This is a genomic window from Psychromonas arctica (genome assembly GCF_036697365.1).
Classification (GTDB): Bacteria; Pseudomonadota; Gammaproteobacteria; order Enterobacterales; family Psychromonadaceae; genus Psychromonas; species Psychromonas arctica_A.
Genome location: NZ_JBAHZA010000005.1, coordinates 57,672 through 173,014 on the forward strand (window position 1 = coordinate 57,672; position 115,343 = coordinate 173,014).

103 protein-coding genes and 6 pseudogenes (2 of these 109 cut by a window edge) are annotated in these 115,343 nt (G+C 37.9%); 28 read left to right on the plus strand and 81 right to left on the minus strand.

All coding sequences use genetic code 11. The annotated features are described in order from the left end of the window. From V5290_RS07060 to V5290_RS07080, 5 genes are all read right to left on the minus strand, one after another. Positions 1 to 368: the start of a DEAD/DEAH box helicase gene (locus V5290_RS07060; RefSeq protein ID WP_333383299.1), read on the minus strand. 967 nt of this gene lie to the left of the window's left edge; only the first 368 of its 1,335 coding nucleotides appear in the window; it begins with the start codon at positions 366 to 368; its stop codon lies off the left edge, out of view. A gap of 373 nt (positions 369 to 741) precedes the next feature. Next, entirely contained in the window at positions 742 to 1,059 is a 318-nt protein-coding gene (locus V5290_RS07065) for a DUF406 family protein (RefSeq protein ID WP_333383302.1), read from the minus strand. Between the two features lie 104 nt (positions 1,060 to 1,163). Beyond that, a complete protein-coding gene (locus V5290_RS07070; protein ID WP_333383306.1) occupies positions 1,164 to 3,641 on the minus strand; it encodes a glycogen/starch/alpha-glucan phosphorylase in 2,478 nt (825 codons plus the stop codon). A gap of 346 nt (positions 3,642 to 3,987) precedes the next feature. Then, positions 3,988 to 5,640 carry a phosphoglucomutase (alpha-D-glucose-1,6-bisphosphate-dependent) gene (gene pgm / locus V5290_RS07075; protein ID WP_333383308.1) on the minus strand — a complete coding sequence of 551 codons (1,653 nt, stop codon included), beginning with the start codon at positions 5,638 to 5,640 and terminating at the stop codon, positions 3,988 to 3,990. Between the two features lie 28 nt (positions 5,641 to 5,668). Further along, the gene (locus V5290_RS07080; RefSeq protein WP_333383312.1) at positions 5,669 to 6,280 is read right to left on the minus strand and encodes a replication initiation regulator SeqA; all 612 of its coding nucleotides are present in this window, start codon (positions 6,278 to 6,280) and stop codon (positions 5,669 to 5,671) included. A 139-nt stretch (positions 6,281 to 6,419) separates the two neighbouring features. On the opposite strand from V5290_RS07080, the gene V5290_RS07085 reads away from it, so the two are divergent. The 4 genes from V5290_RS07085 to fur all read left to right on the plus strand — a co-directional run bounded on the left by V5290_RS07085 (position 6,420) and on the right by fur (position 9,079). Then, the gene (locus V5290_RS07085) at positions 6,420 to 7,205 is read left to right on the plus strand and encodes an alpha/beta fold hydrolase (RefSeq protein ID WP_333383314.1); all 786 of its coding nucleotides are present in this window, start codon (positions 6,420 to 6,422) and stop codon (positions 7,203 to 7,205) included. A 603-nt stretch (positions 7,206 to 7,808) separates the two neighbouring features. Continuing rightward, the gene (gene ybfE, locus V5290_RS07090; RefSeq protein WP_333383317.1) at positions 7,809 to 8,087 is read left to right on the plus strand and encodes a LexA regulated protein; all 279 of its coding nucleotides are present in this window, start codon (positions 7,809 to 7,811) and stop codon (positions 8,085 to 8,087) included. 10 nt (positions 8,088 to 8,097) lie between these two features. After that, positions 8,098 to 8,625: a flavodoxin FldA gene (fldA, locus tag V5290_RS07095; RefSeq protein ID WP_113820483.1), complete on the plus strand. Its 528-nt coding sequence runs from the start codon at positions 8,098 to 8,100 to the stop codon at positions 8,623 to 8,625. Positions 8,626 to 8,653: 28 nt separating this feature from the next. Beyond that, on the plus strand, positions 8,654 to 9,079 hold the full coding sequence (gene fur / locus V5290_RS07100) for a ferric iron uptake transcriptional regulator (RefSeq protein ID WP_333383323.1): 426 nt from the start codon (positions 8,654 to 8,656) through the stop codon (positions 9,077 to 9,079). A gap of 272 nt (positions 9,080 to 9,351) precedes the next feature. Here fur and V5290_RS07105 read toward each other — a convergent pair whose 3' ends face one another. From V5290_RS07105 to clcA, 6 genes are all read right to left on the minus strand, one after another. Further along, the gene (locus V5290_RS07105) at positions 9,352 to 10,302 is read right to left on the minus strand and encodes a TAXI family TRAP transporter solute-binding subunit (RefSeq protein WP_416351603.1); all 951 of its coding nucleotides are present in this window, start codon (positions 10,300 to 10,302) and stop codon (positions 9,352 to 9,354) included. Positions 10,303 to 10,406: 104 nt separating this feature from the next. Next, positions 10,407 to 11,741, minus strand: a complete 1,335-nt coding sequence (gene argA / locus V5290_RS07110; RefSeq protein ID WP_333383328.1) for an amino-acid N-acetyltransferase — start codon at positions 11,739 to 11,741, stop codon at positions 10,407 to 10,409. A 116-nt stretch (positions 11,742 to 11,857) separates the two neighbouring features. Beyond that, positions 11,858 to 12,484: a trimeric intracellular cation channel family protein gene (locus V5290_RS07115; protein WP_333383331.1), complete on the minus strand. Its 627-nt coding sequence runs from the start codon at positions 12,482 to 12,484 to the stop codon at positions 11,858 to 11,860. A 312-nt stretch (positions 12,485 to 12,796) separates the two neighbouring features. Next, positions 12,797 to 13,147: an iron-sulfur cluster insertion protein ErpA gene (gene erpA / locus V5290_RS07120; protein WP_333383333.1), complete on the minus strand. Its 351-nt coding sequence runs from the start codon at positions 13,145 to 13,147 to the stop codon at positions 12,797 to 12,799. Positions 13,148 to 13,236: 89 nt separating this feature from the next. Beyond that, positions 13,237 to 13,947: a DUF6776 family protein gene (locus tag V5290_RS07125; RefSeq protein WP_333383336.1), complete on the minus strand. Its 711-nt coding sequence runs from the start codon at positions 13,945 to 13,947 to the stop codon at positions 13,237 to 13,239. Beyond that, positions 13,944 to 15,383, minus strand: a complete 1,440-nt coding sequence (gene clcA, locus V5290_RS07130; protein WP_333383339.1) for a H(+)/Cl(-) exchange transporter ClcA — start codon at positions 15,381 to 15,383, stop codon at positions 13,944 to 13,946. The genes V5290_RS07125 and clcA overlap by 4 nt, the downstream gene beginning before the upstream one ends. A 209-nt stretch (positions 15,384 to 15,592) precedes the next feature. Here clcA and hemL point away from each other — a divergent pair, with 209 nt between their 5' ends. The 4 genes from hemL (at position 15,593) to rraB (ending at position 20,581) form a co-directional block, all read left to right on the plus strand. Next, on the plus strand, positions 15,593 to 16,870 hold the full coding sequence (gene hemL / locus V5290_RS07135) for a glutamate-1-semialdehyde 2,1-aminomutase (RefSeq protein WP_333383342.1): 1,278 nt from the start codon (positions 15,593 to 15,595) through the stop codon (positions 16,868 to 16,870). 235 nt (positions 16,871 to 17,105) lie between these two features. After that, complete coding sequence (parC, locus tag V5290_RS07140; protein WP_333383345.1) at positions 17,106 to 19,385, plus strand: DNA topoisomerase IV subunit A; 2,280 nt, start codon at positions 17,106 to 17,108, stop codon at positions 19,383 to 19,385. A 3-nt stretch (positions 19,386 to 19,388) separates the two neighbouring features. After that, positions 19,389 to 20,132, plus strand: coding sequence for a 1-acylglycerol-3-phosphate O-acyltransferase (locus tag V5290_RS07145; protein WP_333383348.1), 744 nt, complete (start codon positions 19,389 to 19,391; stop codon positions 20,130 to 20,132). 83 nt (positions 20,133 to 20,215) lie between these two features. Beyond that, a complete protein-coding gene (rraB, locus tag V5290_RS07150) occupies positions 20,216 to 20,581 on the plus strand; it encodes a ribonuclease E inhibitor RraB (RefSeq protein ID WP_290039902.1) in 366 nt (121 codons plus the stop codon). Between the two features lie 98 nt (positions 20,582 to 20,679). Here rraB and V5290_RS07155 read toward each other — a convergent pair whose 3' ends face one another. The 4 genes from V5290_RS07155 to V5290_RS07170 all read right to left on the minus strand — a co-directional run bounded on the left by V5290_RS07155 (position 20,680) and on the right by V5290_RS07170 (position 23,186). Continuing rightward, complete coding sequence (locus V5290_RS07155; protein ID WP_333383354.1) at positions 20,680 to 21,069, minus strand: DUF2750 domain-containing protein; 390 nt, start codon at positions 21,067 to 21,069, stop codon at positions 20,680 to 20,682. Between the two features lie 8 nt (positions 21,070 to 21,077). Beyond that, a complete protein-coding gene (gene ubiK / locus V5290_RS07160; protein WP_333383357.1) occupies positions 21,078 to 21,341 on the minus strand; it encodes a ubiquinone biosynthesis accessory factor UbiK in 264 nt (87 codons plus the stop codon). Positions 21,342 to 21,434: 93 nt separating this feature from the next. After that, the gene (gene ilvY / locus V5290_RS07165; RefSeq protein ID WP_333383360.1) at positions 21,435 to 22,316 is read right to left on the minus strand and encodes an HTH-type transcriptional activator IlvY; all 882 of its coding nucleotides are present in this window, start codon (positions 22,314 to 22,316) and stop codon (positions 21,435 to 21,437) included. A gap of 9 nt (positions 22,317 to 22,325) precedes the next feature. Beyond that, positions 22,326 to 23,186, minus strand: a complete 861-nt coding sequence (locus V5290_RS07170) for a sulfurtransferase (protein ID WP_333383363.1) — start codon at positions 23,184 to 23,186, stop codon at positions 22,326 to 22,328. Between the two features lie 302 nt (positions 23,187 to 23,488). Between V5290_RS07170 and ilvC the strand changes: the two genes are divergently transcribed. The 3 genes and pseudogenes from ilvC to V5290_RS17525 all read left to right on the plus strand — a co-directional run. Continuing rightward, positions 23,489 to 24,973: a ketol-acid reductoisomerase gene (ilvC, locus tag V5290_RS07175; RefSeq protein WP_333383364.1), complete on the plus strand. Its 1,485-nt coding sequence runs from the start codon at positions 23,489 to 23,491 to the stop codon at positions 24,971 to 24,973. A 996-nt stretch (positions 24,974 to 25,969) separates the two neighbouring features. After that, positions 25,970 to 26,656 (plus strand): annotated as a pseudogene (locus V5290_RS17520) (PAS domain-containing protein); the annotation flags it as partial. 117 nt (positions 26,657 to 26,773) lie between these two features. After that, positions 26,774 to 27,199: pseudogene (locus V5290_RS17525) on the plus strand (methyl-accepting chemotaxis protein); the annotation flags it as partial. Between the two features lie 80 nt (positions 27,200 to 27,279). Here V5290_RS17525 and V5290_RS07185 read toward each other — a convergent pair. From V5290_RS07185 to V5290_RS07200, 4 genes are all read right to left on the minus strand, one after another. Continuing rightward, positions 27,280 to 28,755 (minus strand): HAMP domain-containing sensor histidine kinase, encoded by a 1,476-nt coding sequence (locus V5290_RS07185; protein WP_333383370.1) that lies wholly within the window; start codon positions 28,753 to 28,755, stop codon positions 27,280 to 27,282. Further along, complete coding sequence (locus V5290_RS07190) at positions 28,755 to 29,492, minus strand: response regulator transcription factor (protein WP_333383373.1); 738 nt, start codon at positions 29,490 to 29,492, stop codon at positions 28,755 to 28,757. The genes V5290_RS07185 and V5290_RS07190 overlap by 1 nt, the downstream gene beginning before the upstream one ends. 80 nt (positions 29,493 to 29,572) lie before the next feature. Then, entirely contained in the window at positions 29,573 to 30,295 is a 723-nt protein-coding gene (locus V5290_RS07195; protein ID WP_333383376.1) for a spondin domain-containing protein, read from the minus strand. An 8-nt stretch (positions 30,296 to 30,303) separates the two neighbouring features. Continuing rightward, positions 30,304 to 30,978: a spondin domain-containing protein gene (locus tag V5290_RS07200; protein WP_333383379.1), complete on the minus strand. Its 675-nt coding sequence runs from the start codon at positions 30,976 to 30,978 to the stop codon at positions 30,304 to 30,306. A gap of 422 nt (positions 30,979 to 31,400) precedes the next feature. Here V5290_RS07200 and tcdA point away from each other — a divergent pair, with 422 nt between their 5' ends. Next, positions 31,401 to 32,189: a tRNA cyclic N6-threonylcarbamoyladenosine(37) synthase TcdA gene (gene tcdA / locus V5290_RS07205; RefSeq protein ID WP_333383382.1), complete on the plus strand. Its 789-nt coding sequence runs from the start codon at positions 31,401 to 31,403 to the stop codon at positions 32,187 to 32,189. Positions 32,190 to 32,282: 93 nt separating this feature from the next. On the opposite strand, the gene V5290_RS07210 is transcribed toward tcdA, so the two are convergent. The 5 genes from V5290_RS07210 to V5290_RS07230 all read right to left on the minus strand — a co-directional run bounded on the left by V5290_RS07210 (position 32,283) and on the right by V5290_RS07230 (position 41,601). Further along, positions 32,283 to 37,088 (minus strand): NAD-glutamate dehydrogenase, encoded by a 4,806-nt coding sequence (locus V5290_RS07210; RefSeq protein WP_333383385.1) that lies wholly within the window; start codon positions 37,086 to 37,088, stop codon positions 32,283 to 32,285. Between the two features lie 348 nt (positions 37,089 to 37,436). Next, positions 37,437 to 38,207 carry an amino acid ABC transporter ATP-binding protein gene (locus tag V5290_RS07215; protein WP_333383388.1) on the minus strand — a complete coding sequence of 257 codons (771 nt, stop codon included), beginning with the start codon at positions 38,205 to 38,207 and terminating at the stop codon, positions 37,437 to 37,439. An 84-nt stretch (positions 38,208 to 38,291) separates the two neighbouring features. Beyond that, positions 38,292 to 39,389 (minus strand): amino acid ABC transporter permease, encoded by a 1,098-nt coding sequence (locus tag V5290_RS07220; protein ID WP_333383392.1) that lies wholly within the window; start codon positions 39,387 to 39,389, stop codon positions 38,292 to 38,294. Between the two features lies 1 nt (position 39,390). Then, positions 39,391 to 40,527 (minus strand): ABC transporter permease subunit, encoded by a 1,137-nt coding sequence (locus V5290_RS07225; RefSeq protein WP_333383394.1) that lies wholly within the window; start codon positions 40,525 to 40,527, stop codon positions 39,391 to 39,393. A 33-nt stretch (positions 40,528 to 40,560) separates the two neighbouring features. Continuing rightward, complete coding sequence (locus tag V5290_RS07230; protein WP_333383397.1) at positions 40,561 to 41,601, minus strand: transporter substrate-binding domain-containing protein; 1,041 nt, start codon at positions 41,599 to 41,601, stop codon at positions 40,561 to 40,563. A gap of 488 nt (positions 41,602 to 42,089) precedes the next feature. On the opposite strand from V5290_RS07230, the gene V5290_RS07235 reads away from it, so the two are divergent. The 4 genes from V5290_RS07235 to V5290_RS07250 all read left to right on the plus strand — a co-directional run bounded on the left by V5290_RS07235 (position 42,090) and on the right by V5290_RS07250 (position 47,572). Next, entirely contained in the window at positions 42,090 to 44,414 is a 2,325-nt protein-coding gene (locus V5290_RS07235) for a molybdopterin-dependent oxidoreductase (RefSeq protein WP_333383399.1), read from the plus strand. Between the two features lie 223 nt (positions 44,415 to 44,637). After that, positions 44,638 to 45,390, plus strand: a complete 753-nt coding sequence (locus V5290_RS07240; RefSeq protein ID WP_333383402.1) for an SDR family oxidoreductase — start codon at positions 44,638 to 44,640, stop codon at positions 45,388 to 45,390. 24 nt (positions 45,391 to 45,414) lie between these two features. Then, on the plus strand, positions 45,415 to 46,644 hold the full coding sequence (locus V5290_RS07245; protein WP_333383405.1) for a YbfB/YjiJ family MFS transporter: 1,230 nt from the start codon (positions 45,415 to 45,417) through the stop codon (positions 46,642 to 46,644). 148 nt (positions 46,645 to 46,792) lie between these two features. Next, on the plus strand, positions 46,793 to 47,572 hold the full coding sequence (locus tag V5290_RS07250; protein WP_333383408.1) for an IclR family transcriptional regulator: 780 nt from the start codon (positions 46,793 to 46,795) through the stop codon (positions 47,570 to 47,572). Positions 47,573 to 47,701: 129 nt separating this feature from the next. Here V5290_RS07250 and V5290_RS07255 read toward each other — a convergent pair whose 3' ends face one another. From V5290_RS07255 to V5290_RS07280, 6 genes are all read right to left on the minus strand, one after another. Further along, a complete protein-coding gene (locus V5290_RS07255; RefSeq protein ID WP_333383412.1) occupies positions 47,702 to 49,348 on the minus strand; it encodes a hydantoinase B/oxoprolinase family protein in 1,647 nt (548 codons plus the stop codon). Further along, entirely contained in the window at positions 49,348 to 51,441 is a 2,094-nt protein-coding gene (locus V5290_RS07260) for a hydantoinase/oxoprolinase family protein (RefSeq protein ID WP_333383415.1), read from the minus strand. The genes V5290_RS07255 and V5290_RS07260 overlap by 1 nt, the downstream gene beginning before the upstream one ends. Positions 51,442 to 51,469: 28 nt before the next feature. Then, positions 51,470 to 52,762, minus strand: a complete 1,293-nt coding sequence (locus V5290_RS07265; RefSeq protein ID WP_333383417.1) for an FAD-binding oxidoreductase — start codon at positions 52,760 to 52,762, stop codon at positions 51,470 to 51,472. A gap of 225 nt (positions 52,763 to 52,987) precedes the next feature. Next, positions 52,988 to 53,635 (minus strand): VOC family protein, encoded by a 648-nt coding sequence (locus V5290_RS07270; RefSeq protein WP_333383420.1) that lies wholly within the window; start codon positions 53,633 to 53,635, stop codon positions 52,988 to 52,990. Between the two features lie 17 nt (positions 53,636 to 53,652). Next, positions 53,653 to 54,837, minus strand: coding sequence for a cystathionine beta-lyase (metC, locus tag V5290_RS07275; protein WP_333383423.1), 1,185 nt, complete (start codon positions 54,835 to 54,837; stop codon positions 53,653 to 53,655). A gap of 314 nt (positions 54,838 to 55,151) precedes the next feature. After that, on the minus strand, positions 55,152 to 55,751 hold the full coding sequence (locus tag V5290_RS07280; RefSeq protein ID WP_333383426.1) for a DUF4202 domain-containing protein: 600 nt from the start codon (positions 55,749 to 55,751) through the stop codon (positions 55,152 to 55,154). A 152-nt stretch (positions 55,752 to 55,903) separates the two neighbouring features. Here V5290_RS07280 and V5290_RS07285 point away from each other — a divergent pair, with 152 nt between their 5' ends. Continuing rightward, positions 55,904 to 56,056, plus strand: a complete 153-nt coding sequence (locus V5290_RS07285; protein ID WP_333383429.1) for a hypothetical protein — start codon at positions 55,904 to 55,906, stop codon at positions 56,054 to 56,056. 198 nt (positions 56,057 to 56,254) lie between these two features. Here V5290_RS07285 and V5290_RS07290 read toward each other — a convergent pair whose 3' ends face one another. Continuing rightward, entirely contained in the window at positions 56,255 to 57,160 is a 906-nt protein-coding gene (locus V5290_RS07290; protein WP_333383433.1) for a DMT family transporter, read from the minus strand. Positions 57,161 to 57,258: 98 nt separating this feature from the next. Next, positions 57,259 to 58,059 (minus strand): hypothetical protein, encoded by an 801-nt coding sequence (locus V5290_RS07295; RefSeq protein ID WP_333383436.1) that lies wholly within the window; start codon positions 58,057 to 58,059, stop codon positions 57,259 to 57,261. A gap of 351 nt (positions 58,060 to 58,410) precedes the next feature. On the opposite strand from V5290_RS07295, the gene V5290_RS07300 reads away from it, so the two are divergent. Both V5290_RS07300 and V5290_RS07305 read left to right on the plus strand, forming a co-directional pair. Further along, positions 58,411 to 59,280 carry an SDR family NAD(P)-dependent oxidoreductase gene (locus V5290_RS07300; RefSeq protein ID WP_333383437.1) on the plus strand — a complete coding sequence of 290 codons (870 nt, stop codon included), beginning with the start codon at positions 58,411 to 58,413 and terminating at the stop codon, positions 59,278 to 59,280. Between the two features lie 365 nt (positions 59,281 to 59,645). Further along, positions 59,646 to 60,058, plus strand: a pseudogene (locus V5290_RS07305) (DUF3429 domain-containing protein). A 38-nt stretch (positions 60,059 to 60,096) separates the two neighbouring features. Here the strand turns inward: V5290_RS07305 and V5290_RS07310 are convergent. Then, positions 60,097 to 60,955: pseudogene (locus V5290_RS07310) on the minus strand (IS3 family transposase); the annotation flags it as partial. A 94-nt stretch (positions 60,956 to 61,049) separates the two neighbouring features. Beyond that, positions 61,050 to 61,544, minus strand: a complete 495-nt coding sequence (locus tag V5290_RS07315) for a GNAT family N-acetyltransferase (protein WP_333383439.1) — start codon at positions 61,542 to 61,544, stop codon at positions 61,050 to 61,052. 166 nt (positions 61,545 to 61,710) lie between these two features. Between V5290_RS07315 and V5290_RS07320 the strand changes: the two genes are divergently transcribed. Both V5290_RS07320 and V5290_RS07325 read left to right on the plus strand, forming a co-directional pair. Beyond that, on the plus strand, positions 61,711 to 61,962 hold the full coding sequence (locus V5290_RS07320; RefSeq protein ID WP_333383443.1) for a type II toxin-antitoxin system prevent-host-death family antitoxin: 252 nt from the start codon (positions 61,711 to 61,713) through the stop codon (positions 61,960 to 61,962). Continuing rightward, on the plus strand, positions 61,959 to 62,219 hold the full coding sequence (locus V5290_RS07325; RefSeq protein ID WP_028865307.1) for a Txe/YoeB family addiction module toxin: 261 nt from the start codon (positions 61,959 to 61,961) through the stop codon (positions 62,217 to 62,219). Before V5290_RS07320 ends, V5290_RS07325 begins: the two co-directional genes overlap by 4 nt. Before the next feature lie 185 nt (positions 62,220 to 62,404). Here V5290_RS07325 and V5290_RS07330 read toward each other — a convergent pair. From V5290_RS07330 to V5290_RS07360, 7 genes and pseudogenes are all read right to left on the minus strand, one after another. Continuing rightward, positions 62,405 to 62,989 (minus strand): annotated as a pseudogene (locus tag V5290_RS07330) (transposase); the annotation flags it as partial. A gap of 388 nt (positions 62,990 to 63,377) precedes the next feature. Next, positions 63,378 to 63,800, minus strand: coding sequence for a GNAT family N-acetyltransferase (locus V5290_RS07335; RefSeq protein WP_333383449.1), 423 nt, complete (start codon positions 63,798 to 63,800; stop codon positions 63,378 to 63,380). Positions 63,801 to 63,908: 108 nt separating this feature from the next. Further along, positions 63,909 to 64,538 (minus strand): LysE family translocator, encoded by a 630-nt coding sequence (locus V5290_RS07340; RefSeq protein WP_333383452.1) that lies wholly within the window; start codon positions 64,536 to 64,538, stop codon positions 63,909 to 63,911. 220 nt (positions 64,539 to 64,758) lie between these two features. Continuing rightward, a pseudogene (locus V5290_RS07345) lies at positions 64,759 to 65,243 on the minus strand (transposase); the annotation flags it as partial. A 235-nt stretch (positions 65,244 to 65,478) separates the two neighbouring features. Continuing rightward, a complete protein-coding gene (locus V5290_RS07350) occupies positions 65,479 to 66,387 on the minus strand; it encodes a DUF5677 domain-containing protein (protein WP_333383455.1) in 909 nt (302 codons plus the stop codon). A 110-nt stretch (positions 66,388 to 66,497) separates the two neighbouring features. After that, the gene (locus tag V5290_RS07355) at positions 66,498 to 67,448 is read right to left on the minus strand and encodes a hypothetical protein (RefSeq protein ID WP_333383458.1); all 951 of its coding nucleotides are present in this window, start codon (positions 67,446 to 67,448) and stop codon (positions 66,498 to 66,500) included. Positions 67,449 to 67,865: 417 nt separating this feature from the next. Next, complete coding sequence (locus V5290_RS07360; protein ID WP_333383461.1) at positions 67,866 to 68,765, minus strand: hypothetical protein; 900 nt, start codon at positions 68,763 to 68,765, stop codon at positions 67,866 to 67,868. A gap of 359 nt (positions 68,766 to 69,124) precedes the next feature. Here V5290_RS07360 and V5290_RS17530 point away from each other — a divergent pair, with 359 nt between their 5' ends. Further along, positions 69,125 to 69,322 carry a phage integrase N-terminal SAM-like domain-containing protein gene (locus tag V5290_RS17530; RefSeq protein ID WP_416351606.1) on the plus strand — a complete coding sequence of 66 codons (198 nt, stop codon included), beginning with the start codon at positions 69,125 to 69,127 and terminating at the stop codon, positions 69,320 to 69,322. A gap of 215 nt (positions 69,323 to 69,537) precedes the next feature. On the opposite strand, the gene groL is transcribed toward V5290_RS17530, so the two are convergent. The 7 genes from groL to V5290_RS07395 form a co-directional block, all read right to left on the minus strand. After that, entirely contained in the window at positions 69,538 to 71,172 is a 1,635-nt protein-coding gene (groL, locus tag V5290_RS07365) for a chaperonin GroEL (protein WP_333383464.1), read from the minus strand. Positions 71,173 to 71,216: 44 nt separating this feature from the next. Beyond that, entirely contained in the window at positions 71,217 to 71,507 is a 291-nt protein-coding gene (locus V5290_RS07370) for a co-chaperone GroES (protein WP_113819130.1), read from the minus strand. 185 nt (positions 71,508 to 71,692) lie between these two features. After that, entirely contained in the window at positions 71,693 to 71,935 is a 243-nt protein-coding gene (locus V5290_RS07375; RefSeq protein ID WP_333383467.1) for a DUF1107 domain-containing protein, read from the minus strand. Between the two features lie 126 nt (positions 71,936 to 72,061). Then, complete coding sequence (locus tag V5290_RS07380) at positions 72,062 to 72,532, minus strand: FxsA family protein (RefSeq protein WP_333383470.1); 471 nt, start codon at positions 72,530 to 72,532, stop codon at positions 72,062 to 72,064. Positions 72,533 to 72,866: 334 nt separating this feature from the next. After that, positions 72,867 to 74,030, minus strand: coding sequence for a 3-phenylpropionate MFS transporter (locus V5290_RS07385; protein ID WP_333383473.1), 1,164 nt, complete (start codon positions 74,028 to 74,030; stop codon positions 72,867 to 72,869). Between the two features lie 138 nt (positions 74,031 to 74,168). After that, positions 74,169 to 74,786: a prepilin-type N-terminal cleavage/methylation domain-containing protein gene (locus V5290_RS07390; protein WP_333383475.1), complete on the minus strand. Its 618-nt coding sequence runs from the start codon at positions 74,784 to 74,786 to the stop codon at positions 74,169 to 74,171. Continuing rightward, the gene (locus V5290_RS07395; protein ID WP_333383478.1) at positions 74,780 to 75,298 is read right to left on the minus strand and encodes a GspH/FimT family pseudopilin; all 519 of its coding nucleotides are present in this window, start codon (positions 75,296 to 75,298) and stop codon (positions 74,780 to 74,782) included. The genes V5290_RS07390 and V5290_RS07395 overlap by 7 nt, the downstream gene beginning before the upstream one ends. A gap of 285 nt (positions 75,299 to 75,583) precedes the next feature. Here V5290_RS07395 and V5290_RS07400 point away from each other — a divergent pair, with 285 nt between their 5' ends. Beyond that, positions 75,584 to 75,769, plus strand: a complete 186-nt coding sequence (locus V5290_RS07400; RefSeq protein ID WP_333383481.1) for a DUF3545 family protein — start codon at positions 75,584 to 75,586, stop codon at positions 75,767 to 75,769. A gap of 148 nt (positions 75,770 to 75,917) precedes the next feature. Here the strand turns inward: V5290_RS07400 and rpoS are convergent, their stop codons facing one another. The 9 genes from rpoS to V5290_RS07445 form a co-directional block, all read right to left on the minus strand. Then, on the minus strand, positions 75,918 to 76,898 hold the full coding sequence (gene rpoS / locus V5290_RS07405) for an RNA polymerase sigma factor RpoS (protein ID WP_333383483.1): 981 nt from the start codon (positions 76,896 to 76,898) through the stop codon (positions 75,918 to 75,920). 109 nt (positions 76,899 to 77,007) lie between these two features. After that, the gene (locus tag V5290_RS07410; protein ID WP_333383485.1) at positions 77,008 to 77,871 is read right to left on the minus strand and encodes a peptidoglycan DD-metalloendopeptidase family protein; all 864 of its coding nucleotides are present in this window, start codon (positions 77,869 to 77,871) and stop codon (positions 77,008 to 77,010) included. A 6-nt stretch (positions 77,872 to 77,877) separates the two neighbouring features. Beyond that, entirely contained in the window at positions 77,878 to 78,459 is a 582-nt protein-coding gene (locus V5290_RS07415) for a YqaA family protein (RefSeq protein WP_333383489.1), read from the minus strand. 103 nt (positions 78,460 to 78,562) lie between these two features. Then, positions 78,563 to 79,309, minus strand: coding sequence for a 5'/3'-nucleotidase SurE (gene surE, locus V5290_RS07420; protein ID WP_333383492.1), 747 nt, complete (start codon positions 79,307 to 79,309; stop codon positions 78,563 to 78,565). Next, positions 79,306 to 80,349 (minus strand): tRNA pseudouridine(13) synthase TruD, encoded by a 1,044-nt coding sequence (gene truD, locus V5290_RS07425; protein ID WP_333383495.1) that lies wholly within the window; start codon positions 80,347 to 80,349, stop codon positions 79,306 to 79,308. The genes surE and truD overlap by 4 nt, the downstream gene beginning before the upstream one ends. Further along, complete coding sequence (gene ispF / locus V5290_RS07430; RefSeq protein WP_333383498.1) at positions 80,346 to 80,828, minus strand: 2-C-methyl-D-erythritol 2,4-cyclodiphosphate synthase; 483 nt, start codon at positions 80,826 to 80,828, stop codon at positions 80,346 to 80,348. Before ispF ends, truD begins: the two co-directional genes overlap by 4 nt. A gap of 59 nt (positions 80,829 to 80,887) precedes the next feature. Next, positions 80,888 to 81,568 carry a 2-C-methyl-D-erythritol 4-phosphate cytidylyltransferase gene (gene ispD, locus V5290_RS07435; RefSeq protein ID WP_333383500.1) on the minus strand — a complete coding sequence of 227 codons (681 nt, stop codon included), beginning with the start codon at positions 81,566 to 81,568 and terminating at the stop codon, positions 80,888 to 80,890. After that, positions 81,561 to 81,851: a cell division protein FtsB gene (ftsB, locus tag V5290_RS07440; protein ID WP_333383882.1), complete on the minus strand. Its 291-nt coding sequence runs from the start codon at positions 81,849 to 81,851 to the stop codon at positions 81,561 to 81,563. The genes ispD and ftsB overlap by 8 nt, the downstream gene beginning before the upstream one ends. Before the next feature lie 107 nt (positions 81,852 to 81,958). After that, positions 81,959 to 82,519: a phosphopyruvate hydratase gene (locus tag V5290_RS07445; protein WP_333383503.1), complete on the minus strand. Its 561-nt coding sequence runs from the start codon at positions 82,517 to 82,519 to the stop codon at positions 81,959 to 81,961. Between the two features lie 213 nt (positions 82,520 to 82,732). Between V5290_RS07445 and V5290_RS07450 the strand changes: the two genes are divergently transcribed. After that, on the plus strand, positions 82,733 to 83,365 hold the full coding sequence (locus V5290_RS07450) for a LysE family translocator (RefSeq protein WP_333383506.1): 633 nt from the start codon (positions 82,733 to 82,735) through the stop codon (positions 83,363 to 83,365). A gap of 634 nt (positions 83,366 to 83,999) precedes the next feature. Here the strand turns inward: V5290_RS07450 and eno are convergent. From eno to mazG, 7 genes are all read right to left on the minus strand, one after another. After that, positions 84,000 to 85,298: a phosphopyruvate hydratase gene (eno, locus tag V5290_RS07455; RefSeq protein WP_290039944.1), complete on the minus strand. Its 1,299-nt coding sequence runs from the start codon at positions 85,296 to 85,298 to the stop codon at positions 84,000 to 84,002. Positions 85,299 to 85,420: 122 nt separating this feature from the next. After that, positions 85,421 to 87,058, minus strand: coding sequence for a CTP synthase (locus V5290_RS07460; RefSeq protein WP_333383509.1), 1,638 nt, complete (start codon positions 87,056 to 87,058; stop codon positions 85,421 to 85,423). A 408-nt stretch (positions 87,059 to 87,466) separates the two neighbouring features. Then, a complete protein-coding gene (locus V5290_RS07465; RefSeq protein ID WP_290039946.1) occupies positions 87,467 to 88,189 on the minus strand; it encodes an amino acid ABC transporter ATP-binding protein in 723 nt (240 codons plus the stop codon). Then, entirely contained in the window at positions 88,186 to 88,836 is a 651-nt protein-coding gene (locus tag V5290_RS07470) for an amino acid ABC transporter permease (protein WP_333383513.1), read from the minus strand. Before V5290_RS07470 ends, V5290_RS07465 begins: the two co-directional genes overlap by 4 nt. Next, positions 88,836 to 89,507 (minus strand): amino acid ABC transporter permease, encoded by a 672-nt coding sequence (locus V5290_RS07475; protein ID WP_333383515.1) that lies wholly within the window; start codon positions 89,505 to 89,507, stop codon positions 88,836 to 88,838. The genes V5290_RS07470 and V5290_RS07475 overlap by 1 nt, the downstream gene beginning before the upstream one ends. Before the next feature lie 204 nt (positions 89,508 to 89,711). After that, a complete protein-coding gene (locus V5290_RS07480) occupies positions 89,712 to 90,539 on the minus strand; it encodes a transporter substrate-binding domain-containing protein (protein ID WP_290039949.1) in 828 nt (275 codons plus the stop codon). A 432-nt stretch (positions 90,540 to 90,971) separates the two neighbouring features. Continuing rightward, positions 90,972 to 91,787, minus strand: a complete 816-nt coding sequence (mazG, locus tag V5290_RS07485; protein WP_333383522.1) for a nucleoside triphosphate pyrophosphohydrolase — start codon at positions 91,785 to 91,787, stop codon at positions 90,972 to 90,974. 366 nt (positions 91,788 to 92,153) lie between these two features. On the opposite strand from mazG, the gene V5290_RS07490 reads away from it, so the two are divergent. Beyond that, positions 92,154 to 93,542: an L-cystine transporter gene (locus V5290_RS07490; protein WP_333383524.1), complete on the plus strand. Its 1,389-nt coding sequence runs from the start codon at positions 92,154 to 92,156 to the stop codon at positions 93,540 to 93,542. A 74-nt stretch (positions 93,543 to 93,616) separates the two neighbouring features. On the opposite strand, the gene V5290_RS07495 is transcribed toward V5290_RS07490, so the two are convergent. The 7 genes from V5290_RS07495 to lepA form a co-directional block, all read right to left on the minus strand. Next, a complete protein-coding gene (locus V5290_RS07495; protein WP_333383526.1) occupies positions 93,617 to 94,843 on the minus strand; it encodes a cysteine desulfurase in 1,227 nt (408 codons plus the stop codon). 76 nt (positions 94,844 to 94,919) lie between these two features. After that, positions 94,920 to 95,660, minus strand: coding sequence for a pyridoxine 5'-phosphate synthase (pdxJ, locus tag V5290_RS07500; protein ID WP_333383528.1), 741 nt, complete (start codon positions 95,658 to 95,660; stop codon positions 94,920 to 94,922). A 24-nt stretch (positions 95,661 to 95,684) separates the two neighbouring features. Further along, entirely contained in the window at positions 95,685 to 96,386 is a 702-nt protein-coding gene (gene recO, locus V5290_RS07505; protein WP_333383531.1) for a DNA repair protein RecO, read from the minus strand. A gap of 34 nt (positions 96,387 to 96,420) precedes the next feature. Next, complete coding sequence (era, locus tag V5290_RS07510; RefSeq protein WP_333383533.1) at positions 96,421 to 97,323, minus strand: GTPase Era; 903 nt, start codon at positions 97,321 to 97,323, stop codon at positions 96,421 to 96,423. 58 nt (positions 97,324 to 97,381) lie between these two features. After that, complete coding sequence (gene rnc, locus V5290_RS07515) at positions 97,382 to 98,068, minus strand: ribonuclease III (RefSeq protein ID WP_333383536.1); 687 nt, start codon at positions 98,066 to 98,068, stop codon at positions 97,382 to 97,384. Beyond that, a complete protein-coding gene (gene lepB / locus V5290_RS07520; protein ID WP_333383539.1) occupies positions 98,065 to 98,985 on the minus strand; it encodes a signal peptidase I in 921 nt (306 codons plus the stop codon). The genes rnc and lepB overlap by 4 nt, the downstream gene beginning before the upstream one ends. Positions 98,986 to 99,127: 142 nt before the next feature. Continuing rightward, on the minus strand, positions 99,128 to 100,924 hold the full coding sequence (gene lepA / locus V5290_RS07525; protein WP_333383542.1) for a translation elongation factor 4: 1,797 nt from the start codon (positions 100,922 to 100,924) through the stop codon (positions 99,128 to 99,130). Between the two features lie 567 nt (positions 100,925 to 101,491). Here lepA and V5290_RS07530 point away from each other — a divergent pair. After that, entirely contained in the window at positions 101,492 to 101,953 is a 462-nt protein-coding gene (locus tag V5290_RS07530) for an RNA-binding protein (protein WP_333383546.1), read from the plus strand. Positions 101,954 to 102,035: 82 nt separating this feature from the next. Here V5290_RS07530 and V5290_RS07535 read toward each other — a convergent pair whose 3' ends face one another. Then, positions 102,036 to 102,902 carry a LysR substrate-binding domain-containing protein gene (locus tag V5290_RS07535; RefSeq protein ID WP_333383549.1) on the minus strand — a complete coding sequence of 289 codons (867 nt, stop codon included), beginning with the start codon at positions 102,900 to 102,902 and terminating at the stop codon, positions 102,036 to 102,038. A 192-nt stretch (positions 102,903 to 103,094) separates the two neighbouring features. Between V5290_RS07535 and hisC the strand changes: the two genes are divergently transcribed. Further along, entirely contained in the window at positions 103,095 to 104,183 is a 1,089-nt protein-coding gene (gene hisC, locus V5290_RS07540) for a histidinol-phosphate transaminase (RefSeq protein WP_333383552.1), read from the plus strand. Positions 104,184 to 104,199: 16 nt separating this feature from the next. After that, on the plus strand, positions 104,200 to 104,976 hold the full coding sequence (locus V5290_RS07545) for a transporter substrate-binding domain-containing protein (RefSeq protein WP_333383555.1): 777 nt from the start codon (positions 104,200 to 104,202) through the stop codon (positions 104,974 to 104,976). A 70-nt stretch (positions 104,977 to 105,046) separates the two neighbouring features. Here V5290_RS07545 and V5290_RS07550 read toward each other — a convergent pair whose 3' ends face one another. The 9 genes from V5290_RS07550 to V5290_RS07590 form a co-directional block, all read right to left on the minus strand. Beyond that, the gene (locus V5290_RS07550) at positions 105,047 to 107,119 is read right to left on the minus strand and encodes a S9 family peptidase (RefSeq protein WP_333383558.1); all 2,073 of its coding nucleotides are present in this window, start codon (positions 107,117 to 107,119) and stop codon (positions 105,047 to 105,049) included. Between the two features lie 213 nt (positions 107,120 to 107,332). Further along, positions 107,333 to 107,920 carry an HD domain-containing protein gene (locus tag V5290_RS07555; protein ID WP_333383561.1) on the minus strand — a complete coding sequence of 196 codons (588 nt, stop codon included), beginning with the start codon at positions 107,918 to 107,920 and terminating at the stop codon, positions 107,333 to 107,335. Positions 107,921 to 107,960: 40 nt separating this feature from the next. Continuing rightward, the gene (locus tag V5290_RS07560; protein WP_333383563.1) at positions 107,961 to 109,493 is read right to left on the minus strand and encodes a DHA2 family efflux MFS transporter permease subunit; all 1,533 of its coding nucleotides are present in this window, start codon (positions 109,491 to 109,493) and stop codon (positions 107,961 to 107,963) included. 8 nt (positions 109,494 to 109,501) lie between these two features. Next, complete coding sequence (locus tag V5290_RS07565) at positions 109,502 to 110,689, minus strand: efflux RND transporter periplasmic adaptor subunit (RefSeq protein WP_333383566.1); 1,188 nt, start codon at positions 110,687 to 110,689, stop codon at positions 109,502 to 109,504. Positions 110,690 to 110,770: 81 nt separating this feature from the next. Next, positions 110,771 to 111,205, minus strand: a complete 435-nt coding sequence (locus tag V5290_RS07570; RefSeq protein WP_333383568.1) for a MarR family transcriptional regulator — start codon at positions 111,203 to 111,205, stop codon at positions 110,771 to 110,773. Between the two features lie 337 nt (positions 111,206 to 111,542). Next, positions 111,543 to 112,169: an HD domain-containing protein gene (locus V5290_RS07575; protein ID WP_333383570.1), complete on the minus strand. Its 627-nt coding sequence runs from the start codon at positions 112,167 to 112,169 to the stop codon at positions 111,543 to 111,545. A 210-nt stretch (positions 112,170 to 112,379) separates the two neighbouring features. After that, positions 112,380 to 113,402 (minus strand): sugar kinase, encoded by a 1,023-nt coding sequence (locus V5290_RS07580; protein ID WP_333383572.1) that lies wholly within the window; start codon positions 113,400 to 113,402, stop codon positions 112,380 to 112,382. Between the two features lie 476 nt (positions 113,403 to 113,878). After that, positions 113,879 to 114,826, minus strand: coding sequence for a prolyl aminopeptidase (gene pip, locus V5290_RS07585; RefSeq protein ID WP_333383574.1), 948 nt, complete (start codon positions 114,824 to 114,826; stop codon positions 113,879 to 113,881). Positions 114,827 to 115,188: 362 nt separating this feature from the next. Further along, positions 115,189 to 115,343, minus strand: partial view of a hypothetical protein gene (locus V5290_RS07590; RefSeq protein WP_333383577.1) — the 3' portion only. Its footprint extends 43 nt past the window's final position; only the last 155 of its 198 coding nucleotides appear in the window; its start codon lies off the right edge, out of view; the stop codon is at positions 115,189 to 115,191.

Below are 115,343 nucleotides of genomic sequence, written 5' to 3' on the forward strand. Positions count from 1 at the left end.
TCTTTATCAATCGCCTTTACTTGATCATTAAAATTTTCGCCACCTAATACCAAAATAGACTTAACACTAGTATTTGAAACCAATAAACGTAATTGAGCATAAACCTGTTTTGCTAACTCACGGGTTGGAGTAAGAATTAATACTCGCGGATCACGACGTGTTAGCGCACGGCTTTTTAGAACACGCTGCATTGCTGGTAATAGATACGCAAGTGTTTTGCCCGAGCCAGTTTTAGAGGATGCTAAAAGATCTTTCCCTGCAATTGCCACCGGAATGGAATCAGCTTGAATTTGTGTTGTTTCTTTAAAACCTAAATGTGAAACAGAAGTGATCAAACGCTGATCAATGGGTAAATCTTTAATTAGCAATGTATGCTCCAAAACAGTCAAAATAATTAGTTAAAGGTTAAGTATAACGATTAAGCAGAAAATTAAGAAATGAAGTTTTCAATTGCGAGAAAAAAAGTTGGTTATTAGATTAATAGGAAGCAATTTTAAGTGCCAACTCTGCCCTTAAAAAATAACTTAATTAATTTAAATTTATCTAATAAACAAAAAGGTTTGAAATCTGCTCACCGCTTAATACTAATTACATTAGATATACAACCCAAAATTTGCATCGGAAAAACCATTAAATTCAAGGCGTAAATTTCGTAAATAGCTGTTCACTTTTACGAAATTTACAACCAAGAAGTGAGCTATTTTAGCAAGTAAAATAGTTAAGCTACTCATTGTAATTGATTTAAATACTGCTTAGTCCCATTTCGTAAATTAACTTCTCTGCAGTGCACTCAAATTTTAAACTAACTTTACTTTCGATTGCATATTCAATCTCTTTATAATCGACAGATACCACTACTTCCGGAAACCGTGTTTGTGCAGCTTGAATATATTTATCGGCTAATTGTTCAACACTCGTTTTATCAGGGCCGCTAAAAGGCAAGATAAGCAACGTATCATCCTCTGTAATGACTGAGCCAAGTTCAACAAAAGTACCGCAAGCTTCGCAGATATCATTTTCTTGATTATTTTTTTTTGGAGCTGTTTTTTGTGTAAGCATAATAACCTCTTAACCCGTTATACATCATGCTTGATTGTAACTCGCTTTAAATAAAAAAGGCGACACTGAAAGAGTCGCCTTTTATCTTTTAATGATTTACATCATTAAGTGATCGGAAATTTTTTCAAATTCCAAATTTTAGTTGCATAATCTTCGATTGATCTATCTGAATTAAACTTACCCATAGCCCCTGCGTTTAAGATCGCTTTTTCAGCCCAAGCAGATTGATCACGATACAAAGTATCGATAGCTTGATGCGCATTAACATAAGATTCATAGTCAGCAAGACACAGATATTCATCGCCCCAATCTAATAAACTACGTTTAATATCCGATAATAAACCAGGGTGACTAGGGGTGAAAAAATCACTGTCTAGCCAATCTAATACTGATTTCAATTCTGGATTATTATAGTAATAATCATACGGATTATACCCTTCTGCCTTTAGTGCTTTCACTTCTTCAACGCTTAACCCAAAGATAAACATGTGCTCAGCACCAATCTCCTCAGCCATCTCAATATTCGCGCCATCCATAGTGCCAATAGTCAACGCACCATTTAAAGAAAACTTCATATTACCTGTACCTGATGCTTCCAAACCTGCTGTTGAAATTTGTTCAGAAACATCTGCGGCAGGAAACATTTTCTCCGCTAATGACACTCGATAATTAGGTAAAAACACCACCTTCAATTTATCCTTGATACGGACATCATTATTAACTTTGTCAGCTATTTTATTTAGCGCAAAAATTATCTCTTTTGCCATGTGATAACCCGGTGCAGCTTTGGCACCAAATAAGAAGACACGAGGTATCATATCGTAATCAGGATCTTCTAAGAGGCGTTTGTATAACGTTAAAATATGAATCAAATTTAATTGTTGGCGCTTATATTCATGTAAACGTTTAATTTGCACATCAAAAATGGCATCTACGGAAACTTCAACGTCCGTTTCTTCTTTAATGATTTTAGCCATCACCATTTTATTTTCTTTTTTTATGTCCATAAAGCGTTGTTGAAAATCACTATCTGTTGCTTTAGGTAAAATACCTTTGAGTTTATCTAGATTAAGCACCCAATCGTCACCAATTGTCTCATCTAACAAAGTGGCTAAGCCTGGATTACAAGCTTTTAACCAACGACGTGGTGTAACACCATTAGTTACATTGACTAGTTTGGTTGGAAATAACTCGTGGAACTCAGGAAATAGATCCGTTTTTACTAGCTCAGAATGAACAGCCGCAACGCCATTAACTTTATAAGCAGTAATAACACAAAGGTTTGCCATACGTACCATGCGTGGTTGAGACTCTTCAATAACCGATAACTTAGATTTTTTAGCATCATCACCCGGCCATTTTTTCTCAACGACTTTAGTTAAGAATTGAGAGTTAATTTCATAGATAATCTCTAAATGACGAGGCAATACTTTTTCAAATAGTGCTACAGACCATTTCTCTAACGCTTCAGGCAACAGAGTGTGATTAGTATAAGCGAATGTTTTTTGACAAATCTCCCATGCTTCCGGCCACTCCAAACCTTCTTCATCAATTAAAATGCGCATTAACTCGGGGATTGCAATTGTTGGATGCGTATCATTTAGCTGAATTGCCACCTTTTCAGGAAGTAATGACCAGTCTTCTTTATTTGCGCGTTTAAAACGGCGTAAAATATCCTTTACCGAACAAGCACAGAAAAAGTATTGCTGAATTAAACGTAGCTCTTTACCTGCATCTGTTGAATCATTTGGATAAAGTACTTTAGATACCGTCTCTGCTTTGGATTTTTCAGCTTGAGCATCCACATAACCACCGGCATTAAATACGTCCCAGTCAAATGCTTCATGGGAACGGCTTTCCCATAAACGGAGGATATTAACGGTTTTTGCACCATACCCAACAATCGGAATGTCCCAAGGTACGCCTTTTAATTTTTGTCCTGCATGCCACACCTTGCGAGAACCTTTACCTTGTTCGTAGACTGTTTCAACATAACCGTACAAGGGTACAAATTGAATCGACTCAGGGCGACAAATTTCCCAAGGGTTACCATATTCACGCCATGTATCAGGCCGCTCTATTTGACGGCCATCTTGAAACTCTTGTTTAAATAAACCATGCTCATAGTGAATACCATAGCCTATTGCGGGATAACCTAAGGTTGCTAAGGAATCGATAAAACAAGCTGCTAGCCGCCCAAGTCCTCCATTGCCTAAGGCCATATCTGGCTCTTCATCGCATATTTCGTAGAGGTCTTTACCTAATGCTTTTAACGCCTGTTGCGTAACATCAAATACTTCTAGGTTCTGTAGGTTGTTTGATAATAGCCGCCCCATTAAAAACTCAAGAGATAAGTAATTAACCGCACGTGTATCTTTTTCGGCATGATTCTGATGTGTTTGTGTCAACTTCTCAAAAACAAGTTCATTGACTGCTTGGCATGTTGCATTCCACCAAGCTTTATTATTTGCTTTATTTTTATCTGTTCCCAGCCCTTTGTGGAGGCGGTCGATAATCGCTTGTTGCATTTCAGCACAATTGACTGACGGTACTGCAACTGATGTTTTTTGTTTAGTCGCCATGATATACCCATTAATTTTATAAATAGTTAAAGTAATACCAATCACACCAACGAAATGATTACTTATTTTATGTAATCGGTATCAGTTCTATCGCGTGTAAAACTTTCTTGTATAAATAATGAGCCCAAAAGAGCAATACAGTCGAATAAAACAGGTTATTCTTCGTACACATAAAGTAATACTAAAAAAACCATCAAAAAACAACTTTAATAAAAATTATATTGAAATGAATTATTGAGGATATTAGGTTAAAAAGTGGGATATAAAAAAGGCGAGGTAAAAACCTCGCCTAAAAACAATCATTTAAGTTTAACTCATACTCCACTAATGGAATAAGTGCTCACTGTTATAAACCAGCTTTAGCAAACGCTTGCGCAACTATTTCTTGTGCTTCTGTTTGAATCAATGCGATATGTTCCTCGCCCAAGAAAGACTCAGAGTAAATTTTATAAATATTTTCAGTGCCCGATGGACGTGCAGCAAACCAGCCATTCTCAGTAGTCACTTTTAAGCCGCCAATAGCTGCCCCATTACCTGGTGCATGGGTTAATTTAGCGGTGATTTTCTCACCTGCTAGCGTTTCCGCTTCTACCATTTCAGGGCTTAAATTAGCCAGTACTTTCTTTTGCTCTGGTGATGCAGGTGCATCAAAACGCTGGTAAACAGGCGCACCGAATTTAGCAACAAACTCAGCATAATGTTCGCCTGGATCTTTCTTAGTAACAGCAATGATTTCAGCAGCTAGCAACGCTAAGATGATCCCATCTTTATCTGTACTCCAAACCGTACCGTCTTTACGTAAGAAAGAGGCACCAGCACTTTCTTCCCCACCAAATCCAAAGCTACCATCATACAAGCCATCAACAAACCATTTGAAGCCCACTGGTACTTCCGACATGTCACGACCTAAGTCATTAACAACACGGTCAATCATTGAGCTTGATACTAATGTCTTACCTACAATTGCTTTGTCAGGCCATTCACTACGGTGTGTAAATAAGTAATTAATTGCAACAGCAAGATAATGATTTGGATTTAATAAACCAGATGATTTAGTGACGATACCGTGACGGTCGTAATCTGGGTCATTAGCAACAGCGACATCAAATTTATCTTTTAGCTCAATCAATCCAGCCATCGCATAAGGTGATGAACAATCCATACGGATTTTTCCATCTTTATCTAATGTCATAAATGAAAATGTTGGGTCAACACGATCATTCACTACTTCAATATTAATGCCGTAGGTTTCAGCAATAACAGGCCAGTACGCGACACCTGAACCACCTAATGTATCCACACCAATAGTGATGCCAGATTTTGCGATAGCTTCTACATCTAGCACATTCTTCAGGTCATCAACATATGGCTGAATATAATCGTACTCTTCAACTAAATCAGACTGCATTGCTTCATCGAAGTCAGCTTGCAAAATATCATCGTAATTATCGTTTAATATTTCATTTGCACGATCTTGAATTATTTTAGTGACATCACTATCTGCTGGGCCGCCGTTTGGTGGGTTATATTTAAAACCACCATCTTCAGGAGGATTGTGTGAAGGTGTGATAACAATACCATCTGCCAATGAATCAGGGTTAGCTTGGTTATATTGTAAGATAGCGTGAGAAATAACAGGCGTTGGCGTGTAACCACCACCTTGTTGAACAACCACTTTAATACCATTTTCAACTAACACTTGTACTGCAGAGATAAACGCAGGCTCAGACAAAGCGTGTGTATCTTTACCAATAAACATTGGGCCTGTGTAACCTTGCTCTTTGCGGTACTCAGCAAGTGCTTGGGTAATAGCCAGAATATGTAATTCGGTAAATGCATATTTAAAAGAGCTACCGCGATGACCAGATGTACCAAAAGCAACTTGTTGCTCTGCGATTTCAACGTCCGGTAAGTTTACATAATATGCAGAAACTAGTTTTGGAATATCAACTAAATCATTTGCTTGAGCTGGTTGACCAGCGCGTGGATGAATTGCCATAAGTGCCTCAGATTTGTTATTGGTATAATTAAATTTCTTCTTTTATTCGTCCGATCAAATGATGTGGGTAGCCCATTGATGCCATCATTTGCGTCAAAATAATACGTTTACGTCCTGTATTCGCATTCGTAATCACCCAATACGGCGTGTTCGGAATGGCTCTAGGTTTACTAGCTTTAAATTGTGCTAGCTCTTCTTCATTATCCGAGTTTAATAACTCTTCAAGTTGTGTCCCCAAATAAGCACGAGTACGCCCTTTGGTTGTTTCAGCAGCTTCGATAAACGCAGCCTTTTTTTCGAAGTACATGGTAGTTAACATCATCATAAATTTGTTAGTGATCACCGTTTCCGCTTTAAAAGCAGGATCACTAAACAATTCACGAACGCCTTTATGCGTGAAAGTACTTTCCATGTTATCTGTAACTTTTTCTGCTGTAGTTACTTTTTCTGTTGGTGTGGAATCATCCGTAGCAGTTTCCACTTTAGGAGGTTGAATTGGGCTTTCCTCAATTTCAACTAAATTGTTTTCTTTAGGTAGCGCCAGTAAACGACGAAGAATTTGCGAGGGAGTTTCGCCGAAAGCTTCAATATTGTTTAAAATATGCTTATACAGATCATCTTCTATTTCAATCGTCTTCATTTTATCCCCATGACATGACTTATTTACCCATCAAAGTACTCGTAAACTACATAATAAGTGAACTGTAAATACATTCAGCTTTGATGCATAATTTGTTATTCTTTAACACTTTATTTATTTTTACTTAAAATGAGCCGTTATGCTACTAAATTACCAATTAAAACCATCTACTCGTGAAGAATCAACCGATAAAAATCAGGTTATCTTTTTAATTCATGGCTTATTCGGTAGTTTATCTAACCTATCTGGCCTCGGAAAAGAACTGCAAAGTGAATATGACGTTATCTTAGTCGATGTCCGAAATCATGGTCAAAGTGAACGCAAAAGTACAATGAGTTACGCTGAAATGGCTGATGATATCTTCAAATTAGCAGATCATTTGCAAATTGAGGAGTTTTCAATTCTAGGTCATTCGATGGGTGGGAAAATAGCAATGAGTTGCGCTTTAACACAACCACAACGTATTCAACGTTTAATTGTTGCTGACATTGCTCCTTTAGCGCATGCCGATAAACACAGCGATGTATTTGCTGGATTAAAAGCGGTAAAAGCATCAAATGTACAAAGCAGAACTGAAGCGGACAAAGTACTGGCAGAATATGTGGATACGCCTGAGATTAGACAATTCTTATTAAAGTCTTATCAACGTACGAGTGATGGTTTTCAATTTGTTTATGATTTAGAAAATTTGTACCACAACTACAGTTCAATTATTGATTGGCCTGCGCAAGACACAGCCTATTCTAATCCTACCTTGTTCATCAAAGGCGAGTTATCAGATTACATTGAAGAAACAAGCCAATCAGCCATTATAAAACTATTCCCTAATGCCAAACTAAAAGTAATTAATGGCACTGGGCATTGGCTACATGCAGAAAAACCAAAAACCTTCAACCGATTAGCGATTAACTTTTTTGCTCAATAAATCACCATTTTAAGGACATATTTATCTATTTTAGATGGCATCTGATGTCGATACCCGTTATCATTCCACTTGCAAAATTCAAGCAAGTCAAAAACTCAGTTTTCTAAGTGACTTAATAGTGACTTAGAAACCGAAATGGACTTTCTAACCCTGATAATAAATGAATCGTTATTTAGGGTTAACTAGAGGATTAACTAAAGTTAATCACTCAAAAACAACTAAAATGTTTGCCTCAACACTTGCTCAGGCAAGTCGTTAGCTAAAAAAAACCAACTAACTACTACCATTCACATAAAGGTGTATCACCTTAGGTTGTATTTCATGTTGAGTATTAGTTAGATATGGCGCATATATATTTTTAAAGTAGCAAAACAGGTTGTAAGGATAATCTCAATCAACTAATTGAATTGAGATGCCAGCACTGACTTTAGCAATTATCAACGCGTGTTGATGCTTGAGTAGTGATATTTTGAGTTGTATTGGCTTTATTGCAAAAGCAATGATTGAAATTGTGTGGGTTAATTCAGGCATTGGTTAAATAATTAAATTCAATGATTGTATTGTTAGGTAAGTGTAGTTAAGTAAGAATTGTTAGGTAACATAATGGCAAAGGAATCATTTGATCGCATTACTAGCGATCTATTTGCAAACGAGGTTCGCCGAGGCAGACCTAAAAGTAATCCTCATTCTCGTCAGGTTCAGCTTAAAATAAATAAGCAAAAACAGACGTTAAGAGATAAGCAAAACGGTTTAAAAAGAATCGAATTAAAAGTAGATAGCGCATTATTTGATAAACTGAATGCACTATCTGATACACAATCTATAAGTCGTGCAGAGTTAATTAATAAACTACTTCACGCACAGTTAAATCAAATAAATTAAGGTATAAAGTATGTCTAGCGTAGGTATTTTCTTTGGTAGCGATACAGGTAACACTGAAGCTGTTGCAAAAATGATACAAAAAGAATTAGGTAACAAGTTAGTAGAAGTAAAAGATATTGCCAAAAGCAGTAAAGAAGATATTGCTGAATTCAGCCTTATTTTATTTGGTATTCCTACTTGGTACTACGGTGAAGCTCAATGTGATTGGGATGATTTTTTCCCTGATCTAGAAGATATCGACTTCACAGATAAACTAGTTGCTATCTTTGGTTGTGGTGATCAAGAAGATTATGCTGAGTACTTTTTAGATGCAATGGGACAATTAGGCGATATAGTTGAAAGTAAAGGTGCTATTATTGTAGGTAATTGGTCATCAGAAGGTTATGACTTTGAAGCATCAAAAGCAATGGTTGATGATAACCACTTTATTGGTTTAGGTATCGATGAAGATCGTCAACCTGAATTGACAGCATCACGTGTAAAAGCTTGGTCTGAACAAATTTATAACGAAATGTGCTTAGCAGAATTAGCCGACTAAATTCAACATACAGCAGTTAGGATACAAGATGAGTAATGAAAATTTAGCCCTTAAAGAAGCAGGTTTAAAAGTAACATCGCCACGTTTAAAGATTTTAAGCTTATTACAATTACCAGAAAATCAGCATTTAAGTGCTGAAGATCTGTATAAAAAGTTACTAGATCAAGGTGATGAAGTGGGTGTAGCGACAGTATACCGTGTATTAAACCAATTTGATGATGCAGGCATTGTTACTCGTCACCATTTTGAAGGCGGAAAATCTGTTTTCGAACTAACCCATAAAGAGCACCACGATCACCTAGTATGTCTGAAGTGTGGCGAAGTAATTGAATTTAATGATCCAATCATTGAAGAACGCCAAACTATGATCGCTGAAAAATACGGTATCAAACTAACAAACCATAGTTTATACCTTTACGGTGAACCTGTTGATGGTGAGTGTAAGCATAAATAGTTTATACTCTTTAATGCCTAACGCTTGATAAAAAAGCCTGTTTTATAACAGGTTTTTTTATACCCCAAAGAAAATCAAAATATAAACTATTAAAGTTCTGTGCTAATTAACCGTAAACAAATAATGTTAATATCATTAAGAAACAAACACTTATTTCTTTAACTATCTGCTTAACAATTTGCAAATAGGTCAAATAGGTTTTAAGGCTTTAGTGGTTTGATTACTTTAGTGGCTTCTAACAAGCAAATAATTTGTGGTGCAAGTAAACGGGATCAGTTAACTAACGTAGCGGGTATCAAGCCCACCTCTTTGTAGTAACGTAATGCACCAGGATGCAGTGGAGCAGTCAGGTATTGTGAAACCATTTCCTGTTTAGTTAACCCTTTAAAAGAAGGATGCAATTGAATAAATTCTTGATGATGTTCAAAGACAGCTTTCACCATTTCATAAGCAATATGGTCAGGTAAACTAGCTGTTGTTACAATTGTCGCACCAACGCCAAAAGTGTCTGTTTTATCAGGAGTTCCGCGGTACATACCCTCCGATATATTAGCACTTTCATAATAACCATGAGTATCAATCAGCGTTGAAATATTATCGCCAGTAACATTCACTAAATGTGTTTTACAAGCACTAGTCGCCTCTTTAATAGAGCTATTCGGATGCCCTACCACATACACAATCGCATCAACTTTATGATCGCAGAGTGCCTGAGCTTGCTCACTAGGCGTTAATGAAGTTAATGCATTAAAGTCAGATGTTTGCCAATGATAAAGGTCTAATAACATTTCCATTGTTGCGCGCTGCCCTGAATTAGCAGCACCAATATTAACCCGCTTACCTTTAAGATCTTCAAAGCGTTGAATATTTGCATCTTCTCTTGCTAGCACAGTAAACGGCTCTGAATGCACTGAGAAAAGAGAGCGTAAGTCAGTAAAAGGCCCTTCATCTTTAAATAAAGAACTGCCATTATAAACATGGAATTGCCAATCAGACTGTACAACCACCACATCAATTTGTTTTTTCTTTAACGCTTCTAAGTTATAAATAGAACCCGGTGTGCTTTTGATATCACAATGAATATTATCGATACCCTTTACTTGATTAAGTAAAAAACAGATCGCGCCACCTGTCGGATAATAGACACCGCTAATACCACCAGTGCCTATAGAGACATATTTATCTTGAGCAATTGCACTGAAAGATGATAAACAAAGCATCACCCCTATCGTAAAGAGGTTAGTTGGAAAAAACAGCGTCTTTAACAAGTCGCTGTTATTTATTAACTTACTGAAAAAAAATTCCTTTTGCTTAACAGTTATATTAATCATATTATTTTTTTGACTAGTACCTTAGAATTACGCTTCAAATTGTACATCTCTTTTTTTTCTGCTGGTAATTGATTAATTTCAGCAAAAACAAAACCACGCTCTCTAAACCAATGAATACTTTGTGTGGTTAACACAAAGATAGATTCTAACCCCAACTGTCTTGCTTTACGTTCTACATGTGCCACTAAGTTGTCAGCACGTGCCGCTCTTCGGTATTTAGGATGGCTAACTAAACAAGCTAATTCACCGGTCTTTTCATCAGCAAATGGATATAAAGCAGCACAACCGATTACCATGCCATCTCGTTCAACAATAAAGAATGACTCAATCTCATTCTCTAGTAATTCACGAGAGCGTTTTACTAATATGCCTTGTTTCTCAAGGGGCTCAATCAATTGTACTAAACCACCAATATCATCGATGGTTGCAGGACGAATTTGCTCATAACTTTCTTTAACTATCTGAGAGCCCGTACCATCTCGTGTAAATAGCTCTTTTAATAACGCGCCATCTTGATGATAACTAAGTAAATGACAACGGGTAACGTCAGCTTGACAAGCTGCTACGGCAGCGCGCAAAAATCGTAATGTACCTGATGCTTGCCCTGATAATTGTTCATTTTTGTCAATATGCTCTTGTGCTTGCTCAGGTAATAATTCTGAAATCACATTACCTTGTTCATCTAGTACACCTTGGTTAGAACAAAAACCAATCAATTTATCGGCTTTTAAAGCAATCGCAACTTGTGTTGCCACTTCTTCGGCTAACAAATTAAAAACTTCACCAGTCACTGAATAACCAATCGGTGAGATAATTGGAATAGCACCTGAAGAAAGCTGAGTACGTAATCCTTCAACATCAATACGTCTGACTTTTCCAGCATGGCATAAATCGATACCGTCTTTAACTCCGATCGGTTGTGCTGTCACCACGTTACTAATGACCGTTCGAATAGCAGCTCCTTGCATTGGAGAATTCACCAACCCCATTGATAGCCCGGCTTGCAACTCTATCTGTACTCGTCCTATTGCTTGCTTAATTAACGCTAAACTGCGGTCATCGGTTATCCGTACATCTTGATAAAATTCACTACTGTGTCCATTCATCTCTAACTGCTTTTGAATTTGCGGACGTACGCCGTGCACTAGGACTAACTTAACACCCAGACTATTGAGCAATGCAATATCATTGATAATATATTGAAAGTTATCTGTTTCTAAGGCTTCACCGCCAATCATGAGCACGAAGGTTTTATGACGATGTGCATTAATATATGGTGCTGAATTACGAAACCAATTAATCAGTTGTGTTGAATTTGTTACTGCTTCCATTTCCCTACCTATTAATCACAACAATTGATAATACATACTAGACGATAGAGTTTATCAATTTGAAGTTTATGTTTGCAAAACAATTGTTTAAAGAATGTTAAATAAATGAAAAAATATTATGCCTCTCTATCATTGCTGAATACGGGTAACGATAAGTGATAATAAATAGCACACAATCTCAAAGATAAAGTACCTAACATTGCAATCGCCATCGAGAAGATGGGTCCGAGCTCAATATAATCACATAACACATATAAAGTAGCGCCTAGAATAGATGCAGTGGCATAAATTTCTTTCTGCAATACAAAAGGAATTTGCCCGCTTAAAATATCGCGGATCATGCCACCAACAACCCCGGTGATACATCCCATAACAATTGCAACAGGACCGCTAAACCCTAACATCAATGCTTTTTGCGCACCAATAATGGTAAAAATAGCTAAACCAAAGGCGTCAAAAATAGGTAACAGATATGCAGGAAAACGGTGAATACGATGTAACCATAACACACTCAGTAATGCGGTTAAGATAATCACATAAATATAGGTATTATCTACAATCCAGAATACAGGTGTAGCTCCCATCATCATATCGCGTAACGTCCCACCGCCAATACCTGTAACACCCGCTAGCACAATAATACCAAAAGGATCCATTCGCAGTCTGGTAGCGACTAATACACCAGAAATTGCACAGGTTATCACCCCGATCATATCTGAAATATAAATGAAATTTTCTAGCATATAATTGTTAATTCCTAGGTAAATGATTAAATTTTAGCGCATGTTATAACAAATAGAATATCAATCACACTAAATAACTCACCATGATTATATTAAACATGTGAGTGTGTGAGGCCAATAAAAATAGCTTTTATAACAGACTTAAATAATGGCTGATTAATGAATTGCAATAAGGCTAAGAGATATTGGTAAAGCTCAATAAATAGGTAAATAAATTACTATTATTAAAGCCAATAGAGTAGAGAATTAGTGCTTACTTTATAGGGGGTAAAGTAAGCACATATCTAATAAACAGTATGTATAGAGATTATATTAAATAGAGAATGAAGAACCACAACCGCAAGTTGACGTTGCATTAGGGTTATTAACTAAAAAGCGAGAACCTTCTAAGCCATCGATAAAGTCAACAGTACCACCGACTAAATATTGTAAACTCATTGGGTCAACAGACAATGTCACTCCACAATTCTCGATTAAGGTATCATCCTCATTGGTTTTTTCATCAAAGGTAAAACCATATGAAAAGCCAGAGCAACCTCCACCGGTAACATAAACACGTAACTTAAGGTCAGGATTATTCTCTTCTGCAATCAATGCTTTCACTCGGTTTGCTGCGCTATCACTGAAATAAATCGGTAATGCCATTTCCACTTCACTTGTCATGTTACTTTGTAATCCTATTAATGTGCCCAGCGCTATTATCTAATGCCTGACCAATTTGTTCAAGTATTAGGGAAGTTTATCTTTTAAGCCTATTCTGATTGCGTTGCTAACTCTTCTAAAGACCTGGCACCATCTTCTATAAAGTTTTTCCAATCATATATTTTTTCAATACGTTGCGCACGGCTCCATTGTGACCCCTTAGCTTCAGCCACTACAAATATTTGCTCTATTTCGGCTTCTTTCGGCAAGGTAAAGCTACCTTTAAGATGTTGAAAATATTTAAATTTAAAAGCGCTATCAAAACTTGCATCAAGATCTGTTAATTTAATTCTTTTATTATCATCTGCACTAGCAAAGTTAATTTCAACATTACCATCAAGCTCATGTCTGCCCTTTTGTCCTTGCATTAACACCAGTTCAAATAACCATGTCCCCTCACTTTTTCCTGGGCTGACATCAAATGAATAGATATTAATACCCACTTCAGATAATTCAGGCGCGACTACCTGCTCATAAAAGTACAGTTTATTGTTACTTGCATCTAAAGCGTCATTGAGCTTCTGATTTTCTTTTTCTAATACTTTATGGACTTGCTTTTCAGAAGCATATTCTGCTTGAATTAAATTAAGTCGTTCTGTTAACTGTGTGTTTTCAAGTGTAAGACTTTCCACATCTAAAGCTAAAGATTGAGCTTTATGCTGCAGGATATCTTGCTTAAATTTGCCCACCATAAAACCAAAATAGATACAAATTAAACTAATTACAAGCCACTTTAAAAAGCTTATTTTGAATTGCTTCATGATTTTTCTTCTTGTTTATCATGCTTAGTATACTTACCAGATATACGATCCATCGCCTTATCAGTCGTTTCTTGGCGTTTAGCGCGCATTGCTAGTTTTAATGTTCTTTCTAATAATTGAGTATAAATAGGACGGCCGCCTAAAGTTTGTGCCACCATAGTTGCTCCCAAACAGGTTACAATTAATGGCAAAATCATTTCATAGTTACTGGTCATTTCAATTACCAATAAAATACCTGTTATTGGAGCTCGTACTGTCGCAGCAAACAATCCCCCCATACCTGCGATAGCAAATGCACCAGGCTCGGTAATTAAATCTGGGAATAAAGCTTGTGCGATAACCCCGAATAACATTCCAAATAATGTACCAAGAGCAAGAGTTGGGGCAAACACTCCACCAGGAGCACCAGATCCGAAGCTTAATAGCGTAGTAAAGGTACGAACCAAAAATAATAATAAAAGACCACCAGCTAAAAAATGCCCACCTTCTACATGCGGTATTAACTCTATTCCACTGAAAGCAACATCTGGGGCAACTATCGATAATGCACCAAAGATAGCGCCAAGAAATGCACCTATACCAACAAAATACCAACGACGCCCTTTATGAATAGAAAGATAAATATCTTGTGTAGCTAAAATCATTTTGTTGAAGTAGATACCGATCACTCCAAAACAAAACCCCAAGACTAGATAAAACCCTAGCGTATGTAAGTCGGGATGAGAATATTGAGTCACAGTTACAACTGCATCTTGGTCTGTGAATACGCGCATAACAATCGTAGCCATCACCGCACTTAAAAAGACGCTTTTAGTAGAGGTTAAACTGTAGTTAAACTGCGAACGCATCTCTTCAATTACAAACATGATCCCTGCAAGTGGCGCATTAAAGGCTGCTGCTAAACCACCCGCCGCACCTGCTGCAAGTAACGCTTGAGCATCAACTTTACCTACTTTGAAAATGTCTGAAATCATACGTCCTACATTTGCCCCAAGCTGCACCGATGGCCCTTCTCGCCCAAGTGCCATACCACTGCCTAATGCAAGTAAACCGCCCATAAACTTTACTGGGATAACACGTTTCCAACGTACTGGACGCATTCCTTCCATCGCCCCTTCAATTTCAGGAATACCGCTCCCTCCAGCTTCAGGAGCAAAACGGTGAGTAATATAAAAAGCAGTTGCAGCCATGATAGAGGAGATTGGAATAGCAATTAACCAAAGGGGAATATCGCCTTCACCATAACGATGAATAAGCTCTAAGCGCATTTCTGAGACGAGGATAATACCGTGGTCAAATAAAGCTGAGACACCACCAGCCAGCAATCCGATAAAAACAGATAACCAAATTAATAACGCACTACTTTTACGAGTGAAAAAACGCTCAATGAAACTTTTAATTCCATTAATAAACACCAAGGGCACTGCTATTTTCATAATTGCGATACAACCTAAAGCAAAAAAGAGGTACAAAACCAGTATTATAAAAGATTAGTCATTCATAGACTTTATTTTTGTATGTTAGCAAAGATTTTACAAAGAAACCCTGTTAAAAAGCATTGATCTAACTACTTTCTCAGTTGCATCTTGTTTTTTCATGGGTATATTGCTGTTTTAGTCTTTTTAAAAATAATTAATGGGAAATTATGAGCAAATCATCAGAGTTATTTAACCGAGCACAATCTATTATTCCTGGTGGCGTAAATTCACCGGTTCGCGCATTTAATGGCGTAGGTGGAGGCCCATTATTTATTCAAAAAGCGCAAGATGCATATATTTATGACGTTGATGATAAGCAATATATTGACTATGTAGGCTCATGGGGACCAATGATTTTAGGTCATAACCACCCTGCAATTAAAAAAGCAGTCATTGATGCTGCAGAGTTCGGTTTAAGTTTTGGTGCTCCAACTGAAATTGAAATCACCATGGCTGAAAAAGTGCAACAACTTGTTCCTTCAATGCAACAAGTGCGAATGGTAAGTTCAGGAACAGAAGCAACCATGAGTGCGATTCGTCTTGCTCGTGGGTATACTAATCGCGATAAAATTCTAAAGTTTGAAGGCTGCTACCACGGACATGCTGACTCTTTGTTAGTAAAAGCAGGATCTGGCGCATTAACATTAGGCCAACCAAGTTCACCTGGTATTCCAGCTGATTTTGCTAAACATACCTTAACTGCTAATTTTAACGATTTAGCTTCTGTTAAAGCCTTATTCGAAGAATATCCAGAACAAATTGCTTGTATCATTGTTGAACCAGTAGCAGGCAACATGAACTGTATTCCTCCTGCTGATGGCTTTCTGCAAGGGTTACGTGATATTTGTGACCAATACAAAGCACTATTAATCTTCGATGAAGTGATGACAGGTTTCCGTGTGGCACTAGGTGGAGCACAAGCTCATTACAACATTAAACCAGACCTAACAACTCTAGGTAAAGTGATTGGTGGTGGTATGCCAGTGGGTGCTTTTGGCGGTAGCCAAGAAGTGATGCAATTTATCGCACCAACGGGTCCTGTTTATCAAGCAGGTACTCTATCAGGAAATCCTATTGCGATGCACGCAGGTCTAGCTTCATTAACGGCGCTTGATTCTCCAGAATACCAACAATTAGCGATTAAAACTAAACAGCTAGCTGAAGGTCTTAAGCAAGCTGCTGCAGAAGAAGGTGTTCCATTAAGTGTTAACTATGCAGGTGGCATGTTTGGTTTCTTCTTTACTGAAGAAACTGAGGTGACTAACTTCCAACAAGTTTGTGCTTGTGATGTAGAAAAATTCAAAAAATTCTTCCACTTAATGTTAGAAGCAGGCGTTTACTTAGCACCGTCAGCTTTTGAAGCAGGCTTCCTATCATTAGCGCATACAGAGCAAGATATTAATAACACCATAGCTGCAGCTAAAAAAGCCTTCGCGCAACTATAAACTTTAAAGTAATAGCAAAGTAGATTAGTCATTCACATAAGTACAATAACTAATCTACTTTTTACCGCTCTACTTTTTACGACTAAAAGTCCCCCCTTTCCCTAACCACACGCTGCTTTTGATCAAAAAATATCATATTTCATACATACAAATTCATTTCTATTTCTGTCTTGCAATACAACTACTGTATACTCTCCCTTTAATTAGTTGTTTTTAATTACAGGGTTGTAAAAATATGAGTGAAGTCATAGACATGAGTTTAGAAGGCATAGAGCAACTATCGCTCGCTAAATTTACTGAAGATGCCTACCTTAACTACTCCATGTATGTGATCATGGATCGTGCGTTACCGCATATCAGTGACGGTTTAAAACCTGTTCAGCGACGTATCGTTTATGCAATGTCTGAATTGGGCTTATCTGCTTTAGCAAAATATAAAAAGTCAGCACGTACGGTCGGTGATGTTTTAGGTAAATACCACCCGCATGGTGATAGTGCGTGTTATGAAGCCATGGTACTAATGGCTCAGCCTTTCTCTTACCGCTACCCGTTAATTGATGGTCAAGGTAACTGGGGTGCGCCAGATGATCCAAAATCATTTGCTGCGATGCGTTATACAGAGTCACGTTTATCTGCCTTTTCAGAATTACTGTTATCAGAGATTGGACAAGGAACTACCGATTGGAAGCCTAACTTTGATGGCACTTTAAAAGAGCCTGAATTATTACCTGCACGTTTACCACACATTCTATTAAACGGGATCACAGGTATTGCTGTTGGTATGGCAACCGATATTCCGCCGCACAATGCGCGTGAAGTAGCTGAAGCTTGTCTACACCTAATCGACAATCCCAAAGCACAGCTAGAAGACTTAATGGAATTTGTGCAAGGCCCTGACTACCCTACTGAAGCGGAAATCATTACGCCACGCAAAGAAATTGTAAATATCTACAAAACCGGGCGTGGTAGCTTTAAAAGCCGTGCCGTATTCTCTGTTGAAAATGGCGAGATAGTGGTAACAGCACTACCTCATCGTGTGTCTGGTGGTAAAATATTAAAAGATATCGCCAAGCAAATGCAGGACAAAAAACTGCCAATGGTTGCTGATTTACGTGATGAATCAGATCATGAAAACCCAACTCGCTTGGTTATTATTCCTCGCTCAAATCGTATTGATATCGAAGCATTAATGAATCATCTATTTGCTTCTACTGATTTAGAGGTTAGCCACAAAGTTAACTTAAACATGCTGGGCCTCAATCAACGTCCTAGTGTAAAAGGGTTAGTAACCATTTTAAATGAGTGGTTAGTTTATCGCCGAAATACTGTACGTCGCCGCTTACAATACCGCTTAGATAAAATATTAGCCCGTGTACATATTTTAGAAGGCTTATTAGTTGCTTACTTAAATATTGATGAAGTGATTGAAATCATCCGTACCTACGATGATGCAAAAGCAGAATTGATATCGCGCTATGAGTTATCTGAAACACAAGCACACGCTATTTTAGAAATTAAATTACGTCAATTAGCCAAGCTTGAAGAGATTCAAATCCGTGGTGAAATGGCAGAATTATCAGAAGAGCAGAAGAAACTAGAGTTATTACTCGGCTCAGACCGTCGCCTTAATACCCTAGTGAAAAAAGAGATTAAAGCTGACGCTGAAAAGTATGGCGATAATCGCCGCTCGCCAATGGTAGAAAGAGAAGAAGCTAAAGCTTTAACTGAAAAAGAATTAATGCCGAGTGAATCAGTAACTGTCGTATTATCAACCCAAGGTTGGGTACGAAGTGCTAAAGGTCATGATGTTGATCCACAAGCCTTAAGCTTTAAAGCCGGTGATGAGTACTTAACAAGTTGCCAAGGTAAGAGTAATCAAAGTTGTTTGTTTATTGATACATCCGGTCGAGTTTATTCTCTTGATGCGCATTCTTTACCTTCTGCTCGAACACAAGGCGAGCCACTAACAGGCCGTTTCAATCAAAATGAGAATGTACCTTTTGCTTGCGTATTAATGGGTGATGATAGCGACCGTTATATTATTAGTAGTGATCACGGTTATGGTTTTATTGCTAACCTGAGTGACATTAATAGCCGTAACAAAAATGGTAAAGCATTAATCAATTTAACGACAAATGCACAGTTAATTGCACCACAAAAACTATCTAATAATAAAGAGGACTTGTGTTTAACCATCAGTAACGAAGGTCGTATGCTGATTTTTCCTGTTGCTAGCTTACCAAGTTTAAGCAAAGGTAAAGGCAACAAAATGATTAACATCATGACAGCAAAAGCGACTAAACGAGAAGAGTTTGTTACTATGCTGAAAATTATATCACCTGAGAGTGCTGTCACCCTTCATGCAGGGAAACGCAAGCTCACCCTTAAACCAAATGATTTAGCCCATTATCAAGGTGAACGTGGTCGTCGTGGCAATAAATTACCACGAGGCCTACAACGCGTTGATAATATTGAAATCATCAACTCTGAACCTGAACAAGAAGAGAATTCATAAACTATGTTATTTATTATCAGAGCAATTTTAATCGTTGCTGTCGTTATTTTAATGAGTGTTTACTCACTATTTTATTGTATTTTGAGTCCACGTAACCCTAAGAATACTTATCACTTTGCAATGCTATTTAGTAAGATGTCGCGTTTAGTGGGTTTAAAAGTCACGATTAGAATACCTGAGAGTGCTAAAAATAACGGTTCAGTCGTTTATATTGCAAATCATCAAAATAACTACGATATGGTGACTACAACAGGCGCAGTTCAGCCTGGTTCAGTGACTATTGGTAAAAAGAGTTTAGTGTTGGTTCCCTTCTTTGGCATCATTTATTGGCTAACTGGCAATATCTTAATTGATCGTGACAATAAAGATAAATCCAAAAATACTATTACCGATGTAGTTAACCAAATGCGTGCTAAAGATTTAGCCGTATGGATTTTCCCAGAAGGAACTCGTAGCCGTGGTCGTGGATTAATGCCATTTAAGATGGGCGCTTTTCATACTGCACTTCAAGCAGGTGTAAATGTTGTACCAACGGTTATATCTAATACGCATCAACAAGTTAAGTTGAATCGTTGGGATAATGGTGAAGTAATCGTAGAGATGTTAGAGCCTATTGATATTAGCCAATATAAAAAGCGTGAAATTCGCCGTTTAATGAATGACTCTCATGAGATAATGCTAGCTAAATACAAGCAACTTAATAAAGAAGTTAATCGCCCAGATAACAACCCAGGTTGTTGCGATTAATCACAACGCATAAAATACGAGTGGCTAAGTAAAAATAAAAAGCTTAAGCCACAACCGTAAACCTTGATATAGAAGAGATAAACATGTCAGAAGAACTTACATTTGAAGATCTATTAGCTGAATTTGCTGAAGAAACTGCGGATATCGTAGAAGCGATCTTAGAAGATGGCAGTAATCCAGATGCAATTTATATGATCGAGCACCACCTTTCTTGCGACAATTTCGACGTATTAGAAAAAGCTGCAGTGGCTTGTTTCAAAAAAGGATATGAAGTTACCGATCCAGAAGAGCTAGAATTAGAAGATGGCTCAATCATCCTAAGTTTTGACGTGGTTGTTGAAATGAACCTAGATGAAGAAGCAATTTATGAAGATGTGGAAAGACTGCTAACTTTGGCACAATCTTTTGGCATTGATTACGATGGTTGGGGTACTTACCCAGAAGAGTAGTAACATTAGTATAATGAGTATTAGCCTCTCAACCACTAATATAAAAAAACCAAGCTAAAAGCTTGGTTTTTTTATGGATGCTAAACAGAGGATTGGTATTATTCAACTTCAGCCGTTTCAACATCTTTTTGTTGAAGGTTTTCTACTAAAGCATTTTTAAGTACCATTGCTTCAATCTCTAAACCACACAAATCTTGATCCCAATTAACACCTGCAAAAACTTGTTGTTTTTGCATACCATCTAACCAAGATTCAAAAAATAAGTCTAATGTAATGCTTTGTACTTGGTAATCAGCCCATTCTTCACTTTGTAATTTAGCCGCTTGTTTTGCATCAGACCAAAATAAGTAAACGGCTGTTGCGTCTTTATTATCATGCGCATGGCAATTTGCCCAACCTTGGTCTTCACCAAATAAACCAAATAACTCACCCTGTGCCGCTACTTGCTCTACAAATAACTCTGCGTTCTTTAAATACTGTTCTTTCATTAAGTTCTCTACTTGTCTTCGCTCGATGCATCTAATTTCTTTTCTAACTCAGCAAACTTTTCTTCCATTGCATTGAGTTTTTCACGAGTACGAAGTAATACTTGAGTTTGAACATCAAACTCTTCACGGCTCACCATATCTAGCTTGCCTAACTGCGCTTGTAACACTTGTTTGATTTTACGATCTATCTCATTACCAAAGCTTTTTACACCTTCAGGCATTGCGTCACTTACTTGCTTTGCGATTTCTTCTAACTTCTGTGGATTTAACATAAAAAAGCTCCTTCAATTATTAATGCATTGTAAACCTCGCCCCGCATAAATTCTATGGGAATATAAACAAACTTGGTTTTTGTTAATAAATGATTAAGATTCAACACAATTTAAAAAAGCTTCAATCAAAGGTTCATTTAATCGATTTTTATAACAACAAACACCTAGATTAAAAGAAGCTAACTCGCCACTATAGGGCAGATTTTGTACACGGTCTCGCACGGGGCTATTTTCAACGACCACATCAGGAGCAACACCGACTCCACAACCTAGCGCCACCATACTAATTAAAGCCTCATGCCCTGCTACTTTTGCATAGATATGTGGCTTTCCAATTTTATTGGACCGAAACCAGGTATCAAAGCGACGCCTTATTGCGCCATGTTCCGGCAAAATGAATGGAATATCCTTCCAGTCAATTAATGCCTGAGATGTTAACTTAGTTACCGCACAAGGAATAGTAGGTCCAATTAATGACAATGGAATTTCTGCTAAAGGAATAAAATGCATTCGGTTTGGGAAGTTATCAGGGTAAGCAGTGATTGCAAAATCAACTTGGTGTTGCATCACTTGCTCTATCGCCACTGCACTATCACCAGTGGTTAGCTTAATATCAACATGAGGATGATTGCGTCTAAAGCGTTCTAATATTGGGGGTAAATGGCTGTAGGCAGCGGTTACTGAACAATACAGGTTAATCTCACCTTCTAACTCATTAGTGCCTTTTGAAATGGAAAGCTTTAATAGTTCCCATTGCTCAATTTGCTGAAGTGCAAATTGCTTAAAAGCAACGCCAGCATCAGTTAGCACTACAGAACGATTATCTCTAATTAATAAACTCGCCCCTAACTCATCTTCTAAACGTTGTATTAAGCGGCTTAAAGTTGAAGGGCTAACGTGCATCGCCAAAGCCGTTTTAGAGAAGTGTAAACTTTGGCTAAGATGCACAAATATTTGTAACGATTTAATATCCATTATTCTACTTTATTTTGATTGCACAACAGGTAAGGTTTGGTTCGCCCCCCATTCACTCCAAGAACCATCATAAACACTTAATGCGTCATATCCGGCGAGTTTAGCTGCTAGCGCTAAAATACAAGCAGTCACCCCAGACCCACAACTAAATACCATACGCTGCTTTTGTGGCATTAATGCTTCAAAAATTTGTGCTAATTGATAAGCATTTTTCATGGTCTGGTTATGTAACACTTCACTAATAGGCAAGTTAATTGCTGATGGCATATGCCCAGATCGCAACCCTTTTCTTGCTTCAGGCACCTCACCTAAAAAGCGATTCCTTGCTCTTGCGTCGATAATCGCAGTTTGCTTATCATCTATTGCATCAACAACCTGCTTAGTATCGCTAATCAAATCAGCGTGATAAACCGCTTTAAAATCACCTTGATGGGCAACTTTCTCAGGTGGTTGCGTATTTAAAGGGAAGCCAGCTTCTTTCCAAGCTGGTAAGCCTCCATCCAAAACCGCAACTTGTGTAAAGCCCATCGTTTTAAACATCCACCAAACACGTGGGCTAGAAAAAATACCTAAACTGTCATAAACCACAATCACACTATTATTGTTAATACCAAGTAGCTGAGCAGAGAGCTCAAAATGTTGTGGTGTCGGCATCATGTGCGGAAAAGCTGAGTCTTGATCACAAACTTCACGATCAAAGTCAAAAAAACGCGCATTATCGATACGTTCATTTAACCATTCTTGATATCCATTACGCTGTGTCAATGGCATATGCCAGCTGGCATCTAATAAAATCAATTCAGAATGGTTCCTATGCTCTGCTAACCATTGGCTAGAGACTAACTCTCCTGGCAATACCAGTGAAGGCATAAAAGCTCCTTTATATACAATAAGTTAACAACTATAGGTAAAATACAATTACCATCACAAAGCACATCATAATAGTAAACCATTTATCATAATATCGTGATGCTCACATTTGTATGATAAAAGTGATTCTCACTTTCAATAAACGCAATATAGTTATTGTATCATTTCATTTTCCGCAACGTAACATTGCTAATATATCATTTTGCGCAATACGCCTTATGCGTTATAGTGACTCCCGAATTCAAATGACCACTTATTAAAATGTCATTTTCCCTATTAATTTATTTCGGAGTGCAGCTAACATGGCTAACTACTTTAATACTCTTCCTCTACGTGAGAAGTTACATCAACTAGGTCAATGTCGTTTTATGGATCGCAGCGAGTTTGCTGACGGTTGTGAAGCATTAAAAGGCAAAAAAGTAGTTATCATCGGTTGTGGTGCGCAAGGTCTTAACCAAGGTCTTAACATGCGTGATTCAGGTCTTGACGTTTCTTACACATTACGTGCTGCAGCAATCGCTGAAAAACGTCAATCTTGGAAAAACGCAACTGAAAACGGTTTCACTGTAGGTACTTACGAAGAACTAATTCCACAAGCTGACTTATTATGTAACTTAACACCTGACAAACAGCATACAGCTGTAGTTGGCGCAGTTATGCCTCTTATGAAAGAAGGCGCAACACTAGCTTACTCTCACGGTTTCAACATCGTTGAAGAAGGTATGCAAGTACGTGAAGATATCACTGTAATCATGTGTGCACCTAAATGTCCTGGTTCTGAAGTACGTGAAGAATACAAACGTGGTTTCGGTGTTCCAACACTAATCGCAGTTCACCCAGCAAATGACCCACAAGACCACGGTTTAGCATGGGCTAAAGCATACGCATCAGCTACTGGTGGTGACCGTGCTGGTGTTCTTATGTCTTCTTTTGTTGCTGAAGTTAAATCTGACCTAATGGGTGAGCAAACTATCCTTTGTGGTATGTTACAAACTGGCGCAATTTTAGGTTACGAAAAAATGGTTGCTGACGGTCTTGAGCCAGCATACGCTTCTAAACTTATCCAATACGGTTGGGAAACAGTAACTGAAGGTCTTAAATACGGCGGCATCACTAACATGATGGATCGTCTATCTAACCCAGCTAAAGTTAAAGCATTCGATATGTCTTTAGAACTTAAAGAGATTCTACGTCCGCTATTCAACAAGCACATGGATGACATCATCGAAGGTGAATTCTCTGCAACTATGATGGCTGACTGGGCTAACGATGACGTTAACCTACTTAAATGGCGTGCAGCAACAGCTGAAACTGGTTTTGAAAAGCAACCAGCTGGCGACATGGAAATTGATGAGCAAGAGTTTTACGACCACGGTATCTTCCTAGTAGCAATGATCAAAGCCGGTGTTGAACTTGCATTTGAAGCAATGACTGCATCAGGTATCATTGAAGAGTCTGCATACTATGAGTCTCTACATGAAACGCCACTTATCGCTAACACAATCGCGCGTAAGAAACTTTACGAAATGAACGTTGTTATCTCTGATACTGCTGAATACGGTTGTTACTTATTCGACCACGCTGCAAAACCACTACTTGCAGACTTCGTTAAAGCAATGAGCCCAGAATTCCTAGGTAAGCCATTAACAGTTAAATCTAACTCTGTTGATAACGCTCGCTTAATCGAAATCAACGAAGAAATTCGTAACCACCCTGTAGAAATCGTAGGTAAGAAACTACGCGGCTACATGAAAGACATGAAAACTATCGTTGAAGCATCTAACTAATCAAAACAGTTAATTAAATAACGAATATTATTAAGCCAAGCTCAATGCTTGGCTTTTTTGTATCTGTGTTTAAGTAAGAAACTACGTACGTTATGGAAACACGAAAGATATGAAAACTATCGTTGAAGCATCTAACTAATCAAAACAGTTAGTTAAATAACGAATATTATTAAGCCAAGCTCAATGCTTGGCTTTTTTGTATCTGTGTTTAAGTAAGAAACTACGTACGTTATGGAAACACGAAAGATATGAAAACTATCGTTGAAGCATCTAACTAATCAAAACAGTTAGTTAAATAACGAATATTATTAAGCCAAGCTCAATGCTTGGCTTTTTTGTATCTGTGTTCAGGTAAGAAACTACGTACGTTATGGAAACACGAAAGACATGAAAATAATCGTTGAAGCATCTAACTAATCAAAACAGTTAGTTAAATAACGAATATTATTAAGCCAAGCTCAATGCTTGGCTTTTTTGTATCTGTGTTCAGGTAAGAAACTACGTACGTTATGAAACACGAAAGATATGAAAACAATCGTTGAAGCGTCTAACTAAGACCTGTTTCAATAAGCTTTAATATGAGCTAAGTATTTTTGCTTGGCTTTTTTGTATCTGTGTTTAAGTAAGAAACTACGTACGTTATGAAAACACGAAAGATATAAAAACAATCGTTGAATAAGTTTTAGTATAAAACAAGCTCAATGATTAGTTTTTGTATACCTCAGCTTGAAACTCATGGTAGGGCTTATTAAAAGTATTGCTCTTTAATTTATAAGTCTCGCAACAAAAAAACTAATTTATCCTCATTTTACTACCACCTTTTAATTAACTTAACTACACTGTAAATTATTGTATATTTTTTATAACTAATTCGTTGATACAAATATTATAGAGAGAAGCTAAATGTTTAAGAGCAAAGCGTTAAAGGAAGAAAATCAAAAACTCAAGGACGAACTTTTTATTCTTAAACAGGTTAGTCAAAGTTTTGAACAAGATATGATCTACTTTTCATTAGATAAAAGCGGAAAAATAACTTCTATTAACCAGATGGTTGAGACTGAGCTAGGTTTTAAGAGTAATGATATTAGTGGTAAGCATTTCACTGAAATGGTACCAGAACACTACCGAAATACAGGTCATTTTCAAGCGCTAAAAGCAGCTTTACAATCAGGCAATAAATGGCATGGAGCGGTGCAAGCAGATAAAAGTAATGGAGAATTAACTTGGCTAAGATCGATAGTTGAACCGATTGTTGATACACAAAATAATTTAGCTTCATTTGTCGTTTTCTGTACTGAATTAACACGCACGATTGAACACTCTAGACAACAACAAGACACTTTAGCAGCGATCAACCGTTCGATGTCGACTATTGAATTTACACCCAATGGTGAAGTAATTACTGCGAATAATAACTTTTTACAAGGTATGGGTTATCGACTTGAAGATATTCAAGGCCACCACCATCGCATGTTTTGTGACCCTGCAGAAACAAATACTGAACAGTATCGTTTATTCTGGGAAAAACTAGGTAGCGGAGAAGCTGTATCTAATCGCTTTAAACGCATTGATAGTAGTGGTAGAGAGATCTGGTTAGAAGCTTCTTACAACCCGATTCATAATGACCGTGGTGAACTTTATAAAATCATTAAGTTCGCAACATTAATTACTTCGCAAATAGAGCAAGAGCAAGCCGCCATTGAAGCTTCTCAAATCGCTCATCAAGTCTCGGGTGAAACACAAAATCAATCTGAGAAATGTAAAGAAATTATCCAAGACACCATTAATGGTATGCAACAATTAACCGAACAAATGGAAAAGGTCAGTGAAAACATCAAGTTCTTAAATGTACATTCAGAGCATATCAGCAACCTAGCGGGTAGTGTAAAAGGCATTGCAGAGCAAACTAACCTACTTGCACTAAATGCAGCGATAGAAGCTGCTCGAGCCGGTGAGCAAGGACGTGGCTTTGCAGTAGTTGCCGATGAAGTAAGAAGCCTTGCTTCACGGACTAATACCACTACTGAAGAGATCAGCAAGGTAGTCAATGATAATGTTCAACAAATGGCAGAGGCCGTTACTTTAATTGAGCAATGTAAAAGAGAAGCAAGTAACGCATTAGAATTCTCAACGGAAGCAGGTGTCACTATCGTAGATATACAGAACGGGGCAATTCGAGTAGTTGAAGCTATCGAGCACTTCAATGAAAATATTCGCGTAGAATAATGGTACTAAATGATAAAAAACAGTGCTTACGCAAAGTGTAAATGTAAGCACTGGTAGGAAAGTGGACTGCTTAAATAGAATTAACGTCTGTTTAAGCAAAAATGGAAAGAAGTCCCTTTGCCGATTTGGCTTTCTACACTAATTTCAGAGTGTAATAAACGTAGCAATTTTTGGGTAATCGCCAACCCTAAGCCACCATGCTCTTTTTTATCAAAGATAGCATTACTGGCTCGGTAGCGCGCATCAAAGATATAAGCTAATTCATGTTCATGAATCCCTGTTCCGTTATCAATAACCGCTAAATGTAATTTATTACTGTCTTCTTCATTAACTTCAATACTGATACGACCACCTTGATGGCTATGGCGAATAGCATTATCAATCAAGTTACTTAATACTCGCTCTAATTTACCAATATCTGTATACACCATGTAATCACACTGCTCAGGAATAATACTCAATGTCAGCTGCTTATCCTGCAAACGATGTTGAAATTTTGCCACAATATCATGCAGTAACTCAGGTAATGGAAAGGTCTCTAACTGCAACGTTACTTGTCCGCCATCTAAATGCGCTAATTCAAAAATTTGATCGACCAGTTTTTTTAGTTGATTAGCATTTTTAAATGCAATTTCAATAAAGCGTTGATGTTGCTCCTTATCTAACGAATCACCACGTAATTGAATGGTTTCTAAATAACCTTGTAAAGCGGCTAATGGTGTACGTAAATCATGAGAAAGATCGGTTAACATCTCTCTTCTAGTTTTATCAATCGATTGTAACTGCACAAATTGATAATTAATTTGCTCAGCCATTTCATTGAATGCGTCACCTAATTCGTGAATTTCATTATGTTTTGCCGCAGGCCACTGTTGAAGCTCAACTTTATTCTTTTCAAAACCCGCTTTTTTAAAAGCACGAATGTTGTTAGTTAATTGTTTTAAAGGGTTGGTTAAAATACGTAATAAGATGATCGAAACCAAAAAGAAAGCGACTACAACACCTAATATAAAGATTAAAGATTGCGACCGAAGTAAATCAAACTCTACATTAGCAAAAGCCGAATCATAAGCTTGACCACCGATAATCACATACAAATAACCTTGTAGATTTTCCCCATTATAAATAGGCGCAGCAGAAAATATTTTTTGCTGATGACTATCACGAGGATCATCACCATAAATTGGTAATGATTTTTTGCGATTAATGAAATCAACTAAAGGTGCAACATTCACATGTTGGCGCTTTATCGCACTTTTCTCAGCAGAGTAACTCGCTAATTGGCCGCTAGGAGAGATGAAGTAAAACTCAAAGCTAGGCCCTAAAATCATTAAACTATGAAATAAATTTTTAAGTGCGTCTTGATCATAAACGCCCTCTTTCAATAGAGGGTTATCATGACCAAGATGTTCAGCAAGCTCTAGATGAAGACGTTGCTCTGCTTCATGGTGAGAGGTTTTTTCTAATGCAGCAGACCACCAAGAAACTAAACACGTAATAGCGATAAACAATAATACTAGAGCAAGCGTCATTCGTTGATAAAGTGACACTTTCATTAAACGACGCCTTCTGGGCTAAATTTATAACCAACACCGAAAACGGTTTGTATAATATGTGGAAATACTTTGTTATTTGAATTGGGTTGACCAGCCACTAACTTATTACGTAGACGATTGATATGCGAGTTTACGGTATGTTCATAACCACTGTGCTGATAACCCCATACTTTATCAAGTAGCTGGGTGCGAGAAAATACTTGCCCGGGATTCAGAGCCATAAAGCTCAATAAATCAAACTCAGTAGAAGTAAGATCTAAGCTCTGCTCTCTTAGCACCACTTCATGAGTACGTTGATTAATCATTAACTGTCCATGACAAATAACCCCATTATCTGCCATAGGTTCTTGAGTTTGATTATTCTGTAATAGATGAACGCGACGCAATAAAGCATGTACTCGAGCTTGTAACTCTCTCACACTAAAAGGTTTTGCCATGTAATCATCGGCTCCTAGCTCAAGCCCTAATACACGATCTATTTCCGAGGTTCTAGCAGTGAGCATTAAAATAGCTTGCTCTTGCTTTGCTTCTCTTACTTTACGACAAACATCTAAGCCGCTACAACCTGGTAAATTAAGATCTAACATGATTAACGAATAATCATTTTCTAAAGCTTGTTTAATCGCATCTTCGCCATTATCACAATGTGTTACTTCTAAACCAAGATCCTGCATATTGACCTTGATTAATTCTGCAATATCTTGGTCATCTTCTACGATTAAAATACTATCTGCCATTTTCAACTCTCTAAGAAAGAGACTTATTGAAAGTTAATCGCTCATGAAGCTAATAATAACAATCAATAAGTCATACTAGTTTATCTGGTACGAGTAATAGTAACGGACATAACAGGGTTATCGAACTTCTGTTGGTAGGTTAGCGCCGAGGTTGTTAAACCATCATCGCTACTCACAATCCCTGGGTGCATTGTCACTATATCTATATCATCTCGCTCAGCATTAAAGGCTTCACCAGCAATTCCGTCAGGAGAAGCTGCGTTAGAAGCTGGACCAGGAACAGTATCTACAGTTTCTGTATTTGCTTCAGTACCTGCATCATAAGCAACTGTTTGATAAGTTGCTGAATCATTCAGCGCCAAATCTGTTAGGTCCACCTGGTTAAGACCGGTGAAAGCATCATTAGAATTTCCTAACATACTAACAAATGACAAATATTTTACTTTATCAGTATAACTCACTGTAATAGTGGTAGAAGTACCGTAGGTAATACCACCACTAGCACTTGCTGAACTCAAAATAAAAGCGGTATCACTTAATATTTCACTTGCATCACCAGACTCTGCTAATAACTCTAAAGCTTCAGAAGCTGGTTCACCCACTGTAAATAGAGCACCCGTATCATGTAACAGTAAAGACGGTGGAGAAATAGGCTGACCATTAGTGAGGTTTTTTAGTACTACCTCATATTCAACCGGCGTTTCGATAATAGACGTCGCAGAATCAGAATCAGAATCATCATTACATGCTGCTAGCGCTAGCGCACCAACAGTAGCAAGAGCGACTTTAGAAAATTTAATCATAAAGCCTCCTATTCAACTACAACAGTCAATTTAGCAACAGGGTTTAACCAACGGTGTACACTACTATCTAAATCACTAATACCACCTTCTGCATCAGCATCACCAATGACACCTGGATGAATATGTACATTAGGTGTACTAATTTCCGTTGTCACACCAGCGCCACCTGTACCTGCATCACCACCAGGGAAAGCTGGAATACTGTCAGCTAACTCGTCATTGGCTTCTGTACCTGCATCATAAGCATTTAAATAAACAGTATAAGTACCTGCTTCAGATGGGATTTCCCAGCTATCTAAACCAATGAATGCATCATTCGTTGGTAGCATCATTGCCGCAACAGATAAGTAATCATTACCACTTGAATTACTTAATAAAAAGGTTGTAGACTCACCCGACGCTAACAAGCCACCAGCAGGGTTATCAATAACATCCGCTCCAGCATTGCCTAGTAGGCCACTTACCCCAGAGAAGTCACCTTCTTCAGCTAACAGCTCTAACTCAGGCGTTGCTGGCGTAGTTGTTTCAAAGATTTCAGTACTTGCATCATGTGCACCAGCTACAACTGGCGTAAAGTAGATACTATGAGTTAAATTAGTTAATGTAACCGTTAAGTCTTGCGCTTGAGCTGTTGCAGAAAATAGACCGAAAAGACCTGCTGCAATTAAATGCTTGTTTGTCATGAAGAAACTCCCTTTTATCTTAGTTAAGTGTGTGTTTTGTTAGTAAAGAGAGTATGGCGGGCAGATCTCACGAACTTATCACGTAATATTCACTATTTTGTTCTTAAATAATCGCTTTCTTATATCTTCATGTAACCAACTGATAAATAAAACAATATTAATCAACAACTTTCTTCTTATTCCGATTACATTAAATTTTTTTGGTAATTAAGATAGTTCAATTAAAAGCAAAAATTGATATAAATAGTTGTTCTGATTACGAAATTTATAAGGAGGAAATCGACTGTTTTAACAAAAAATAGATACGCTATTTATTGGGATTTCTATAAGGTATTTATCTTTAGCGTAAATAACTTTCGCCGTTTTTGCATATTCAATAACACACAGTATAATCCTGCTTCCAAAATGAAGATGAGTTATCCATGAACGAACAATATGAAAACCGCTTTGGTGGCATTAAACGCCTATATGGCACAAAAGCCTTACAAAAATTCAAAGATAGCCATGTCTGTGTTGTTGGCATCGGTGGCGTTGGCTCTTGGGTGGTCGAATCTTTAGCACGCTCAGGCATTGGTCAAATTACTTTAATTGATATGGATGACTTATGTGTCACCAATACCAATCGTCAAGTACATGCTTTGACCGATACAATTGGCCAGCAAAAAATAGAAGTGATGGCGGCACGTTGTAAGCAAATTAACCCAGACATTGTGGTTAACTGTATTGATGACTTTATCGATAAACAAAACTGTTTTGATTACCTGTCAAAGGATATGGATTATATCTTCGATGCTATCGATAGCATTCATGCAAAGGTAGCTTTAGTGGCTCATTGTAAACGCAATAAGTTTCCTTTACTGACTTGCGGTGGCGCTGGTGGACAATTAGATCCTACGCAGATTCAAGTCACCGATTTAGCGCGCACTATCCAAGACCCATTAGCCGCTAAAGTACGCTCTGAATTACGCCGCCACTTTAACTTTACTACCAATCCAAAACGTAAATTCAGAATTAACTGTGTTTTCTCTACAGAGCAGCTTAGTTACCCAGATATGAACGGTGAAGTATGTAAAGAGAAAGCAGAGTCAGACGGTAATATGAAAATGGATTGTGCCAGTGGTTTTGGTGCATCAACCATGGTCACCGCTAGCTTTGCGTTTGTAGGTACTGCATTCATGTTGAGAAAAATAGCTGAGAAAGCAACCTCTTAACCTTTTTACTTTATTTAATCAACAAATCTCAGCTAATAAAAAAGCGATGTTATTGCTAACATCGCTTTTTAAATTCAACTATCAAATGGCGATTTAACTCTTCGATAGATCAAGTAACTCTCTTAATGCTACCTGGCACATACTGAACTCAGGGATGCTCACTGCCGATAAAGCCTCTGTCATTTTATGCCAGCGACTCGCTAAGCTGTTATGCAGCTCTAACCAATCATCATAAGCTTTTACAAACTCTTTACCTTCAATCATTAACAAGATTGCTCTGGTAATACGTTTTTGTTGCCACTCTAAGTCATCTCGCATCGCTTCTCTAGCTAATAACTGCCAATGACTATCTACAGGCAATAAATTTAGCTGAGCAGAAATATCTGCTAACTTAAGTTTTTCTTCAGAATAGAAGTAAACACTCGCGGCAAGTTGTGGATCTAGTTTTAATTTACTCGCCACATCAATAATATTAAGCAGTGCATAAGACTGCTCCGTATTACAAAGTTTTTCTGCAAGAGTCTTAGGTACGCCCTCTTTCTCTGCTTTATCTAACTCAGCTTGACGTTGTTTTAAACTCTGCTCACTGAGTAGTTTAGGTAAATTAGCTTTTACTTCTTGTAATGAAGTACGGTATTTCTTAATTAAAGAAGCACAATCCAACTGCTCTCTATGACTTCTAACTATCCAACGAGATGCATGACGCACCATGCGTTTTAATTTATTAATTAAATCAGTTTGGATGACACTATCAATCTTATTATCCAATGCTTCAATATCAGAAAGTAACTGTGGCAAGTCAAAGATATCACGTGCAGCAACCCAAGCTTTTGCTAATTCTAGGAATGAACAACCCGTACTAGACATTATGCGATAAGCGAAAGAAGCCCCCATGATATTAAAGAGATCATTACTGACTTGCGTTGCCACAATCTCAGATAATAATGGATGCTCATGTATTTCATTTTTATAAGCGTCAACCAGTTCCCCTGGGAACACCTTTTCTGCTTCTTTTGCTAAATAACCATCTTCAGCAATGCGCGCTTTAGCCAGTTCCTCTTTCATCTCATTTTTAGCATAAGAGATCATCACTGAGATAACAGGACGAGTTAGCCCTAGGCCAGCATTTTTACGTTCATTAATTTCTTCATCACTTGGGATAAACTCTAAGCTTCTATTTAGCTTGCCTTTTTCTTCCTGACTATTAATCAAACCACGTAATGACTCGATACTTTTATGTCCTTGAAGGAAGGATAAGCTAATACTCTGTGCTTGACGATAATTGTTATGCAGTACTAAATCAGAAACTTGACCGGTCATATTCTGCAACCAAACATTACGCTGCTTGACCGTTAAATCCCCCTTTGAAACTAACTTATCAAGGAGGATTTTAATATTAACTTCTAAATCTGAACAGTTTACACCAGCAGCATTGTCAATCGCATCAGTGAAACATTGACCACCATGGTTAGAAAACTCAATACGAGCACTCTGACTCATCCCCAAGTTTCCGCCCTCACCAATCACTTTACAACGTAGCTCATTACCATCAACACGTAAGATGTCATTGGCTTTATCACCGACGTCAGCATGGCTCTCCTTACTGCTTTTAACGTAAGTACCAATACCGCCATTCCACAGTAAATCGACTTGTGCTTTAAGTAGTAAAGAAATTAACTCTGTTGGTGTCACCTTAGCTTTTTTAATATCGAAGGCTTTTGCCATTTCCGGTGATACTGCAATTGATTTTGCAGATCGCTCAAAGATACCGCCACCAGCAGAAATTAACTTAGTATTGTAATCTGCCCAACTTGTTCTTGGGGTATCAAATAAACGTTGACGCTCCTCAAAACAGGCATCTAAGTTAGCTGGATTTGGATCAATGAAAATATGTAGGTGATTAAACGCTGCCACTAATTTAATCTTTTTAGAACACAACATGCCATTCCCGAAAACATCACCAGCCATGTCGCCAATACCAACCACTGAAATAGGTTGTTCTTGTACATCAACACCTAACTCTCTGAAGTGACGCTGTACACTGATCCATGCTCCTTTCGCTGTAATGCCCATTTTTTTATGGTCATAACCATTACTGCCACCTGATGCAAATGCATCGTTTAACCAGAAGTTACGGTCAGTCGCTAATTCATTAGCAATATCAGAGAAAGTCGCAGTACCTTTATCGGCCGCAACTACTAAATACGGGTCATCATTATCGTAACGAACAACCTGTTGTGGCGGCAACAAATTGCCAGCTTCAAGGTTATCCGTGATATCCAATAACGCACTAATAAACATTTTGTAACAAGCAATACCTTCTTGCATGAAGGTATCTCTATCCATCGCTGGATTTAGATGTTTAGCAACAAAACCGCCTTTCGCCCCCACTGGCACAATCACCGAGTTTTTAACTTGCTGGGCTTTAACTAAGCCTAATACTTCAGTACGGTAATCTTCACCTCGATCTGACCAACGTAAACCACCACGAGCCACATTTCCACCACGAAGATGCACACCTTCAAAGCGAGGTGAATAAACAAAGACTTCATAACTCAAACGTGGCAATGGAATTTCGCTGATTTTTTTATGGTCAAATTTAAAACTAATATATTCTTTAAATTGTCCATCTTGTTGTTGGAAGTAATTACTGCGAATTGTCGCCATAATCAGTTCAACATATTTACGTAACACGCGATCTTCATTGAGGTTACTCACCTCGTTCAGCCCTTCTAAAATATTGTTTTCCATTGTAGATTGTTTATCGAGACTTACCTGTTGTTCAGGATTAAAGCGCGCATGAAAGAGGTCTACAATTTGTTTCACAAAACCACTGTGATCTAACAATATTTTAGCAATCGCATAATGACTGAAACCAAAGCGAATCTGTTTCAAATATTTAGCATAAGCTCGCAACATCGCAATATCACGCCACGCAATACCCGCACCAAGAATCAACTTATTAAACGGGTCATTATCAGTTTGCGCATACCAAATCGCTAAAAAGGCATCAGAGAATAAATGACGGTAATCTTCAGGGTCAAAACCTGCGTCATCTCCGTACAATAAAGTAAAGTCATATAACCAGAAGGTACTTTCACCTGAAGGACATACTTGGAACGGGTACTCTTGTGCAACCTTTAATCCTAAATTTTCTAAAATAGGAATTAAATCAGATAACAATAATGCCCCGTCTTGGTGGAACAATTTTAGTTTTAAACCACTATTATTTGCTTCAATTGAACGGTAGAAACGTAAGCCCATTGAACGTTCAGGTGACTTAAACAATGACTCAATACGTGCAATATCAGTTACCGCAACACGAGAGCTAAAACTGTCTTGGTAGCTAGTAGGGAAAGCGTTATGGTATTTACGAGCGAGTTTAACCGCGGTTTCTTCGCCGTAGTTTTCAATTAACGACTCTTGAAGCTCTTCACTCCATGCTTTAGTTATTTGCTGCATGCGTAATTGAATCGCATTGGTTTCTAAGTCACCTTGGTAAGGTTTATCTAAGTGAATAACTAAACGTAAACGCGCTAGATTAGACTCACTTAAGTAAGTTTGAAAATCACTATCTGCAATGTCCATTGTGCGCGATAACAACTCAGCAAATTTCAATCTTACTTCTGTATTGTAGAGATCGCGTGGCACGTATAATAAAGCCGTCACAAAGCGTTTATTACCGTCAGTTCTTAGGAATAATTTAAGCTGCTTTCTCTCTTGCGCATGTAACACTTCAATCACATTGCTCAACAAGGTTTGCTCATCACATAACAATAAATCTTCAACAGCATAAGTAGATAATATTTGCGTTAACTCTTTGTAATAATGGCTGCCTAAACTTAGCCCAGATTGCGCTAAGATATTGCTAATCTTTTGGCGAACAACCGGAATTCCTAATGGGCTTCCACTGTATACAGAAGAAGTATAAAGGCCGATTAAACGAATCCCGCCAACCAAATGTCCCTGCTTATCAAATTGTTTAATATACACTACATCAGGGTAAGCGATACGATGCACCATCGCTCGCTGAGAGACTTTGCTAAAATGCAAAAGCGAGCTATCTCTTAACTCATGTAAACAATCAAAATGCGCTTGATCAGACATAAATTTATTGTGTTTAAACAACCCTAACGCACTGCCTTCAGTAATACTGATCTTACTATCTTTAACCTTAAATTCATCACAAGCTAAAAAAGTAAAATGATCATCTAACATCCAACTTAAATAAGTTTGCTGCTCGTCAAAACCATCTTGTTCAGTAATAACAGCACTTTCTTTTTTACTTTTTTGAATAGCCGATTTTACTTTACTTTGAATAGTAGGGTAATCATCAACGACTAGTGACACATTGGCTAAAGCCTGGTCTAAACTACTTTGAATTTTAGCACGCTCAGTCGATGAACTGGTTTGATCAATCTCGATATATAACAGTAGCTCTGTGTTTAAATCATTAACTTTAATATCGTCAGTATTAAGTTTTTTTAATTTTCCACCAGCAGTACGTTCACTGCATATTTCGCTGTAAAAAATTCGGTGTAACTTAGTATTTAACTTGTTTAACGTTATTTTGATAGTATCAATAACAAATGGGATATTACGGCTTAAAATACTAATAATGGTATGAGTGGATTGCCATTCGTCTTGTTCAACGTCAGGGTTAAAGACTTTAACCTTAGCGGCTTGCCCTTTCCATACATGGACTTCACGCCATAAAGAAACAGTTAATCCCGATAAATCATCAGGGCTAATCATCGTTAAATCAACAATGCTTACATCGCGATAAATTCCTGAAATAAAGTTTTCTAGTAAAGGTTGCTCACGCACAGGGAAATGTGCTTTTAACTGCGTGAAGATTTGCTCGAGGATATCTGACTTTTGGCTCATTTTGCTGTTCATGTACACCTACCTACTATTGAAGAGTAACTACATAACTTAAGGCTAAGTAAAAAGAATTAAATAAACAATACAATAGTTTAAGAAGCGCTTATTAGCACACAAAAAAGCGCTAAATAGCGCAATTAAATAAATAAAATAAAGAATCGTTTTGTACTTAGAAAAGAGAGAAAGGATAAATAGTTTTAAAATTGCATAAACAGGTGTTTTTATGTGAAGAATGAGGTTTTAAGCAAACCAATACAAAGTAAAAATTAATTTGTATTGGTTATAAAGCCCCATGAAAAAACTAAATTTTAAATATTCATAAGCCATTTAAAGTATACAAAATGGCTGCAACTAATGATTAAATTAATGCTCTAATACTTGGCTTAGAAATAACTTAGTACGATCTGATTTAGGGTTATCAAAAAATGCATTCGGCTCGTCATCTTCGATAATTTCACCTGCATCCATGAATATAACTCTATCTGCAACTTTTCGAGCAAACCCCATTTCATGAGTAACACATATCATGGTCATCCCCATATCTGCTAAACTGACCATTACATCTAATACTTCAGCAATAACTTCAGGATCTAAAGCTGAAGTTGGCTCATCGAATAACATCACAGAAGGGTTCATACAGAGTGAACGAGCAATTGCTACACGTTGCTGTTGCCCCCCAGATAATTGTCCAGGATATTTATCAGCTTGATTGCGTATTTTCACTTTATCTAAATATTTTAATGCTGTCTCTTTAGCTTTGCTATCGGATGTACCTTGCACTAAAGTCGGGGCTAACATGCAATTCTCTAATACCGTCATATGGGGAAATAGGTTGAAATGTTGAAAGCACATGCCAACATCTTTTCTGATCGCTTGTATATTTTTAGGATTACGATCGAGTATAGTGCCCAACACTTCTATTTTACCGGACTGATGTTTTTCTAAATCATTAATACAACGGATCATGGTTGACTTACCTGATCCAGACGGACCACAGACAACAATTTTTTCACCTCTTTTCACTGTTAAGTCAATGCCTTTTAAAACATGAAAATCACCATACCACTTATTCATATCAGTAATTTGTATAGCAACTTCATCTGCACTATTTTGGTCATTAGTTGTTAAACTCATCTTATATAATCCCTTTTATAACATTAGAACTTAATAGGGTTATCGGGTAATACGTGATTCCCCCTACTTCAATACATCACATAATTAGTGGCTGGTATTACTCAAACGACGTTTTAAGTAAGAGCCATACTGGCCAAGTAAGAAAATAAAGCCCCAATAGATAAAGCCAACAAATGCGTAAACCTCCATATAATATGGCGCCCACTGAGCAGTACCGATAGCCGCATTTGCAGAAGCAATCACATCAAAGAAACCAATAATGATCACAATCGCAGTTTCTTTAAAGGTCATCACCACCATATTAATGGTGCCTGGTAATGAATGACGGAACACTTGCGGCAAAACGATACGAGTAAAGATGTGCCAAGATGACAAGCCCAGCGCTTGCCCAGCTTCTACTTGACCTTTAGGTACACCTTGAAAACCACCGCGAAACACTTCAGCCTGATAACACGCAAAGAACAAAGTAAAGGCAACAATCACTCGCCAAATTTTATCCCCATGCAACCATTCAGGCAGTAAAATAGGTATAACAACAGCAGCGGTAAATAAGGTCGCTAATAAAGGTAGTGAACGAATCACATCGATAAAAATGGAGATACCATAAGAGATAACGGGCAACTTAGAGCGTCTTAACATCGCAAAAAGTAAGCCGGTTGGGATCCCAGCAAGTACCACAGATGAAAACAGAAACAAGGTTAATGCTAACCCGCCCCACTCATCGGTTGTGACTTGTTGTAACCCTAATAAACTGCCTTCCATTAATAAGTAATAACTACCAAACCCCACAAACCATAACCAGCTCAATCGCCAAATAGTCCAAAAGAATGAAAAGCAAGACAGCACAATAGCTAAAATGATTGAGGCACAAGCCAGTGTTGCACGCCATTGCAACTCGTATGGATACAAGCCAAACAATATTAAGCGATGGCGAGCATCAACAACCGACCAACAAGCACCCGTTGCTTCTTGGCACATGGCAACATTCTCTTCTGTCCAAACAGCGTTAAGAAATGTCCAATCAACAATTAAATACCCTAAATAACAGATCACACTTAAAAAAACTAAGGTCATTAAGGTGTCTAAGGGAGTAGAAAAAGCGCGTTCTTTAAACCAAGTATATTTCACTACTGGTTTAACAGCTCTTGGTTTTGAGTTAATAGGTATAGTCGTCGTAGTCATACTAATGCCCCTTTAGTTGTAGCTTTTTATTCAACAGATTAATTAATCGCGCAAGAGAGAAGTTAATCAATAAAAACGCGCTCATTAAGATGCCGATTAACTCTAATGTTTGGCCTGACTGTGTAATAGAAGTTGAAATGATCATAAATAGGTCGCTATAGCCAATAGCAACACCGATCGTGGTAGCTTTGATTAGAAATATCCATTGGTTGCCTAATGGTGGGAGAATAGTACGCAAGGCCATCGGCATTTTAATTTTGAACCAAATTTGACGGTCACTCAAACCAAGCGAGTTACCCGCTTCAGTCAACCCTTTTGGCACCTCTTGAAGACCGCCTCGGACAACTTCTGCAATGTATGAACTGCCGTATAAAATAATGGCAATCAACATAGCGACCAATTCGATATTCAATGTCACCCCCCCCACAAAACGTAACCCTTTTAATTCAGGGATTGATAAGAGAGGTTCATTTTCGGGTACAAACAGATTACCTAGTAGCAACACACTCACCGCCATAATCGTTACCCAAGCCAAAATCTTAATAGGCTTTTTTTGTTTACAAAATTTATTGATGGAAAAGTAAGCCCCGATAGCAATAGCAACCACTATTAACCAGGTATAAAGGGACATATTTAAAGTGGGTATCATGACCCCTCTATTAGACATAAAAATGGTGTCATAAAACCCCATTGCCTGCCTCGGACTAGGTAAATGGATTAATACGGCATACCAAAATATCAATTGTAAAATAAGCGGAATGTTACGAAATATTTGGATAAAAATAGCTGCAGAGCCCTGAACTGCTAAGTTTTTCGCATCCCTTGCAGTACCAATAGCAAAGCCAAAAATAGTCGAAAAAACAATGGCAGTAATACCTAATACAAAGGTATTTAAAAACCCTGAAAATAGAGTCCTGTAGTATGGGTCATCGGTAGAGTGATCAATCATGCTAAATGAATATGACCATCCCGTTGCTCGCTCTAAAAAACTAAAGCCATTAGTGAGCCCCATTTTACTCAAGTTAGTCTGTCCACTAGAGTAAGCGCTAGTAATAAGCACTGCGACAGCAATCAAAAAAAGAGCTTGAATGATAATGCCTTTGATATCGAGCTCACTTGGTGGTTTAGTCTGTTCCATACTACAGTCTCCGTCGTTATCTAATAAATAGGCTTAATCAAGGATTGGTGAATACAACACACCACCATGACTCCATAAATTATTTAACCCACGAGCTAATTTATAAGGGGATTCTTTGCCTAAGTTACGTTCGTAAATTTCGCTGTAATTACCTACTTCCGCAATCATTTCGCGCGCCCATGTTTCACGTAAACCTAAACGTTTACCGATACCTGGTGTCACACCTAATAATCTTGCTACCGTTGGGTTCGGTGGATTTGCTACCACCTCCTCAATATTCGCCTTAGTAACACCGTACTCTTCAGCCAATAACAAACTCGCTATCGCCCAGTTCATCACATCAACAAACTCTTCATCACCCTGACGCATTGCAGCAGCAATAGGCTCGCTAGAAAGTACATCCTTTAAAATGACATGCTTATCAGCATCATCTACACCTGTAGCACGTAATACAGCTAAACTTGGTCCCCAAGCAGCAAAAGCATCACAGCGTTCAGCTAAATAAGCAGCACGTAATTCCGATGCTTTTTCATAAGCCACCATAGTGTGTTTCACATTTTTAGTTTTTAGGTAATCGGCAACTATCCTTTCAATCGTTGTCCCTGCTTCAACACAAACAGTTCCACCTTCTAAACCGGTTGCATCGGTAATACCCAACTCTTTGTGAGCCATCAGCTGTGCACCAGCAAAAAAATAAGGCAAGCTAAACTGTAAACCTAGCTCGGTATCGCGCCCCATTGTCCAACCCGTTGCTTTAATCACGATATCAACATCACCTGATTGCAATGAAGTAAAGCGTTGAGCCCAACTTAAAGGGATAATTTTTACTTTGTCAGGAGACCCAAGGATCGCCGTGGTTAATGCTTTACATAAATCAATGTCTAATCCTTTCCATTCGTTTTTGTCATTAACCTCAACAAACCCGAAATAACTACCGTTATGACCACTACATAGTAGTGAACCGCGATCTTGAATAGCTTGTACAGTTGGACTTTTTGCCATTGCCATTTGAGAAAAAGAAAGAGCACAGGTAGTTGTCGCTGCCGCTACAAGAAGTTTTAGTGGTTTAATCATCGTAACACTCCATTTTACGTTAGTTTATTTTTCAGCACGCTTGTATCTTAATTCAGCACAAGGAGCTTAATATATAGCATTTTTTATGCCAAGCTATTGAAATGATATTAATGGCAATCAGTAAATCACTGTAAGCGCATGCCTAGCCTAGTAATTCGCTTTTCAGATTTTTAAAAAACCGTAATAAGCAATGCAAGACTGCTTTATTATCAACACGCCACACAGCACAAGCACGCACCACAATTGATCTAAATCAAGAAACTCGCACCAAAAGTAAGCGGTTAAGCTGTACTGACTAAACCGCCGGCTATACATTCTCACCTTGTCCAGACTGGTCATAATATTGCTTGTAAAAAATAACAAACAACAAGATGAAGAAACTATAATGCAGTGGACACCTTTAAATTAAAATGCTCTTATATAAAACATGTGAACCACATATCAATACAGTTAATTTATTGGTTATCGATTAAAAAGGAATATTGGTCATGCCTTCAGAAAAAACAAAACAATCCAGTCAGTTTATTACGGCGAACCATTGGGGCGCTTCAGTAATAGAAACCTCAAACGATAAAATCACCACGGTTAAAGGCCATCCTAATGATAATGATCCCTCTAAAATCAATAACAACCTGATTGGAGTAGTAGATGGAAAAACACGTATCCGCAGTCCAGCAGTGCGTAAAAGTTACTTAGAAAATGGCTATCAAAGTGGAGGCTCACCACGAGGTGAAGACCCTTTTGTAGAGGTATCATGGGAAGTGGCGCTCGAGTTAATCACTAAAGAGATGTACCGAGTACGAGATAACTATGGCAATGAAGCTATTTTTGGTGGTTCTTATGGATGGAGTAGTGCAGGTCGATTTCATCATGCTCAAAGCCAATTAAAACGCTTTTTAAATTGCTCTGGTGGTTTTGTGAGAAGTGAAGGTAATTATAGTTATAACGCGGCACTGACTTTATTACCTTATATAGTAGGAAACTTCAGAGACCACGTTAAACAAGCAACACGCTGGAGTTCAATCGCCAAACATGGTGAGATTGTAGTGATGTTTGGTGGTATTCCAGTGAGAAATGGACAAGTGGGTGGTGGTGGCTTATCACGACACCGCTTACGTGATGACCTTATTTCCTGTAAGGAAGCCGGTGTTGATTTTGTTAACTTTAGCCCCTTAAAGACTGACTCCTTAGCAGAGTTAGATGCGCAATGGATAGCAGCAAAACCAGGTTCAGATACCGCGATCATGATGGGAATTGCACATACCTTGCTTGATGAAGGGTTGCATGACCAAGCCTTTTTAGACCAATACACCACAGGGTTTGATCGTTTTAAAGCTTATTTGATGGGTGACAAGGACGGCATTGTAAAGGATGCTTGTTGGGCCAGTGAATTATCAGGTGTACCTGCTGACACTATTCAGAATTTATCACGTCGTATGGCTAAGTCTTCCACCATTATTTGTACCGCCGTTGGTTTACAACGTGCAGAATATGGCGAGCAACCACTTTGGATGACTGTCACCTTAGCGGCTATTTTAGGACAAATAGGCACACCTGGCGGTGGTTACGGTATTGGTTATGGTGGAGATGCGAGTATAGGCACAACAGATCGCCCAATGCGTTGGCCTTCTTTCCCACAAGGTAAAAACCCAGTTGATACCTTTATTCCTGTAGCAACAATAACCGATATGCTACTCAAGCCTAATACCCAGTATGAGTACAATGGTCAAACCTTAACTTACCCCGAAATACGTTTAGTTTGGTGGGCTGGTGGTAATCCTTTTCACCATCACCAGGACTTAAACCAATTATTAAAAGCCTTCCAACAACCTGAAACTATCATCGTTAATGAAATATATTGGACAGCAACAGCAAAACACGCTGATATCGTTCTACCTGCAACCTCAACGTTAGAGCGCGAAGATATTGGCGCAGGAACACAGGATACCAGTATTATTCCTATGCCAAGAGTATTGTCGCCAATAGGCGAAGCACGTGATGAATACGATATTTTCACCGCTCTTTCTGAAAAGCTCGGCTTTAAAGAACAATTTACCGAAGGCCGCACCTCTAGACAATGGTTGGAAAAAATGTGGTTACAAATGCAGGATACCGCATCCCAATTTGATTATACCCTGCCCAACTTAAACAGTTTCTTATCGGGTGACATTATTGAATTTCATGATCCCGCCCCTGAACATGTTTTTTTAAGTGAGTTTCGTTCAGATCCCATTAATAATGCACTGCCGACACCCAGTGGTAAAATAGAAATCTACTCAGAAAAAATAGCAAGTTTTAATTATCAAGACTGCCCAGGACACGCGACTTGGTTAAAACCTAAAGAGTGGTTAGGAAGTGAGAAATCTAACCAATATCAATTCCATTTGATTTCAGGGCAACCTAAAACAAGATTACATAGCCAGTTAGATCCAGGTGAATACAGCCGTAGCAAAAAAGTACAAGGCCGAGAACCCGCGTTAATCAACCCTATTGATGCTGAAAAACTAGGTATTAAGGATGGCGATATTATTAAGTTACATAATCAACGTGGCACTTGCCTCGCCGGTGCAGTCGTAACTAATGATGTAAGAGAGCAGGTTATCTTTTTATGGACAGGAGCTTGGTATGACCCAGAACACCCCGGAAAAGTAGGATCATTAGATAAGCACGGCAACCCTAATGTATTAACCCATGATGGCCGGACATCTCGATTATCACAGGGAACAGCGGCACATAGCACCTTGGTTAATGTTGAAAGGTTTACAGAAGTCGCCCCAAGCATCACTGCATTTGATTCGCCCGTTGCCAATTAATGAACTAACAAACCAATAATCTAATAAACATTCTAGCTTCCATAAAATGGCAATCAATCACATTTTTTTATTGATTGCCGTCATTCGTTTAGCCAACCAACTACACAACAAAATATCAAAATGCAGAACAACTGTTTTACATGTTGACTCAAAATATTAACTTAGGCATGATGTTTGAAACAAAATTAATCACCATTTAACAAAAATATACCAAGGAGAAATTATGAGTGACAAATTAATCGCATTAATTACTGGTGGTGCTAAAGGCATTGGATTAGCTTGTGCACACGCGTTAGCTGAAGATGGATTCCGCATTGTTATTACTGATATTGATACTAAAACAGGTGAGAAAGCGGCTAAAGAACTCGCTAATGACGCTGTTTTTTTACCTTGTGATATGGGTGACAGCAAAGCCATCCTAAATACTTTTGACATTGTTGAAGCTGAATACGGCCCAGTCTCTGTATTAGTCAACAATGCAGGATTTGCTAGCCCTGGTGATTTTTTAGATACGACTATTGAGCAGTTTACTTCGGTGATTAACGTAAACTTAACAGGCACATTTATCGCTTCACAACGAGTTGCTCAAACTATGGTTGATAAAGGAATAGCCGGTTCAATTATTAATATGAGCTCTGTTAATGCCCAAGTCGCGATCCCTACTATTTCAGCTTATTGTGCTTCCAAAGGTGGCGTAATGCAGTTAACTAAAGCAATGGCTTTATCATTGGCACCTAATAACATTCGAGTAAATGCTGTTGGTCCAGGTTCAATTAATACTGAAATGATGGCCGGTGTAAATGCCAACCCAGAAGCAATGCAAATGGTGATGTCACGCACTCCTTTAAAACGCGTTGGTAAACCAAGTGAAATTGGTAGTGTAGTGGCGTTTCTTGCCAGTGATAAAGCAAGCTATATTACAGGTGAAACCATCTATGTGGATGGCGGTAGATTAGGTATGAACTACACCTGTTAAGCAATAAGGGAAAGGACAGTAACTATGGCAATTCAAGGAACTCAAACAGTGAACATAACAACAGATCTGCAACGCTATAAAGTATTGGCTGCAGGTATATTCAGTATGATTGTAACACTTGGTATTGCTCGCTTTTCTTACACTCCTCTCCTCCCTTTGATGCAAAGCCAAACAGTACTTTCCGAATCAGGTGGCGGTTGGCTAGCAGCCGCTAATTATGCAGGTTATATGTGTGGCGCCATTTTGGTTGCTTCTATCAATAACCTCACATTGAAAGGCATTTTATACCGTGTTTACTTGATTCTTGCAGTCCTCACAACCTTAGCAATGGCGTGGACTGAAAATGTAATGATTTGGTCTATATTGCGTTTTTTCTCTGGATTAAGTAGCTCAGGTGGAATGCTAATTGCGTCAGGGATCATCTTAAATTGGTTGATGAAAAATGGCCACCGAGGCGAGTTAGGCATTCACTTCGCAGGCATGGGTCTTGGGATTATTTTAGCGTCTGCATTAGTAGAATTAATGCTTCATTATCTATTCACTTGGCAGGAGCAATGGACATGGTTTGCCGTTGTTGCACTGATATTAAGTATTCCAGCTTGGCTATGGATCCCTAGCACTAAAGAAGCAAAAAATGCCATAAACCCTAGGCAGGTTAAAGATACCCCACCAAGTAGAACTTTTTTATGGATCATGCTTGCTGCTTATTTCTGTGCTGGTTATGGTTACGTTATTAGCGCCACTTTCATGGTCGATATTATTGAAAGTCAAGCCTCATTGAAAGGACAAGGACCAATGGTCTTTATGCTGGTTGGTTTAGCAGCGTTACCTGCCGCCATTATTTGGGACAGAATTGCACATCGATGGGGTTACCTTAATGCAATCTTTCTCGCTTACGCCATACAAGTTGTAGGCATTACTCTCCCCTTATTTAATCATAGTTTAACAGGTGCGATTATCAGTGCATTATTATACGGTGGCACCTTCATTGGCTGCGTCAGCTTAGTCTTAACCATGGCAGGTCGTTTTTACCCAGGTAAACCAGCGAAATTAATGGGAAAACTCACTTTAACTTATGGTTTTGCACAAATTATTGCCCCTGCGTTAACCGGTATGATCGCGCAAAATACTGGTAGTTACGACCAAGGGTTATATATCGCAGGAGGAGTTTTAAGTTTTGGGGCTTTCTTAATTTTACTGTTAATTCGTATGGAAAGAAGAGAAACTAAACTCAAAGAAATTATAGAATCATAAATAAAAGCAAGGCAACATAAATTATTCATTATAAATGATGTATGTGCCAATAAATGGCACATTAAATCAATAATAACTTTGCATTATATTAGTATATAGGTACACTTTTTTAAATATAAACCACTTTAAAAATAAGAAGTTTACCTCAATGAAAAATGAAGATGAAAAAAGCAAAGCAGCCGTAAAAGTAGACTCTACACTTTTAAAAGGGCTAAAAATCCTCGAGACATTAGCAAGCTCCCCAACAGAAAAAGGCGTAACAGAATTATCACTAGAGTGTGAAATGACCAAATCGAATACTTTCCGATTACTGCGTTCTTTAAGCATTTTAGGTTATGTACATCAGCCTGATGGTAAAAACTACTCTTGTACCATGAAAGCGTGGCAATTAGGCCAGCGTATTATGGACCACTTAGACCTACCTGCTATCGCAGCTCCACAAATGCGTAAATTATCACAAGTTACCGGTGCAACCATTTACCTTGCTGTCCGCGATGGTTTATCTGTTTTATACATCGATAAAATAGACAGTACGCAACCTATTCGCTCATGGTCTTTAAAAGGTGGAATGGCACCACTGTATTGTGTTGGTCCAGGTAAAGCTATTCTAGCGGAGCAATACAAGTTACTCCGCGAGCAACTCAAAGGTGAGTTGGTGCAATATACGGATAAAACGATCACTACTCTGCAACAGTTAGATAAAGATATGGCCGCAACCCTTGAGCGTGGTTACTCTATTGATACAGGTGAATACCGTGAACGTATCATGAGTTTTGGTGCAGCAATTAAGGCACCTAATGGCGAAGTATTAGGGGCCTTAGGAGTGTCTATTCCAGACATCAACTTAAAAGATGGCGACCTAGAAAAGATATGTATTGCCGTTCGTGATGCGGGTATTATTGTTTCGGCTAAAATAGCAGAAAGTTAACCATCAATTATTTAATATAATTAGTAAAGCTGACTACATACCTGCTTTGAGTGCCATAAAAAAAGGCTGAATTGCAATCACAATTCAGCCTTTTTAGTTATATAAAAAGTTATACAGATAAACAGCTGCTTAGATAGCTAAACCATAATCTTCAATGGCTTGCTTCTCTGTGATATATCCCGCTGCTAAATCTGCTTTCACCGCGTCACGGTCACGTTTTTTAGGGTCTCCATATCCACCACCGCCAGGCAACTGAAGAATTAACTTAACACCAGCAGGCACTTTTTGACGCCCTTTGCCTTTGAGCACAGTGCCATCATCTAATGAAGCACAACCTGCCCCACCACTGCCACCGCCATTTAGCCCTCGTGCAGGGAACTTAATACGGTCAAACATCGCGTTAAAATACAGCTCATATCCTTGCGTCGCACTAATTTCAATGGTTTGCCCTAACCCGCCACGGAACTCTCCACTACCACCAGATCCTTCACGTAACTCTTTACGCCATACTGTCAGCGGTCCTACATGCTCTGTTGCTTCACTAGACATAGTACTTACGCCAGAAGGAAATGCGGTTGCACTTAAACCGTCTAAGGTTGCGCGAGCGCCCATACCACCAGAGTTAAACATTAAAATTTCTGCTGGTGGTAGACCTGATGCAGGATCAACTGGTCTAGCACTGATCAATACATTCCATAAGGCACTTGCTCCTTCAGCAGGTGATACACCTGGAATACAATGATGTAATGCACCTAACACCACATCTGGGATCAAGTGTCCTATTACATGACGCACTGAAACCGGTGCTGGGTGTGGCGCATTTAAAATACAACCTTCAGGTGCCGTAACAGAGAAAGGTAATAATGAACCAGTATTATTTGGAATATCAGGTGCAATAGCACACTTTAATCCATAACAAGCATAAGCTCTGGTATACACCATAGGTACATTCACACCAAATTTACTCAAGCCTGAAGTACCATCAAAATCAGCTAACAAAGTGTCACCTGTAATAGTTAAAGCAACCTTCATATCAACTTGTTTTTCGTAGCCATCAACACTCATTGCATTATGGTAAGTACCATCTGGTAAATCAGCAATACGAGCTAGAGTCGCTGCTCGACTGCTATCGATAATAAAGTCAGACAGGTCATCCAATTCAGTTAATGAAAACTCATCCATCATACTCATTAATCGGTCATCGCCAGTGGCATTACACGCGGCCAATGAATATAAATCACCAATCACTTGGTCTTGTTCACGTACATTGTTACGAATAATATTAACTAGACCTTTATTCACTTCACCTTCAACAACAAACTTCATGATAGGGATTAATAACCCTTCTTCATATACTTCATTGGCATCAGGCCCAAACCCACGGCCACCGATATCAACTACGTGCGCTGTTGCAGCAAAGAAACCAATATGTTTACCTTGATAAAATGAAGGTGACACCATGGTAAAGTCATGAAGATGACCCGTCCCTTTCCAAGGGTCATTGGTTAAATAAACATCTCCCTCTTTGATATTATCTTGGCCAATCTCGTTCATGAAATGGGTGACCGATTCAGCCATCGCGTTAACATGTCCAGGTGTACCAGTCACAGCTTGCGCAATCATTCGCCCTTGGCGGTCAAATACCCCCGCCGATAAATCACCTGCTTCACGGACTGACGTTGAAAAAGCTGTGCGAATTAAGGTAGTCGCTTGCTCTTCAACAACGGCTACCAAACGAGCCCACATAATTTGATAATCAACATTATTCAGTTTCATTATTCCGTCTCCATTGTTTTTTTATTTACCAGCAATATTGACTTATCGTCCTGTGCAATTGCCGCATATCCAGATGTCACTACAATCGATGTTTCTTCTTCCACTATCACCGCAGGTCCAGCTATTAAATCACCGGCGTTCAGCGATTTACGCTCAACTTCACTCGCGGTAACCGTTTCACGTAATGCGGCATCAAAGAATTCACGTGTTTTAGTTACCTCAACGGTTTTACCCTTATGACGTAGATTAATAGGAGCAGCTGCTTCCAGTTTTGATGCAACCGTGATTGACCAATTAGTAATTTCAATAGCTAATCCGTCGATAACACGCCCAAATAATTCGTTATAACTTGCTTCAAATTTCTCTTTAAACATTGCCACATCGGCATCGGTATAGGCTTGGTAAGGAATGTCCACCGCTACTTCTGCACCTTGCCCTGTGTAACGCATAAAGGCTTGAACTTGAGTGGTCGTTTCTACTTCCCCAGCCCCCTTTTGAACAAAGGCAATGGCTTCTTTTCTTAATGCATCTAAGACGTCATTCACCTTGCTAGCATCAAAGTTATTTAAACGCTGATACATGCCTAAGGTTGCTTCATAAGAGAATGGGGCATTTAAGAATCCAATCGCCGAACCAACACCAGCACCAGAAGGGATAAGCAATGAATTAATGCTTAATTTTTCACATAAACGGCAAGCATGTAACGGTGCACCACCACCAAAAGCTATCATGGTGAATTTAGCAATTTCCTTGCCGTTTTCTACCGTATGAACACGTGCAGCGTTTGCCATGTTTTCATCAACAACTTCGGTGACACCAAATGCCGCTTGTTTCTCATCTAAGCCCACTTTTTCAGCGACTTTGTTATGCATTGCCTGAGTAGCGAAGTCGACAGATAAAGGAATTGCTCCACCCGCAAAAAAGTCAGGATCCAAACGACCAAGTAATAAATTAGCGTCTGTTACCGTCGGGTTTTCACCACCACGCATGTAACATGCAGGACCCGGTTCAGAAGCCGCTGATTTAGGACCAACTCGAATTTGTTTCATATCATCAACATGAGCAATAGATCCACCACCAGCACCAATCTCAACCATTTCAACAACCGGTGTTGATAACGGCATACCAGACCCTTTAGCAAAACGGTAGGTACGTGCGACTTCAAAGGTGTTCGCTGTTTTTGGTCTACCATTTTCAATGAGACAGATTTTTGCAGTCGTTCCGCCCATATCAAATGAAACCACTTGATCCTCGCCATAACTTGTTGCCAATTTAGCGGCAAAAATAGCACCACCAGCAGGGCCCGACTCTAGTAAACGAACTGGGAATTCAGAGGCAGTTTCCACACTGATCAATCCACCAGCTGAGTGCATCATAAAGACAGGACAATTAATGCCCATTTCATTTAAACGTGATAGTAATCGACCTAGGTAGTCAGAGACTTGTGGACGAACATAAGCATTAGCAATCACGGTATTAAAGCGTTGAAACTCACGAATCTGTGGTGATACATGGCTAGAAATTGACACTGATAACTCAGGCGCAATCTCAGCGAATGCCTTTGCAACTTGCACTTCATGTGCGTCATTTGTATAAGAATGAATAAAACCAACCGCTACCGCTTCATAACCGGCTGCCAATACTTTTTTAACCAGCGCGTATAACTCTTCTTTATCCAAGGGTGTTAATATTTCACCAGAAGCCCCTATTCTTTCATTAAGCGTGTAACGAGAGGTTCTACTGACTAATGGCGTCGGCAATGTCAGGTTTAAGTCATATTGTTCAAAACGGTTTTCGGTACGCATTTCAACAACATCACGAAAGCCCTCTGTAGTAATAAAAGCAGTATTCGCACCACGTCTTTCGATTAATGAGTTAGTCACTAATGTGGTGCCATGGATAACCGTGGTCACTTGTTTAAGGTCAATCCCTGCTTTTTCGCACACTACGTTAATGCCATCAATAATAGCTTGTTCTGGTTGAGCGTAATTTGTTAAAACCTTACCGGTGAATAAGGTACCATCAAGATCTAAGGCAACATCAGTAAACGTACCGCCAATATCTACACCAATCCGAGCATTCTTCTGTGTCATTTCAACTCTCCAATTTGTTTATCTTGTATTAAATACTTTTATAAAAACGCCATGCTTTAAAACAACCTTCGTAAACAGGCTCTCTAATCAGCGCACCTTTATCGGGTTTAATCTTGGTGATAGGAACTAATAAATCGCCCTCAGGCATGCCAGTGAAAAAGTCAGCCATCGCTTTACCAAAGATGGTTCCAGTAGTAATGCCTCGACCGTTAAAACCAGCCAATGCATATAAATTAGTTGCAGGGTTATGAATTCTTGGTAGGTGATCCGGTGTTAAGCCAATCACGCCATGCCATGATTTCTCAAACTTAACCAGGCCTAGCTCAGGGAACATTTTTGTTAACTGTTTTTGTGCCCAATATTCAGAGCCACAATCATTCTTGCCAGCTAATTTCCCCATGCTGCCAACAATCAGTCGTCCAAACTTATCTTTACGCACAGAAAACATCACTAAACCTGTATCCCACACACTTTGACCGCCAGGTAGGATTTTGTCGGCTAAACGACCTAGTGGCTCTGTAGCAACTTGATAGAAGTGAATATGTGTCAGTGTTTGTTTAAGACCAGGCCATAGGTCATCGCTATAGGCATTCGTAGCAAGTAAGACTTTATTCGCTAGCACATTACCTTGATTCGTTCTCACCAACCATTTGTCACCCTGTTGAGTTAACTTAGTCACTTCGGTTTTTTCATGAATCATCGCGCCAGTACTGTCAGCGGCAGCAGCTAGCCCTCTTGCATAGCCCATAGGGTTGACCGTACCTGCTTGGCAATCTAATAAACCTCCATGGAAACGTGCTGTACCGATCATCTCTTTTGCTTTGTTAGCATCAAGCAGTTCAACAGAACGCCCACGACGGATCCATTCTTCAGCACGCCCCGTTAATTCTTTAAAGCCAGACTTAGAATGAGCTGCGTGGATTGTGCCGTTTCTAGTCGCTTCACAATCGATATTAAACCTTTCGATTAATGAAAAAATGTAATCAGGAGCATCGCCCATCGCATTAAGGAATGTTGTTGCATTTTCTTCACCGAGTACTTTGCGTACATCTTGTGGGGGTAACCAAATACCAGGGTTAACCATACCGCAGTTTCTACCTGAACCACCAAACCCAACCTTGTTAGCATCTAATACACGACAGCTAATGTCTTTTTCAGCTAGGTGCAAAGCAGTTGAAAGCCCGCTAAATCCAGCACCAATAATGGCAACTTCAGTCTCAACATCACCATCTAATGGAGCATATTGAATCGCTTCAGGTGCAGAGATATCCCATAACGATATTTCTTCTTGCGAAGATATAGACCCACTCTTACTAGTCATTTCAAATCCCTCTTTAAATCACAATGAAATTTTGTACTGAATTACAGCATTAACGTTTTGCATAACAAAACACTATACGAAAATAAAATAAAGATCCAGAAGCTAATTGATAAATATTTAAAATAAAATTTAATGACAGAAAGAAATAAACAAACAGGCAGGAAAAAATTATGTTGTTACAAAGAGATAACAACATAAATAATATTTTTTGAATAATAAGTGGGATTAACTGATTTGAACTGGGGCTTGGTTATTAACAGCAATATTAAAAGTAATCGCTTTATTTTTACCAGCAACGACCGTCGCTAAATGGGCAACATTCAATTTTAGTAAAATATCTATTAACCAAGCAGGCTTTGGATGCGTCAACACCACTTCATGTAACTCAAGCCCTAAATCCGCCATACCCGACGATGGATGTGCTCCAGGAGACCATTCAATAAAGGTAGGGATCAAGCCATTTTCTTGTAAGCTACCGTCAGTGGGAATAGTTAATCGCCAACTGCGATCTCCACGACTAAATTTAACTACCTCTCCAAGCGGTATCGGGCTATTTGCAATAACCGCATCTAAATCTGTTGTCCCAACAACCCAATGATAAGCACATGGTGACTGCTTAAACTTCTCAACAACAGCAGGATTATCCATATCGAACCAACGAGCTCTTGGTGGTGTTGGAGCCTCGGGATCTACCGATAAAATCTCAATGAAAGAGTCATTACCTGTGGGTGCAACACAGTTATGAGTGCTCATATCTGCATGTTTACTAGCTTTAGGGAGTATCACATTTAACTTTTTTTTAATGAAAGCAACACCCTGTTCTAGGTCATTAGCACCGATCACAATGTGATCTATTTTATTTTTAACTGTCATGATTATTCCTTTAAATATTATTCATTAAGATGACTAAAGCCGACTGCTAAATCATCAATTAAAGACTGAGTATTCTCTAAACCAATATTTAACCTGATTAATGGCCCTCGCTCTTTCCATTCAGTGGCAACACGAAATGCAGCAGGATCAACAGGTAAAATAAGACTTTCAAAGCCACCCCAACTCAAACCAATAGCAAATAGCGATAAGCTATTAATCATGTTTCTGACTTTTTGCTCTGGAATATGAGCTAATTCAATACTGAATAGACCTGCAGCACCTTTGAAATCTCGGCACCAAAATTCATGTCCAGGACAATCAGGTGAAGCAGGATGTAGAACACGTGAAACCGATGGCTGTGCTTTTAACCAATCAATGATCTTTAAGGTGCTTTCTTGGTGTTGCTTTAACCTTATTTCTAAGGTGCGTAACCCTCTCAAAGCAAGGAAAACATCATTCGCTCCCGCTCGGTCACCAAAGGCTAAGCTCATTTTCCGAGCTTGGTTATACTGCGCTTCTGTTGCCGTCACAATAAAACCCAACATCGCATCAGAATGACCACTGATATATTTAGATCCAGAATGCACAACCACATCAACGCCTAAGGTTATTGGCTTACAAAACAAAGGCGTTGACCATGTACCATCAATGATAGAAGTCAGCCCCTTGTCCTTGGCTACTTTAGTAATAGCGGGGATATCTGGCACTTCAAAAGTACCTGAACCAGGGGCTTCCAAGAAAATGACACTGGTATTTTCCTGTACTAGCTGATCAATACCAGTTCCAATCATCGGATCAAAATAGGTAACTTTCACCCCATAGTTTTTTAATACATTTTCGCAAAACATACGGGTTGGCCCATAAACGGTGTCTGCAATTAAAATATGCGAACCTGCAGATGCAAAGGTCATCAGCGATACAGCACAAGCAGTTAATCCAGAAGAAACCGCCACACAGCCAGCGCCTTCTTCTAGTTCACTGATCATATTTTCAAGTTCAAAAGTAGCTGGATTGCCATAGCGACCGTAATAAAGGGTCCCTTTTTCATAGCGATCATTTCGTGCTGCTTCAAACTCTTCCAGTGAATTAAAAAGAATCGTAGAGGTTTGATGAACAGGTAAATTCACCGAGCGCCCATTGGTGACACTGTCTCGGCCGAGGTGAACTAACTCATTGGTAATATTATTAGGTTGCTTATTCAATTGACTACTCCTTATCAGCTGTAAACACATTAAAACACCCCAACAAAAGTGTCAACATGGAAAACAACAAAATCAAAATGCAGCACAAGGTCAAGACTAGGGTTAAAGGCGAAAGGCGAAAGGCGAAAGGTAAAAGGTTAAAGGCTAAAGGTTAAAGATTAAAGGTTAAAGGCGAAAGGTTTGAGGTTTGAGGTTTGAGGTTTGAGGTTTGAGGTTTGAGGTTTGAGGTTTGAGGTTTGAGGTTTGAGCCTATAATAGCTCTTCTAATCTAACGAAAAGCTATGATTAATAAGCAGAATGAAAGTAGTGAATAATTAACTAATGGCTTTAACAATTAAACTTTGTAGAGGTACAGGTAAAGTAATCTCGCCGTCTAATACAAACTGGTGGGCATCATCAGACATCTTCTTCCAAGTTTTAAGGATAATACCAATCCACTTTTCTTCACTGTATTCTGGATGCTTATTGGCAAATGCTAACATGTAATGTTCAATAAAAACTAAGCCAGCTATATCTTCAAGTAGTTGTGAATCTGGGTTACGCTTAATGGATTTTTTGCCTACAGCATTTTTAACTTGCTCTATCGCATCTTCCTGATAACCAACTTGCTGCATTAGTTCAGCCACCTGCTCAGCATGAAAGGTATAAAGGTTCGTTCGCCATTGGTGATAACCTTGTTTCCCTTCAGGGTAATCACTACGCAAAGATTGCCAACGTTGAATATGCTGCCCTCTTACCGCAATCTGCATTAAGTCACTGGCATCAGGTTTAAAACGAGACAACATCTCCGACATATGTTGTGAATACAACCTTTCTTTAGGCCATTCAACAGTATCAACGAGCACTATGTTAGGATCTTGATTATTTGCTTTATCAATCAATGCAATCACTTGCTCTAGCTGCGCAGTACTCATAACTTACTCCTTGATATACGAATGATATCTGTTTTACTTGCTAAAGTATCTTAATAGACCCAGTATTCACAATAAGGTTATTCGTTTTTAAATATATAACACTATAATCTATTTACCATTAAGCGCGACATTATGAATAAAATGGAGATTGTATGAACATAATAACTAAAACATGGCAACGCTACTGTAATTGGCTAGATGAGATGGGATTAACACCAGAAAACAAACGTTGTTGCGTACCACTTGATGAACGCGCACAAAAAGCACTGCGTGCAGAGCAAACATCAAACACAACAAAAAAGTGATAAGTTTATCGGGTGTTAACACTTATTTTAAAATGGGCTTTATTACTTCCTCCCCCTCCGCTCTGCAAATAATATTCTCGTCAAAATATAATTTATACGATGACTCTTAGGCGGCTTCAATGTTTTAGTTTCAAGGTAATAGGCGATATCGTAAACTTAGTAGCTAGTGATGGTTAAATAGAAGGCGCCCCGTCAACCTCAGGCATTTCCTCGTTTTTTGTCAATGACTCGCTTACGCGTTAGTGCTATCCCAGAGATGATAAATAACATTGCTACTAGGCTGTGCCAATCAATCGTTTCACCTAAAAGAAGTGCACCAGTAAAATACGCCACAACAGGGATCACGTAATTTATATAGGAAAGAAATGTAGGACCTGCTGAGCCAATAACAGCAAACAAAAGAATAGTGGCAAATGCAGTGGGACCAACACCTAACCACAACATAGATAACGAGGCTTTTAAAGAATAGTTTTGTTGCCACGGTAAATCTTGCCACAGCCATAGTGGCACTATAACGATACTAGAAATAATCATCACCCCTGCTGCCGTTACAACTGGGTTATAAGAGGGTAATCGTCTCACCAAAATAGCATTTATTGCATAACTAAACGTAGCGAATAAAATCAATAAACCACTCAGCAAACTACTGTGTGCTCCTACAAGTGACGGCCAAAGCACAATCACAACACCAGTAATCCCTAATATAAAACCGAACACCTTAAAGCGATTAAGGCTTTCACCTACAACAAAGTAATGTGCCAAAATCATTGTCGCTAATGGCATAAATGCCATCAATAGCCCGGTAATACCAGAGCTAATATCCTTCTGCCCTGTTGAGATTAGAAAAAAGGGCAACAAGTTTCCCATAATACCTAATAGTAAAAATATCGCCCAAGCCAAAGGCTGAGAAGGTAAACGCCATCCCTTAGCATACATAAACAGAGTTAGAATAATCGCAGCAATCAGAACTCTAAGGGAAACAATAGCGACAGGACTGAAACTTTGCAGTGAGACCGCGGTAAACATAAAAGATGTCCCCCACAGTAAAATGAGTAACAACAAAGAAAACCAGTCTTTAATAGTAGGCGTGTAGGTGAGAGTCATGTATCTGATCCAATTAACATTATGACTAAAGAGTTTAACCGACAACTATCGACTTTGTTGATGATTTTAATCTCCAAGAACATTAAAAATGCTAATTACTATACATAACTCAACAAATGCTCACGTTTAGCATGAGGTAATTTTTTTAATACAAACTCTTTAATTTGCTCAAAATTTTCCGACGTGCAGAATATTGTGGCACCATTAGCGCCATTATCACTAGTAATGTGAATAATTCTGCGTTTGGGTACAATATTAACCGTTGAAATTTGTTCTTCTTTTGGAAGACTCGAATCATTCCATAACACAGGAATATAATGTGCACGCTCTGCATCATCAATTCTAATTGGCATAAAAGAAATGAAAATAGCTCCTGCTGCACCAGCCAATAATAGAGGATGTATCATTAATGCCATAAGAATAAAGGGCACCGATAACCAACGTAAAAAATGTACAAATTTAGTGGGATCTTGTCGACGATAACGATGCTTCGGCATCAGCTTAAGCTGATCCCTTAGAATACCTGACTCAGTTACTTTAAAAACAATATGATGATACGCACTGCGACTGATCCAATAAAAAAAACCATAAGCAAAAAAAGTAAAAACAAAAAACAAGACATAAAGTTCATACATATAACCAGGTATAAGACCTCCGTAGTTAATGATACCGTAAATCACATAAATCGTAGACCAGAGTAAAGGAATACCTAAAACAGAAACAAAAGGCACGTGTATTTTCCATGCTGAATATTTATTATCAAATGCATGTGGTATCGTCCATTGGAAAATAGCAGGCTCATCTTCAAGTGTATCGATATCTGCCTGAGTAAACCAACCTCTATCTAAGCCTTGATGATTGTATTCAATATAATCAGGTCGTTGTATTAGCTGTGACATTTAATCTCTTTTTAAATAGTTGATACATAATAATTAAAGCTTAACACTAGTGCTAGATTAACTCATACAAAGAATACTAGGCACTACTCTCAAATACATACCTCGTAAAGTCAACTAAATGACAAAGTTTATGCCGGTTCGCTAGCTTTGCGACTTTTCACCTTGCAATAAAAAAATATTGACGCTAAAACTTATCTAAGAGAAATAAAGTAAGTCTACACTCTCTGTAGCGCAGCGTAATTTTATTTAGAACAGCTCCTCCGTAATATTTAAATTATACGCTCCATATATGACCACACCATTGGCAGCGTATTTAGCCTAGATAACCAACATTAAAGAATGAAAACTAACATGATTAAAGACCTCGTTTTGATTACAGGCGCTTCCGCGGGATTAGGCCTTGAAATAGCTAAAAAAGTAATAGCAAGTCAACAGTATCGGGTAGTTTTAACGGCAAGGCCTAACTCAATGCCTCGCTTTAGTGACAATGGTATTGTAGAAAGCAATGAGATACTGCTTCGCCCACTCGACATTACTTCTTCCGATATGAGACAAGACTTAATCAAAGAGATAAACAATCAACACGGTGGTGTAGATATACTTATCAATAATGCAGGCTTTGCTTTTAGAGCTGTCGTTGAAGATGTTTCAGAAGAAAACAGACTACTGCAAATGAACACCAACTTTCGCTCTCCAATGGAGATGATTCGCTTATGTTTACCAAAAATGAGAAGCAAAAGAAAAGGCAAAATAATTAATATCTCATCCATGGGTGGACAAATGGCGATGCCAACAATGGCCGTTTATAGCGCATCAAAGTTTGCCCTTGAAGGCGCAACGGAAAGTTTATGGTACGAGCTAAAACCATGGAATATCAAGGTGACATTGGTTCAGCCTGGTTTTATCAACTCAAAAGGATTTGAGAAAGTAAAAAAGACCGAGCTCAGCCAACACTCTTCCACTGAAAAAGATTCTGCTTATCACCAGCACTACACCAATATGGAGAACTTTATTGAGCAAATAATGAAGCTCACTCCTTACACCTCTAAAACCGTTGCCCGCAAAGTATTCAAAGTAATGAAACAAAAGAATCCCCCGCTGCGAGTCGCTGGCACCTTAGACGTAGTATTCTTTAAACTCGTTAGGACCTTTCTACCGCAACGCTTTTATCACTGGATACTGTATAAATTCCTGCCCAACATTAATAAATGGGGAAAGTAGAAAAGCGATAGAGAGAAATATATAGCTTGAATACTGGAGTCATTTATCCAGCCAAGCTTATTGCTGGTACATTAGAGATTTTAATAAGCTTTTTATTATTAATGAAGCGCTCATCGTATCCCAGGTCTCTCTAAGGGTACCTTTCAACCTAACTCGGCACAGCTAAGTATGTGACCTTAACCACAGCGTCCAATACTGTAAGCCTTCATAGAAATTAAATAAAATTAGTTAATTAAAAAATCGATTTTTGAAATTGAACTATTCGTTAGCACTTTTCGTAATTAATTTATCCATCGTCAATTTATTCATATTTTAAAAACACTACTAAAAACTGCTTAAAACACTTACAGATAAGGCATGCCACAATGAGAAAATTTTCTAATCATATTCAACTTGGTTATTTAGGGTTATTGCCATTTTTAGGCTGTGTAGCCTGGCCAGTTATGTTTGAAAGTAATAGTACCAGCGTAGCGCTTTTTACTTTTTATAGTATTGCCATACTTGCTTTTATGGCTGGTAATTTGTGGCGTGCTGGTGAGCAAAGTTATAGCGATGCAATAAAAGCAGTAGCACCTGTTATCCCAGTACCTTTTTTATCATTCTTGCCTATTGAATGGGCGCTTGGTTAGGGACAAGCTTTTGGTTGATACTTATATTTGAAAAAGCCACAGCACAATGGAAAACCTACCACAAAGATTATAAAAAAATGCGCTTTGTACTCACCACTGTCGTGTTTGTATGCCACATAATCATCATAGGTATGAGCTTTTATTCTTAATTAATGTGATCTTCACCCAGTAAAATGAACACCATCCATAACGCTTTGATTGTCAGCTCTGTTGTTTTGTTTTTACCAAACGCCCAACCAATCACTCGACAAGAATACCAATCAATCACGACCGCTAAATAATACCAACAAGCTCCTACTTTTAAGAAAGTAATATCGCCAGACCATTGTTGATTTATCGATGTTGGCTTACCTATATCTTTGCGCTTATTTTCAATTTCTTTATAAAAGAGCTTTACCTTTGCTGGTTTACTATAAGTTTTTAATGCACGCGCTCTTAAACCATGCTCTCGCATTAATCGTGCAACACGTTTTTTACTTGTACAAATACCTTCACACTTAAGTGCATGGAACACTTTAGGACTACCATATCGTTGATGATTAAAATTAAAGACTCGCTCTATTTCTGTCAGTAATTTAGTATCTGAAATGGCATCAGCTGATATTGGTCTTTTCACCCAAGCATAATAGCCGCTACGAGATACAATGAGCCATGCGCACAAGTATTTACACCTAAGTCTTGTCCGAATTATTCGATGAATCTTAATCGCTCTGATGTACTTCCGCCAGATACCGTTGCCACTTTTTAAGTAAATCATTCTCCTGTCTTAAACACTCATTTTCTTTCTTAAGCTTTTGAATGCTATTTAATTCTTTTTTTGTTGGTAGTTTGCTCATTAATTCATTATTGCTCTGATAGCGTGGTTTCTTTGAAAACTTACCTTCACGATATTCTTTTCGCCATCGGCTTAACATTAACGGATGAATATCGAGTGCCTGAGCAACCTCCTTAGGCATGACATCGTTTCTTAAGCTTAACTCGACAGCTTTAATTTTGAAATTAATTGGATAAAACCATTTTTTTCTTGGTTGGGTGTATTTAGGCATTTTAACCTCCTCAGTGTAATGAGAAGGTGTCCACTAAAGTGGGGAAAGACTAAGTTCCGTTTAAACGCCTTGTTAAGTGTGCATAATGTAAGATCTAGATACAATATTGAGCCATAACCTTGATGTCTTGATATTTACCTTCAAATAAGCGAGCGTGCTTTTTTACACCTTCAGTTTCAAAGTTAAACTTTTCATATAACTTAATGGCGGCTTCGTTATCAGTAAATACCTCAAGCTCTAACCTAGTTAACTTTTGACTCCAAGCGTGCCGCATTGCTTTTTCCAACAACTTAGAGCCGATTCCAATGCCACGGAAATCAGCTAAAACACCCATTCCTAAATGCCCAACATGATTCATCGTATTCCTTTCTAATGGAATAATATCCACCCACCCTATGATTTTATTATCGATTAGTGCGACATATTGAGAATTGTTGTTTTTAATATTGTTGCGCACAAAATTAGCTATTTTTCCATAAGGTGGCGGTGTAGTTGTAAGTAAATAAACGCCTTCACTGGCAACAGTGCACAAAGCATCATAAAAGCCACTAACATCCTCACTTTCAATTTTTCTAATCTTAATACTCACATGACTCCTTGATACTCAACGCCTATATTAAGCGGACAAAAGTAGTTGGCTATAATTGTTGAGGTACGAAACAAAGCCAGCTATTTTTGTTCCGACTTAAATTGCTTGTTATGTGCCATTACGTTATATTGTACAAATAAACGTACATGAACATTTTGGAGTTAACATGGATGCAATAAGCTACACATCAGCTAGAGCAAATTTAGCAAATACAATGGCGCATGTTTGTAATGATCATGCACCAATTATTATTACACGTAAAAGTGAAGATCCAGTCGTCATGATGTCTTTAGAAGACTATAACGCAATGCAGGAAACTACATATTTACTTAGATCACCAACAAATGCACGCGAACTTTTAGAATCTATTGCCGAACTTGAAGCTGGCAATGGAACTGAAAGAGAGTTAAGAGAATGAAATTAACTTTTTCAACCAAAGCTTGGGAGCAATATCTTTATTGGCAAACTACAGATAAAAAAATACTTAAACGTATTAATTTGTTAATCAAAGATATTCAACGAAACCCAACTGAAGGTATCGGAAAGCCAGAACCTCTTAAACACGGTTTGTCAGGCTACTGGTCTCGTCGAATTAATGACGAGCACAGAATCGTATACAAAAACCAAAATGACACAATACTGATTGCACAGCTACGCTACCATTACGGCACATAACGAGGCTGTAGAATTTCTCATTTTCAGCCCGATTATTTAAAATAAAAAACACATTAATTCATATTTAGTTGAGATTCCAATAGATAATTCGGATTTTCAATAAATGATTGATTAATTTGAGTTGTAAAGACGTATATGAGGTTATTTAGGCTGGATTATTGCGATTTAAGGACTTAGTCCTTGGCTTAATGTAAACTATTCCTTAACTTCTCACAGTTATAACGAACAGTATGAACGAGACAGTACATTTTCCATTGGGTATTCACTTTATCTTGGCCGCACAGCGTGAATTTATTCATGCCTTTATTCACCGTGATATTACCAAATACGGGTTCAATGGTACCTAGCCGTTTACTATATTCTCTTCGACCTGGACTGCTATCTATTTTCACTCGCATTTTATCCGTATACGAGACAGTTTTTCCTTTAGTGTTTATTTCAAACTGGACTTGCCGACCTTGTTTTGTGGGTTTCTTTCTCATGCATTGGGGTTCCAGCAGGCAAACACGGCAATCTTTTAAATATCCTGAGTAGGGAACATAATCTCGATCTGCTGTTCCCTCATCTTTAACACTCAACCACACTTCCTTACCTGCAGGACAATGACACGTTTGTTTCTTTTCTCCAAAGTGGAAGTCACTACTATTAAATAATCTAGACCGACCTTTACTTCGTTTTAAGCGTCGCTTCTCTTGCTCTGCTTGATACGTTTAACTTTGATTAAATAAGGGGTTACGACTTCTAAAGGCACTATCAGCCATGTAAGCATCATCAAATGAACTTAAATCAAGATGTTTGTCCACAATATGGGAAAGTGCATATTCAAAAGTACCGGGGATAATTTGCTGTGCGAAATCAATCGGAATGAATTTACTTTGGCAAGGTAAGTCAGGTTTACCTCTTTACTTTATAAGAGTGCCATCACGTTTATCTCTGAGCGAATAATAACTATTAGATCACAGAGGGACTGCTCAAAAAAGGTTGTTTTTTGTACAATTAGAGATTATGAAAAAAGAACGTAAAAACGTTCTTTTCGGAGAAATTCTACAGCCTCAACGCCGGCATTAAGCGGACGGAAACTGTTGGCTATAATGTGAAGCGAAGCGGAACTCAGCCAACTGTTGGAGTTCCGACTTAAATTACTTGTTATTTGCTATATCATAGACTTAGCGACATTTCTATTAACCCTTTAGACTCAGATACTTTTGTAAAACCATGATTGCTATATAGTCTAATAGCTGGATTCTCAGAGAACACCCTTAACTTAATACAGCTATCACCGCGATCTTTAGCAAACCTAGTTGCATAATTTAAACAGTACTTTCCAATACCCTTGCCTTGTACATTAGACTCAATTTGAAAATCTCTGATATAGCAGTTTGAATTGCCATATGAAAAACGCAAAACACCGACAAGTTTAGAGTCAAAATAAATATCGAAATTTTCGAATTCTTTCCAGCTCTTAACAAACAGATCAGAGTTCCATTGAATACTTCTTGTTTCATAATACTCTTTCATATTTTCTTGCGTAAGTGCAGATGCAAATTCACAGGACTGAGATTTTTTTATTTCGATATTCACGAACCGACTCCAATGTAAACAGGCACATAACGCAGCGCCAAGCGGACTAAAAATGTGGAGCGAAACGTAACCCACTGTTTTAGTTTCGTTTAATCGCCTTTTTAGCCATTAATTTGTGCGAGTAGCAATGACTTTTATACCCAATGCCACCATTGCTCCGCCTAAAAAACGATCAATCCAATGACCATACTTTTTAAAGCGAAGGTTAATTGCAGGTCTTGATAATATTCCGACTAATAAGGAAAACCAAGCAAATTGAATTACCATAATCCATGCACCGTAGATAGCTATTTGGTAAACGGGCATGCCTGGAGATAAAACAACTGTAAATAATGAAACAAAGTATATTGGAGCTTTAGGGTTTAAAGCATTACATAGAAAACCGACACCGATACTTTTCTTCGCCGAATATTTTGTAGGGGTGCTTATAGTCGATTCAGTTATATTCGCTGGTTTCGCTTTAAGACCTTTAATGCCAAGGTAAATAAGATAACCGCCACCCAAAATCTTAATTGTCCAAAGCGCACTTGATGAATTAGCAATTACAGTTGCCAAGCCAAATGCAGAATATGTTATATGGATAGAAAGCCCTAATGCGATTCCAATACTACACATTAAACCAGCTTTTTTTCCATTAGATAATGTTTGCTGTGAAACTAGGACAAAATCAGGTCCAGGAGAGGCAGCAGCAAGCAAATGAATTGATGAGATTAATATTAAGCCTTGTATAAGTTCCATTTAAATACCTCAATTAAAATTATGATGATGGCTAACGAAGCTGTAGAATTTCTCATTTTCAGCCCGATTATTTAAAATAAAAAACACATTAATTCATATTTAGTTGAGATTCCAATAGATAATTCGGATTTTCAATAAATGATTGATTAATTTGAGTTGTAAAGACGTATATGAGGTTATTTAGGCTGGATCATTGCGGTTTAAGGGCTTAGCCTTTGGCTTAATGTAAACTATTCCTTAACTTCTCACCGTTATAACGAACAGTATGAACGATACAGTACATTACCATTGCGTATTCACTTTATCTTGGCCGCGCAGTGTGAATTTATTCATCCCTTTATTTACCGCTATATTTCCAAATACGGGTTCAATGGTACCTAGCCGTTTACTATATTATCGCCTGCCTGGACTGCTATCTATTTTGACCTGTATTTTATCGGTATATAAGATGATTTTATCTTTTATATTCCTTTCAAACTGAACCTGTCGACCTTGTTTTGTGGGTTTCTTTCTCCTGCATTGAGTTTGCAATAGGCAAGCACGGCAATCTTTTAAATACCCTGAGTAGCGAACATAATGTCGATCTGCTGTTCCTGCATCTTTAACACTCAACCACATTTCCTTACCTGCAGGACAATGACACGTTTGTTTCTTTTCTTCAAAGTGGAAGCCACTACTATTAAATAATCTAGATCGGCCTTTACTTTAAAAGAGTGCAGTCATGTTTATCTCTGAGCGAATAATAACTATTAGATCACAGAGGGACTGCTCAATCAGTTTTTTTTTGTACAATTAGAGATTATGAAAAAAGAACGTAAAAACGTTCTTTCCGGAGAAATTCTACAGCCTCAACGCCACGCTAAGCGGACTAAAGCAGTGGGTTATAATGTGTAGCGAAGCGAAACCTAACCCACTGTTTTAGTTCCGTTTAATTGCCTTGTTAAGTTTCAACTTGTTGATACTCTTCTTCTACTAGTTTCAAAAACGTTGTTTTACTTGCAAAGTAATAAAACTCAAAATGTGTAAGTAAATCATTATCGAAATTATTTTTCCAAAGGTGATTTTTTTCTAAAAGAGCGTAAAAAGTATCGATGAAAGGCTGTAGTGTAAATATAACCTGTCCAAGGACTTTACCTGCAGAGTCACAAGATGCACCAAAAAATGCAGGCTTCATAATTTCGTCTTCTGTGCCTGAGTTTTGAAAAGCCCAAGAACCAACAAGTACTGGGATTGAAGCTCCATGAACTGACATTGAATAATAATCATTGGTCTCTTTTCTATAGTTTCTTAATAGCCCATTTTCATTCTCTTTTCCAAATAAATCTATTTCGATTTTTTCTAGTTTTTTTAATAACCTTTCTCGCTTAGAAAAAAGTACATAATGAGATGCTTTGCTATCATTTGGATCTTGTCCTTTTTGCCATATAGAGTAATCCTCAGAATTTGAAAACAGCACAACTCCTTGCATTGTGCGTTCTAATAAAGTCCTCAATAAAGAGTGAGCTTGAGGAATAAACCCCATCATGGATAATTTCAAGGTGGCATTTGCAGTATTGCAAATGTTAATCAAAAATGAACATAGATGGCTATCTTTGGCTGAAAAATCAGTCCGTAAAACCCGATTTTCAGGTACATCATCGGCTAAATAAATTGATAATGATGTCAACGATAGAATTTGCATTTCTATTAATGACTTTTCCTTTTTAAACATATTTATTGAGCGCTTACTAGCTTCATTACTGAATTCATCAAAGGACGAGTGGTTATCTACTAAGTCATCTATTTTTAATTTGATATTTTTTTCTTTATTAATAACTAAATATTCTTCGACTAATTTCGAGTAATCCATAAAACTCCAGATAGAAACTTAACGCCCACTTAAACGGACAAAAATGATTGGCTAAACTTGTTGAGGTACGAAACAAAGCCAACCGTTTTTGTTCCGACTTGAAGTGCTTGTTAACTGTCATCGGCAATTGACGATATAAGTTCATCTTTACTTAATTCTATTTCAGTTGCTTTCCCTGATTTACTTGCTGATGGTTCTTCTGCAATATTTACCTCTATATAATAAATGATTTTGTTACCAACATTTAAATATGGGAAGTTATCAAGGGTATCAAGACCAAGCCTTATTCTAGTTGTATTCGCTACGAAATTAACCAAGAAACCTTCACTAACATCAAAGTCATTACAATATCGAGCCACTTGGTGAAAACCTGAGGCAAGTTTGTTTTTAACACTGGATCTGTTTGATTCGTTTTTAATGTACTTTGCATCAACAACTATGTAGCGACCTTCTGATGATTTTAAAACGAGATCAACTTCTCCACTTGCTGATGCTGGCTCAACAAAAAATTCAACACCTTGATCTAAAATGTACTCTTGAACATCGATTGCAAGTGCAACCTCTCCTTTTTTCCCTTCTAACCCTACTTCCGCATAATCTCGCAACCTATTCTTTCTAAACCACTCTGAACGCTGCTTATACTTAATTAAAATAGAGTAAATTGAGTTACGTTCATCCAAATGTTCATCTAAATATTCATACAAGCCATCTATGGCGACATCCCTTAATACAGAAACTGCATCATCAAATTTAATACGCGAATCATTATTAAGGTATTCACCAAGATTAGAAATTACAAATTGCTGTTTTCTCGGCTCAATATTTTCTAGCTCTGAAATACCTTTAATAATTAGCCAACATACAGATGAGTGTTTAATATTGGTTTCAGCTGTATAAAAACCTGGATCATAAGAGCCTCTAGCTTCTGGGGCTTCAGTTAATGTTTGCTCTATCCTTGAAACATGCACACCATCAACTTTAGATAAATCTGCAACAACATAACGTAATAATGGATGATTTTTAATCCAATGCACTAACTGCTGACACGAATTAACAAACATTGCATCAGGACATGTTTGTGCTCGTCTGAATCTTGACCTTAAAAGATATCGAGTCCTTTGTATTAAAAGTTGATCCATTTAGTTGAACCTCTTAAACATATTATTAAGCGTCTTAGTGGCTCTTTGCATACCACCTAAATGATCCTGCAAATGAATATTTGAATGGCATCCTCTACACACCAAATACTCACGCCTTTTGATTTGACCTAGCTGTACCCAATTACCCAACTTGCAAAGAGGGCAATCAATCTCAATCTCTTTCCGATCAAAATTCGGAACAGTTATGTTAATTGATAGTTTCAACGAGACTCCTAGATGACAGTTAACGCCTTGCTAAGCGGATAAAAATGGTTGGTTAAAATCGCGCAGCGATAACCAACTGTTTTTATTCCGTTTAAGCAACTTGTTATGTGCTTGTTAATAAAGTAAATTTTCATACTTTTGGGGTAATAATGCAAACTCACCCCAGCCTAAGTTCTCAATGCAAAGACCAGCTCCATTTTCAGTGATAATGCCATACATTAGTACAACCCTTCCCTTAGAGTCGCCACTTATTCCTTTTTCTTGTTGCTCTTCATCAGTCTGTTTGAAATAGAAATCTGCATGGTCTCTATGCTTATAAGCCAACTTAGTCATTCGTATATTTTTTGGTGTTTTTCCTGCATTGAATGATTTGATTATTTTCCCATAATATAATCTTGGTTTATCATCTGTTTCAGACACAGTTGAGATATCTGTCATTAGGTCAATTAGTTGAACTGCATATTGGCCTCTTGGCATGAAGAAATATCTATTGATATTGTCATCAAACTTAGTAACCAATCCACGAACCGTTTTAAACTTACTAGGAAGTTTAAAAGAGTCTCCACGATGTCTTCCGATTGGAACATCTGCTTCTGGCCCATCTAGTTCTTCTACTGGAGTTTGATCGTATTCTTTTGCGTCTTTTTTGGGTGAGATAGGTTTAGTTTTGATAAAGCCTTCAACGATAACCAACTCTTCATTTTGAATAGCTTTTTGAGCTTCTTCTTCAGAGGAGTATTTCTTCCCTTCAGCCCTTTTTGTTCGTAAACCACAATCTGTTTTTATTCCTCTAGAGTGAGCAAAATAGGCCTTTCTGCCACTATCTGATACATCTTTTTCTTTAGGTGAGCGATATAAATTAGCACAGCATTCAGGACAGAATATTTGGCCTTTCATACCTTGAATATATTCACTTACTAAAATTTTCTTTGCATTCTTTTTCAAAGTAGCTTTGTTACCATCTTCAAAAGACCAATCATCTAGGTTTAATGCATATTTTATTCGATTATCCATTTGAACTCCTTTGATATAGAAAAGCACACAACAGCATAATATCCATAATTCACGATAGTAACGGATTATGAAATAAAAAAATAACAAAACAATAATAATTAAATCATTACCAGTCAAAGCTTTATAATAAAAAATGTGGTTTTATTATAAACATTAAATTTGTAGAAACTAAGCATTAAAGTTTATAAATCAATAAACTATAAAAAAATAAGTGTGGAAAACGAGCAATTAAATGCTCACTTTCTACACAAAAAATTGCATTTTTATATAAATCTCACCATAACTATATAAATAAACAAATATAGTGAGGTGTTTTTATGATTATCAAATCTCCTTTTCTATAATCTCTTCGAGATGTAATTCAAACAAAACGATATAGCCTACAAACAGAAAAAAGTTATTTATATTGGGTAAAATTTTTTATTATTTTTAATGATAAAAGGCATCCTAAAGAAATGGGCGCAGCGGAAATAAATCATTTTGACTCATTTAACGTAAATAGAAGCGTTAGCTCTGCACACAAATCAAATGTTATGCGCTTTAGTTTTCATGCATAACACATTTTCGAACAACAATTTGATGGCTTAATTTTTTCTTACGCTAAACGCCCTAAAAATATTCCAACTGTTCTTTCTCCATATGAAGTAACAGCTATTATTATTTACTTAACAATGCCTTATAGGCTAATTTTCTCCCAATAAAAAAGCCCGAATATTTCTATTCGAGCTTTTTTGTAAATGCTTAGAGCTTTTAATATAGAGATTAGACTCTACTACATCATTCCGCCCATTCCACCCATATCAGGCATAGGTGCAGCCGCTGGCGCATCTACAGGTAAATCTGTGATCATACATTCTGTAGTGATCATTAAGCCTGCAACAGATGCTGCGAATTGTAATGCGCTACGTGTTACTTTAGTTGGGTCAAGAATACCCATTTCTAACATATCGCCGTATTCGCCTGTTGTTGCGTTATAACCGTAGTTTGCAGTGCCTTGTTGTACATTGTTTGCTACTACAGATGCTTCTTCACCACAGTTTGATACGATTTGACGCAGTGGAGATTCCATTGCGCGTAGTGCAACACGGATACCTACGTTTTGATCATCATTATCGCCAGTTAAGCCTTTAAGCAAACCAGCTACACGTACTAGTGCAACACCACCACCAGCAACAACGCCTTCTTCAACGGCCGCGCGTGTTGCATGTAATGCATCATCTACACGGTCTTTTTTCTCTTTCATTTCAACTTCTGTTGATGCGCCTACTTTAATTACTGCAACACCGCCTGCTAATTTAGCAGAGCGCTCTTGTAGTTTTTCTTTATCGTAGTCTGAAGAAGATGCTTCGATTTGTTGTTTGATTTGACCAACACGCGCTAGGATTGCTTGTTGCTCACCTGCACCATCGATAATCGTTGTTTCATCTTTGTTGATAACAACACGTTTTGCTTGACCTAAATCTTCAAGTGTTACTTTTTCTAGATCTAAACCAATCTCTTCAGAGATAACTGTACCAGCTGTTAAGATTGCGATGTCTTGTAGCATTGCTTTACGACGGTCACCAAAGCCAGGTGCTTTAACAGCAGCTACTTTCACGATACCACGCATGTTGTTTACTACTAATGTTGCTAGCGCTTCGCCTTCAACGTCTTCAGCAATAATCATTAGCGGTTTTGATGCTTTTGCTACTGCTTCTAATGTTGGTAGTAGTTCACGGATGTTACCGATTTTCTTATCAACGATTAGGATGAATGGGCTATCAAGCTCAACCGTACCTGCTTCTTGGTTTGTCATGAAGTAAGGAGATAGGTAACCACGATCAAATTGCATACCTTCTACTACGTCTAGTTCGTTTTCTAGGCCTTGACCTTCTTCAACTGTGATTACACCTTCGTTACCTACTTTTTGCATAGCAGTCGCGATAATTTCACCAATTTCAACGTCAGAGTTAGCAGAGATAGTTCCTACTTGTGTGATTGCTTTTGAATCAGAACAAGGTGTTGATAATTTTTTAAGCTCTTCAACGGCTGCTTTCACTGTTTTATCGATACCACGTTTAAGATCCATTGGGTTCATACCCGCAGCAACGGCTTTTAAACCTTCAGTGATAATTGATTGTGCTAGTACAGTGGCAGTTGTTGTTCCGTCACCTGCTGCATCATTAGTTTGAGACGCAACTTCTTTAACCATTTGTGCGCCCATGTTTTCAAACTTATCAGCAAGTTCGATCTCTTTTGCTACTGTCACACCATCTTTAGTGATGTGCGGTGCACCGAAACTTTTATCGATAACAACGTTACGGCCTTTAGGACCTAGCGTAACACGTACTGCATTTGCTAATACGTTAACACCTTCAAGCATTTTAATTCGTGCATCATTACCAAACTGAACTTCTTTAGCAGACATTATATTTTCCTTTTACTGTGTTCTTTAAAATAAAATAATAACGATTATTCAACGATCGCTAGAATGTCATTCTCACTTAAGATAAGTACTTCTTCGCCTTCAATCTTTTCTGTTTTTAGGCCATAACCTTCACTGAAGATAACAGTATCACCTACTTTTACATCTAATGGTCTTACTTCACCATTTTCTAGAATACGGCCATTACCTACTGCAATAACTTCCCCGCGTGTTGATTTTTCAGCAGCGCTTCCAGTTAAAACAATACCGCCCGCAGATTTAGTTTCTTGCTCAGTACGTTTTAGAATAACGCGATCGTGTAGAGGACGAATAGACATTGTGACTTCCTTTAATAGTAATAGTTAACAGAATTAGTTGATTAAGTGATGGGGTCAAAAAGGTACGATTCAAGAGAATCAATGAAAAAAAATGAAAATATTTTTGAAACGGGTAATAAAAAAGCTTATTTACTACCAACATGGCTGTTGATGATAAATAAGCTTTTAGAAAGTAAATGAAAAAACTAAGCTATAATTGCTTTAGGATTAGATAACTCAGAAACCACTTGGTTGATCTCACTGACTGCAATAAGGACTTTTTGCTCTGCTTTTAAACATTGATAAGCAACCACTTTACCTTCTATTACTCGAAAGCGACCTAAACCTGCAATAAAAATTCGCCCATTAAAAAAGCCTTTTGCAAATTTAGCGATTTGTCTTGGCTGATATTTTTTAAAAATTCTTAACGTGCTAGGACGATTCATCATCGAGCCCCCTTTTTTTATTCTTATTTACTGTTTCTAGTGTTCAATAATAAACATCGCACATATAGTACGTAACCAATGTGACAAATGGATTACTCACTGAGCAATTTAAAAAATAATAAGTATTTATTAATCAAGCTTTTTTTCTTCTCTGCGTTCGAATTCACCTTCAATAATTGTGTCATCATGAGCTGATTGTCGCCCGAAGCCTTGGCTTGAAAAACCTCCCATTCCCCCCTGTGGTGCAAATTTTACATTAGATAAAATTAGTTTAGCTATATTACCGCGAATAGTAGGCTGTAATAATAGTAAACCTGTTATATCTGTCACAAACCCAGGTGTTACGAGTAAGATCCCTGTAACAATTAACATCATTCCTTCAATTAATTGTTGTCCTGGCATTTCACCTTCAGCCATGCGCTGCTGTACTTTTTGTATAAGTTGTAAACCTTGGCTTCGTACTAAAGCAGAACCAATTAATGCGGTTAAGATGACTAATGAAATAGTTGGCCAAGCGCCGATGAAGCCGCCTACTTTCACTAATACAAATATTTCTAGCAAAGATACGCCAGTGAAAATTAAAAATAACCTTGCGAACATAGGAACCTCAATCAATATAATGAATATACTTTATATATGGGGACGTTTTTATTATTTTCAAGTTTTAGCAATTAACCTCATTCATTGATCTATTTTGTTTATTAAAATAACTCACTTCTGTGCTGTCGTTTTGTAAAAAACCAATGGTATAAAATCAATATGTCTTAGTTAACTCTGCAAACCATGGTTAACGAAGTTACTCTGAGAAAGATATAAATTGCCCTTTCAACTCAGCTATTTTTCAACAAAAATTAACAGTTATTATTTAATGTAATTGCATTTATTGGAGTATTCAGCCATACAAAAGTTCAAAATAGATTATTGTATCAATGACTTAATCATTAATTTCCTGGGGCAATGGATCTGACTTCCATTGTTTTAACAATAAAAAGACAGGTATTAGTATTAACGCCATCCATAGAAATAGCGTGCTATCTTGTGGTGCATATATCCAGCCCGATATAAAGGTTAACAATGCCATAACCAACCCTAACGCGACTCCAGAATAAAGTGTTTGATAACCGACCATTGAGTGTTCTTCTTGTTGAGCAATAAAGCGCATTGCAGCTAAGTGGGCTAAGGCAAAAGTAAAGGCATGGAAAGTTTGCACTAGTAATAACCAGGCAAAATCTGTTGTTTGGTATAATGTGCCCCAACGGATAATCCCAGCGACCAAGGCTAATAAACACATCTGTTTAACTGACCATTTATTAAACAGCTTGTCGTTAAAACGCATTAATATCACTTCAGCAAAAACACTTAGTCCCCAGAGAATGGCAATATTAAACTCACTGATCCCCATAGAGGTCCAATATAAGGCACTGAATGAGTAGTAAGCTGCATGACTCCCTTGAATTAAGCCCATGACTAAGATGAAGTAAATCACATTTGGCTTTTTCAAAAGCGTCATTAAGTTGTTTGTACTACCAGCACTCGGTCGGCTTTGTGCTTGTAGCTGTGGGTTAAGTTTTATTAAGCTTAAACTGTAGTTTAAGAAAACAGCTAAAATAATTAGCCATAAAATACTGTCATGTCCGAACTCGCCTATTGTCCACCCTACAAAAGTTGAGCCGACAATGAAGCTAACGGATCCCCATAAACGTACTTTTCCATAATTCATTTGAATTTGTTTAACTAGGCGGGTACCAATAATATCGCCAAGAGGCACCATTGGTGCTAATAAGAAGTTTAATAACAAAGTTGCAGCCGCTAATGCATACCAACCTTGAAAGAAAATGAGAGATATCAAACAAAGTAATGCGAAAAAAGTGAGATAACAAACCAATGTCACCGGCGCATTAGCGTTTTTCAATCGAGGTAATAATCCAATATTACTAACAAAACGTAATACTAACCCTAGTGAAAATAATGTCCCGATTTGCTCAGGGCTAATCCCCTTTTCAGCTAACCACACACCCCAAAAAGGTAGAAAAATACCCCAGATGAAAAAGAAAAAAACAAAATAGCTGGTTATCCATGACTTAGCTGGTAATTTCAACGGATTATTTCCTTATAGATAGATATACGCAGATTATTTTATATTTATTAAAGGTTTATAAATAGTCTATTTTTAGTTTACTGGCTTTTTTGTCAATGTTTCTGCAGATTTAACGTTCCCCAAGTTGGTTTCGGTGGCTTAGTTGGATTCAGGGCTTCTAGTTTGTATTTGTGTGCTTGCTTGATGCCGATATCCGCCATCTTTAACCCACTCAGCTTGAATACCAATGTGCAAACTGCGTATAGTCATTTCAGCATTAACAGCATAATTTTCATTTAAACTAAACTCAGTTACTTTTAAAAAGTTAGGATCAGTTAAGTTCACCCAGTAACCACTTGAGAAACAGTTATTAACTTGCTTATCTACTTTTCTTCCAAACTGTATACTCTGGGTATTTTTTGAATATCTAAATCCCATGAAGTGATCGATAGTGGCTGTACTGGCTTGATCAAAGTTATAAGCATAAATAATACATTGCTGGTCAATAGTATTGATTGATTCAAATACTTTATTGCTGTTTTCTCCTACCATAAATGCTTCACCACCATACCCTGCACGACGTAAGTCATTTTCTATAATACCTATTAACGCTTGTAAATCAGTTCGTAAACGCGAGTGAACCAGTGATTTATTGGTTGTACCGACATTAGAAACATATAAACCTATTATCATTGCGAGTAATAAGGCACCCAATAATAGACAAATCAAAATTTCTACTAGGGTAAAACCGCCCTCAGTTTTACGCTGAACTAACATTTTTTGTACCCCAAAGCGGCTTCGTCCGGAGAACATACACGTAAACGCATTGCGCTTTGAATGACTGACAATGCACTTTGGTATTGATTAGTTAAGGTCACAGAGCCTGTTTTAACAGCAAACCGTAATGCTCCGTAGGAGGCTTGATCATCATTAAACTTCATATTAGCTTGGCTAAGCATGACTTTTTTGCCATCAACTAAAAGCTGTACATTATCCACTTGATCCAACTGGCAAGAATTAGGTATAAAACAATCACAGCTTGATGTTTCACTCATTCCTACTGACCACTGTTCTCCTTGCTGACAAAATTGAACGTATACTTTTACATTACGCTTAATGGCTTCTGTTTTGGCTAACTGTAAAGTGTAATACACCTTATTAGCGGCACTTGATAGAGCTTGATTGGCTAATAGTGTTTGATAGGAAGATGCAGAAATAGCAATCACAATACTGAGTAGTGTTAATGTGATCATTAACTCTACTAAGGTAAATCCTTTATCCTTTAACATAACCTCTCCTTGGTATTAACTACCTTGATTATTTTAAGGTGAACTAATCAGCATAGGTTACAAAATAACTTCTCACCTTCTATCTAAAGGGGTAAATTTTATTAATTAAGTAAAAATTCTTATGTCATAAAAACGTAATGAAGGGACATTATTGTGTTTGATATGAAATAGACATTGGAAATGTAATATCGCTTACATTAAATAATTGATCTAAGTTTTACGTAGAAAAATTAGTTTAATTCAAGACATAAATTAATTAGTACGATTAGTATAAAAGGAGATAACATGCAGCAAGCTCAGTTGAACGATACAGAAATGACACTAGATAGTTTATTAGCAACTCCAGTAAAACGTAAATCAAAACCACGTAAATGGCGTGAAATAGAAAATGCGAAAGCACAACTTCTATTGGCTAAAGAATTACGAGAGATCGACCCTTCCTTTAGCTTTTCCCAATCTGAATTAATGTAATACCGGTTACATTAAATAGGTGTTCTAATTCTGCACAAGGAAAATAAATAACCTATTTATTGTAATTTGTATAATAACAAACACAAAAAAACGCATCCTCGGATGCGTTTTTTGTATGCGATGACACTATCGTAATCAGTAGATAGTTTTATGATTGGAATAGTGAATCAATAGATAAGCCCTGTGCGGATAAAACCTCATGTAATGTTTTCAATGCTTCGACTTGGATTTGACGTACTCTTTCACGTGTTAAACCGATCTCTTTACCTACATTTTCTAAGGTATCAGCTTCGTAACCTAACAGGCCAAAACGTCTTGCTAGTACTTCGCGCTGTTTAGGTTGAAGATCTTCCAACCAATCGACAATACGTAATTTCATATCGCTGGTTTGTAAGCTATTTTCAGGGGTAGAGTCTGTACTATCAGGGATTATATCTAATAAATCTTTATCTGCTGTATTACCAATCGGACTATCCACTGAACTAATACGCTCATTGAGCTTCAAAATTTTAGACACTTCTTTAGCAGAAACATCTAATTCTTTGGCAATATCTTCAGGTGTTGGTTCATAAGCTAGTTTATGCGCTAGTTCACGAGCGGTTCGTAAATAGACATTAAGCTTTTTAACAATATGAATAGGTAAACGAATAGTACGAGTTTGATTCATAATCGCACGTTCGATTGTTTGACGTACCCACCAAGTTGCATAGGTTGAAAAACGAAACCCTTTTTCAGGATCAAATTTTTCTACTGCGCGAATTAAGCCTAAGTTGCCTTCTTCAACAAGATCTAATAGTGATAATCCACGATTATTATAACGACGAGATATTTTCACTACTAATCGTAAATTACTTTCGATCATCCGTTTACGAGCAACTTGATCACCTCGTTGCAAACGTCGAGCGTAATAAACCTCTTCTGGTGCGGTTAATAATGGAGAGTAGCCGATTTCTCCTAAATAGAGCTGTGTGGCATCCATTACTTTGTATTTTGAGGCTGAACTTGTAGCAGACTCTTTATCATGCGCTCCTGAAAAATGCTGCGAATGAGCACCTTGCTGGTCACCTTCGTGATGCATGTGTGTATTATATTCAAGTTTATCTATATTAACTGAGGCCGTTCCTACCATGGTTAGACTCCTTTTACTTCTTAATATTGATGAACTTAATTAAGATGTTTCGCATTCGTTGTTTATACCTTTAAACAACTTGTGCTGCCATGAAGTTATCTTTGCCTCATCACCTTTTAGGTAAATAGCGCAAAGGGTCCACTGACTTGCCTCGATAGCGAATATCAAAATGTAAATAAACACTATCTGTGCCACTGTCTCCCATGACAGCGATTTTCTGGCCCATCTTAACCTGTTCATTCTCTTTAACGAGCAGTTTGTCATTGTGCGCATAAGCACTTAAATAATCGTAGTTATGCTTAATGATCACGAGGTTTCCATATCCTCTTAAACCACTCCCTGCGTATACAACTTGACCACTAGCCGCCGCATAAATTGACGTACCTCGATCATTTGCTATGGATATACCTTTCATACCCTGTGTTGAATTTGCAAATGTTTTAATTAACTTGCCTTCACTTGGCCAACGCCAATCTGATACTTTATTGGCAACCGGTGTCGAAACCGTTTTTTTAATGGCAACTGGTTGTGAGACTGTTTTTTTAGTCACTTTTTTATCAACAACATTAGCAGGATATGCTTTTGTTGATTTTTTAACAACCTTTACTTTACTGTTTTTCTGACAGCTTTGCGTTGTACAGCTATTTGAAGTTATTTTTTTCTTATTTTGTGAAATGGTCGAAACTTTTACTGTACTATTTTTGAGCGTTAATACCTCTCCTTGTCTAATTATATAAGGTTTTTTTAGGTTATTTCGCTTAATAAGGGTATTTACGTTCATTTTTGCACGCCAAGCGATCGAGTATAAAGTATCGCCTTTTTCCACAATATACGTTGTTTGTCCCGGTGAAATACTCTGTCCTGATGCAACATAAGGCTTAGGTGTTGAGGTGACATCATAAACAGGTGCTTTCCCGCTAGGACCCGAACACGCTGTTAACAGTACAAAAGAGGTAATTAATAGATGTTTCACTGTTATTTAATGCTTTAATGTAAAATACAAAATAACTGCAGCCAAAATGGTTATCCAGCCTAGCGCATCGATATATTTGCTCAACTTAGCTTCCATTTTTTCTCCCCCAAGTACCATTAAACCAGCGACAAGGAAAAAGCGCATAGCGCGACCAATTAATGCCGTTAAGATAAACGGCCAAAATGCCATACTCATTACACCTGCGGTAATAGTGAATACTTTAAATGGGATAGGCGTAAAGCTAGCAATAAAAATCACCAATACTCCCCACTCACTAAACCACGACTGAGCAGTGATCATTTTATCTTGATAATGCATTGCTTCAATAAAAGGTAATACCACCGGGTCATACAATGCATTACCCAAGTAATAACCTAATGCACCACCTAACACTGAAAAAAGTGTTGCTCCAAAAGCAAATTGCCACGCTTTTTCACGCTTAGCTAGTGCCATAGGTGCCAGCATAATATCTACCGGGATAGGCCAAAAGATCGACTCAATAAACGCAGTCACGTAAAGGTAAAATGGCGCATATTTATGTTTTGACCAAAGCATGACTTTTTCATAAAGGGGAGCAAATATTTTCACTTAATTTCTCTTTTTGGTTAAATGTAACTTGATTCGATATGCTTTAGTTAAACATGACTTAGTCAGTACTTAATTAATCACAACTTGGTTAATCATAAATTAGTTAAATAGCACTTAGCCATTTATCAACAATAGGTAATTGCTCGATGGCAGTTAAATCTACTTTAATCGGTGTGATAGAGACATAACCATGTTCAACAGCATGGAAGTCAGTTCCTTCACCAGCGTCTGCAATATGCCCTGGAGGGCCTACCCAAAAAATCTCACGGCCTCGTGGGTCAATACTTTCTTCAATCATCTCAGCTTGATGACGTTTACCCAAGCGAGTCACTTTAATGCCTTTTATCTTATCGAAAGGTAAATCAGGTACATTAATATTAAGCACTTGATGTTGTGCTAAAGGCGATGCTAATAAATGCTCTACTAATTTTTTAGCATAACGAGCAGCACTTTCATAATGCTCAGTCCCGTCTAATGATACAGCAACAGCAGGTAAGCCTAAAAAGCGCCCTTCCATCGCAGCGGCAACAGTCCCTGAATACAAAACATCATCGCCCATGTTTGCACCAGCATTAATACCTGACACTACTAATTTAGGTGGTGTTGAGCAGAGTTTATTAAGTGCCAAATGGACACAGTCAGTAGGCGTACCGTTTACTGATATAAAACCGTTATCTAATAAGTTCTTTCTTAATGGTTGCTCTAATGTCAAAGAGTTACTGGCGCCACTATGGTTACGCTCAGGGGCAACAACCATGGTTTCAGTGTCCTCAATTTGGCTTAAGTGTTTATGTAACGCTGATAAACCAGGTGCTAGCACACCATCATCATTACTTAGTAATAGCATCATATATTTATCTCAATAAGTTCTCGGATCACACTTGTAGCGTAGCATCCAGACGGTAAATAGAATGAAAGTGTTAATGTAGCCTGGTCAACCCACTGATAGCTGAACTGTTCTGGTATCAATAACAAGGGGCGTCGCTCTTGCTTTAAACCTTCTTTGGCTAAACCTGCTTGAAGGTCATTGTAATCTTGTAAACAATCTAGCTCATATTGTTGAGCATCCTCACTAGAAGTTAATTCACCTTTTCCCCATAAAGGAGCTGTTAGACAGACCTCTCTAGTGGATAAACGTTGCAAGGTTTGTTCCGATAAATCAGGTAATGGGAAAAAAGAACGATTAGCCACAAATTGTACGCAATCACCAAGCATTGGAGATGCTTGTAAATTATCATCAATACGTTGGGATATGATACGGTTAAATAAGTAACTTCTCGCTGCGCTAATATACATACCGCGCTTGAATCTATCTTTTATTTTGCGACCGTTAAACATTTGTAGTGCAGCATTTACATTATGGCCATCAAAACCGAAACGTTGATTACCAAAGTAATTAGGAACACCATGCTGAACTTTATCTAGGACGGTTTGTAATTGTGCTTTGTCAGAAACCTCACGCAAAGTAATAGTAAAGTTGTTACCAGACAGGCATCCTGTACGCAGCTTTTTGTTATGACGAATCACTTTCAAAATACTCACACCAGGTGATTCAAAACTACTAAAGTCTGGCGTTATTTTTCCAGGGATATATAAAGAGAACCATTGATAAGTTTCTGCTTGGCGATCTTTTAAACCAGCATAGCTCACATTCTTAGCAGCAATGCCTGCAAATTTTGCTAGTTGTCTCGCTAGATAATCAGTATTTTCACCTACTTTTTTAACCCATAAACAAACATGCTCACCTTCGCCAGTTAGCTCAAAATCTAACTGTTCTTCTACACGAAAATCTTCACAATGTTGTTTAAAACGACCTGTACAAGTTGGCTTACCATAAAGATAACTAAAATCTAACGGATAAACTTTTTTTTCAGGCTGTGACTCACTCATTCTGAGTCCTTTAATAAAATAACCACAGCATGTGAAGAGATACCTTCTTTACGGCCCATTGGACCTAACTTTTCTGTAGTTGTTGCCTTTACATTGATATTACCTAAATCGGTTTCAAGTAAACGTGTCAACTCTGCACACATATCTGCAATATGCGGTGCCATTTTAGGCGCTTGCGCAATGATAGTGATATCCGCATTACCTAAGCGATAACCTTTATCCTTAGCTTGTTGATATACATTGACCAACAATTCACGACTATCGATACCTTTAAAAGCATCATCGTTATCCGGAAAGTGACGGCCAATATCGCCTAATGCTAACGCACCTAATATTGCATCACAGAGAGCATGAATTGCAACGTCACCATCAGAGTGAGCCAATAAGCCTTGAGTGTAAGGGATCTTCACACCAGCAATAGTAATTGGACCTTCTCCACCAAACTTGTGTACATCATAACCATGCCCAATACGGATCATAAACTTTCCTTAACAATGTGTATAAAATTAATAGCGTATTTTAAATGTAAAAATATATATTAAATTTTTGAGAGATAGAATTCTGCTAGTAATAGGTCTTCTGCTTGTGTGACTTTTATATTATCGCTGCGGCCTTCAATAATTGAGACCGTTCCACCAGATAACTCTATCGCAGAGGCTTCATCAGTAATTAAATGTTGTGCTTCAATACCTGTGATGGCATTAATTAGTTGTTGATTTTTGAACATTTGTGGAGTGAGTGCATGCCACAAATTATCACGGTCTACAGTATGTTTAACCTGTTGCTCTTTTGAACTTCGCTTCATCGTATCGCGTACTCGATACGCAAGCATTGCGCCGCTATCATATTTCAAAGCATGCTGAAGTAGTTTATCAATGTCAGAGGTTTGTATGCAGGGACGAGCTGCATCGTGCACTAAAACATAATCGGTAACAGGCAAACTCTTTAGTGCGCTTAGTACAGAGTCTACGCGCTCTTTGCCACCTTTAACAATGTTCAATTTCGGGTGCTTAGCGATACTTAAATGATTAAACCATTGATCATTTTCAGCAATTGAAACAATCACTTGGTTAATGTCGGGATGAGCTAAGAATGGAGCAAGACTATATTCAATAATTGCTTTGTCTAAAATAGTTAAATATTGTTTAGGAATCTCTGAACCTACCCGCTTGCCAATACCAGCAGCAGGTATTACTACAGAAAAGCGTGGCTTACTCATCTAATTCACCACCTTTAGGAACGATACGGAAGAAGGTTTCGCCTTCTTTAACTAGCCCTAATTCATTTCGGGCCCGTTCTTCTATTGCTTCAGTACCTGTTTTTAAATTATCAATTTCAGAGAACATCATTTGATTACGTGTGGTGAGTTCGGTGTTGCTTGCGGTAGCAAGATCAACAGCCTTTCTATATTCACGATTATCTTGTAACCCATTTTTGCCAAACCATAAATGGTACTGTAATAGAGAGAAAAGGAAAACAAACACGAATAACAGTAAGCGCATGATAAGTAAACTCAATAATAAAAGGTTAATCATCCCACATTACACTGAAAATTAAAATCAACCCAATCATGCTAAATTGGGTTGTTAGCTTTTAATTTAAGTGAATACTACTTTTTCCAGAAAAGTAATTTGCTTTCTACCTGAGGAAATAAAGGATGAATGAATAATTTATGGGTCATAATTAATCCAACAATCATTTTAATAACGACCATCTGATCAATGCCTAATAGATAATAAGCGTACCCACCAACGAAGGCTGATAACCACATAAAGAACTGAAAGAGACGTATTTTCTTAACACTCAGCGCAGTTAAAATAACAGCAAAGTCCACCCAGGTTAATAATAAACCTAACGATGGGTTAGCAAGGTAGTCATTAACTGAAAAATAAGTCGCATAAGTCAAAAAGGCAATCATGATAACTAAGATAAGTTTAGTTATTCGAGTAGACAACTCAGTAAAATCACATAAATAACGGTAAAGGGTAACACTGCCAACGACTAGGTTTAGTAAAACCTTAGGCATTACACCGATCAAGATCCCCCACGAGACATCATTAATAACCGAAAGAAATGAAGCTAATCGTATGTTCTTCATACCATTAAACACCATTAAAAAGATGTAAAAGAACACACTTGTCCAACCAAGGATCTCAATAATTAAAGGCATGATAATTCCAACCGCTAAATAAAAACGCGCATTTTACGCTGAGTTGCCTCAATAAGATACGATTTAACGATAGTTACAACTTAATATTATAGTTTTAGTGTATTTGTAGTGCTACAGTGATTTTGGCCACCTAGTTAATATGGACATGAGTCACTACAAAAGTCGCTACGCGACTTCAATGATAAAATAAATGTAATAGGGAATTTATAAAGCATGAATTACGACACTTTGATAGTTTACCTTTTAGTCTCATTTTTTTACATAATAAGTCCTGGTCCTGCGATATTTTTGGCCGTTTATAATGGTGCAGTTAATGGTTTAAGATGTGTCACCGCCTCTGCCTTTGGTAATATTATCGGTTTAATGTTACTTTCTATACTTTCGATCAGTGGCTTGAGTGCAATTTTATTAGCTTCATCAACTGTATTTATGATTGTTAAAAGTATTGGAGTTATCTACCTAATCTATTTAGGGATTAAACAAATTCGTACTAGCAATAGCCTCAAAGTAAAAAAATCAGGAGAAGTCACTCATCAAATAAAAGGCCTTTTCTCATATTTTAAAGAAGGTTTTTTTGTCTCTGTCACTAACCCCAAACCTATTATATTTTTTACAGCTTTGTTTCCTCAATTTCTCAATACTGACCAGCCAATTTTCAGCCAATTCGTAATCATGACGTTAATATTTATGTTTTTCTCATTTCTATCTTTATCCACCTATGGATATTTAGCAAACCGAGCGAAAGGATTTTTATCTAACGTCAATAATGTGAAATGGTTCCATCGTATCAGTGGAGGGTTATTTATAGGGATGGGGATTAGTATTTTGGCTATTAAAGCTAATTAATCATCAAGTTAAAATAATACCGATTACATTAATATGTTGTAGGTATTATTGGTTGGCCGTAATTAATAAAAAGTAACAACAAGATTAGAGTTGCTTAATATTCTTTATTAAAATAGTAGCTAAAAAAAATCCCCACCGAAGTGAGGATTTAAATCTTAAAAATCAGAATTACTGACCTTTAACTGCTTTAAGGCTGAAGTTATGGGGGTGCTTTGCATCTGTAATTGCACCAAATAACAAGCAAAAAAATCCCCACCGAAGTGAGAATTTAAATCTTAAAATTTAAAAATCATATTCTATTTAAAGAATTACTGACCTTTAACTTCTTTAAGACTGAAGTTATGAGGTGCTATGCACCAGTCAAATTACTGACTTTTAACTTCTTTAAGACCGTTGTAAGGTGCTTTTGAACCTAGCGCTTCTTCGATACGTAGAAGTTGGTTGCCCGTAGTTAATAAAGAGTAGCAATACGATCAGAACGGCTTAATGCTCTTTCACCAAATAATAGGCAAAAAAAATCCCCACCGAAGTGAGGATTTAAATCTTAAAATTTAAAAATCATATTCTATTTAAAGAATTACTGACCTTTAACTTCTTTAAGACTGAAGTTATGAGGTGCTATGCACCAGTCAAATTACTGACCTTTAACTTCTTTAAGACCGTTGTAAGGTGCTTTTGAACCTAGCGCTTCTTCGATACGTAGAAGTTGGTTGTACTTAGCAACACGATCAGAACGGCTTAAAGAACCAGTTTTGATTTGGCCAGCAGCTGTACCAACGGCTAGGTCTGCGATAGTTGCATCTTCAGTTTCACCTGAACGGTGAGAGATAACAACAGTGAAACCAGCATCTTTAGCCATTTTGATTGCAGCTAAAGTTTCAGTTAAAGAACCGATTTGGTTGAATTTGATTAAGATTGAGTTAGCAATACCGTTGTCGATACCACGCTTAAGAATCTTAGTGTTTGTTACGAATAGATCGTCACCAACCAATTGGATTTTATCACCCATTAGTTTAGTTTGGTGTGCGAAACCATCCCAGTCAGACTCGTCAAGACCATCTTCGATAGAAACGATTGGGTACTGTTCAGTAAGATCTTTAAGGAAGAAGTTGAACTCTTCTGAAGTGAATTTTTTGCCTTCACCTTTAAGGTCGTAGATGTTTGCTTCTTTGTCGTAGAACTCAGACGCAGCACAGTCCATCGCTAATGTGATGTCTTTACCTAGCTCGTAACCAGCGTTTGCAACAGCAACTTTGATTGCAGCAAGTGCAGCTTCGTTAGAAGCAAGGTTTGGAGCGAAACCACCTTCATCACCAACAGCTGTTGAATGACCGTCAGCTTTAAGTACTTTAGCAAGGCTATGGAATACTTCAGCACCCATACGTAGGCCTTCACGGAAGTTAGCAGCGCCAACAGGTTGGATCATAAATTCTTGGATGTCTACAGAGTTATCTGCGTGCTCACCACCATTGATGATGTTCATCATTGGAAGAGGCATAGAGTAAACACCAGAAGTACCGTTTAGATCAGCAATGTGAGCGTATAGAGGTACTTTTTTAGAGATTGCAGCAGCTTTAGCAGCAGCTAGAGAAACAGCTAGGATAGCGTTTGCGCCGAATTTAGCTTTGTTTTCTGTTCCGTCTAGGTCGATCATGATTTGGTCAAGCTCAGCTTGTGCTAGTGCATCTTTACCAGCTAGTGCTTCAGCGATTGGACCGTTTACAGCTTCAACAGCTTTAAGTACACCTTTACCTAGGTAACGAGCTTTGTCGCCGTCACGTAATTCAAGTGCTTCACGAGAACCAGTAGATGCGCCAGATGGAGCAGCAGCCATACCGATAGAACCGTCTGCTAGATGAACTTCAGCTTCTACAGTTGGGTTACCACGTGAATCCATGATTTCACGACCAAGTACTTTAACGATGTTTGACATGATTTTTCCTTTGTTTTAATAAAAATAAATTTTAAAAATTCTTCATTACAAGCTGTGATTTGTGACCACAGCCTTTTAATGTGTAATTTTTTAACAAACTAATGCGATCGGGTCAACAAAAACTATGAAAAACGACCTTGTTGATGATCTATCGCAGCTTTTATAAACCCTTTAAATAAAGGATGACCATCGCGTGGTGTTGATGTGAATTCCGGATGGAATTGCGCAGCAACAAACCAAGGATGATTTGGGTTTTCAATGATTTCTACTAGTTTCTTATCTTCTGATAAACCAGTGATCTGTAAACCCGCTTTCTTAATTGCTGGTAATAGGTTGTTATTTACTTCATAACGATGACGGTGGCGCTCAAATATTTCCTTGCTACCGTACATTTCCAATACTTTAGAGTTATCCGCTAAGTGACATTTCTGCGAACCTACTCGCATTGTACCACCTAAGTCAGAATCTTCAGTACGCTGTTCAACTTCACCTGATTTATCAATCCACTCAGTAATTAAACCAACTACTGGGTTTTCAGATTTTTCATCAAATTCTGTTGAGTGTGCATTTTTAAGACCAGCGACATTACGAGCAAACTCAATTAATGCCACTTGCATACCTAAACAAATGCCTAAGTAAGGGATCTTATTTTCACGAGCATATTGTGCAGCAAGGATTTTGCCCTCTACACCACGCTCACCAAATCCACCTGGGATTAAGATTGCATCAACGCCTTCAAGTAGTGATAAACCTTTAATCTCTACATCTTGTGAATCAATATATTTAATCTTCACTGTCGCAGCACTTTTTAAGCCACCGTGTTTCAGTGCTTCATTCACTGATTTGTATGCATCTGGTAATTCAGTGTATTTACCAACCATACCAATAATAACTTCACTGGTTGTATTTGCTTCTTCTGCAACAACCTTTGACCATTCACTTAAGTTAGCTTCAGGACAATCTAAACCAAAACGCTCAACACAGATTTGATCTAAACCCTGTTGTTTTAATAATGCAGGAATTTTATAGATAGAATCTACGTCGCGTAGTGAGATAACTGATTTTTCTTGCACATTACAGAATAATGCAATCTTAGCGCGTTCATTCGCTGGGAAGCTGACTTCACTACGACAAACAAGAATATCTGGTTGAATACCTAAACTGCGCAACTCTTTTACAGAATGTTGTGTTGGTTTAGTTTTAACCTCACCTGCTGTTTTTAGGTAAGGTAATAATGTTAGATGCATAAACATTGCATTTTCACGACCTACTTTTAAACCTAATTGGCGAATGGCTTCAAGGAACGGTTGTGATTCAATATCACCTACAGTCCCACCTAATTCAACGATAGCTACATCATGGCCTTCACCACCAGCGATAACGCGAGCTTGAATTTCATTAGTGATATGTGGAATTACCTGAATAGTCGCGCCAAGGTAATCGCCACGACGCTCTTTTGCTAATACGTCAGAATAGATACGGCCCGTTGTAAAGTTATTACGTTTAGTCATCTTGGTACGAATAAAACGTTCGTAGTGACCTAAGTCAAGATCGGTTTCAGCACCGTCGTCAGTCACAAATACTTCACCGTGCTGAATTGGGCTCATTGTACCCGGGTCAACGTTAATATATGGGTCAAGTTTTAGAATCGTTACGTCTAAACCACGCGCTTCTAAAATTGCTGCAAGAGAGCCTGCTGCAATACCTTTACCAAGTGATGAAACAACACCACCAGTTACGAATATATATTTTGTTGTCATAATAACCCTGAGCCATTAAGAGAAAAGGAGTGTTAATTTTATTCCCCAATAAAAAAATCACACGCTAAAAGAGCCTAACTTGTTAATTATTAAAGTTAAGATTTTTAAAGTGTGACCGCTTTATCAAAATGGAAGAAAATTGAACATTTAGATGGGACAACAGTATAACAAGTACCGCTATCCTCGACAAACGATAAAAGCATTTTAATGCATAAATGGTGTTTTTTTGAGAACAACCCGATCACTGCAATATATAATTGCTATTACTTAACAATATTACTGCTGCACATGTAGTAAATATCATCTTACTACTATCTATTGATATTCTGCTTATTTCATAATGTTTAATCGTTTAAGTTTAGCTAAAAATAAAAAAACGGCGCTAACTGCGCCGTTTTTTTGAAGCGGTTAAAGCACTTTACTTAAGAACTGCTTAGTACGCTCTTTTTGTGGGTTTTCTAGTACTTGTTGCGGTGTCCCCATCTCTTCAATTAAGCCTTTATGGAAGAAAGCTACTTTATCAGAGACTTCTTTAGCAAAAGCTATTTCATGGGTAACACAAATCATAGTCATGCCATCATCACGAAGTAACCTTAGTGTGTCTAATACTTCCCCCACTAACTCTGGATCCAATGCGGAAGTCACTTCATCAAACAACATATACGGTGGATCCATCGCTAACGCTCGAGCTATTGCTAAACGTTGCTGCTGTCCGCCTGACATTTTGGTTGGATACTCATGTAACTTATCTCCTAAACCAACATGGGTAAGCTCCTTCGTTGCTATCTCTTCGGCTTTTTCTTTACTAAAGCCTTTTACCACTTGTGGTGCTAATGCGGCATTTTCTAATACCGTTAAGTGCGGGAAAGAGTTCCATTGTTGGAAGACCATGCCTAAATTTTGTCTTAGTTGGTTTTTATCGGTATTTTTATCATGAACATCCACGCCGTCTACTAATATTTGACCGCCATTAATTGCTTCAATGGCATTAATACAATATAAAAGCGTTGATTTACCACTACCACTAGCACCGATAATACTAACCACTTCACCTTTTTTAACGTCTAGATCAATGCCTTTTAATACTTCTAAATCACCAAAAGATTTATGAACACCTTTGATTTCTATCATCTTGTCATTTTCCTTTCTATGTATTTACCATAAAGCGACAATGGGTAAGAGATCAAAAAATAAAATAACCCTACGCCGACTAAAATCATCACGGCTTGTTGTGAGCGTGATATCAACTGCTCAGCAGTTCTTAACAATTCCATATAACCAATAACAGAGACTAACGCGGAGTCTTTAATAACACTCAGTCCAACGCCTATCCATGATGGTAAGACTGATCTCATGCCAATTGGAATACTGATATGTCGTACTGTTTGCCAATAACTCATGCCGAGTGAACGAGCTGCTTTTTTCGTGGCATGAGGTACATTATCAAAACCACTTCTAAATACCTCGACCATAAACGCCATGGTATATAGTGATAAAATAATTGAACCAGCAACAAACGGATCAAGTGGATAGCCCATTGCACCTATAAAAGTGCTGAATAAGATAAGTTGAATGATTAATGGAACTGACTTTAAAATGTCTAGTACACCGCCTAAACACATATTCACTATCTTGTTACCTTCTGCTCTAGCAAAACCCAGTACCAAACCTAGAATAGTACCAAAGAAGATCGCAACCACAGAGATGTAAACGGTGTTTAATACACCCGTTAGAATGAAGCCTGCATCATTCCAAGAAATAGGAGTAAATAAATTCATTATGATAACTCCCCTTTAAAGACGCGTTTCGACACAAGGTGCGCAGCAAATAATACTAATTTTGCAATAACGTAATACATAGCAGCAGCAACAATAAAGAACTCTAAGGTTCTAAAGGAGCTTGATTGTAAGCGCTGAGTTTCCCCTGACAGATCATTCATCCCTACTAATATCCCCAGTGAGCTCATTAAGATTGACCAGATAAATTGGTTAGTCATTGGATGGTAAATTCGTCTGAACATTTGCGGTAAAATAATATGGCGATATGCTTGTACACGATTCATGCCGAGTGAACGTGCCGCGTTATATTGTGTTGGTGGAATAGATTGAAAACCACCACGAAATGTTTCCGCTAAGTACCCGCCATTAACAAAAACTAAGGCAGCAAAAACCGATAAGTAAGGACTTAAATGGATGCCATAAGCACCTAAGCCAAAGTAAGCCATGTAAATAAGAAATAATGCAGGCGTATTTCTTGAAAGTTCAATCCATACACTTGATAGAAAAGATAAAAATTTAGAGTTAGACATTTTACCTAGCGCCAAAAAAACCGCCGCAACGATCCCCACTAGCATAGATAAAACAGAGACATGTAATGTTGTAAATGCACCGCTTAATAATTGCGGAAAAGCATCCCATACAACATTCCAATGAAAGTTATAACTATCCATATACCCTCTTTAAATAATTCAAACTGCAGTGAGTTAAACTCAAATGCTACTTTGTCCATTACCTGATAAATATTGCGATTATGATCTTGTTTGAATTGTTGATATTACGAAAGTAAAAACGGCCCATTTAAAGGGCTCTCTACCATAAAAGAAAATGGTCTACTTTATTTAAAAAAGTAGACCATTAGATAATGATGTTAGAGTTTATCGGTTTTCAATTAACGCTTTTACCATATCTTCTGATACAGGCGCACCAAAGTGTTTAACGTGTAAATCATTTAATTTACCGTCGCGTACCTGGTGGATTAAGAATAGATTTAAGTAATTGATCCAAGCTAGTTCATCACGCTTAGCAATAATACCCACTACATCATCGTAGTTAGGTACGTAAGGACCAGCAACGAAGTCATCAAATTGGCCAGAAGCTAGTTTAGTAGCGATATTAGTATTGGTTGAAACCAGCGCATCGATTTTACCTTGGTATAACCCTAGGAATGCATCATTCTCTGATTTGAAAGATGTGTAGTTGTCTCTTCCCCAACCTTTTTCATCGGCATAGTTAAAGTACTCTGTTTCGTAAGTAGTACCAATTGCAGCACCGACTTTAACGTTTTTAAGGTCATCAAATGAGTCGATTTTTACGCCTTTTTTAGATAACACTTGGAATTTAAAAACAAAGTAAGGGTAAGTGAAACCAACTGACTTAGCTCGCTCTAGCGTGTCTGAAGTCGAACCGATAACCACATCTGTTTTTGAAGAGATTAAAGAAGGGATTCTGTCTGCCCAAGTTAAATTAATAACGTTAGATTTTACGCCTAATGCTTCTGCTAAATCGTTACAGTAGTCAACGTCGAAACCTGCTGGTTGATTGTCTTTATCAGTGTAGCCCATAGGTGGGAAATCAAGTACAACGCCACAATTTAGCGCGCCTCGCTCAATGACCGTATCTAAGGCATCTGCATTAGCAGTTGATAAAGCACCTAATGCCGCCATTGAAGCAACAACCATCGAGATTTTCTTAACTAACTTCATACTTCCTCCGTGAGTTTTACAAACAAAAAATTTTATACTGGTCAAATCTATTAACAGTGGTTAATGAACTTACTCAGTAATTTGGGTGTCCGAATCTAGTACCCAAATGCGTATTTGCATATTTATTAACATATCATAAATAAATCAGCGATTCTTAGTTGTACAAAACATCAACACCTTTTACCCAACAAATAACACCACAAATGCTATAAGTTATTCACCTATAAATAGACACCTAGAAAATAGAGCTGACATGCAAAGAAGCCTATGCTGATAGGCTCCTAGTTAATTTCATAGGGAGAAAATAAATGAAGAAATTTAAACTGTAATTTGTAATAAAAAATTTATTAAAATAAATTGTAGTAGGGTATAAAAAGCAGCTAATGTGTTTAAAAAACAATCAAAAACCAGCTTATTTGATCTAATTTCCCTCTATTTTGGTAAGTGCTTAATCTCATTCCAAATTGCATCTAACTCGTTCAAAGTGCAATCGCCCATCTCTTTGCCAAGTAATTTTACATGCTCTTCAACACGCTTAAAACGCGTTGAAAACTTGCTATTTGCTTGAGTTAATACTTGCTCTGGGTTTGCTTTAAGATGACGAATAAGATTCACATTAGCAAATAATAAATCACCTAGCTCATCGACAATACGCGCTTTTTGTTGAGTCTCATCTAAATCAGTGCGCTTTACTTCAACCAATACTTCATCAATTTCTTCATGAATTTTAGCAATCACAGGCTCCAACTCAGCCCAATCAAATCCGACGCTAGCAGCGCGTTTTTGAATTTTGTAAGCCCGTGTTAACGCAGGTAATGCTAAAGGAATATTGTCTAAAATGCTTTCTTGTTTATTTTGAGACTGTGCTTTTTTCTGGCGCTCTTTTTCTTTTTCAGCTTCCCAGTTTGCATTGATTTCAGCATCTGTTTTTAACTCTGAAGTAGAAAAAACATGGGGGTGGCGACGGATCAATTTTTCATTCAATACCGCCAAAATGTCATCAAATTCAAATAACTCCTGCTCTTTGGCCATTTGTGCATAGAACACTACTTGGAACAGTAAGTCTCCTAGTTCGCCTTTTAGATCATCAAAGTCTTTATTGGCAATCGCATCAGCCACTTCATAGGCTTCTTCTATAGTATGTGGTACAACGCTATCAAAAGTTTGTTTTAAGTCCCAAGGGCAGCCTGTTTCTGGCGTACGAAGTTGCTGCATAATAGAAAGTAATTGCGTTAAGTTTGCTGACATGAAAGCCCCTCAAAATGATAAAAATAAATTTATTAAGTAATCATATCAACTATATTTATGCCAAGCTTTAACTAAAATAGACAAAAACATAAAGTTTGTTTAACAACCTTAGTGCTAACCTGATAAATGATAAATCCAAAACGCATTACTTTTATTAATGGTTAACTAAACTTTCAACTATGAACTTAACACCAAAAACCTCCTGGTTATTACTTATATTAAAACAGCATAAGCAATGGTTTATCTCACTTTGTTATTTCTTTGCTAGGCGATTAGAATCGCAGCCCATCTCATCTGACTCCCTAGTTAGATGAAAATAAAATCAATCTTATTCATTTCACTCGTATTTATTATTAAGGAAATTCCATGTCAATTGCAGTTATCGCAAACCTTGCGATATTTGTGGCTATTCTATTGTTCCTATTCAAGCAGCAAAGAAAAGCTAGCACCTTATCTCGCCAAGTATTACTTGGGTTAATTCTAGGCAGCACGTTCGGCCTTGTTATTCACTTATTTTATGGTGAGACAAACCCTATCATTAAGCACACTTTAGAATGGGTAAATGTTGTAGGTAGCAGTTATGTTGGGCTGTTAAAAATGGTGATCATGCCATTAGTCTTAGTCTCTATGATTGCAGCAGTAGTAAAGCTTGAAAACTCAGGCTCATTAGGAAAAATTAGTGCATTAACCATTGGTATTTTGTTATTCACTACTATGATTGCAGCGCTGATTGGTATTGTGGTGACACAAACCTTTGGTCTATCAACAGCAGGTCTATCTGAAGGCGTGCGTGAAACTGCACGTATTAGTGTTTTAGAAAACCGATTGGGGAGCGTGGCCGACCTAACAATCCCACAAATGTTAGTTAGCTTTATTCCTACTAACCCTTTTGCAGATTTAACAGGAGCACGTTCTACCTCGATTATTGCAGTAGTAATTTTTGGTATTTTAGTGGGAATTGCAGCTCGTCGTGTCATGCTTGAAAAGCAAGAACTGGAAGCGCCAATTCGTACGTTCATTGAAGCAGCTCAATCAGTAGTAATGCGTTTAGTTAAAATGATCATTGCATTAACGCCTTACGGGATAGCCGCATTAATGGCAAAAGTTGTCGCGACCTCTAGCTTAAGTGATATTTTAAATTTACTAGGCTTTATCGTTGCTTCTTACATTGCTATTTTCTTAATGTTTATCGTACATGGGCTATTAGTTTCATTGGTAGGAGTTAGCCCAGCACAATACTTTAAACGTATTTGGCCTGTACTTACATTTGCCTTTACATCACGTAGCTCTGCAGCCACTATTCCGCTTAATGTTGAAGCACAAATTACTAAGTTAAATGTGCCACCAGCTATTGCTAACTTGTCAGCAACCTTTGGGGCAACGATTGGGCAAAATGGTTGTGCAGGTATTTATCCAGCGATGCTTGCTGTGATGGTAGCGCCAACTATGGGTATTGACCCAATGGAGATTAGCTTTATTGTTTCATTAGTCGCGATTATTGCTATTAGCTCATTTGGTATCGCAGGCGTGGGTGGCGGTGCGACTTTCGCAGCTTTAATTGTATTACCGGCAATGGGTTTACCAGTAACGATAGCAGCTTTGCTTATTTCAATTGAACCTTTAATTGATATGGCACGAACAGCGTTGAACGTGAGTGGAGCAATGACAGCAGGGACAATTACGTCGCGCTTGTTAGGCGATAAAAAAGAGATTAATAAGGCATTTAAATTAAGCCCTAAACAAGTCACAAATTAATCTACTCATAGACAGTAAGACCCCACCACCCGGTATTTTAAGAACACTTAAAGACTAGATGGTGGGATAAAACGTTATTCTTGGAGCATAAGAATAACATTTTTTAATGCCGTAATAAATGCAGCGGCTTCTTCAAGCGTATTGTATATTGAAAACGAAGCTCTAATCGTACCGTTACATTGTAAACTAGACATCAAGGGCATGGCGCAATGTGTCCCACTTCGCACAGCAATCCCTTGCGCATCTAATAACATAGCAATATCGCTATTATGCTCGCCTTTCACCACAAAACTAATCGCTCCAGACTTTTGTGTCTCACTGGCAAACACAGTCACATCAGGTATTTGCATTAGCGCTTGTTGTGTAAAGTTAATAAGTTGTCGTTCATGTTGGTGGCAACGCGCTAAATCTAAACCATTTACAAAATCTAAGGCTACTCCTAGTCCAATCGCCCCTGCAATATTCGGCGTGCCAGCCTCAAACTTAAACGGCAATTGATTATAAGTGGCTTTAGTAAAGGTAACCGTATCAATCATTTCACCGCCGCCTTGCCATGGTGGTAGCGCCTCTAGCAGTGCTTTCTTTCCATACAACACGCCTATTCCCGTCGGACCAAATATTTTATGTCCAGAAAATAGATAAAAATCGCAATCTAATGCTTGCACATCAACGTCGATATGAGCAACAGCTTGCGCGCCATCAATGATTACTTTTGCATCAAACTGATGTGCTAATGCAATCATAGTTTGAATGGGGTTAACAATACCTAAGGCATTCGATACATGAGTGATTGAAACAATTTTAGTACGTTCAGATAGAAGTGTTTTAAACGCATCGATGTCTAAGGTGAATTCAGCAGTCAGCGGAATAACTTTTAATACAGCGCCGGTACGCTGAGCAACCATCTGCCAAGGCACAATATTAGCGTGATGCTCAACAGCGCTTATAATGATCTCATCACCTGCCTGTAATTGTGCAGACATAACATTGGCGATCAGGTTAATTCCCTCAGTAGTACCTTTTGTCCAGATAATCTCTTCAGAATAATGCGCATTAAGAAAGTGCTGTACTTTTAAACGACTGGCTTCAAATAAGCCTGTTGCTTGATTACTCAAAGCATGGCTCGCACGATGTACATTAGCATTACTAGTTTGATAATAGTCACAAATAGCATCAATCACCGACTGTGGTTTTTGGGTGGTCGCGGCGTTATCAAGATACACCAAAGGGTGTTGATTAACTTGTTGCTGTAGAATGGGGAATTGTTTGCGTAGTTGTTCAATGTAGGGAGCTGAACTCAAGGTGATACCTCATAAGATAAAATAACGCATTAATCGTTACTACAATTAATGCGTTTAATTGCCTTTAATAAAACATTTATAGGCTTTGATTACGCCCTTCAACCATTAAGCGCTTCATTTCACTTACCGCAACAGCAAAACCATCTACCAATGCACGCGCTACAATCGCATGACCGATGTTCAGTTCGATAATTTCAGGTAAAGCTGCAATCGGTTTAACGTTATGGTAATTCAAACCATGACCAGCATTCACTTTAATACCAGCTTGTTGACCATAAGTAGCAGCTTTAGCAACACGTGCTAATTCAGCTTCTTGAATAGTTTCATTTTCAGCATCTGCATATTGCCCTGTATGCAACTCTACATAAGCAGCTTTCATTTTTACAGCTGCATCGATTTGCGCAGCTTCAGGGTCAATAAACAAACTAACTTGAATATTAGCGGCGTTTAAGCGGTTCACTGCATCGGCAATTTTATCGTAATTACCAACAACATCTAACCCACCTTCAGTGGTTAACTCTTCACGCTTCTCTGGGACTAAACAAACAAAAGTTGGCTTCGTTTTTAAGGCGATCTCAACCATTTCATCTGTGACAGCCATTTCTAAATTCATGCGTGTTTGTAATGTTTGCGCCAATACCGCAACATCACGATCATGAATATGACGACGGTCTTCACGTAGGTGAATAGTAATGCCATCTGCACCAGAAGTTTCAGCGACTGCTGCTAAATGCGCAGGCTCAGGATAACAAGTACCACGTGCATTGCGCAGTGTTGCTACGTGGTCAATATTCACACCCAATAAAATTTTGCTCATCTTCTTTCCTTTATTTGTACTGTATTACTTCGCGGCAAATAAACTGCGGCTGTGTAATGGCTTGTCACCTAATAAATTAGCCAGTGCCTGGCGACAGAAACGCTTTGCCATTTTCAGCGTAGCTTCGCTATCTAGTTTACGTTGCGATAGGTTAATAATATCCTGACCATCATAAACTTGCTCCGGCTTACAAATTGCCTGCTTAGCAAAAAAACCAAGTTGTTGCTGATATTGATATTGAAAGCCAGCTTCAATCAACTCTTCGCTGTATACGTCTTGCTCGAAGTTAACACCGTATCCTAATGTTTCTAATAGAGTTAGCTCAAATAAGCGCAATGATTTTTGCGGATCTTCATCTCTGGCAATGCTAATTAGAGTACGTTGATAGCACTCAAAAAGACCATCGCAGGCAGTCTCTGCTTGCAACAATCGATATAACAACTCGTTAATATACATGGCAATATAGAGGCGTTGACCGTGCAGTGGAACCACTTGTGTTTGTGCTTCGAGTGACTTAACTGTTTTTAAACTGCCTCGTCCAAAATAACTAGCAAGTAATAAAGTAAAGGGCTGAGCCATACCACGTTTCATACGTGTACTGCTTCTGCCTCCTTTAAAAACAAGGCTTACTTTACCGATATCTTGGCAAAACAAATCAACGATTTGACTTGTTTCACCATAGGGACGACGATGCAATATAAACGCATTGTGACACTCTATAGACATTCAAAAACCCCTATAAGCAACATGCTCACGACTATTAGCCGCTGTAATCATCACCATAACCCAATGAACGTAATGCACGATCATCGTCAGCCCAACCTGACTTCACTTTTACCCAGATTTCTAAAAACACTTTTGAATCGAACAACTCTTCCATATCGATACGAGCTTGTTTACCAATGGCTTTTAATTTCTCACCCTTGTTACCAATAACCATACGTTTTTGGCCATCACGCTCTACTAAAATAAGTGCATTGATATGCAACACGCCATTTGCTTTTTGTTTGAACTGCTCAATCTCAACAGTTACAGAGTAAGGTAATTCATCACCTAAAAAGCGCATTAGTTTTTCACGTACAATCTCTGATGCCATAAAGCGAGAAGAGCGATCAGTAATGTAGTCATCTGGAAAATAGAATTCAGACTCAGGTAAAATATCTTTGGCCCACTGTCTAATTTTTTCTACGTTATCGCCAGATTTAGCCGACATAGGTAAGATATGTGCAAAGTTAAAACGCTCACCTAGTTGTTGAAGATGTGGCAATAATAATTCTTTATCTTCAACATTATCAATTTTATTAACAGCCAAAATAACAGGGCATTTTTGATGTGTTAGTTTCTTTAACACCATCTCATCATCTTCGTTCCAGTTAGTACCTTCAACGACAAATACGACCATTTCAACATCATTAATTGAACTTGATGCAGCACGATTCATTAAACGGTTAATGGCGCGCTTTTCTTCAATGTGTAACCCCGGCGTATCAACAAAAATAGTTTGATAATCCCCATCGGTATCAATACCCAAAATACGGTGACGGGTAGTTTGCGCTTTACGTGAAGTAATACTTACCTTTTGTCCGAGTAAAGCATTGATTAACGTCGACTTACCTACATTAGGGCGTCCAACGATGGCTACTAAGCCACATTTTTGAGTCATTATTTAGCTCCTAATAAGGTTAATGATAGTGCGGTATAACATACAGTGTAAGGTAACATTATTGATCACCTAACAGTGCTGTTAACATAGTTTGCGCAGCCAGTTGTTCAGCTTTACGACGGCTAGTACCTTTGCCTTGTACAGGTTGCATCCCTTCAATCTGACAGCTCATAGTAAATTGTTGGTTATGTGCTTCGCCTTTCACATCTAGTACTTCATAAACAGGCAATGCTTGCTTACGGGACTGTAAGTGTTCTTGCAGACGAGTTTTAGGGTCTTTCTGCGTAATACCAGGCTTAATCGTTTTTAAACGGCTATCAAACCAACTTAAAACTAATTCATTCACGGTATCAATATCTGAATCTAAGAATACCGCGCCAATGATCGCCTCTACGCCATCTGCAATAATAGAATCGCGACGGAAACCACCACTTTTCAGCTCGCCAGGACCAAGGATTAAACAATCACTTAATACAAACTCTCGGCCGACTTCAGAAAGCATTTTCCCGCACACTAAAGTTGCGCGCATACGACTTAAATCGCCTTCGTCAACTTTTGGAAAACGCTTATACAAATCTGTTGAAATAGCGAAACTTAAAATTGAATCACCTAAAAACTCTAAGCGTTCATTGTGCAACCCTAACGCACTTCTATGCGTTAATGCTTGTTTTAATAATCCAAAATCAGAGAATTGGTAACCAATACGTTTTTCTAAACGTTTTAACTCTTGTTCTTTCATCTTCATTTAATACTACCTATACGCTCAAAACGCACATTACTTGGTACCCAGCTTGGTAAGAAGTCATCTGCGCCTCGGTCAAACTCAAAACTAATCCATTTTGCTACGGCTTTACCCACTAGGTTACGCTCAGGAACAAATCCCCAAAAACGGCTATCGCGGCTATTATCGCGGTTATCACCCATTACAAAATAATTACCTTCAGGTACAACCCACTCATAGGTATAAGTCGATACATCTTTTTGTTGGTAGTAGGCTTCCACTTGCTCTCTACGTAAAGGGTTAATGAGTAATTGGTGTTCAACATCACCTAATACTTCAGAATAAACCTTAACCGTATTACTCTCATGTTTAAAATCTTGATCGCCTATGAAAGACGTATCTAGTTTTTTGTAATCGCCGCAGCTAGCATCACCACAAGCAGGTGCAATATAGAGCGCTTTATCTTTATAAACGATACGATCACCAGGTAAACCAACTACACGTTTGATAAAGTCTACACGTTGATCTTCTGGGTATTTAAATACCGCAACATCACCACGTTCAGGGTGACCTGTTGGAATTAATGTATTTTGCCATACCGGCTCTTTGATACCGTATGAAAACTTCTCAACTAAAATAAAGTCCCCAACTAATAAAGTTGGCATCATCGAACCAGATGGGATTTGAAATGGTTCATAAATAAATGAACGCAGAATAAACACAGTAGCAATCACTGGGAAAAGACCACGAGCATTTTCAATGATAGGGTTTTCAGGGTACATTTTAGCAAGCTTTTTATCGTCTAATTTAATCTCAGATTTAGCCTGTAATTCAGCATAAGCTTGCTTGCGTTTTTTTGCCCATTTTATTTTATCAATAACCCAGATAATGCCGGTTACTAGGGTTAAGATAACTAATATTAATGCAAATGAGTTTGCCATTTTTTTTCCTAATAAATGTAAATCATATTAATTAATGTGTTTAACTAATATGACTCGTTTAAAATACAAAATGCGCTGATCGGTTAATCAGCGCATTCCCTAAAGTATTGACTACTTTTCCTAATCAAACAGTAATCAAGAACTACTTATCTTTACCTATGTGTAACACGGCTAAGAATGCTTCCTGTGGTACATCAACATTACCAACAGACTTCATGCGTTTTTTACCTTCTTTCTGTTTCTTCAGTAGTTTTTTCTTACGGCTGATATCACCACCGTAACATTTTGCTAATACGTTTTTAGTTAATTGCTTAACCGTTGAACGAGCAATAATCTTACTACCTATCGCAGCTTGAATCGCAATATTGAACATCTGACGAGGAATTAACTCTTTCATTTTTTCAACTAGGTCACGACCGTAACTCTCTGAATTGTCACGGTGTGTAATTAATGCAAGTGCATCAACACGATCGCCATTAATCATGACATCTACACGTACCATGTCAGATGCTTCATAACGAACAAAGTTATACTCTAAAGAAGCGTATCCACGACTGGTTGATTTTAATCGATCAAACAGATCCATTACTACTTCACCCATTGGGATTTCGTAGGTTAGTGCAACTTGGTTACCGTGATAAGCCATTTTAGTTTGTACACCACGTTTATTGATACACAAGGTAATAACATTACCTAAGTAATCTTGTGGCACTAGAATATTACATTCAGCGATTGGCTCACGGATTTCACTAATATCGTTAGTTGGTGGCAATTTAGCCGGGCTATCAACATATTCAATTTCTCCACCATTTTTCTCTACTTCGTAGATTACGGTTGGTGCAGTAGTAATTAAATCAATGTCGTATTCACGTTCTAAACGCTCTTGAATGATTTCCATGTGTAATAAACCAAGGAAACCACAACGGAAACCAAAGCCTAAAGCAGATGAATTCTCTGGCTCATACAATAATGAAGCATCGTTAATACTTAGTTTTCCTAACGCATCGCGGAAGTTTTCGTAATCATCAGAGCTTACAGGGAATAAACCTGCGTAAACTTGTGGTTGAACACGTTTAAATCCAGGTAACACTTCAGGTGATGGATTATCAGCCAGTGTTAAGGTATCACCAACAGGTGCACCTAAAATATCTTTGATACCAGAAATAACATAGCCAACTTCACCGGCTTTTAAGATACCCGTTTCTTTTTGTTTAGGCGTAAAGTAACCCACTTTAGTCACTAAATGAACTTGACCTGTGGTCATTACTTTCATTTTATCGCCGACTTTAATCTGACCATGTTTAATACGTACCAATGACACTACGCCTTGGTAGTTATCAAACCATGAATCAATAATTAACGCCTGTAATGGTGCATCAAGATTGCCTTCTGGCGGCGGGATCATTTTCACGATCTCTTCTAATACCAGGTCAATGCCTATGCCAGTTTTTGCTGAACAACGCACAGCCTCAGTCGCATCAATACCCACAATATCTTCAATCTCTTCAGCAACACGCTCAGGCTCTGCAGCAGGTAAATCAATTTTATTTAAGATTGGGACAACTTCTAAATCCATCTCTAATGCGGTGTAACAGTTTGCTAATGTCTGTGCTTCAACGCCCTGACCGGCATCAACTACTAACAAAGCACCTTCACAAGCAGCTAAAGAACGTGATACTTCGTAAGAGAAATCCACATGTCCAGGTGTATCGATGAAGTTTAACTGATAAGTTTCACCATCTGCGGCTTTATAGTCCAAGGTAACGCTTTGTGCTTTAATGGTAATACCACGTTCACGTTCTATATCCATAGAGTCAGTTACTTGCGCAGCCATTTCACGTTCAGTTAGGCCCCCACAGGTACTGATTAAACGGTCTGACAATGTCGACTTACCATGGTCAATATGAGCAATGATTGAAAAGTTACGAATGTTTTTCATGAATACGTTAAATACCTTATTAGTGACTACATTTTGCATGGTGATACAAGCTAATCGGCTTTATCACAGCTAACTTAACGCCTTTTGAAAGATGTTTTCAGTCGCTTTAATGCTAAATTTTTATGTTTGTTGTTAATTTGTCTATTTCGAGTACATTAATTGCCGTGCATTCTAGCGAATTTCTGTTTTAATCTCCATCTTTATAGCGTTATCCGGTAAATGGATCTTTACTCGGTTCTTTAGCGTTATCTTTAAATGTAATAAAAATTTAACATTCTCCTAAAAAAGCACTTTAAGCATAAAAAACGAGCACATAGCGTTCATATTTCAACCACAAATAGCGAGGCTTGCTTCACATTTTTAACTTTTCTTAAACAAGATCAAAGCGGATCAAGCAATCTATTAACGCTATCACCGTTTTTTGACATACAATAGACCTTGCTTTTAATGGATTGATAATGGCAAGGATTATGCCACCCATTCTCAAAAGCTTCATGAGCTATTTTCATAGATAATGGATTTACGCTTACGTTTCTATTCTTTTCTTATTTTTGAGGTTATTAAATTATGAAGTCAAACACTCCAGTGTTGCTTTCTGTTGTAGTTGCTATTATCGGTGCAGCTGCCATTGCTTTACTCCAAATCAGCCTAGATGGCGCCCTTTTATTCGCAGCCGGTGCTGTAATAAGTGGTTTTCTTATCCAATTTGCAAACTCAGCGAAAAGTGCTTCATCAGAAAGCGCAGCAGAAGTAGATTTTGCAACAACAACACTTTACGTTGGTAACTTACCTTACCGTGCTAACGAAATGGCTATTCGTACGTTATTTGCAGAGCATGGTAAAGTAATTTCAGTACGCTTAATGAAAGACAAACATACCGGCAAACGCCGTGGATTTGGTTTTGTTGAAATGCCAGAAAGCGATGCAGCCAATGCAATTGAAGCTTTAAATGAACAAGAGTTCCAAGAACGTTCATTAAAAGTCAGAGAAGCTAACGAACGAGCTCCTCGTAAAGAAACTACTGAATAACTTATTTCAATAGAAATTTAAAAAGCCGAGGCAAGTAGTGTACTTCTCTCGGTTTTTTTGTACCTGTTATTTCAAAATACGATCAAGCTAACCAAGCTAATAAGGTTTGTAATGGCAAATGATTGCTCTTTTTTGGATAAACCAAATAATAAGACTTCCCTGATCGTAATTGCAGTGAATGAGGCATAATCAGTTGGCCTGTTTGCACATCAGAAGAAGCTAGCACCACATCTCCGATACTAATTCCAAAACCTTGTTTCGCCGCACTCACCGCTAGATCTAACGTGGCAAAGTGCTGTTGATGTTTAACCGGTAAGCTGTCGCTTCCTGCTAATGCGAGCCACTGTTTCCAATCATGCTGCTGAGGGGTGGAATGCAACCAAGGCAACTTTCTCATCTCGTCAATGCTGAGTTGAGCAGCCCCTTCGGGTAATAATGAAGGAGCACAAACAGGCGTTAATACTTCTTCAAATAGGCACTGGCTAATTAAGCTTTGATCGCTAACCTGTTCGCAATAACAAATGGCAGCATCAAAGGCCTCTGAAGAAAAGTTAATGTCATGTTTAATAGATGACGTTAACTCAATGGTTATATCTGGAAAAGCCTGTTGAAAAGCCATTATTTTAGGCAATAACCAATTACTAATGCAGCTAGGTGCTTTTAATCTGACCACAGGATGAACACTAGCAACTTCAGCTACCGCACTTTTCATTTGATTAATGACTTGCTTCACTAAAGGTAAAAATTGTGCACCTTTTTCAGTCAAGCTTAAACCACGTGCATGACGATGAAATAGTTGAATATCCAATTTTTTCTCTAAAGAGATAATTTGTCGACTGACTGCTCCCTGCGTCACATTTAAATGTTGTGCCGCTAAGGTAAATTTAAGGTGATCAGCAGTGACAATGAAGGCTTGCATCTCAGTGGTAGAAGGTAAACGAATACTCATGGATATCTCGTATTTTAGGAGAAGAATTAACAACACTCTTAGCTATGACTTTTTAGCATAACTAGTATACCTATTTTTCGTTTCACCTTTCAAATTAGATTTGCTTAAATCGCTCCCACATAAAAAATGAATATTTATTCTAAGTTAAAGATTAAATATTCACTTTGTAACTTATTAAATGGAAGTTGGTTAATGCAATCTCTCGCATCGAAGTTAGTCCCTAAAGCAGTTGAAAAGCTTATCCCCTATCAATCTGCTCGCCGCATTGGTGGACAAGGACACCTATGGTTAAATGCCAATGAACTAGAGCAACCGATAAACTATGGTGATTTAAGCGAAAAAGATAATAATCATTACAATCGCTATCCAGACTTTTTACCCCATGACACAGCTGAAGCTTACATTGAGTACTGCGAGCAAAACTCAGGTAAATTAAATTGTGAAGCAGTAACGGTTCGCGGTGCAGATGAAGCAATTGATCTACTTATTCGCACCTTTTGCCACCCAGGTAAAGACCAAATAATTATCTGCCCACCTACCTATGGCATGTATGAGTTTTGTGCAGATTCATTTTCAGTTAATACCTGTAAAATCCCACTATTAGCAGATTTTCAATTAGATGTAGACCAGATTAAAGAACAACTTCCTAACAGCCCATTACTGTTTTTATGTTCGCCTAATAACCCAACAGGAAATAGCATCCATGAAGCCGATATCATTACTCTATTAGAAGCAAGTAAAGATTCAACGCTGGTAGTGGTTGATGAAGCCTATATCGAGTTTTCATCACAACAAAGTGCCTTACATTTAATGCATAAATACCCACACCTAATTGTCATAAGAACACTTTCAAAAGCCTTTGGCTTAGCCGCTATTCGTTGTGGTTTTTTACTCGCGGATAGTAGTGTTATGACATATATTAATCGCCTTATTGCTCCTTACCCTATTGCAGATCCTACAGCTGAGATAGCACTAAAGGCACTATCTTCTAATGGACTAGAGGTTATGCATAAACAAACAAATCAATTAATACAAATAAGAGAATGGTTTAAAGCACAACTGATGCTATTGGACTCTGTACAGCATGTATTTGGTAGCGAAACAAACTTTGTGTTAATCCGCTTCAAAGATCATTTGGATACTTATCAGCACCTTATTACGCAAGGTATTGTGACAAGAAATCAAGCACACGAAGAGATATTAAAGGACTGTGTGCGAATAACTATCGGCTCTAAAGAGAGCATGCTCGAAACATTAAATGCACTTAAAACATTAAAATAACTAAAGGGAACTTACCATGAAATCATTAAAAATTGCGGCACTATTATTATCAACCATGTTAATAGCACCACTACAAGCAGCTAGTTCAAAAACAGTACGTTTATCTTCTGACTTTACTTACCCGCCTTTTAACTATAAAGACGCAACAGGTAAGCCTGTTGGCTTTGATATTGAAATTGCTGACGCATTATGTGAACAAGCAGCGTTAAACTGTGAGTGGGTTACATTAGCATGGGATGGGCTTATTCCTGGTTTGTTATCTAGAAAATCTGATGTCATCATGGCCTCAATGCGTATTACAGAAGAACGTAAAAAACGAGTGCTATTCACAGACAAATATTACCAAACACCAGCGAGTTTTGTCGCAGCAAAAGACGCGACTTTTAATATTGATAAAGCCGGCCTAAAAGGCAAAGTAATTGGTGTGCAAGTAGGTACTATTCACGATAATTATGTAACAGACGTGTATGGTGATGTTGCTGAAATCAAACGTTATACAGGACAAGATCAGGTTTATATTGATTTAGAAAATGGTCGTTTAGATGCCGCTTTTGCAAACTCTGATCAGCTAGTATTAGCTTTCTTAGAAAAACAAGCAGGTGCTAACTTTGCATTAAAAGGAAAACTTGTTACTGATAAAGCTTATGTAGGTGAAGGAACAGCTTTGGCACTGCGTAAACAAGATAAAAAACTAGCAGAGCAATTCAATACAGCGATTGCAGAAATCCGTGCTAACGGAACTTACGATAAGATTGCTGCTAAATACTTTAGCTTTGATATCTACGGCCAATAGTAATAGCTAAATTGACATAACAAAAAGCTGATTGTTAATACCTCAACAATCAGCTTTTATAGATGACTATTTAACTCGCTAAATCAATCAAAAAAGCAAACTCTCTTGCGATATCTTCAAAGTGTTTAAATCGCCCTGATTTACCGCCATGTCCTGCTTCCATATCCGTATATAATAATAGCTGATTATCATCCGTTTTTAATTCACGTAACTTAGCAACCCATTTAGCAGGCTCCCAATACTGTACCTGTGAATCATGTAAACCAGTAGTGACCAACATGTGTGGATAGTCTTGCGCAACCACTTGATCATACGGGCTGTAACTTAAAATATACTCATAATACTCTGGGTCATTAGGGTTACCCCATTCATCGTACTCACCTGTAGTTAATGGAATTGAGTCGTCCAACATGGTTGAAACTACATCGACAAAAGGCACCGCAGCGACTACACCTTTATATAATTCCGGCGCTTGATTAATAATCCCTCCCATTAACAAACCACCAGCACTACCGCCCATCGCAAAAACTTGCTCTTTTGCACCATAACCTTTTTCTACTAAGGCTTTAGAGACATCAACAAAATCGTTAAAAGTATTTCTCTTTTGAAGCAGTTTACCTTGCTCATACCATTCTCGACCTAACTCTTCGCCACCACGAATATGTGCCACAGCATACACAAAACCACGATCGAGTAAGCTCAAATTAGCAGAACTAAAACCGATATCTAAACTGTGCCCATATGAACCATAAGCATAAATTAATAAGGGATTTTGTTGATTAAATAAGTCACGCTTATAAACCAAAGAGACTGGTACTTCGACACCATCACGGGCGGTTACCCATACTCGCTCACTTTGATAGTCGCTACTGGTAAAATCGCCCATTACTTGGCTTTGTTTTAATAAAGTCGTTTCGCCTGTTTCTAAATCTAGTTCATACACCGTGGAAGGCGTCGTAAAAGAGGTATATTGATAACGGAATTTATTGCTATTGGATTGCGGATTGTAATGACTAAATACGGTGTAAACAGGATCATTAAAGCTTAATACTTTAGACTCACCCGTTGTAAAATTAATTTGACGTAATACAGGTAAACCCAACTCTCGCTCTTCGACCACCAGCCAATCATCCATTAACTCGTAGCCTTCCAATAACACTTTTTCTCGTGCTGGCACCAATGTAGCCCACTCGCTTGGTGTCGTTTCTAAAAACTGGCTAGCGTTAACAGTATGTAAGGCGAAATTCTTACCGCTGAAATTACTGCGAATAAAGAATTTATCTTGAAAGTGATCAACGCTATATTCATGGTCTCGTTGTCTCGGTAAGAAACAGGTAAATGCTTGCTCTGGCGTATTCGCATCTAAAATTAAACATTCTGATGTCATCGTGCTATCGGCACAAATCACCAAGTAGTCTTCAGAACGTGTTTTATACAAATTCAAATAGAAGGTATCATCTAACTCTTCGTAAACCAGTTGGTCATTAGCAGGATCATCCCCTAATTTATGACGGTAAACTTGGTAAGGCAGTAATGTTTGTTGATCTTGTTTTACATAAAAGAGTGTTTGGTTATCGTTTGCCCAAACCACATCAGTGACATCTTCAATGCTTTCATCAAATAGTGCATTGCTCGTTAAGTCTTTAAATCGTAACGTATATTGGCGACGACTCACGGTATCTTCGGTAAAGGCTAATAATTGAGAGTCAGGCGATAAGCTCAAAGCACCTAGTTGATAATAGGCGAAACCTTCTGCGCGCTGATTGCAGTCGAAAAAGATCACTTCTTCGCCCTTCTCCTCGCCATCTTGGCTACCTTTTTGGCGAGAATAAACACTGTAATCTTTACCTTCATCATAACGAGAGGTGTACCAAAAGCCTTTTTTAAAATAGGGAACAGAGGCTAATTCAGGCTCCTGTCTCGCCACCATTTCATCGTATAACGTTTGTTGCAGTTTAGATAACGGTGCCATTACGTTTTCTGTATAAGCATTCTCTTCTTCTAAATAAGCTAATACAGCAGGATCTTTACGATTATCATCACGTAACCAAAAATAATTATCTTGACGTTGATGTCCATGAATTTCATGGACATGCGGTTTAATAGCGGCAGCAGGGATCACAAGATCGGCTTTGTTGGTCATATTGTCTCTCTTTTACGCAGTGCATAATGTATAAATTGTGTTTATAGCGGTAAACCAAATGACAGACAACAGTAACGCGGAGCAGGACTGAAAGCTACCAAATAAGAAAAGTTATAAAGAATGTTAAGGAATAACTAAAAAGAAATTGAGATGAACAACGTTTAATGAACGCTAAATTGCCATTAAACGTTAATATTTAAGACAGGTAATAAATTACTTCAGCCAACCATTAGCAACTGCTAACTCAGTTTGCTCAACAACATATTGCCACAATTTAGGCGCACTCTTTTCTAAATAACTGTTGCGCGCTAAGACTTGCGCCTGACTAATCTTATGTTTAGCCCAACTACCGCCTTGGTTATTCATGTTCTGTACTAAAGGTAAAATTCTATCCATACCCTTAGCAAACTGTGCATCATCGGTTTCGGCTTGTTCAAACTCAAACCATAGGCTTTTATATTCCTGGTGCTGTGCTTCAGGTAATAAGCCAAACAAGCGCTGTGCAGCTTGCTCTTCTTTTAACGCTTGTTGCTGGTGATCTTTTGTTTCGGCAAAAGCAAACAGATCGCCCGCATCAATTTCAATAATATCGTGAATTAATAACATTTTAACGACACGAGTAATATCAATTGGTTGTTCAGCATAATCTTTTAATAATTGTGCAATTAAGGTGATATGCCAGCTATGTTCAGCACTATTTTCATAACGATCGTTATCTTCTTTTACCGTCGTTTGACGATACACGGCTTTTAATTTATCGATTTCAATAATAAAAGCTAATTGTTGCTGTAAATCTGTCATATTTTAATTCCTATAAGTAGGATGATTTTTGTTATTAATATTAATGCCCACCAGCAGGCTCAGGTGCTTTTGATGATTTAATAAATGGCCCTTTTGCAAACCAAACTACTATTATCAAGGCAAAGAATAAACAACCTAACATGTAAAAGTAATCGTTTAACGACATTAAATAAGATTGTGATGTCGTTAGGTTATTCACAGTTGAAAGGTTAGCTTGAGTTGCTCCGCCCATTTTATCCAAATACTCTACAGCACCAGGGTTATAAATGCTGACATGTTCAGTTAAGTTAGCATGATGGAAGTCGGCACGACGGTTCCAAATCCAAGTCGTTAATGATGAAGCAAAACTTGAACCTAATACACGTAAAAAGGTGGTCAAACCTGACGCATCAGCAACTTGCTTATCATCTAAGTTGGATAAAAAGATAGTGGTTAACGGCATAAACATAAAAGCAATACCAATCCCCATAAACAGCTGCACTTCAGCCACTGAAGCGAAATCAACAAAGCTATTAAAGTTAGCACGCAAGAAGCATGATACGCCAATCACTACAAACGAGATACTCGCTAATAACCGTAAGTCTGTTTTGTGCGCATAGTTACCAATCAAAGGTGCTAAAATCAGTGGCAAAATCCCCATTGGTGCTGAAGCTAAACCCGCCCAAATCGCAGTGTACCCCATATAAATTTGTAACCACTGTGGCAAGATAACATTAATCGCAAAAAAGGCTGCATAACTGATAACAAGGGCAATAGTACCGAACGTGTAATTACGATCTCTAAAAAGGTAAAGGTTCACAATTGGGTTCTTTTCAGTTAACTCCCAAATGACAAAGGAGATAAGCGCTATCACCGCAATAATCGTCATGATCACGATTTGTGTAGACTCAAACCAATCGGCATTGTTACCTAGATCTAATACAACCTGAAGCATACCGACACCCAATACTAACAATGCAATACCAATAAAATCGATAGGCAATTTAGCCGTCGTATCAATACGCCCTTTTAACTGTTGCCAAACAATCGCACAACAAAAAATACCAATGGGAATATTGATAAAGAAAATCCAAGGCCAGGAATAATTATCAGTGATCCATCCACCAGTTATTGGCCCAACAATCGGCGCGACTACCGTCACCATAGAGATCAAAGCGAGTGCCGCACCACGTTTTACAGTAGGGAAAATCGCTAGCAATAAGGTTTGGCACATTGGAAACATAGGTCCTGCAAAGAAACCTTGCAGTGCACGGAAGGTAATCAACTCAGGCATACTCGTCGCAATACCACATAAAAAAGAGGTAAAGGTAAACAGCGATACTGAGATAATAAATAAGCGAAGTTGCCCAAACCGACGAGAAAGCCAACCGGTCAACGGTAAGGCAATCGCATTGCTTACTGCAAATGAAGTAATAATCCAAGTACTTTGCTCTGAACTTACTCCGAGGTTACCTGCAATAGTAGGCAAGGCAACATTCGCAATAGTACTATCTAGCACCTGCATAAAAGTTGCCATTGCTAAAGCAATAGTCGCTAATACAACACTCGGTGGCGTATAAGTCTGATCTTGCATAACCGCCTCTACTTAGCTTCTGTTAAGCTAGTACCGATGTTTTCACGAAGAATTTTAGTGACCAATTGGTCGGCATCTTTTAAGGTATTTTGATAGACGTCCGTATCGAAACGCGCTTCAACTTGTGGTTCTTGAGCAAGTACTTTGCCGCTAGTGTCCTCAATATCCACTTTCGCCACCATGGATAAACCAATACGTAGAGGGTATTGTTCTTGGTTATCTGGTTGTAGACGAATTTTAACCGGTAAACGTTGCACTATTTTAATCCAGTTGCCACTCGCATTTTGTGCAGGCAATAGTGAAAAAGCGCTACCAGTACCGATTCCTAAACTTTCTATTTCACCTTTATATTCAACATCTTCGCCATACAGATCTGAGGTTAAAACAACTTTTTGACCAAGACGCATATCTTTCATTTGGCTTTCTTTGAAGTTAGCATCAACCCATACTTGATGTAACGGTACAATGACCATTAATTGACTACTTGGCTGCACACGGCTGCCTAATTGCACTGAGCGCTTCGCTACATAACCACTGATTGGTGCAATAATTTGTGTACGTTTGTAACTCAAATAACTTTTTCGTACACCTGCAACAGCCGCTTTGATCGCTGGGTGTGTTTCAATAATGGTATTATCAACCATAGATGTCGACATTTTAAATTCTTCTTGTGCGGCAATATATTGACTCTTAGTGGTATCCACAAGATCACTGTAATGCACTAAATCTTCTTCTGAGATAGCGCCAGATCTAACAATATTTTTACGGCGTTTATAATCATTAACCGCCTGATTATATTCAACTTTACTAGTGTCTAGTTTTGCTTTGGTATAATCAGACATAGCAAATAAACTACGCACTTGTCGTACTGCAACCGCTAACTTTGCTTCAGCCTCCTGTAACGCAACTTTGGCATCGCTGTTATCCAAGGTCACTAATACTTGGCCTTTTTCAACATAATCACCTTCATCAACCGCAACCTTGGTAACGGTACCTGATATTTCTGGCGATAAAGTAACAAGCTCACCATTCACGTATGCATCATCGGTTTCTTCAGAGAATTTTGCATACATTTCATAATAAGCAAACCAACCTCCACCTATTACCAGTAATATAATAAATAAAATCAAGAAAGAAGTTTTACGCTTACTCTTATTCGTTTTGTTTTCAGCGCTGTTTACTTGTGTATTTTCCATATTGTGTTTGCTCATTATGTTGAAATATATAAAAACCGATTAAGACGATATCCGACTAGCAATGGGTATTTGTAGAGAAAGTTATTTAGGTAATAAACGCGTTAATAATGTACTCAATTGCTCTACTTCTTGATCTGATAGGTCACCTAATAGAAGAGGGCCTACTTGGTCCTCCATTGTATCCATACATTGTTGCAATAGAGACTCACCTGTATTTGTTAAGTTCAGTAATACGCCACGTTTGTCTTCTGGGTTTGGTTGTTTTTCGAGTAACTCTTTTTTTACTAAACGATCCACCATACGAGTCATTGAACCGCCATTGATACTCAAGTATTTACATATATCCACTGGTGTTTTCATTTCATAAAAATGAATCGCAGCTAACACTTTAAATTGTGCTGAACTGAGGCCAATCGGCGCTAAATACTGATTCATTAACTGTTCTTTATGTAGATGCGCTAAACCGATTAATTTAGCTAGTGGGATCCCCAGAGATTTTGGTTGGAAAGTTAACATCAATACCTCACTTTAATGCAGACAAACTAGTTGCCTAGGCAATTAATTGAAAAAATATTTTACTGCCTAGGCAACTAAATTGTCAATTATAATTAATTGATTATTTTTCATATCAATTATATTGAATGAGCGGTCTAAATTTTGCGTAGCAGTATGGCTTAGTTAAAGTCGTAATTTTAGCCTTTCGAGGATTAACGAAACGTGTTGATTAATGTGATTGATATAAGAATAGATGAAGTATCGGACGACGAATGGCTGATAAGGTTAAGCTTGGTTCTTAGGAAAACGAAGCTTAATTTATCGCTATACTGAAGCTAGTTGAATTGATAGGGATAGATTAAACCTCTAAAGCAAGTTGCTGAAGGTAACCTTCCATCCACTGTGTTCTTTGCAAAGCGATTTTCTTGCCCATATTAGTATTCATAGTTTTCGCTAATTTTAATAGCTTGGTATAGAGATGATCAATAGTAAACTGCTGATCATCTAATGTTCGTTGTTCAGCAAAGGGATCTGACTCTGAATATAAAGGACGTTGTAATTGGCTACTCACTTGAATGCAACGTGCTACCCCAATCGCACCTAATGCGTCTAAACGATCCGCATCTTGTACTATTTTAGCTTCAAGACTTTCAGCTTTAATACCGCCACTCACACTGTGCGCTGCAATGGCATGATGAATCGCTAACAAATATTGTTCTGGATAATCAATAGAGCGTAAAAATACTATCGCTTTGTCAGCCGCGTGTAATGAACTCAAAGAACGTAAAGCATGATTTTTAGGATAACTTAAACAATCATGCAACCAAGCAGCAGGTAATACCACATTTAATTCAGCTTGCTCACTTTCTGCTATTTGCGTTGCTAACTTAACTACTCGTTGTACATGTAAAAGATCATGGGCTAAATCGGTTTTCATATGCTCAATAATAAAGCTTTCGCATTGCGGTTGGTATTGACGAAACATTTTGATTCTCTATGGCACACCTAATGTGCGCAAAATGTTACGTGTTTAAGCTAAGAAGTAAAAGAAACTTATCACTTCACGAACAAAAGCCAGAAATACTTTTTGATAGCCTATATAAAGAAAAGTATAGAAAAGTATAGAAAAGTAACTTGTAATAGAATAAAACTCAGATAGAGCCCATTAAAATTAATCGGCTCTATCTTAATATGTTTAACGACTTAATCGTGCATTGCTTCCTTTTTGCATCGCATTACGAATCTCTGATTCAGTTACTAGATTTAAATCACCACTGATAGATAATTTTAAAACACTTGCGGCAATCGCAAATTCAATGGTTTCTTGCGCTTCAAACTTATTAACCAATCCATGTAATAAACCAGCACCAAACGCATCACCTGCAGCAACACCTTCCATGACATTCACGTTATGGATAGGCGTGTCATAGAACTGCTCGTCTTGGTATAAAATAGCCATCCAATCACTTTGTTCAACGGAATTAATATTACGTAGAACACTCGCCACCACTTTACAATTTGGGTAGCGTCTAGTGACCTCTTTCATACCTTCACGGAAGTCGTCTATTTGTTCAATACCATGTGACAGATCGCCATCAAATGCTTTAATACCTAGCATTGCTTCAAAGTCTTCATCGTTTGCAATACAAACATCAACAAATGGCATTAGCTCATGCATCACGATTTGCGCTTGCTCTGGTTTCCACATTTTACCTCGATAATTTAGATCACATACCACTTTAATGTCATTGGCTTTACAGTAATCTAATGCGCTTTTTAATGCAGTCTCTAATGCTTTAGAAATAGCCGGTGTAATGCCTGAGAAATAAAACACTTCAACGTCTTTTAAAAGAACAGCCCAATCGAATTCATCACTTTCTGCCTCCGCTATAGAACTACCAGCACGGTCATAAACAACCCCCGTACCACGCGCACCATTACCTTTTTCAAAGAAATATAAACCTAACCTTGGGCCGCCACGTAAAGAGCGGCTTATATCTACCCCAAACTTTCTTAATGTACTAACAGCAGCCTCTCCTAATGCATTTTCAGGAAACTTAGATAAATAAGCTGAATCATGTCCTAATTGCGCAAGAGATACTGCAACATTTGCTTCAGCACCGCCATAAGCAGCCTCAAAGGAATTCGTTTGTAAAATACGTTCAAATGCTACTGGTTTTAGGCGCAACATCATTTCGCCAAATGTTAATATTTTCATTTGTTCCCCTATAGTCGTCATTAAGATTTACACTAAAAATTAATACCATCACTTTATTTGTATTATATTAAGATAAATTAAAACTTTCATTGAGGAAAATCAAGAACAGTGTTTTTATTTCGTAGAAAAAATTGTGCTTTCAAAAGGCAGGGAAACTAAATAAAAATTATTAACCATTGAATTTAATAAGATAAATATTAGTTATCTATCTTAATATCGACTTAAAATTAAACTAGAAAGTAATATTTTATCAGAAGATTAAATATTAAAAATATCAGTAACCTGACTAATAAATATAATTAAGTAATACAAATAATCGTTATAATACTGATTATATTAAGTATATTATCTAAATTTCACATTGAAAAAACAGCTTCCTTTACTAATACTATAGCGAGAAAATAAACTATTTTAATGAGCAAAATAAATAAGTTATTTATTGGTTTAAGTTGTCATTTATATCATCAAGATTTTGATTAATTTAACAATAACATCGCATTTGTTGCTTCAATAAGATGATGTTTAGTATTAGTTTCAATAGAAGCATGGCCGGATGCATCACTTGCAATCAGCTTTGATTGAGGCAATGCTTGATGTAGTTGCCAAGCATTATCAAATGGACAAACAATATCGAACCTTCCATGAACGATCGTGACTGGAATATCTTTAAGATGGTGGCAATTTTCTAGTATTTGATTATCTGATAAGAAACAATCATTAATCATAAAATGAGCCTCATGACGCGCCATAGTCCAAGCTTGTTCATCTCCAGTTGCAGCATCAACGAAATCTTGATTCGGAATTAATGTACAACAACGGATTTCCCAAGTGCACCATGCTTTCGCAACTCTCATGGCTAACTCTTTGTCATCTCCTATCATTAAGTTATAAGCATCTTGTATTGAGGTTTTTCCATTGGGTAATACATCAAGATATTCTTGCCAATAATCCGGATAAATTTGTGTTGCACCGCCACCAGAAAAAGTCCAGTCAGTGTCTTTTGGCCTACCTAAAAAGATTCCTCGTAACACTAAGCTATTTACTCTAGCTGGATAAGTTTGCGCATACACTAGTGCGAGAGTAGATCCCCAAGATCCACCAAAGGTGTGCCAATCCTGAATTTCTAGTTTTTCACGGATAGCCTCAATATCTGCCACTAAAAAGGCTGTCTCATTATTATCTAAACAACCGTGTGGTAAAGACCGACCACAACCTCGTTGGTCAAATAATATGATCCGATATTTTTCAGGATTAAAGAAACGTCTGTCATTAGTAGAGCAACCACCGCCAGGACCACCGTGAATAAATAACACCGCTTGTCCATTTGGATTACCACACTCTTCAACATAGATTTGATGTTGATTATCTACTTTAATTAAAAAGTGATTATAAGGCTCTATTTCAGGGTAAAAGTCATTCATCATATTAACTCATTATCTTTATTTAGGTTTTAACGACTAGCTTATACCAATTATATTAATTAAGAGATCTAAGTTTTACATAACAAAGTGACTTTGTTTAAGGTGTGAATTTAGGTGGGAGAATTTGCTCAATCTATCTACAAAGTCTAGGCAAGTATTTATTTCAGATATAGCGATAATATGTAGTAGAAAGTGGGTTATAGACCAAGGCATTATCGTTATAAAGACAACAATAGAGCATCATTTCATTAAGATGTCGCTATGAGTGTATTTATGAGGGTTTATCAGCCTTATCTTGATTAATGTACTAGAGAGCAAACTAGCCCTCTTAAATATTTAGTTTTAGCACAACCAATAAAAGGTAATTACTTATCTTTTCCAGAAGTCATATTATTAATAGTGACTGCTAAAATAACACCAAGTAATACTACTACTAATGTCGATAATGCACGCCAAACTAAACCGCTATCGCCGATGTATCCCCAAATACCTAATACAGAAACTGTGGTACCCAGTAGAA

Excerpts from the sequence above, each read along its gene's own strand:
- V5290_RS07555 (WP_333383561.1), bottom strand. The coding sequence starts at position 107,920 with ATGACAGATTTACAGCAACAATTAGCTTTTATTATTGAAATCGATAAA.
- V5290_RS07170 (WP_333383363.1), bottom strand. The coding sequence starts at position 23,186 with ATGCCTTCACTGGTATTGCCAGGAGAGTTAGTCTCTAGCCAATGGTTA.
- V5290_RS07240 (WP_333383402.1), top strand. The coding sequence starts at position 44,638 with ATGAGTGACAAATTAATCGCATTAATTACTGGTGGTGCTAAAGGCATT.
- rraB (WP_290039902.1), top strand. The coding sequence starts at position 20,216 with ATGTCAGAAGAACTTACATTTGAAGATCTATTAGCTGAATTTGCTGAA.
- V5290_RS07465 (WP_290039946.1), bottom strand. The coding sequence starts at position 88,189 with ATGATAGAAATCAAAGGTGTTCATAAATCTTTTGGTGATTTAGAAGTA.
- V5290_RS07265 (WP_333383417.1), bottom strand. The coding sequence starts at position 52,762 with ATGACTAGTAAGAGTGGGTCTATATCTTCGCAAGAAGAAATATCGTTA.
- V5290_RS07460 (WP_333383509.1), bottom strand. The coding sequence starts at position 87,058 with ATGACAACAAAATATATATTCGTAACTGGTGGTGTTGTTTCATCACTT.
- truD (WP_333383495.1), bottom strand. The coding sequence starts at position 80,349 with ATGAGTGAGTCACAGCCTGAAAAAAAAGTTTATCCGTTAGATTTTAGT.
- ispF (WP_333383498.1), bottom strand. The coding sequence starts at position 80,828 with ATGATCCGTATTGGGCATGGTTATGATGTACACAAGTTTGGTGGAGAA.
- erpA (WP_333383333.1), bottom strand. The coding sequence starts at position 13,147 with ATGACAAGTGAAGTGGAAATGGCATTACCGATTTATTTCAGTGATAGC.
- tcdA (WP_333383382.1), top strand. The coding sequence starts at position 31,401 with ATGAACGAACAATATGAAAACCGCTTTGGTGGCATTAAACGCCTATAT.
- V5290_RS07235 (WP_333383399.1), top strand. The coding sequence starts at position 42,090 with ATGCCTTCAGAAAAAACAAAACAATCCAGTCAGTTTATTACGGCGAAC.
- V5290_RS07290 (WP_333383433.1), bottom strand. The coding sequence starts at position 57,160 with ATGACTCTCACCTACACGCCTACTATTAAAGACTGGTTTTCTTTGTTG.
- mazG (WP_333383522.1), bottom strand. The coding sequence starts at position 91,787 with ATGTCAGCAAACTTAACGCAATTACTTTCTATTATGCAGCAACTTCGT.
- V5290_RS07155 (WP_333383354.1), bottom strand. The coding sequence starts at position 21,069 with ATGAAAGAACAGTATTTAAAGAACGCAGAGTTATTTGTAGAGCAAGTA.
- parC (WP_333383345.1), top strand. The coding sequence starts at position 17,106 with ATGAGTGAAGTCATAGACATGAGTTTAGAAGGCATAGAGCAACTATCG.
- V5290_RS07445 (WP_333383503.1), bottom strand. The coding sequence starts at position 82,519 with ATGCCTTTAATTATTGAGATCCTTGGTTGGACAAGTGTGTTCTTTTAC.
- V5290_RS07250 (WP_333383408.1), top strand. The coding sequence starts at position 46,793 with ATGAAAAATGAAGATGAAAAAAGCAAAGCAGCCGTAAAAGTAGACTCT.
- V5290_RS07225 (WP_333383394.1), bottom strand. The coding sequence starts at position 40,527 with ATGGAACAGACTAAACCACCAAGTGAGCTCGATATCAAAGGCATTATC.
- ilvC (WP_333383364.1), top strand. The coding sequence starts at position 23,489 with ATGGCTAACTACTTTAATACTCTTCCTCTACGTGAGAAGTTACATCAA.
- V5290_RS07320 (WP_333383443.1), top strand. The coding sequence starts at position 61,711 with ATGGATGCAATAAGCTACACATCAGCTAGAGCAAATTTAGCAAATACA.
- V5290_RS07215 (WP_333383388.1), bottom strand. The coding sequence starts at position 38,207 with ATGAGTTTAACAACTAATGACCAAAATAGTGCAGATGAAGTTGCTATA.
- argA (WP_333383328.1), bottom strand. The coding sequence starts at position 11,741 with ATGGAAGCAGTAACAAATTCAACACAACTGATTAATTGGTTTCGTAAT.
- V5290_RS07370 (WP_113819130.1), bottom strand. The coding sequence starts at position 71,507 with ATGTCTATTCGTCCTCTACACGATCGCGTTATTCTAAAACGTACTGAG.
- V5290_RS07185 (WP_333383370.1), bottom strand. The coding sequence starts at position 28,755 with ATGAAAGTGTCACTTTATCAACGAATGACGCTTGCTCTAGTATTATTG.
- V5290_RS07580 (WP_333383572.1), bottom strand. The coding sequence starts at position 113,402 with ATGAAAATATTAACATTTGGCGAAATGATGTTGCGCCTAAAACCAGTA.
- V5290_RS07565 (WP_333383566.1), bottom strand. The coding sequence starts at position 110,689 with ATGGAAAATACACAAGTAAACAGCGCTGAAAACAAAACGAATAAGAGT.
- V5290_RS07545 (WP_333383555.1), top strand. The coding sequence starts at position 104,200 with ATGAAATCATTAAAAATTGCGGCACTATTATTATCAACCATGTTAATA.
- hemL (WP_333383342.1), top strand. The coding sequence starts at position 15,593 with ATGAGCAAATCATCAGAGTTATTTAACCGAGCACAATCTATTATTCCT.
- rnc (WP_333383536.1), bottom strand. The coding sequence starts at position 98,068 with ATGAAGATGAAAGAACAAGAGTTAAAACGTTTAGAAAAACGTATTGGT.
- V5290_RS07145 (WP_333383348.1), top strand. The coding sequence starts at position 19,389 with ATGTTATTTATTATCAGAGCAATTTTAATCGTTGCTGTCGTTATTTTA.
- V5290_RS07560 (WP_333383563.1), bottom strand. The coding sequence starts at position 109,493 with ATGCAAGATCAGACTTATACGCCACCGAGTGTTGTATTAGCGACTATT.
- V5290_RS07390 (WP_333383475.1), bottom strand. The coding sequence starts at position 74,786 with ATGTTAGTTCAGCGTAAAACTGAGGGCGGTTTTACCCTAGTAGAAATT.
- V5290_RS07395 (WP_333383478.1), bottom strand. The coding sequence starts at position 75,298 with ATGTTAAAGGATAAAGGATTTACCTTAGTAGAGTTAATGATCACATTA.
- V5290_RS07570 (WP_333383568.1), bottom strand. The coding sequence starts at position 111,205 with ATGTTAACTTTCCAACCAAAATCTCTGGGGATCCCACTAGCTAAATTA.
- V5290_RS07380 (WP_333383470.1), bottom strand. The coding sequence starts at position 72,532 with ATGTTCGCAAGGTTATTTTTAATTTTCACTGGCGTATCTTTGCTAGAA.
- V5290_RS07285 (WP_333383429.1), top strand. The coding sequence starts at position 55,904 with ATGAACATAATAACTAAAACATGGCAACGCTACTGTAATTGGCTAGAT.
- fur (WP_333383323.1), top strand. The coding sequence starts at position 8,654 with ATGAGTAATGAAAATTTAGCCCTTAAAGAAGCAGGTTTAAAAGTAACA.
- groL (WP_333383464.1), bottom strand. The coding sequence starts at position 71,172 with ATGTCTGCTAAAGAAGTTCAGTTTGGTAATGATGCACGAATTAAAATG.
- V5290_RS07070 (WP_333383306.1), bottom strand. The coding sequence starts at position 3,641 with ATGGCGACTAAACAAAAAACATCAGTTGCAGTACCGTCAGTCAATTGT.
- fldA (WP_113820483.1), top strand. The coding sequence starts at position 8,098 with ATGTCTAGCGTAGGTATTTTCTTTGGTAGCGATACAGGTAACACTGAA.
- pip (WP_333383574.1), bottom strand. The coding sequence starts at position 114,826 with ATGATGAATGACTTTTACCCTGAAATAGAGCCTTATAATCACTTTTTA.
- V5290_RS07530 (WP_333383546.1), top strand. The coding sequence starts at position 101,492 with ATGAAGTCAAACACTCCAGTGTTGCTTTCTGTTGTAGTTGCTATTATC.
- V5290_RS07535 (WP_333383549.1), bottom strand. The coding sequence starts at position 102,902 with ATGAGTATTCGTTTACCTTCTACCACTGAGATGCAAGCCTTCATTGTC.
- ybfE (WP_333383317.1), top strand. The coding sequence starts at position 7,809 with ATGGCAAAGGAATCATTTGATCGCATTACTAGCGATCTATTTGCAAAC.
- rpoS (WP_333383483.1), bottom strand. The coding sequence starts at position 76,898 with ATGGTAGGAACGGCCTCAGTTAATATAGATAAACTTGAATATAATACA.
- V5290_RS07575 (WP_333383570.1), bottom strand. The coding sequence starts at position 112,169 with ATGTTTCGTCAATACCAACCGCAATGCGAAAGCTTTATTATTGAGCAT.
- V5290_RS07260 (WP_333383415.1), bottom strand. The coding sequence starts at position 51,441 with ATGACACAGAAGAATGCTCGGATTGGTGTAGATATTGGCGGTACGTTT.
- V5290_RS07080 (WP_333383312.1), bottom strand. The coding sequence starts at position 6,280 with ATGAAGACGATTGAAATAGAAGATGATCTGTATAAGCATATTTTAAAC.
- V5290_RS07475 (WP_333383515.1), bottom strand. The coding sequence starts at position 89,507 with ATGGATAGTTATAACTTTCATTGGAATGTTGTATGGGATGCTTTTCCG.
- V5290_RS07115 (WP_333383331.1), bottom strand. The coding sequence starts at position 12,484 with ATGCTAGAAAATTTCATTTATATTTCAGATATGATCGGGGTGATAACC.
- surE (WP_333383492.1), bottom strand. The coding sequence starts at position 79,309 with ATGATGCTATTACTAAGTAATGATGATGGTGTGCTAGCACCTGGTTTA.
- V5290_RS07360 (WP_333383461.1), bottom strand. The coding sequence starts at position 68,765 with ATGGATAATCGAATAAAATATGCATTAAACCTAGATGATTGGTCTTTT.
- V5290_RS07270 (WP_333383420.1), bottom strand. The coding sequence starts at position 53,635 with ATGACAGTTAAAAATAAAATAGATCACATTGTGATCGGTGCTAATGAC.
- V5290_RS07350 (WP_333383455.1), bottom strand. The coding sequence starts at position 66,387 with ATGGATTACTCGAAATTAGTCGAAGAATATTTAGTTATTAATAAAGAA.
- V5290_RS07480 (WP_290039949.1), bottom strand. The coding sequence starts at position 90,539 with ATGAAGTTAGTTAAGAAAATCTCGATGGTTGTTGCTTCAATGGCGGCA.
- hisC (WP_333383552.1), top strand. The coding sequence starts at position 103,095 with ATGCAATCTCTCGCATCGAAGTTAGTCCCTAAAGCAGTTGAAAAGCTT.
- ispD (WP_333383500.1), bottom strand. The coding sequence starts at position 81,568 with ATGAGTAAGCCACGCTTTTCTGTAGTAATACCTGCTGCTGGTATTGGC.
- ftsB (WP_333383882.1), bottom strand. The coding sequence starts at position 81,851 with ATGCGCTTACTGTTATTCGTGTTTGTTTTCCTTTTCTCTCTATTACAG.
- V5290_RS07375 (WP_333383467.1), bottom strand. The coding sequence starts at position 71,935 with ATGATGAATCGTCCTAGCACGTTAAGAATTTTTAAAAAATATCAGCCA.
- era (WP_333383533.1), bottom strand. The coding sequence starts at position 97,323 with ATGACTCAAAAATGTGGCTTAGTAGCCATCGTTGGACGCCCTAATGTA.
- V5290_RS07220 (WP_333383392.1), bottom strand. The coding sequence starts at position 39,389 with ATGACTACGACGACTATACCTATTAACTCAAAACCAAGAGCTGTTAAA.
- V5290_RS07340 (WP_333383452.1), bottom strand. The coding sequence starts at position 64,538 with ATGGAACTTATACAAGGCTTAATATTAATCTCATCAATTCATTTGCTT.
- V5290_RS07450 (WP_333383506.1), top strand. The coding sequence starts at position 82,733 with ATGAATTACGACACTTTGATAGTTTACCTTTTAGTCTCATTTTTTTAC.
- V5290_RS07470 (WP_333383513.1), bottom strand. The coding sequence starts at position 88,836 with ATGAATTTATTTACTCCTATTTCTTGGAATGATGCAGGCTTCATTCTA.
- ilvY (WP_333383360.1), bottom strand. The coding sequence starts at position 22,316 with ATGGATATTAAATCGTTACAAATATTTGTGCATCTTAGCCAAAGTTTA.
- V5290_RS07210 (WP_333383385.1), bottom strand. The coding sequence starts at position 37,088 with ATGAACAGCAAAATGAGCCAAAAGTCAGATATCCTCGAGCAAATCTTC.
- V5290_RS07230 (WP_333383397.1), bottom strand. The coding sequence starts at position 41,601 with ATGATTAAACCACTAAAACTTCTTGTAGCGGCAGCGACAACTACCTGT.
- V5290_RS07300 (WP_333383437.1), top strand. The coding sequence starts at position 58,411 with ATGATTAAAGACCTCGTTTTGATTACAGGCGCTTCCGCGGGATTAGGC.
- ubiK (WP_333383357.1), bottom strand. The coding sequence starts at position 21,341 with ATGTTAAATCCACAGAAGTTAGAAGAAATCGCAAAGCAAGTAAGTGAC.
- V5290_RS07085 (WP_333383314.1), top strand. The coding sequence starts at position 6,420 with ATGCTACTAAATTACCAATTAAAACCATCTACTCGTGAAGAATCAACC.
- V5290_RS07280 (WP_333383426.1), bottom strand. The coding sequence starts at position 55,751 with ATGAGTACTGCGCAGCTAGAGCAAGTGATTGCATTGATTGATAAAGCA.
- clcA (WP_333383339.1), bottom strand. The coding sequence starts at position 15,383 with ATGAAAATAGCAGTGCCCTTGGTGTTTATTAATGGAATTAAAAGTTTC.
- V5290_RS07190 (WP_333383373.1), bottom strand. The coding sequence starts at position 29,492 with ATGGCAGATAGTATTTTAATCGTAGAAGATGACCAAGATATTGCAGAA.
- V5290_RS07125 (WP_333383336.1), bottom strand. The coding sequence starts at position 13,947 with ATGAAGCAATTCAAAATAAGCTTTTTAAAGTGGCTTGTAATTAGTTTA.
- V5290_RS07200 (WP_333383379.1), bottom strand. The coding sequence starts at position 30,978 with ATGACAAACAAGCATTTAATTGCAGCAGGTCTTTTCGGTCTATTTTCT.
- pgm (WP_333383308.1), bottom strand. The coding sequence starts at position 5,640 with ATGGCAATTCATCCACGCGCTGGTCAACCAGCTCAAGCAAATGATTTA.
- eno (WP_290039944.1), bottom strand. The coding sequence starts at position 85,298 with ATGTCAAACATCGTTAAAGTACTTGGTCGTGAAATCATGGATTCACGT.
- V5290_RS07195 (WP_333383376.1), bottom strand. The coding sequence starts at position 30,295 with ATGATTAAATTTTCTAAAGTCGCTCTTGCTACTGTTGGTGCGCTAGCG.
- lepB (WP_333383539.1), bottom strand. The coding sequence starts at position 98,985 with ATGGCAAACTCATTTGCATTAATATTAGTTATCTTAACCCTAGTAACC.
- pdxJ (WP_333383528.1), bottom strand. The coding sequence starts at position 95,660 with ATGAGCAAAATTTTATTGGGTGTGAATATTGACCACGTAGCAACACTG.
- V5290_RS07065 (WP_333383302.1), bottom strand. The coding sequence starts at position 1,059 with ATGCTTACACAAAAAACAGCTCCAAAAAAAAATAATCAAGAAAATGAT.
- V5290_RS07325 (WP_028865307.1), top strand. The coding sequence starts at position 61,959 with ATGAAATTAACTTTTTCAACCAAAGCTTGGGAGCAATATCTTTATTGG.
- V5290_RS07550 (WP_333383558.1), bottom strand. The coding sequence starts at position 107,119 with ATGACCAACAAAGCCGATCTTGTGATCCCTGCTGCCGCTATTAAACCG.
- V5290_RS07295 (WP_333383436.1), bottom strand. The coding sequence starts at position 58,059 with ATGTCACAGCTAATACAACGACCTGATTATATTGAATACAATCATCAA.
- V5290_RS07255 (WP_333383412.1), bottom strand. The coding sequence starts at position 49,348 with ATGAAACTGAATAATGTTGATTATCAAATTATGTGGGCTCGTTTGGTA.
- V5290_RS07245 (WP_333383405.1), top strand. The coding sequence starts at position 45,415 with ATGGCAATTCAAGGAACTCAAACAGTGAACATAACAACAGATCTGCAA.
- V5290_RS07490 (WP_333383524.1), top strand. The coding sequence starts at position 92,154 with ATGTCAATTGCAGTTATCGCAAACCTTGCGATATTTGTGGCTATTCTA.
- recO (WP_333383531.1), bottom strand. The coding sequence starts at position 96,386 with ATGTCTATAGAGTGTCACAATGCGTTTATATTGCATCGTCGTCCCTAT.
- V5290_RS07400 (WP_333383481.1), top strand. The coding sequence starts at position 75,584 with ATGCAGCAAGCTCAGTTGAACGATACAGAAATGACACTAGATAGTTTA.
- V5290_RS07355 (WP_333383458.1), bottom strand. The coding sequence starts at position 67,448 with ATGTTTGTTAATTCGTGTCAGCAGTTAGTGCATTGGATTAAAAATCAT.
- lepA (WP_333383542.1), bottom strand. The coding sequence starts at position 100,924 with ATGAAAAACATTCGTAACTTTTCAATCATTGCTCATATTGACCATGGT.